Origin of the sequence: Paenibacillus sp. PK1-4R, assembly GCF_030369595.1 — a bacterium.
GTDB lineage: Bacteria > Bacillota > Bacilli > Paenibacillales > Paenibacillaceae > Paenibacillus.
The window spans coordinates 5650823-5766165 of sequence record NZ_CP126535.1 but is presented as its reverse complement, the minus strand read 5'-3'; the positions used below and the strand labels follow the sequence as shown (position 1 = coordinate 5766165).

Here is a 115343-nt window from a genome sequence, read left to right as displayed (position 1 = left end):
GATGTTGGAGCAGCTCATCCTGCTCTTAACGGTAATCGCGGTGGTGGCCGGAATACAAGCCGTTGGTGTCGTGCTTGTTGCGGCCTTGCTGGTAACCCCAGCAGCAGCAGCACGTTGCTGGACCGACTCACTCGCACTGATGGTGGTGTTGGCAGGCATATTTGGTGCATTGAGCGGGGCAACAGGAACCATCTTCAGCACGCTTGTACCTAATCTGCCGACAGGGCCTGTAACCGTTCTTGCGGCTACGGTGTTGTTTGCCGGATCAGCCTTACTAGCTCCGCGTCGTGGATTATTAGCTCGACGGTTGCGCAGTATTCAGGCAAAATCCGCGTATATGCGTGAAGAGCGGGCAACACTTCAGACTCTTGCCACACAGCGAAATCAGCAGGAACGGGGGGAGATGTAATGGCAACGTTTTGGATTATTTTGACGGCCGTATTGGTATCTTCTGCCTGCGCCATCCTCGGTTGTTTTCTGATTCTGCGGCGAATGGCTCTGGTCGGTGATGCGATCAGCCATGCAGTTCTCCCCGGTATTGCGATTGCTTTCCTGTGGAGCGGTTCCAGAGATTCGTTATGGATGCTACTTGGTGCAACGGTGTTTGGACTACTGACGGTGTTCTTCATACAGAGTTTGCAGGCCGGTGGACTGTCGTCTGATGCCTCGATCGGAATTGTGTTCACAGCACTCTTTGCAGTAGGGGTCATTCTGATTAGTCTGAACGCCCAGCATATTGATCTGGATCTGGACTGTGTTTTGTTCGGTGAGATCGCTTATGTACAGTGGGATACGCTAACCCTTGGAGGTACGGATGTCGGGCCGAGGGCGGTCTGGATGCTGGGTATCACTTTGCTAGTCATCCTCGTCGTCATTGGGCTGTTCTACAAACAGTTCAAGCTATGTGCCTTCGATCCGGCGCTGGCTGCGGCCTGCGGCATTCCAGTAGTGCTGTTCCACTATCTGCTCATGGGACTCGTTTCCATGACATCCGTAGCTTCATTTGAAAGTGTTGGTTCGATTCTCGTTGTGGGCATGCTGATTGTACCTGCGGCGACGGCTTACCTGCTCACAGATCGTCTAGGCAAAATGATTCTGTACGCCGTCCTGATCGGAGCAGCATCTTCGGTTGGAGGTTACATCATGGCATACGCACTGGATGCTTCCATTGCGGGCTGCATGGTGGCCGTTGCTGGGATTTTGTTTGTTCTCGCACTGCTGCTGTCACCGAAACACGGCATCGTATTCCGTTACGCTCGTCGCAAATTCGCGGCACGTTAATTCATAGAGATTGTCAGCTGCCTGCTTTGCAGGCGGTTTTTTTTGATTGGACTGGTAAAAGAAGAAAATTCAATAGCAGCCCCTCCTGCTGGAGTGAGCTGCTATTGGGATGCCTAAAGGGTGTCTATGAGGTAGATGAATAAACAATCCTTACGGTTTCAAAAGCACCCGATGAACCCCTTGGCTTCCTCCTGGTGCGGTTCCGAGATATAAATATTTCCCTTGGCTTACGGCCGTGGTAATGCCATACAATGTTCCTTCAGGATCATGCCAGCTATTCACAAGTTCTCCTTCTGGTCCATATTCTGCGACAAGTCCGTGTTTCACCGGGGCACTGGCTCCATTTAACAAGGACTGTGGAACTTTGGACATTGTTGCCGCTAACCAAGGATGACTATGCATGTAATCGGCAAAAGGCAGACGGGTTGTGAACACCCCTACCCAGAAGTGTCCCTGAGCGTCACGTGTGATATTGTCCGGAAACCCAGCCAGATTCTCTGCAAAAATATCAGAGGTACCTTGTTTGGGCCCCTTCAGCCAGTACCGGGTCAACTGATAATGATATGATTCGGCTACAAGCACGAAATCTTCTTCGGCAGACAATACGACCCCATTGGCAAAATATAAATCCTCAAGCAGAACGGTCGTCTGCTTGGTCACCGGATCATATTTCAATAATCGTCCATGCGGTTTATTCTCTGCAATTTCTTTGAACATGACTTTGCCATAGTTAGAGGTATCGGAGAAATAAATCGTTCCGTCTTGCGCAATGTCCAGTTCGTTCGCTAGGTAGATCGGCCCCCCATCTACTTCAGTGGTTAGTACTTCGATGTTTCCGTTCGGGTCAATGGACAGGAGCCCTTTCTGAATATCCGCCACAATCAAATTTCCGGCAGCATCAAATTTCAGGCCGTTAGGTGTTCCGTGGGTATCAGCGAATACCTCTGCTGGCTGTGCCTTGTCCTCGGCGTCAAAGGTTACTCTGTAGATTTTGCCGTCGGAGTCACCCGCATACAGCCGCCCTTCTTTATCAAAAGTGATAAATTCCGGGAACTTCGCGCGGTCAGTAACCAATTCAGCGGAGCTAAGTTTGTTGTTCTCTTTCCAGGGACCCTCCTTCTCAAAAGAAGGAGCAGCAGGTGCAGACCAAACAGCGGGTTCTACCGGGGCGGGCATTAGCAGGAATACAACGATTCCCAGCACAATTACCCCTAGCAGGGTCAGGCTCCATCTACGAATTTGTTGGCCAGTGGATCGTTTGCGTTGTTTTTGTTCTGTTGACATATTAATCCTCCTAATAGTGTTTCTGTTGTCCTTTGTCATAGTGTGCAGTTAACTGCCACTACATGTTCTGGCGTGTCCTTCGCACCGACAGAGGCGTTCTCCCCCTGTACCACTCACGTTGAGAGAGTTATCTCCGTCGAGCTGGCACAGAAAGAGAAATTGCACGCCACGGTTACGATTCTTCCACCCAAAGAGCATCAATTATAATACGTTGTTTTTTTAAAGAAACAATGTTACCTTAACTCCAAAAAAATAATGAAAATTTAAAAAAATGAGCATGAGACCATTTTCGGTAACGCTGTTTCTTATAAGAATCATAGTAACCAAAAGAAAACGATTGTGTCAAATTCTTTTTTATCATAATGACCTTCATTGACAACTTTTCTGCAAATGGTTAGAATGCCTGTATTTAGAAGTTGGAAACTTTGTTTCCGGTCAGAAACGTGATAACTAAAATGAAGGTGATCCTTATCAGTAACGAAGACAAGCCCTCACCATCCAAGGGGCGGGCATTAAAAACATATCAGCAAGCTCGACTGCAAAACACGGAAAATCTCCGTAAGCTTGTGGTTGATGCGGCTGCAGCCATTTTGCAGGAAGAAGGGCCTGAGGCTGTTACTGTACGCAGAGTATCGCAAAAGATGGGCTGCTCCACCAAGATCATTTATAGTTTCTTTGTCAATAAAGAGGGTCTGGCCCAGCAGTTGTATCTGGAGGGCTGCAAATTGCTCGCCAAGCGTTTGGAAGAAGTGCCGCCGTCCTCTGACTTCTTGCAGTATTTAATGGATTTGGGGGAAGCCTTCTGGCAGTTTGCGCAGGATTATACCAGCTACTATAAGCTGATGTTCGGGGGGCTTTTGCCGAGTTCAAGCCGGATGCAGAAAGTATGCAGGGAACGATGACTGCCATATACCGCTTGCTGATTCTAATTAGCACTGCCCAGAAGCAAGGACAGATTTCGGGCCAGAAAGTGACCGAAACTCTTGTCAGTACTATATGGGCATCGCTGCACGGTGTAATCCACCTGCATATGGGCGGGTTCCTTGGTGATGTAAAAGCAGCCCATAACGTATATAAACAAACCATGAATTTGATGTCCCAATCCTTGTTTGCGGTATTAAAGCCAGACAGAGGAGCGGACAGGGGATAATGGATTAAATCTTGGCTACGGGTTAGGCTGGGAAAACAGGCAGAGTGAAAAAGGTTAAGCTAAAAGCGATGCATCCTGTAGCAGGTGGATCGTTTTTTTATTTAGGAAACTATACATTACATAAAATGTAATAACTTCGAAGTGTAATCCTGAGCGGGTTATTTTGTTGCATACAGATGATCTGTGGTAAAATGTCGTTAGCTGTGACGTCCGGAGCGTCCGTTTTTACAGATGCCGGGCGATCTTGTTGTGAGAGAATGTTTATAATTAGATAAAGAGAACCTTTAAGTTGAACTGGAGATACATTGTGGAACGGGGAGGGCTCGCTTAGTGCCTGAATGGATATCCATGAGTTCAACTTGGAGAGAGACAACCTAGGAGGAACTACTGTATGAGTGAACTGAAATACAAATTGCTTGCATTGGATATGGATGGAACATTACTTAACGATAATCATGAAATTACACAGGAGACCGCCAAGTGGATTCAAATTGCCATTCGTCGGGGTGTGCATGTGTGCCTTTCCACGGGAAGAGCCGTATTCCACGCAATGCCTTATGCGGTCCAGCTTGGACTGGAGACACCAATGGTTACCGTTAACGGTAGTGAGGTCTGGAAAGCCCCGCATGATCTGCATATGCGACATCTGATGGACCCGGCATTAATTCGCAAAATGCAGGAAATTGGTGAGAAATATAACAGCTGGTACTGGGCATACTCCGTGGAAGAGCTGTTCAATCGTGACCGTTGGACGGACAATATTGAAGGTCTGGAATGGCTGAAATTCGGCTTCAATACCGAAGTGGATGAAGTTCGTCACCAGATCATGATGGAACTGCAACAAATGGGTGGTCTGCAAATGACGAATTCATCACCCGTTAATATTGAGATCAACCCTGCTGGGGTATCCAAAGCAAGTGGTGTAGCGGAAGTCTGCAAGCTGCTGGGCATAGAGATGACCGAAGTTGTTGCTGTCGGAGACAGTTTGAATGATCTGGCTGTCATTGAGGCGGTAGGTCTTGGTGTAGCGATGGGTAATGCGCAAGAGCAGGTGAAGGAAGCGGCTGATCTGATCGTAGCGAGTAACAATGAAGACGGCATCGTCGAAGTGATCCGTGAACATATTTTGAAGGGGGAGTAACCTTTGCTCGCAACCATTGCCTGGATTTTAATTGTACTGCTGTTTGCAGTGGGGATGGCTGGAACGGTATATCCCATACTGCCTGGTGCTGTAGCGATTTTCTTCGCGTTTCTGGTCTACGGCTGGTTCTTCAGCTTTGATCCGTTTGGTGTGTGGTTCTGGATCATTCAGATTCTGATTGTTGTTGTGTTGTTTGTGGCTGATTATGTCGTCAGTGCATGGGGCGTGAAGAAGTTCGGTGGCTCCAAGTTATCAACAACGCTGAGTACCATTGGTGTTATCATTGGGCCATTTGTCATTCCGGCATTTGGACTGGTGCTGGGACCATTTATCGGTGCTTTTATCGGGGAACTGATCGGAGGGTCTTCACCTTCCAAAGCGTCGAAAGTTGGATTTGGTTCCGTTGTGGGGTTATTTACGAGTACTGTGATGAAAATTATTTTGCAAATCGTCATGATTGTTCTCTTTATTATCTGGGTGGTAAGATTCGCCTAAACGTTCAGGATTAGCTTCAACGGGATGCACGTCCGGTGTGGAGGAAAGAAGGGGAATTCGTTTGTCTAAGAAAGAAACATTCATTAGGGGTACGCTCATACTGGCGGCCGCTGCGCTGATCGCGAGAGTACTGGGATTGGTTCAACGGGTGCCGCTGGAGCATATCCTCGGAGATGTTGGTAACGCATCGTTTACGATCTCCAATACGGTATATTTAATGCTGTTAACTGTAGCAACGGCGGGCATACCGAGTACTCTGAGTAAAATGGTATCGGAACGCTATGCGCTCGGACGCGCGGGTGAAGCCCAACAGATCTACCGTGCAGCCCTGATCTTTGCGGCTGTCGCCGGGGTAGTCATGTCTGCTTTATTGTGGTTTGCTGCACCTTATTATGCCACGTATGTCTCCAAAGTACCGGCATCGGTCAGCGCCATTCGCGCCTTGGCTCCAGCCTTGCTGCTGTTCCCTGCCATTGCGATGATGCGTGGATATTTCCAGGGACGCGGCAACATGACAGCAGGTGGTATTTCACAGATTGTGGAACAGTTCGCCCGTGTAGGTACAGCCATTATCGTGGCTTATGTCATGCTGCAATGGAATTATGATGACCAAACGATTGCTGCGGGTGCCTCATTTGGCGGGGTATTAGGAAGTGTGGGTGCCTTTGGTGTCATGCTGTACTTCACCTTGAAGCTGCGTCGTAGCGACCGTGCGGCCCAATTGAATTACGAACGTGCAGAACAGTTACCGATGCGAGGTATCTACAGTGATATCTTCAAGCTGTCTATTCCAATTGTGCTGTCCTCACTTGCGGTTCCAGCCATTAACTTCATCGATTCATCCCTTGTGGTACCACTGCTTAGTGGTCAGATCGGACTCGAAGAAGCGACTGGCGTACTTGCGATCCTTGGTGCGAAGGCCCAAAGTATTGCGGGTATTCCTCCGATTCTGGCTATCGCTTTGAGTCAATCGTTGGTGCCTGTCATATCGGCAGCATTTGCCCGCAAGGATGAAGCGCATCTGAAGAGTCAGGTTACACTTGCGTTGCGCATTTCGATTCTGACAGGTATGCCGATTGTCATTGCACTTTGTGCGGCAGCATATTCGGTTAACGGATTGCTGTTTACCAACCTGGATGGAACACCGATCATTGCCTTGCTGACATTCGGTACCATTTTCCAGATTACGATGATGACCACCAACTCCATTTTGCTTGGGGTAGGTAAACCGCGGATTACGATGGTCAGTGTGGCAGCGGGTGTTGTAGTCAAGCTGATTGCAAGTCTGATCCTCGCGCCGATGTTTGGCATATACGGCATCATTATTGCAACGGCCCTTTGTTTCCTGGTTATCACATACCTGAATCTGCGGGTCCTTCGCAAAATCGTTGATTTCTCCATCATGGGAGATCGTTGGAAAGGGTTTATCGTTACGGTGCTGCTTGCAGCAGGTGTAGGATTTGCAACGAACTGGATTGGGAATACGATCTTTGGACTGTTCCTGCCAGCACGTGTATCCTTCCTGTTTACCTGCCTTGTGGTTGGTGTGCTTGTTGTGGTGGTGTATCTGGTTCTCATGGTTGTGCTGCGTGTACTGCGCAAGGACGAGCTGGGCAGTTACCCCCGTATTCTGCAAAAAATTCTTCGTCCACTTATGCGTTTTCAACGTGGAGCTGGGCAAAGAGGTTAAGAATGCAAGGAGCATCATTCAAGCTCCAATATTTTGTGAAAATAGGATACAAGCTCTGTCTGCTGTTAAGCGGACAGGGCTTTTTGTTTAGCTAAGGCGAGCTGAGCGACTGAACTCGACATTAGCCCAGCAAGCGAGGATTAGCGGTACATCGGGGTATCATATCATCCGTCTTTGTCTGCTCTATATGATTTTTAGCATTAGTGTGTGATGGCTTTAGCATCATGAGCCAGTGCTGTTTTCAGCATGCCATACCGGTGTTCGTGACTCATCTCAAACAGCCATGGCCGACGTGGTGCCGTCAGATAACCGAGACTATCCCGAGTCTGAAGCCAGTCATGTCTGGTGATCGGTTCATAAGGCGTGTCCCCCCATACGGAAAGCAGTTCCGGACTATATAATCGTTGCCCTTCTGGAAGCCATTCCTCATCCAGTAACGCCTGAGCGTATAATGTATGATCACCCGCCTCGTCTTCACGATTGGTAAACAGCCCAGGCCAATATTCGGCACGCGAGCCACGATGGGGAACCAAACGTGCGAACTCCAACACTTGTGAGTGTACTTGCTCCACGCCAAACAACAGGGCATATAGCCCTTTGCCAAACATGATTCGCTCATCCAGCTTGCCAAAATGTTCAATGACGCGTCCTGCGAGTCCTGCTCCCCGTCCAAGAGGAAAGACGATATGATTCAGACCCGCCAGATTATGCAGATGGAATGCGGGTTTGGAAAGTACCTCTTTTTGAAAATAAGGATGCTGCACCACCCGGCTCTCGATATAGTTCTGCTCATTAATAATTAATGCCACACTAAGCAGTGAACTGCACCGTTCCAGCCAAAAGCGTTCCCAAAATGGCGTCATAAACGCCGATACGTGAAAGTGCGACAAAAGATGGAAACAGCTTCGTCCGATCCGGCGACTGTTCATATACAGCAGAAGCTGGGGATAGGCATCCTGGAAAATGAGTGCATTACACCGCTCCAGCAGCCGGTACATATGCTCGCGATCGCTCTGATTCTGTAGATTATGCATCAAGTCACTCTGAAGATCTGTCATGTGATATCCACCGTTGCGAGACACCATATGGGCCAGCAGTGCCCAATGCAGTTCGGGATATTGCTCATAACATTCCAGATAGGCTGCCGTGCGGGTGATATTACTCCGATTGTGCTCCTGGGTCAGTGTCTTAATCTCTTCCAGAATGATGCAATCTTCTTCGCAGACGAGTGCACTTTGAACCTGGTCCGTGCGTGCAAAAGACTTGCCGCTGGCAGGTAACAAACGCTCCACCTCAGACTGTAAGGCAGCTGCCGTATCTGTATCCCACTCGATGTCACGTAATGGGTGACGAAGCTGTGCTGAAGCTTGCCATGCAGCCTGTTTGCCACGCCAGATTTCCCGGGCAGCACCCGGAATGGAACGGACAATCTGCAGGAGGGACCCGTGATGTTGTTCGCTGGAAGAATCGGTTCTGGTGGAAGTCATGATGTGACATCCTTTCATGAGGTTCTGGGTTTAAATTCACAGACCATGTGGTTTATTCTAAGTATGCGCTGATTATTTGACTTCCACTCGCCAATTTGCTTCACTTAGGGTAAGACAAGGTACAGAAAGGGAGATGAACCGAATGGAACAGATTACTTCCAAACCGGCTTTTGATGTAGCCATCCAATCCCCACGTTTGACGATTGCCGTATTCAAGGCAGACTGGTGTGGTGACTGCAAATACATCGATCCGTTTATGCCTGAGGTTGAAGAGAAATATGCACGTGAACTGACTTTAATTGAGGTCGACGTGGATCAGGTTGGAACCGTTAGTGAAGAGCAGAATATTCTTGGCATTCCGAGCTTTGTGGCGTATACAGATGGCCGCGAACTCGTACGGTATGTGAACAAGCTGCGCAAGTCGAGAGAAGAGATTGAGCAGTTCCTGGATCGCGCAGTCGAAGTGTACAACACGATCCATAAATAATGTTATATAAGTTCAACTAATGAATATTTACACAGACACACAGACACTGTCTCCGTTATTGTGTAATGTTTCATTGAACTTATATAAAAGTATGACAGGTTCATGTTGTAAAAGGGTATACTAAAAGAACGCCATTTCTCTTGAAATAGGGAAATGGCGTTTGTATGTTCGGCATGTTCTATGCAAGAGACGTTTCTGTACATAACTCCAATGACCTGTGGGTCATTATTTCACCAGACGTTAACATTTTGTCACAAAGCGCGACGTCAATGAACATTTTATCCGGTATAATGAATTTAGTTGTGAAATAAGTGTCAAAGTACCGAAACAAGCGGAGAATATTCTTCGCCATCTTAAACCAACAGCGGGTGAGAAAAAATTGAAACACTTAACTTTGTTTAAATGGTTAACCGTATTAACCTGTCTTGTCATGTTTCTGGCCACTTTTGGTGGAGGCATCGTAACCAAAACGGAATCTGGCCTTGGCTGCGGAACGGAATGGCCTTTATGTAACGGAAAACTCGTTCCGGCGCATACTGTGGCTTCACTTATTGAATATTCCCATCGCGCTGTAAGTGCACTGGCTGGACTGTTGTCCATTGCCTCGTTTGTTGCTTTTCTGCGGTTTGGCAAGTCACGCCGTGACCTGCAATTGTTTTCTTTCTTAACTCTGGTATTTGTTATCGTCCAGGGAATCATGGGGGCTTTTGCCGTTGTCTTCTCCCAATCTTCAGCAGTCATGGCACTGCATTTTGGCTTTGCACTGATTGCTTTTGCCAGTTCTCTAATGATGGCGCTGGGCATCAGGCAAGAGGCAAAAGATGGCGGATTGGAGCGACTGAATAAATACCCTCGGGTTAGTAAAAAATTCAGGAATCTGGTCTGGTTCTCCACCATTTACACATATCTCGTGGTATACACGGGTGCATTTGTGAGTCACACGGATTCTGCCGGCGGATGTTCCGGATTTCCGCTCTGTAACGGGCAGATTATTCCTGAGCTTTCGGGTGGGGTAGCGGTTGCTTTTGCTCACCGTGCAGCAGCTGCGTCGCTCGTGATTGTTATTGCAATCCTGGGTCACTTCGCTTACCGTAATCATCCGGACAATAAGGAAATGCGTACTCTGGGTGTGGTATCCGTTGTTCTTATTCTGATGCAAGTAGTCATTGGTATTTTCATGATGGTGACAATGAACCGTCCGGAAGTATACATGTTCGTAGCTCTTGCTCATATGCTGGATATCGCCATATTGTTCGGAGTCTTAACGTATATGAGTTTCCTGGTGTACAAGCTGTATCGCCCGGTTAATCGTTTCTAAGATATAGATTCACTTTTTCAAAGGTACTTGGGCTAAATATGAAAGTCCACCATCCAGTGATGTACATCATTGGACAGGTGGACTTTGTTTGATGTCAGGGGGATCAGGGCAACCTATGGCAAGCAGCAATTACACGGATTGGATGATGTGTTAAGGTGATGAATTCTTGTTGATTTGGAAAAGAGGAGGTTAGATATGCTGCGAACGTTGTTGGGGGAAAAGCCACGTATAAACGAAGGTAAATTGAAGGCAGCGATGGACGCAATGGCGCATACGCTTGAGCTATTTCAACGACAAATGCATGTGGACCATGATCCCACGCATGACTATCGGAAGCTGTATGTGTGGACTCAGGGACTCATCTCCTCACTGGATGAACTGGAGCAAAGCTGTTTCGCTGCTGCTCATTTTCGCAAAAAGGTCGTTGCAGGTTCAACGGATGATATGACGCCGACTGAAAAAGCCGAGTATGCTCGGTATGTGTATTTCTACAAAGATGGCTTTATCCGCTGCTTTGCCATTCTGGATAAAGTCGGCACCGTCTTAAATGAAATATTCCAACTGAATACGTCAAATACCAAAGCGCATTTTTCCTATTTTACTGTGTTGAGGCAGTTCGATTATGTGAGGGAGCATCATGATCTTGCGTTGCGATTGATTCAGATCAAGGACTCTTATCGTGAGCCGATGAGCAAGCTGCGCAAACGTCGTAATATGGAAATTCACTACATGAACTCCGAAATGCACGATGACCTGTGGCAGTTACACCAGACATTACAAGGTAAAGTGAAGTTGGAGGATCTGAATCAGCATGTGCAGGAAATGCGTCAAGGCGTCGATATGGTCTGTGAAACGTTAACAGCCTCTTATAGTTATATCAATAATATATGGAAAAGAAATAATTCCCTTTGACAAATCGGAATACTTGGAATATACTGAGTTTCAATCGAATGTTACACGGATAGAACTGATATTTCGGAAGTTACGTTCACATTATAAAGCATAAACTACATGAACTTATAAAATCCTACAACAACATATTTCTTATCGAGAGCGGCGGAGGGACAGGCCCGATGAAGCCCGGCAACCGATTTGTAACGACATGATCTTGTATCATTCGTTATAGATGTTAGGTGCTAATTCCTACAAAATGGTGCAAGACACGATTTTGGCAGATGAGAAGGTATATTCTTTCACGTGAAGAGCCCTCTTTGTATCTGCAAAGGGCTCTTTTTTTGTACTTTAAGGGGAGTTTTCCTTTAGATCGGGTAAAGATACATGTAGGTGGTTGGAAAGGGGCAAGTGCGATTGATTGAATTAAAAGGTTTAACGAAAACATACGGCAAAGGGGCAAAATCTACAACAGCGTTATCCGAGCTGAATTTGAGCATCCAAAAGGGCGAAATCTACGGAGTGATTGGCCATTCTGGAGCGGGCAAAAGTACATTGATTCGCTGTATTAATTTGCTGGAGCGCCCTACGGAGGGTGAAGTATGGGTTGACGGGATCAACCTGACTGAACTGAGCAAAACCGAATTGCAGCAACAGAGACGCAAGATCGGGATGATTTTCCAACACTTTAATTTGTTATCCTCGGCAACGGTATATGACAATGTAGCTTTTCCACTAAAACTTGTGAATACACCCAAAGATGCCATTGATCGCAAAGTGAAGGAAATGCTCGCACTGGTTGGTCTGGAACACCATAGCAGCAAATATCCGGCTCAATTATCGGGTGGACAGAAACAACGTGTCGGGATTGCGAGAGCACTTGCAAGTGACCCAAATGTACTTCTCTGTGATGAGGCTACTTCGGCACTTGATCCGCAGACGACAAATTCAATCCTGAAGTTACTGCTCGACATTAATGAAAAGTACAACCTTACAATTGTGCTGATCACACATGAGATGCATGTCATTCAGAACATCTGTGACAAGGTAGCTGTCATTCATCAAGGTGGCATTGTGGAACAAGGACCTGTAACAGAAGTGTTCCTGAAGCCGCAGCACGCGATTACGCGGGACTTCATGATGCGTGACCATGAAGCTGGACTTGCCCTAGAGGAGACGGCTCTGGCGAATGCAAGCATTGAATTGCAGGCAGGTGTTGCTTCCAAACTTGTGAAGATATCTTTTCTGGGTAACAAAACGTATGAAGCGATTTTGTCCAGGACGGTACGTAAGACGGATGTGGATTTTGCCATCCTGCAGGGTACAATCTCTACGATTAAACAGGTGCCTTATGGACAGCTGACCGTTCGGTTCGAGGGTGATTCAATTGCGATTGATCGGACGATATCAGAATTGACCGCAGAGGGACTTGATGTGGAGGTGCTTCGTTAGATGGATTTTTCAACCGTACGTTGGGAAGAGGTTGGTAAAGCTTCCATAGAGACACTGCAAATTCTGGGTGTATCAGGCTTGTTTACCGTTATCTTTGGTTTACCACTCGGAGTTCTGCTGTTTATGACAGCCCGATCTGCTTCGATCAAGTCACGGACGGTGTACATTATATTGTCCTTGATTGTAAATATTTTGCGATCAGTTCCATTTATCATTTTGATTGTTGCTCTTATCCCATTCACTCGTTCACTCGTCGGTACAGCTACAGGTGTGTTAGGTGTTATACCACCTTTAGTTATTTCAGCAGCTCCTTACTTTGCTCGATTGGTGGAGACGACGTTGCGAGAAGTTGACCGGGGTGTAATTGAGGCGGCGCAGTCGATGGGTGCATCAACCGGACAGATTGTAAGACGGGTATTACTGCCTGAGGCGTTACCTGGTTTGGTTGCCGGGATAACCATTACCATCGTTACACTCGTCTCTTATACGGCAATGGCGGGCATGGTTGGTGGTGGAGGTCTAGGAACGCTAGCAATCAACTATGGGTATTATCGTTATCAAAATGAAATCATGATCATATCCGTAGTGTCGATGATTATTCTAGTGCAAATTCTCCAGATGGCCGGAGATCGTTTGGTTACATTTTTCACCAGGAAATAACACATAGATAACATGATGGCTATGCATTCGTGCGGACGCCACATGAAAAAATGATTAGAGAAGGGGTTTTACACATGAAAAAATGGTCTTTCGCTCTACTTAGCCTTATGTTGATTGCAGTTCTCGCAGCTTGCGGAAACAACAAGGACGCCGATAGCGGCGCAGACAATTCAGCAGGTGCACCACGTACAGTTGAATTGAAAGTTGGAGCTTCACCTACACCACACGCAGAGATTCTGGAAAGCATCAAGCCTGAACTGGAAGCACAAGGTATTCGTTTGCAAGTCGTTACGTTTAATGACTATGTACAACCCAACCAGCAACTTGCTGACGAAAAATTGGATGCAAACTTCTTCCAGCATCAGCCTTATCTGGACACAGAGAATAAAGAACGTGGATTCAACCTCGTTGCTGTAACACCTGTTCATGTTGAACCTTTTGGTGGATACTCCAAAAAGATTAAGTCTTTGGATGAATTGGCTGACGGCGCAAAAGTAGCAATTCCAAATGACCCATCCAATGGTGGACGTGCTCTGTTGTTGCTCGCGAAAGAAGGCATCATTACGCTGAAAGACAACACAAATATCACATCTACGATTCAAGATATCACAGCAAATCCGAAGAACCTGGATATCATCGAGCTGGATGCAGCCATGATGCCTCGTCAATTGGATGAAGCGGATCTGGTATTCATCAACGCCAACTATGCGCTTGAAGCGAACCTGAATCCGGCAAATGATGCTTTGCTGATCGAAGATCTGCAAGGTAACCCATATGCTAACATTCTCGTTTCCCGTGAGGATAATAAAGATGCAGATGCAATCAAGAAACTGGCTGCTGCACTGCATTCCGAAGAAGTTAAAACATTTATCAAAGAACGTTATAAAGGTGCAGTTGAACCTGCAACTGAATAATTCACGATATGTATGACATGATGTGAAGCTATATAAAATAAGCCGTATATCTCTCCAGAAGAGATATACGGCTTATTTTATGTTTCCTGAGTCTGTGCTGATGTGGGGATCAACATAAGTCAGAGTTTTTCCGTTTTATCAGCGCTATAGTGATGTCCAGATTGACGGTAGTAGGACAATTCATTTTGATCAGCATACTGCTGTTCATTTGCTTCTTGCAGATACATGCTCTCGGAAGGAGAGAGTTTTTCTTCTTCTCCATTTGAGCTTTTGATTTTGTATCTGATCCAACCGATTAGTCAGAGAACGACAACCAGGATCAAGGCCCATCCTTTTTTGAGCAAAAGAAAAGCACTGAATTTCTGGGAAGCCGTGTACCCGATCCCGCCCATCAGAAGGCTGTTGAGCCCTATGGTGGATGTTTTGTCAGTCGAAGCATTGTACTCCTTGTAGGTATATCCTGCATTGATGCTAAGTTGATTAAGGACAGTGCACTCAAATTTTGATCGTCATCATGGATATGACCTGTCTTCACGTACTCAAACACAACATACCACGAGCCGAATTCACTATTGCTGGTTAGGCTTCCGATTTGAATCAAGATATATCTGGAATTAAAGGTGGATAACCCCTTGTGGATAAGCAAGTTGTAGGAGGACGATAAATCTTTTATACTGGATAGTGACTGCTCTTTGAAGAGGGGGGATGAACGTGAAGGGAAAGATTGCCCTCATAACGGGAAGTGCCAAAGGTCTTGGTAAAATGACGGCCCTCAGTCTGGCAGATCAAGGGTGTCATATTGCCCTCAACTATGTACACAGCAGAACAGAAGCTGAGGCTTTAAAGGCTCAGATTATAGCCAAGGGTGTACGGTGCATTGCCATCCAGGCTGATATATCCAAGATGGAAGATATCTCTTCATTGGTTGAGCAGGTGGAAGGCAACCTGGGCAGCATTGATATTTTGGTGAATAACGCAGGTCCATTTGTCCGTGAACGACGATTATTTGCGGATTATTCTGAAGCTGAGGTCCAGATGCTTGTGCAGGGAAATCTGTTGGGACCGATGTTGCTGGATCAGCGTGTATTGCCAGAGATGAGACGCAAGCAATGGGGACGCATTATCCATTTTGGCTTCAGTCATGCTGGAGAAGCGAGATCTTGGCCTCATCGCGCCGTATATGCGGCTGCCAAGGTGGGTCTGGTATCTTTTACAAAGACACTCGCGGTTGAAGAAGCCCCGTATGGAATTACGGTTAACATGGTATGTCCAGGTGACATTCGTGGTGCGAACAAAGAGAAAACGATTGATGAAATGTCAGGCATCACCGACGAGGAAACGCCAAGAGGGCGACCCGGTAGCGGTGAAGATATTGCACGAGTCATTACGTATCTGTGCCTTGATCATTCCGATTTTATAACAGGCAACATTATGGATGTATCTGGAGGACTTGATCCGATTCGTCCAACCATACAGCGCGAGGATACTTAAAAGGTGAATTGAAGGATTGTACGTGGAAACGGGTCAAAGGGACAGATGAAATGGACTCTCTGCATATGCACACAAAAAAAGAGCCCTCCGCTTCATGCGAAGCGAAAGGCTCTTGAGGTTTATTTCGTGAAGGATTGATTAGAATACTTGTACGACTTCTTGTACACCCTCAACTTCTTCGAGAAGGGCACGTTCAATCCCGGCTTTTAAGGTAATGGTGGAGCTTGGGCAACTGCCGCAGGCACCGACCAGTTTCAGCTTAATGATGCCGTCCTCCACGTCGACCAGTTCCACGTCACCGCCATCGCGCTGCAGGAACGGACGAAGTTTATCAAGCACATCAGATACCTCATCATACATGGTGCTTTGTGCGTTTTCGCTCATATTGTTCAACTCCTTTCCTTCCTATATTATATTACAAATGGCCACAAATTAAAATGGTCAAACAAAGCAGGTGAACTTAAATGAGACCGATTATTGAATTTTGTGCCAATAATATGCATTTTGGCACAGATGAAGTCATGGATCAACTGGAAGAAAATCCAGACTATGACGTGATTGAATACGGCTGCCTAACCAACTGCGGCCAATGTTCTATGACTCCATTTGCACTGGTGAATGGCGAAGTTGTCATCACGGACAAAGTGGAAGATCTATATAACGCCATTTTGGCCAAAATTGCCGAAGCCGATGTCTGGGACGAGCTCGATCTCGACTAACCGAGATGGCGCTTGGACATCCAGAGCACACCACTTTTCAAAATACGAGGTACACGTCCCATCATGGACGTTTTGCCCATCAGCCCAAACCCAGACTTCTTGCCGAGTGCACCGAGTGTGCCACGAAGCTTGAGTGGATGTGGATTGGGCTTTTCGCCTTTCCAGAGGGCATGCTGAATATGGGCGATCTGCTCACCCTGCACTTCCGCAGCTTGACCGCTAGGTGCATAAGGGACACTCGCACAGTCACCAACGACATATACATCGGTATATTCCGGGATTTGGTAGTATTCATTCAGGACGACACGTCCTTGAGGGTCTTTGGTCACGTCCAGATCCTGTACCACTTTTACGGGCTGAATGCCTGCAGTCCACACGACAGCATCCGTTAGAATCTGTTCATCCCGGTTATAGATAGCATTAGGTTCAACACGTGAAATGGCGATATGCCCGCGTGTCTCTACCTGATGTTCGTTGAACCATTCATGCACATAAACGGACAGACGTTGTGGGAAAGCAGATAATACACGCTCGCCACGATCCAGAATGCTGATGTTCAGATCGGGTCTGCTCTCACGAAGTTCGGCTGCCATCTCGACACCGCTTAATCCGCCGCCAACGATATGCACATTGCCATAGGCTTTGATCTCATTAAGACGGAGGTAGGTCTCGCGTGTTTTGCTGAAGCTCTGGATGGTACAGCTGTAATCTTCGGCGCCTGGTGTGTTGTGGAAACGATCTGTACAACCAAGTCCAATGACAAGCTTGTCGTACACGAGCGGGTCTTGGCCTTCAAATTCAATCTGACGCTGTTCTAGGTCGATCGAAGTAACTTCTCCATAACGGTAAGTGACTTTATCGCTCACGGGAAATTGGATACGCAGGTCATAATCGGATACGGTGCCTGCTGCGAGTGCGTAATATTCTGTCTTTAATCCTTGGAAGGGGCTGCGGTCCACCAAAATAATTTGTGTATCGGATGGAATTTTACCTTCCAGAAGTTCCTTGATGATGGTGAGGCCGCCATAGCCGCCTCCAAGAATGACGAAATTTTTCATGACTCGGCTTCCTTTCTGCATCAGTCCCACTGAAATGGGGCTGTAAACTGTGGAGCAGCTATGCAATAACATAGCTGCTCCTTTTGTTATGATTTGAATAATTAAAAAGTAGACGTTGAAAATTGAAGATATTATTCAGCAGTTTGCACCACTCGAATTCAAACGTCTCCCTATCATGAAAGCTGCGTTCTGGAGTGGTGCTGGTGCAATATTGGTTGTGGATGGATCTATGTCCTATTCGTACACTTGAATTTCATTGTAGAACGTATCACGTTCTACCGGAATACGTCCTGCACCTTTAATGAGCCATATGAGCTCTTTACGTGTAAGGCCTTCAGGTGTGAGTGCACCTGCCGCATGACTAATCCGTTCGCGAACGATCGTGCCGTGTGCATCTGAAGCACCAAATCCAAGGGCAACTTGAGCTAGCTGTGGACCGATGTTAATGAAGTATGCTTTGATATGATCGATGTTATCCAGCATCAGACGGCTGATCGCAATTGTTTTGAGATCCTCATAAGCCGAGTTACGACGCATAATGCTCGCGTTTTTACTTTTTGGCTGCATGGAAAGCGGGATAAAGACCATGAATCCGTTGGTCTCATCTTGCAATTCACGGATCTGCACCATATGGTTGACGCGGTCCTCATAGGATTCGATCGATCCATACAACATCGTAGTATGTGTACGCATGCCGAGATCATGAGCTGTACGGTGCACCTCAAGATAACGATCCACGTTGGCTTTGTCTACACGCATTTTTTTGCGATATTCATCCGAGAGAATCTCAGCGCCGCCACCAGTCAATGTTTTCAGACCTGCTTTTTGCAGCTCTTGCAGAACTTCCCTGATACTGAGTCCGCTAATCCGGGTGAAGAAATCAATCTCGGCTGCCGTGTAAGCTTTCAGTGTAACATCTGGATATTTCTCGTTTAAAGCACGCAGGGAATCGACATAATACTGAAAAGGAACATGGTTGTTATGTCCGCCTACGATATGGAACTCACGTACGCCCGGATGAATATGCTGTTCCACATAATCGATCATTTCCTGACCGGATAATGTATAAGAGCCTTCTTCACCCTGGTCTTTACGGAAATTACAAAAAGCGCAGCGGGCTTCGCATACGTTCGTAAAATAAAGACTCATGTTTTCGATGAAATATACTTTCTTGCCATTTTTCCGCAAGTTGGCCTCATTGGCCAGCTGGCCCAAAGTCAGCAGATCATCTGTTTCATACAGATATACGCCGTCTTCTACGCTCAGCCTTACGCCGTTCTGCACTTTCTCAACGATTTCAGCCATTCTTTTGTCTGTGAACGGTGTTACCAATGTAGACATACTGTTTCCTCCTGTTCTTAACCGGATTTGAGTTGTGTGTAGGATCTGTATACAGAACTACATAGCAAAGATGCGGTCATCTGCCGCTTCCTTATAAGGACTAACTCTTATTTACCCGGTGCAGCGTGTGCTGCATATGAAAGCTAAATTTTTTCAAAAAATGGAGTCTGTTGACTCATATATGCATTGGGGACTGCGTTGCAGTCTCGAAATGTGAAAAAAATTACAACTCCAATTATGACCATCGTCTGAATAAGTCATGACAAAATATCGACATTTCAGTGCGACCACCTATTCATTATAAACCTCGTATCGCGGGGGTTCAATACACTGGGAAGAAAAAGGAGTTCAGGGGGAACGCGGAAAGAGGCAAACATGACTTGAGACCCTTGACGGGGTGGAGTATAATTTAAAGAAGAGTTAATGAAAGGTTGTTCAAAAGTACGCTTTTGATTACGAAGGGTGCCTAGCGGCATCTCAGCGTCGAATATGGGATTCAGCCGAAATGTCCGTTGCTCACGTAGTTTTGCCTACGCTCCGCTACTCCATTTCTATCTTCATTCCATCTTCTTGGTACTGAAAAGCGCCCTTTTTGAACATGATTTTATATGAAAAAGGAGAGTGACCTGGCATGATTAACATCAGCGAAACGGCTGCTGACAGATTGAAAGAGATGCTTGCACAGCAAGAGACACCTGGTATGTTCCTGCGTCTTGGCGTAGCACCGGGCGGTTGCACCGGATTTTCGTACGCCATGGGCTTTGACGATAAAGAGTCCGATGAGGACCTGTATATGGATATTCAGAACATGAAGGTTGTAGTCGAGAAGGAAAACCTGAAATATCTGAATGGACTTGAAATTGATTTTGAAGAGTCCGGTATGACGGGTGGGTTCACCATCCATAATCCGAACGCAGTAGCCACTTGTGGTTGTGGATCTTCTTTCCGTACGAAGGAAGATGCGGGTGTGCCTGATAAGGATTGTTAAGAAACTGAGTTGTGCAGCGGTTTCACAATCTTGTTTTGAAATAAGCAGTATGCAATCCCTTTAATAGATAGCCTCTGAATTGTATCCGTTTTGCACGGGCATGATATCAGGGGCTTTTTTGCGTGTACTGAAAGTTACATGGTTGACAAACTTAGTTGTAACAATTATAGTTACAATATGAAGTTCAAACATAAACCATATCGATAATTTAAAGGAGAGATCATGATGAACATTGCAATCATTGGTGCAACAGGCAAAGCAGGAAGTGTAATTCTGAAAGAAGCAGCAGACAGAGGGCATGAAGTGACGGCGATCGTTCGTAATGCATCCAAATTGGAAGATAAAAGCCTGAACACGCTGGAGAAAGATGTACTCGATCTTACCGCTGAGGATCTTAAAGCGTTTGATGTGGTTGTAAATGCATTTGGTGCACCAGCGGGTAAAGAAAACCTGCATGTGGAAGTAGGACAAGCGTTGATCAACATCCTGAAAGATGCACCAAACACTCGTCTGATCGTTGTGGGTGGAGCAGGAAGCCTGTTCACTGACGAGTCCAAGACATTGCGTCTCTTTGAATCCCCAGGATTCCCTGATGCATACAAAGCAACTGCAACGAACCAGGGTCAAAACTTGCAGGATCTGCAAGCATCCTCTGGTATTCAATGGACATTTTTGAGCCCGGCTGGTTTCTTTAATCCAGAAGGTGTACGCACCGGCAAATATCAAGCAGGCAACGACGTTATTCTTGTGAATAGCGAAGGCAACAGCTACATCAGCTATGCAGACTATGCGATTGCTTTGGTTGATGAGATCGAGAATCCACAACACAAAAACGAGCGCTTTACCGTTGTTGGTGAAGTGAAGTAACACTTTTAAATTATAATATGGAACATACAAACGGACGCTGATCTCCAAAGATCGGTGTCCGTTTTTTTTATGTTATCGAAGAGGGAAGATCTGCAATAACGTTAGACAGTTTAGAGGATTATCGCTCAACTTCCAACTACTCCTTTGAATCTATGTTATATTATTCTAAAGATGGGAAGGAAATGTGATTATGTGAAAACCATCTTCTCTTCATTGGAATTTCTGCGAGTTCAAAAGTACAAGGGAGTGAACAGTTGTGAAGATGTATTCTAAAGGAGTTATATTATTGATCTTTGCGGTTTTTATGATTAGTGTATCGAGTGGTTCAGGGTTGTCCCAATATACAAACGTTAAAAATACGATGAATCAAATTCACATCACTTCTCTTTATCCGAAAAATAAGAATGGACAAACATATGGCTCTGCCATATATGCGACTTCTCCAGAAACGGAACCTGATTTAATCTTGGCTACTGGTGTGGATGGTACAGAAGGATATCTGCTGAAAAAAGACATGGATGGCGAGCAACCAAAAACACCTGAAGAAGCTATTGCGATACAGAACAGCAGACCACCAGACGGATGGGATATTCCACTGTATGACAAGGATGGTGAAACCGTAATTGGTGTGTTTCATGTTGGAGGAAAGTGAAAGTTACCAAATTAGGATCAAATATGACGCTATCTTGAAACTTTAATGAAATGACCACCATTCGGGCAGTTGATCAAAAGGGTCGGCTGCTTTTTAATTTTATGATTTATTTAGTTTGCTAAAGGATGAGAAGGTAATATGCAATACTTCATTACAAAATTTACAACATATATCCTTCGGACGATACGAGAAACTTAATTGCGCACAAATAGTTGCGATACGAAAACCTAACGAAACTATACTTTTGTTGAGAGGAGGGATGGGGTGGATTGGCTTATGAGGATGAATCGGGCATTGGATTATATTGAAATGAACTTGGTCGGCGAGATCGAATTGAAGGAAATTGCTCAATGTGCTTATTGTTCTTCACATCAGTTTCAGAGAATGTTCTCGTTCATTACCAATGTTTCACTTGCGGAATATATACGAAGAAGACGGCTGACTCTGGCTGCAATTGAATTGCAGAATAGTGATAGGAGAGTTGTTGATATTGCCATAAAGTATGGGTATGAATCACCGGTATCATTCGCAAGAGCTTTTCAATCGGTGCATGGTGTTAATCCAGCGATGGCTCGTGAAGAAGGGACTGCCCTCAGAGCCTATCCGCGGCTTTCCTTCCTTATTTCGATTAAAGGGGAAGAGCCTATGAACTATCGTATCGAAACAAAAGAATCCTTCGAAATATTTGGAATAGAGAAAGTGTTTCAATTAAACGGAGTAGAGACCCCCGCAGAATTATGGAAGCAAAGCCACGAAAATGGCGAGGTTGAAAGACTTGCTACAAATGCCGATGATCTACCAAACTCTTTGAATTCGAATTATCATAAAGTACATGCTGTGTGTAGCTACAAAAAAACTGGGGAAGATACTTTCCCATACATGTTGGGTGTATTTAAAGGTGAAACAAGTAAACCCGATGGTTACACAAGTATAACGATACCAGCACACACGTGGGCGATCTTTTCCTCTGATCCCTTTACATGGGATAAATTCGATGAAACCATTGAAACCTTATATAGACGATTCTTTTCTGAATGGCTTCCTACTACAGGATATGAACAGGTCAACGGAATGGAATTTGAAATTACTGAAGTTAAAGGTGGACTGAATTTTGTTGAGCTATGGTTTGCTGTAAGAAAAATATCTTAGTTTTATTTCTTTTAGATTAGTCCTTGAATGATAACTTAATAAAGACAAATGGAGCAACCAACTGTGTCCGATTGGTTGCTTCTTTGTTCATTCACCTAACGGCAAGGGAAAATGCAACATTTTTCCTGTTAAACAGGTCAATAAAGATGTACGAAATAACGTTATGAGAAGAAGGTGGAAAAACTGAAGATTCGTATAATCACGTTAATATTTTTTATATCCACCGTTTTCTTTATCTCAAATGCACAAGATGTTAACGCTTTGTCATGTGCTGAATCGGGTGGTCCCCAAGAACAGTTAGAAATATATGATGGAGCTGTTTATGGTGAAGTAAAGCAAGTAAAGGTCGACTTGAAGCAAGAAGGGTTTACAGGGAGCAAAGAGAAAATTAGATATATTTTAGTGGAAGTTGAGAGGAGTTGGAACACTGAAGTTGACTCTCAACTAATTATCGCAACTAACTTCACATGGGGGTTTGATTTCAAGGAAGGTAACAAATACTTACTATACTTTAGCGAAGTGGATGGTGAATTAAGTAGTAGTCCGTGCAGTTTGACCATCGAAATGAATCATTTGAACCAGGCAACTCAACTATTCGGAGAAGGATATCCACCAAAACAACAAGTAAACTTAGAACACAAAATGTGGTTTATGTTTGAGCAAGATATTGATTTGTTTATCGTAGGTGTAGTAGTATTTGCGGCGATCTTTATCTTCTTCATGAGAGTAAGGAAGAAAAAGCGCAAAGTATGATTTGGTTGCGCTAAACGTGAAGCTTTTGCTAAAAGAAAAAGTCATTTGAACTAGGCATGGGTTCCTGTATGACCTATTACCCCCTTTACTTAAACGAGGATCGAGGCGTATAATCCGTTGAGACATTAGAGTAAGTAAGAGGGGAAAAAGTTATGAATAATGGATTAATCAACGCGATCATTGCGTATATCATGTGGGGGGTTCTCCCGCTGTATTGGAAGTTGTTCGAAAATGTACCGGCAGGCGAGATTTTATCGCACCGGGTTGTCTGGTCATTTGTCTTTATGGGGATTTTCGTTGCCGTCCAACGTCGTTGGAGTGACATGAAGCGCATTCTGACCAGTCGTTCGACCCTGCTGTCCCTTACCGCGAGTGGGCTGCTAATTGCTATTAATTGGCTTATCTTCATCTGGGCAGTTAACAATGGTCATGTCGTTGAGACAAGTCTGGGCTATTATTTGAACCCGTTGCTGAATGTGTTGCTGGCGGTTGTCTTCCTTCATGAAAAGCCAAACCGGGGACAATGGCTCGCGATTGCCATCGCTGGTGTCGCGGTACTTATCATCGCTATCGACTACGGACGTTTCCCATGGGTTGCGATCTCATTGGCCGTGTCATTTGGCTTGTACGGTCTGGCGAAGAAGAAGATTAAGCAAGACGCTTCTGTGGGTTTATTTTCGGAGACAGCTGTAGTTCTGCCCGTCGCACTCGGCTACTGGATCTATCTGGCTGTTGTAGGAAAAGCAACGGCATGGACGCTGCCTGCGCCCATGTTCTTCGAACTGCTTCTATCTGGTGTGGTGACGGCGCTGCCGCTGCTCTTCTTTGCACGGGCGGCTGCTCGAATGTCGTTGTCCACACTAGGCTTCGTACAGTATATTGGGCCAACAATCATGCTGATCCTGAGCGTGTTCGTGTTCAAGGAAACGGTCTCGCCAGTTCTGCTCGTTGGTTTCGCGCTGATCTGGACAGCGCTTATCGTATACGCTGCCGCATCAATGCGTGCTACGAGACTTGCTAAGGTAAGCTGAATTTAGAGGTATTCTGGTATCGTCATAGTTGCCCTGTCTGCCGATTTGGTGGACAGGGCAACTATTTGTTTGAGGGGAACGAAACTCGACAAAAACCAGAAAGGAAGCTGGATCAACCTTGTGGTAAAATACAGGAGTACTAATCAAAAATAGTAATAAGAAAATGAGGAGGCAACAGATATATGATGGTCAATGACCTGTACCGTAAACGTGTTCTGTTCTTTACAAAGAATGATGTAGTTCAGACACTATTTCAGTTTTCTATTTCAGCGATAATTGGTGTTATATACGGGGTTATGCTCGTTAACGAGACGATAGGTGGGCTTATTAATAAATTGCTCCCGAGCACGAATGGTCCGGATCTTCATTTATATCTGCCCGTTGTGATAACGGTGTTCATCTACTCGTGTTTTATTCAGAAGAGACAACGGATTTTACTTGAAAAAATCTCATTTAGTTGTCTCCATATTTTTGTTGCCCTGCTAGGCTGTATTTCTTCAGTTGTTGTGTTATTGGTGATCTAAACCAAATCCTACGTATCTACACCTTCAGCCCCATCAACTGCATCAATGACACCGACAGCGAGTGTTGTTACCGCAGCAGCAGCTAAAAGATTCTTGGCACCAAGCTTGACTCTGTCCTTATCTTCCTCTTGCATGCCCACAACAACATCTTTACCGCTGTTATATACATACTTGGCTGATATCGCTACACCTTTTGCGGTATTGGTTACAGCACCTCCAATATCGGCAAGTCCCGCGTCTATGGCGGTATCATCTTTTCGAATTGCACCACTGGCAAGATCATATGTCCCGCTAGCCAGTTGTCCCACGGTTTTGCCTGTATTAATCGTAGCTTTCTCTACGCCGTTTCCGACTTCTTTGATAAAGGGGCTTCCTGCAATTTCACCAACAACTCTCACGCTGCCGCCCAACACTTTTCCGGTAACTTCCCCAGCTAACTGACCGAGCCCTTTTAAAAAACTCATCCTTATGCCTCCTAAAAAGTTGATCCTATGTGTTATCTCAATAAACTTATTATATTCATATGTAAGCCAAAAGAACATCAGTCTCCAGCCCGAGTGGTACACCCCTCCTCGATTGATCGCGACATGATTTTAGAAGTGCCTCATAGAGCAGCAACGTAGTGGAGGAGGCGGAATCGATTCTGAAGAAGCGGAGCGTTCGCCTGAAAGCTTTCTGCAAGAAAGCTACATCGGAAGCATAGGCTATCCCCGGATTTTCCCCTTATCAGGGGAATTCATAAAATCTGGGGATAACAGCGATCATAAGAACGATCCGCCACCGGAACGCCACCACGCGGCCCCCTCAACGCACTTCATCGCCAAAAGGCGCTCATCCCACCGGGAACAGCGCCTCAAGCCCTTGTTTTACCTTGCTACCTAATCCATTTGACTACACACGGTTTTAGAAGTGTCTCAAGGAGCAGCAACGTAGTGGAGGGGGCGGAATCGATTCTGAAGAAGCGGAGCGTGCGCCTTTATCCCCGGATTTTCCCCTTATCAGGGGAATTCATAAAAATCTGGGGATAATAGCGAACATAAGAACGATCCGACACCGGAACGCCACCACGCGGCCCCCTCAACGCACTTCATCGCCAAAAGGCGCTCATCCCACCGGGAACAGCGCCTCTAGGCCTTGTTTTACCTTACTACTTAATCCATTTGACTACACACGGTTTTAGAAGTGTCTCAAGGAGCAGCAACGTAGTGGAGGGGGCGGAATCGATTCTGAAGAAGCGGAGCGTTCGCCTGAAAGCTTTCTGCAAGAAAGCTACATCGGAAGCATAGGCTATCCCCGGATTTTCCCCTTATCAGGGGAATTCATAAAAATCTGGGGATAACAGCGATCATAAGAACGATCCGCCACCGGAACGCCCACCACTGCTCCCATCCAAACTTCTAACCTCTCCGTGTTCTAGTCAATAAATCCTTCCATGACAGCCGTTGGCATCATATTGGATTGCCATGCGCCTTTGCCGTAGCCGCCGTTGTATCCTGGTGTAGCCTGAGGCTCCCAGTAGAATACACCTTTACCTTTGCCATTTGGCAGATTACGAATTTGGTTTTTCATCGCAGCAACAAAACTTTTTCCAGCTGCAGCCTGGTTATTGTCCATGCCAATTTCGGAGATGATGATCTCTTTACCATAACGGTTGATCATATCCTTGGCGTTGTTTACCGTATTTGTCACAGCGGTGTTCCAGCCGGAAGCTGAAGGATAGAGGGACATGGCGATCATGTCAAAGTTAGCTCCGTTATTGATCAGACCACCAATATTCCATACATAGAGGGCGTTATCATCTCCACCTGCCAGATGCACAATGGTTTTGGTGCCGCTGCTCAGGGATTTCACGGCATTATGGCCTGTGTTCACCAGCCACGCATAGTTTTTCATGTTAGTGGATGCTTTGCCATCTTCCCATAACATGCCGTTGCTTGTTTCATTACCGATCTGAACCCAGTCAGGGGTGACGCCTTTGCTTTGCATCGCCGTCATCACATCACGAGTGTGGTTCCATACCGCATCCATGAGCTGTTGGAACGTATAATTTTTCCAGGCAGCAGGTTTGGTTTGTTGACCAGGGTCTGCCCAGGAATCGCTGTAGTGCAGGGTAAGCATTACACTCATGCCAGCATTCTTGGCACGTTGTGCGAGTGCAGCCGCACGATCCTTATTCATGTAACCGTTCCCATAATCATTCGAAGGATTAACAAAGACCCGAATGCGAACGGAGTTGATTTGATAGTCGTTTTTCAAAATATCAATGATGTCACGCTGTACCCCGTTTTTATCTTTCCATTTGTAACCTTGGGCTTCCATTCCGGGAACCCAACTGATGTCAGCTCCTTTGGCGAAACTTGGTGCTGCGCTGGCATGCTGACCTGCGGGCAACATGATGGAGGTGAATAACAAAACAAAAGCCAACATGATGGATGTCTTGAAACCCCTTACATTTTTGAACATTACAAGATGCCTCCTCGGATTTAGGTTGAGTTGCATCCTAATTATAGCCATCTTGGTTTGCTCTACTAAAGGGTCTATTTCCAATATTTTGGGTGTTTTCTCAACCTCTCTACAGAAAATGAGAAAACAAAAAGCCGTCCGAAGACGGCTTTTCTACCCGTGGCGCTTTTTGAAACATTGATCCGTATCCCGCGCCTCCACCAGACTCATTTAATTTGAGCTAGTGGATCGGGTAAGGGACACGTTCAACATGTGATTAGAAATGTTGACGCACCTCCTTTCCTTGTGGCAAGAGTATACAACACCTGGTTTCGGAAAGCTAGTCTTTTTTACGTTTTTACGCAAAATTATTTTTCAGTCTGGAACATCGTGATATCTCGTGCATAATGGCTCTTTGTTCCGTCATTGTTTCGGATGCGCACACTGTCTTCACTGATCCGCTCCACAATGCCACAACCGACCTCGCAATAGACGCCAGCCGGGTCTTCCTGCCATGCGCTTACCATACATTGGGATAGTGCAGCCGTGAAAAATTCTATATTTTTTTGTAACGTTCTAGGTTTGTTGGATTTCATTATATACTCCTTTAATCAAATATATTTGGAATGAGAACAAGCAACCGGACCAAATCACACTGTACTTCACTTTACTCTGTCTATTGACCTTTGTAAAGGGATGGAAAAAGTTGCGGCCATGAGGTATCATTTACATAAATTTTACGTAGCGTTTACACTGCGCTGACGCTTGATGTTGATTACGAATAGTACAATTATATGAGAACTTCTAACCAAGAATAGATATGCAACACATTCGGAGGCCATACATGCATAGAGACGTCAAAACAGGCAACTACGTTAATCGTGATTTGAGTTGGGTTGAATTTAATCGGCGCGTACTTCAGGAGGCCCAGGATCCAACAACGCCTCTGCTGGAACGCATGAGATTTCTCGGCATTGTCGCTAGTAATCTGGACGAGTTCGTCAGTGTAAGGGTGGCAGAGACAAAAGAGAAGATCAAGGCCGGATTCACGCAAAAAGATTTTACAGGATACACGCCTTCGGGATTGTACCGCAGATTGATCAAACGAACCGGGACCATGGTCGCCGAACAGTATAAAACGTATCGTGAACTCATTCGTCTACTAGCCAAAAAAGGCGTGAACATTCAGGAATATACAGATCTTAATGTGACACAGCAGCGCGCAATGGACCAATACTTTCATGAAATTATTTTTCCGGTACTCACACCGATGGCGATTGACCAGAGCCGTCCGTTCCCGCTGGTACACAACAAGTCTGTCTATCTGTCCGTGATGCTTCAGAAGGAAGGGGAGCAAGAGGGCGAGCCGTTTATGGCTATTGTTCAGGTGCCTTCCAATCTGCCGCGAGTAGTTCAGGCTCCCATTCGGGCGAATAGCAAAAAGAAAACATTCATACTGATTGAAGATCTTATCAAACATCATATCCATACGCTCTTCAGCGGATATATCTCGCTTGCTGCACAGGAATTCCGAGTGACCCGCAATGCGGATCTGTTTATTAATGAAGAAGAAGCGGAAGATCTGCTTGAGGCCATTGAAAAAGAATTGCGACGCAGACGCCGCGGGGCTCCTGTACGACTGGAAGTCTGTAAGGATTTTCGTCCGGATGCCTTATTGGAATTGCAGGATGAATTTGATATTCAGGACCCGGTATATGAAATTGATGGACCACTTGATCTGAGTTTTCTGGCGGGATTCGTGGACAGTCTGGAAAGTTTTTCACATCTGAAATACAGTCCGGTGAAGCCGGTCTATCCACCGGAGTTTCTGCCAAGAGAAAGTCATTTTGAGCTGCTGCGCAAACGCGATGTACTGGTGCATCATCCGTATGAATCGTTTGAACCAGTCACTGATTTTATATTGGAGGCTTCCGAAGATCCAAGAGTCCTGGCCATCAAGATGACATTATATCGGGTTAATGGCGACTCACGCCTTATTCCGGCACTTGCACTTGCGGCTGAGAGTGGTAAGCAGGTCACGGTGGTGGTGGAACTGAAAGCCCGATTTGATGAAGAGCGTAACATTGCTTGGGCTCGTAAGCTGGAGAAGGCTGGTTGTCACGTGGTTTATGGACTGGTTGGACTGAAGACCCATGCCAAAATCATTCTTGTCGTACGCAGGGAACAGCAGGGGCTGAGACGTTATGTTCATGTAGGAACCGGTAACTATAATGAGAGTACAGCCAAAGTGTATACGGACGTGGGGCTGTTCACCTCCAATCCGATTATTGGGGAAGACGCATCCGAGTTGTTCAATGAGATTACCGGATATTCCGGTCCGAAGGCATTGCAGGCATTCCGCGTAGCTCCGGATGGTATGAAGGATGAACTGTTCGCCCTGATTCGTCGAGAAACGGAGCATGCGCTGAAAGGCAAACCTTCCAGAATCATTGCCAAGATCAACTCCTTATCCCATCAGGATATGATTGATGAGTTGTACGAGGCTTCTCAAGCCGGCGTGCAGATCGACCTGATTGTGCGAGGCGTATGCTGCCTGCGTCCGGGGGTAGAGGGGCTGAGTGAGAATATTCGGGTCATTAGCATTGTGGATCGTTTTCTGGAGCATTCACGGTTGTTTTATTTTGAGAATAGCGGCAACCCGGATGTATTCATCTCCAGTGCAGACTGGATGACACGTAACCTGAATCGAAGAATTGAACTGATGTGTCCCGTATTTGATCCAGAGCTGAAGAAGATGCTGGTTGATATTCTTAATCTGTCCCTTATGGATAATGTCAAAGCCAGAGAGCTTATGCCTGGTGGCAATTATGTATTTGTAAAAAATGAAAAGCCCCCGCTGAGAAGTCAGACGGAGGCCATGGGTATTATCCCTTGGAAGCCTGCTGAATGGAGTGCGTTAACGTAACTCCCCAGGCTTCCTTCAGATCCTTGACGGCCTCTTCCAGGCCATCAAGTTCCAGTAACGGCTCAGCTGTACAGGTGAATTGCACCTGCAGCGAGTCGTTTTCTTTTGTTGCTTCAATCGCAGCGATGCTTTCGGATCGATTGATGGCTTCCGCTACGCGCAGCAGAGAGCCAATACGATGAGCATGCCGCTCATCCGAGTTTTTCAGAATGTCCCGGTGCTTATTCAGCAGCTGGGGCGTTCTTTTTTTGGGATGATAATCAGCTGCACTGGCACTTAGAATGGTCTCCCGATGAGAAAGTCCATAGATACTTGCATTCATGATCCAATAGGCCGAGTGCTGTGTATAACGGAAATAGTTAATCTGTTTACCTGCCATGTGCAGCATGGAGGATGCATACAGGATTCGGGCATCTGCTTGATCAGGAGGGGTACCTTGTAATGCAGTATACAGGGTAACCGTATCCTGATGAATCCGTTGCAGACGTTTCTCTGGAATAGGCGGACCAAAGTGGATAAAGTTGCGGATACTGTCCTTCAGCGCGTCCGGAACGACCGGCTGACCTCCAGCCATGTAATCTCGCAATAACCCGTCTCGTAGACCCGCACCACTAACCACATAACGATCTCCCTGTATTAACTGGAATACAGTTCGAAGGATCAGTACGCCGGGCACAATGATGTCTGCGCGATCTTTGGCGAGCCCAGGTACCTTTTTGCGCTGTGCTGAGGTGAGATGTGGCAAGGAGCGAGCAATGTTCTCCATCGCTTCCTCACTGATCTCATAATGATGTGTGACAGGCAGAGAATACTGGGTACGCTTCTGTTCCACTTTGGCGAGTGTACGCATTGTGCCCCCAAGTCCGATGAGTGGCAGACCAGGATGCTCACGAATCCAATCCTGTCCACGGAGAGCCTCAATGACTTCGTTGCATAATGCATGTGCATTTTCCTCGGTCCACTGATCTTCGCCCCCGTAACGGGCATGTGAATTCACTGCACCAATGGGGAGGGAGATGCTATGTAACCTCTTCCGATCCCGAAAGACTGTGATCTCTGTGCTGCCGCCTCCAATATCCACGACATAACCGTCTGCCAGATCAATGGATTGAGTAACACCAAGGAACCCATAATAGGCTTCCCGATCTCCCGATACACATTCAATGGTAAGCCCCGTCTCTGTCTCCAGCCATTCAATAATCTCCAGGACATTGCTTGCATTACGAATAGCTGCGGTAGCTGCTGCGCGAATCAGCTTGGTCTGATACGCTTCACAGGTCGCTTTGAATTGACGCAAGATGGTAATGGCTTTATCCAGAGAATGGCGCAAAATGGTTCCATCGGACTCAACAACGCTGCTCAGACGAGCGGCGTATTTGTCTTCATGAATGATGCGATAGGCTGCGTCCTGATCCAGTTCATAGATAACTAGACGAATGGAGTTCGAGCCGATATCAATAATTCCTAAGGTTTCATTAGTACGTGTCATAAGCATCTCCTTCTACAGAGGTTCAACTACCCGAAGTGAAGAAGGGCAGCCATGGCTTCCGGTGAACCTGGCGGTGTGGCAGAGAAGGGCGTAGTTAACATAACAACAATGATAAAGACGATGAAACAGGCAAATATAAGACAACTCACGGCAAAGCCGCGATTACGCTTTTGCATAAACAGTCGAATACCTGTGACAAAAAGAAGTACCGTAACAGCTACCAGAACGATCGACATTGCAAAATAGGCTACGCCATAAAGTGATTTGAAAAATGCTTCCATTTGTTCTGAACGCTCCTTAGATCCTCATATTTAAGCCCTTCCAAGCCATTCCTTAGTAGCATACGACAGATTGACTTGTTTGAAAAGCAAACCGGGCGCTTGTTCCTGTTTCCGCCATCACCCCTGGGACAGGTTACATGGAAAAGGGGCCTTTGCCGTGGACAGACATCCAAGAAAGCAAGGCTTCTGTTGAGTATGTATAAGGAAGGACTATTGTTTCAAGGAAGGAGATCAACCCATGTCGAGACAACTTGCAAGCAAATGGCGGAAGACAGCGGCTCTGATGAAATACCCGGTAGCTGCTGTCCATATCCCACAGACCAAGGCATTCAATTCGGGTAATCTGCTGCAAATGCTCAGTCGTTATGGAATGGTGTACGTCAAACCTATTGTAGGAGGCGGTGGTTACGGTGTCATTCGGGTATCGGCGAGCGGTGGGGCTTATCGATACACCCATATGAAAACGACCCGTTCTTTCGCCAGTTTCAGCCAGATGTATCGCTCTCTGGTGCGTGTAAAAGCTAGACGCAAGTACTTGATCCAGCAAGGTATTCATCTGGCAACAATTCAAGGGAGACCTGTTGATTACAGAGTCAAAGTTGTCAAAACCGAACGAGGCTGGGTATTCCGTTCTTTAGTAGGACGACTCGCTCGTCCCGGACTCTGTGTGACGAATCTGAGCAAGGGTGGCACCATGTTATCAGGAAGGCGAGCTCTTGGTTTATCCCTGCCACATATATCCGGTCGGCACAAACGCCGGGAGATGCGCTCCCTTACACTGACATGTACGTACATTATGGAAAGTCAGTTCCCTGGTGTAGGTCAGCTTGGATTTGATTATGGACTGGATTATTCAGGCAAGATCTGGATTTTGGAAGTGAATACCAGACCTCAATAGAAAATGAATGGGAAAACTCAAGAAAATTCAAGAAAAACCGATAATATATAGAAGAAAACGGTATGAAAACCGTTTGAAATTTTACATTACTGGGTAATTTACTCGCAACAAGTCTTGAAACTATGAATTTATTCCAAAAAAAATACGCTGATAAACGTTCTGACAGTAGTACAAACTTCCTGTGCATAAATATTGTCCACACTATACACGTTGATTACTCTGTATTTTTTCCATTTATCAACAAACTATGCACAGGATTTCCACATAACGTTGTGGATAACAAGAACGCTTGTTCTCTATATGAATCTCTGATATGATAGTTTTGAGGAAAAAAAAGGAAAGGTTGTGGCGGGAAATGGCTATGTTATCCGATGAGATGTTGTTGGATTCCTACCATAAAGCGATTGAGTTGAATCTCGAACGAGATTTCATCGCACTGCTGTTGGCAGAAATCCATAAGCGCAAACTGGGTACCGACGTATCTGCCATTCTTCACTAGAGATCCTCATTGCAGGCAATGTTACAGGTTTCCGGACAAGTCCCATAGTGAGACAGGCCATGGCGTGCTCGTCTGACAATGGTGACAGTACATCACATGATTGCAAACGTTTTCGACTTCGTCTGCCGTGTCAGAGGAAGGTTGGAATACGTAGGGGCTGTATGGTCCGGTGTAATCATCCAATTTGCCGCATTCTAACAGTCCCTGAAGGCAGTGGGGGCAAGCCTGCTCCGGTACAACCAGACCGTTACACAGCGGGCATATATAAGACAAGGGTATCCCTCCTGATATGGATTCACTCAGGAGTAAGATACCCTTTTTTGTATCAATATATGTTATTTCCGCAAAACTAGCGTTTCATGTTACTACTGTGTCCTGGGGACAACTTGGCATCCGGATCGAAGTATACCTTCGCATTGTTAACGGCTGTTGGAGCTTCGCCGAATCCGACAGCGATCAGCTTCAGTTTACCTGGGTAGGTTGTGATATCTCCGGCAGCGAAGATTCCTGGAATAGATGTTTCCATGCGGGAATCAACAACGATGGAGTTGCTGTCAATTTCGATACCCCACTCGGCAATCGGTCCGAGAGAAGAGACAAATCCGAAGTTAACGATCACGTCATCTACTTCGATTTCCTGTGTTTCTTTGGTTTTCACATGGGAAAGGGTTACCTTGGTAATGGTGTCATCCCCATGAAGTTCCGTGATTTCGGTCGGTGTAACAACGTTCACCTTGGAATTCATCAGGTTTTCGACACTGTGCTCATGTGCACGGAACTTGTCCCGGCGATGGATCAGCGTCACTTGCTCAGCGATAGGCTCCAGCATGAGTGCCCAGTCTACCGCGGAGTCACCGCCGCCACTGATCAGTACTTTTTTGCCAGCGAAGGCATTCAGATCACTGATGAAGTAGTGCAGGTTGCTCTTCTCGAACTTGGCAGCACCTTCAAGCTCCAGGCGACGTGGTTCGAATGCACCTACACCAGCTGTAATAATGACTGCTTTGGCATGATATTCATTCTCATCCGTCTTCACGATGAAATGTTGTTCATCCTTTTTCTCCACCGATACAACCTTTTCTTCAAGGCGGATGTTCGGATTAAAATGACTCATTTGCTCAACAAGGTTATTCACCAGTTCCTGAGCCGTTACTTTAGGGAATCCGGCTACATCATAGATGTATTTCTCCGGGTAAAGAGCGGCAAGCTGTCCACCAAGCTGTGGCATACTTTCAACCAGTGTAACGGATGCCTGACGCATCCCACCATAAAACGCGGCGAACAGACCCGCAGGGCCTCCACCGATAATAAGTAAATCAGTCATATCATGACTGGAATTTTGTGCAGTCAAGAATCAACAACACCTTTCATATTTTAATAGGTAGTTAACAGAAAGAATGTGCAGGCTACGTATCGTAACTGGCATTGGTGCTGAACTGTCTTTCCTATTATAAACGGTGTACTCAGGGTTGCAAAGTTAGCGGTGTCACGAATCAGAGAATAATTGATGAAGATCAGATGAGAATAGGATGAAATTGGAAATGAAAGGTTATGAAAAATAACAAAAAAAACCTTGATCTTTACTTGAAATACAGATATCCTTGACCTGTACTATGTGTTTTTTTGTCTAATTTAGAGTCAATATGTAATATGAAGACAGATCCCGTGTTTTGTAGAATCTTGTGGTTAATTTCACAACTTGAAACGATAACTTGCGTGCAAACGTATCAATTTCATAAACCCTTTAGTTGCTTCAATCAAGTCTAGATATAGATCAAAAAAGTTCAATATGTCGATATCTAGTTTCATAAAATCCATTTTTAGTGAGTTATGAAATTGATGCAAACGTTTAAATAAATTCGCGAAGTTAACATTTGTCGTCATAATGGGCAAGACCTCATCAATATTTGTAAGTATGTGCATTTTGCATCTCACCCAAGATCGGGCTGATGCAAGTGAAACCGGAAGGGGTATAGACATGAGCAGTATTCCCAAAATCGTCATCCTCGGCGCGGGCTATGGCGGGATTCTGACAGCCCAGCGGCTGCAGAAGGAATTGAACTATAACGAGGCCGACGTCACATTGGTGAACCGGCATGATTATCATTATATTACTACACATCTACATATGCCGGCAGCCGGCACGGATACCATTGAGCATGCAAGAGTACCCATTTCGAAGCTGATTGATGAGTTCAAGATTGATCTGGTCAAGTCTTCCGTGAAGGAGATTCGTCTGCAGGATCGGAAGATTATTCTGGAGGATGGCACGTTATCCTATGATTATCTAATTATTGGACTAGGCGGAGAACCCGAGACCTTCGGGATTCCGGGTATGCTCGATCACGCGATGACAATCCGCAGCATTAACTCGGTCAGACTGATTCGAGAACACATCGAATATCAATTTGCGATGTACAAAAACGATAACAAACGAAATCGTATTCGGTTTGTCGTAGGTGGAGCGGGTTTCAGTGGTGTAGAATTCGTAGCTGAACTTGCAGATCGTATTCCACAGCTGTGCAAGGAGTTCGACGTGAATCCGAAACATGTGCACATCTATAATGTAGAGGCGGCGCCTTCGGCCTTGCCTGGATTTGATCCGGAATTGGTAGAACATGCGATGAATGTGCTCAAGAAGAAGGGCGTTACTTTCAAAATTGGTGTTCCAATCAAGCAATGTCTCCCGGACGGGGTTATTGTGGGTGAGGGTGAAAAGCTCGATGCTGCTACAGTTGTATGGACCGGCGGTATTCGCGGTAACTCACTGCTGGAACAAGCAGGTCTTGAAGTGATGCGGGGACGGGTGAAAGTAGACGACTACCTGCGTGCCCCTGGACATGAACATGTTTATGTCATTGGTGATAATTCACTTGTGTTCAACGCGGAAGGACGCCCTTATCCGCCAACAGCACAGATTGCGATGCAGCAGGGTGTGAACTGCGCCAAAAACGTCGTGGCATCCATCCGCAAGAAACAGCCGCAACCTTTTGTATTTACGAGCAAAGGAACGGTTGCTTCATTGGGTAAAGGTGAAGCCATTGCTGTCGTAGGCGGCAAGAAATACAAAGGCTGGAAAGCGGCTCAGTTGAAGAAGCTGGTTGATCTGCGTTATTTGTTCATCATTGGTGGTATTCCGCTAGTCCTGAAGAAAGGGCGGTTTTTTGGATGAGACATTGTAGTGTTCAGGTCCGGGGACTATTAACACGTGAAGAGCTGGATCGATACAACGCCCTGATGCAGGTCGGTGGTTATCTCGAGGAACAGGATCAATATGATCTGGCCTACATTGTGCAGAAAGAAGTGGATATTCTCATTATGCCTGCGATTGAGCGGCTTAAAGAGAAGGGGCGTGACCGTGATCGGGCCACAGCCGAGTTCCTCGAATCGCTGAAAGCGGTAGATGAGGAGCAAGATTAGAGACGATATAAGTTGAACTAAAGATGTTTACACATACACTTCAATGACAGAATAACCTTCCAATCGCTGTTATCCCCAGATTTTTTTGATTCCCTTTTGTTAAAGGGAAAATCCGGTGATAAAGGCGAACGCTTCGCTTTTTCAGGTTTTTTCTGTCCTTTCCGTTTTTGTGTAAATAAATAGTTCAAACAATATAGATCTAAATCAAGCTTGAGGTAGTAGAATATTGATAGATAATAAAGCACCGCTGACAATATCCTTAAAAGGAGATGTCGCGGTGCTTTATTGTGCGTTGTGCTATTTTTACAGCTTAAGCATGTCTTCCAGTGTTCCTTCGTTCAACAGACTTCCCACATAGAACGAACCGAATTCGCCATAACGGGCGCTAACTTCATCGAAACGCATCTCATAGACAAGTTTTTTGAACTGAAGTGCATCATCCGCAAACAGCGTAACGCCCCATTCCCAATCGTCGAAACCGACAGAGCCGGTAATAATCTGTTTCACTTTACCAGCATAGCTACGACCAATCATGCCGTGACTGCGCATCATGGTGCGACGCTCGTCCATGGACAGCATGTACCAGTTGTCATTCAGCTCACGTTTTTTGTTCATCGGATAGAAGCAGATGTATTGCCGTTGTGGCAGAACAGGTTTCAGGCGGGCGATAATCTCCGGATTCTGCATCGGGTCTTCGCCTTCTTTGCCAAGGTAGTTGCTCAGTTCCACTACACTAACGTAGGAATACGACTTCGTTGTGTATTGAGCAAACATCGTTTTGTTAAACGCGTTTTCAACAGCCTTCAGATCTTCCAGCGTTTCACGCAGGTGCATCATGACGAGGTCTGCTTTTTGACCTACAACCGTATATACAACGGTACTTCCTTTGGATGAATCCTCGACTTCTTTCCATTCTTTCCAGAATTCCTGAAGCTCGTCCAGTGCTACAGCGCGTTCTTCATCATCTGCTGCTTTCCAGGCGGCCCAGTTAATCGAGCGAAAATCATGCAGGGCATACCAGCCCTCCAGTGTTGATGCGGCTTCGTTCATTGGTTGTGTTCCTCCTGCAAGGTATATTTCCAAATCCCTATAAGGGACGGGTGATTGCTTTATCGTTTACATTGTATCCCAACATGAAGCAGAAGGGCAAATGAACAGAGTATAAATATAGGGAAATTTGTCCAGAAAGTTCGTTGCTTCGCCACATTTTTTGCGGTACACTAACTACTATCCAGAAGTGAAACCTGAATGTGTGAAAGAAGAGGTGAATGTCGCCCGATGCAATTTATACCTGTGTTGGTATTGATGGTATTATTTTTCGTTATGATGTTTGGTATCGGTTTCATTCTGAACATGCTGATGAAGACCACCTGGTTTCCTTCCTATCTGTTCATCATTGTGATATTGCCTGTCGTCGTGTACTCTCTATGGGATCATTCGTCATCTCTAATGTCACATCTGGGTTCTTTCCAGCTTGTAGACTATATGACGGGCATCGCTGGACTGGCTGGTGCGGTAATCAGTGGCTGGACGATCCAGAAGTTACGTTTGGGTGGGTACAGAATGTTTTAGATTGTTGGAACAAGGTAACACATGCCACGTAATCGCGTGAAAGTCTTGTCTTTGTCGTAAACGCTTACGATTACAAAGGGAAGGCTTTTTTGCTGTTTATTTATATTAGAAGAATTATTGTACACGTGTACTTCATATACATCTGGAGAACATTCTCTTTAGATATTCCCTTGTATTCTGCGGCTACAGCTTTTATAGTATTCTAGCGGCTCTCGACATTTTTATTTTAGAAATTTGCTGAATTCGGCGAAAACGTGAATGATGTCGACCTAGGACGAAACGGAGCGAGAACAGGCCGTCTTTTTACCTGTTTTTGAACATTTGAGGATCAGACATTTATGATAGAATAGATAAACATACATTTGGGGAGAAGGAGATCAGGCTATGCGCATGAAGAATCTGCACCATTATACTGAACATCATCGCTACTGCGTATACAGGGAGTTTGGACTTAGCGCCCTGGATGACCGTATGCTTACAGGAGCATATCAGCCCATGGTAGGTGCTTTTGCGGTTGGCTTGTATCGGCTGTTGTTTCAGCATCTTCCCGGTGAACAGGTCGGTTATTCGCCGCTTGAACAGCAACGTAGACTGTTCATGACGCTTGGGCTAGAGCCAAGTGAGAAAGGGCGTAAATATCTTGTAGAACAGGCGTCCAAGCTTGAAGCGGTGGGGCTACTTCAGACTTCACGGCTATATATACCGGAAAATGATGACTACATCTACGAATATGAGCTGCAACCGCCGCTCTCTCCGGCAGAGTTTTTCCGGACACAGCATTTGACACTGCTGCTTCGTGACAAGATAGGCAAATTCGCCGTGCTTTCCCTGCGTTCCGGTTTCTCGGCAGTGGAAAATGGGGACGCGCCTTATCCGGCAGCCAATAAAGAGAATATTTCCGTTCCCTTTTACGATATATTTGAATTGAATACCCATGTTATTGATTACGAGTTGGAGCAAGCATTGTCGGAAGTATCAACTACGGCCCAGCGGACAGGCACGAATGATGCAGCGGAAGAAAACAGTTTGAACTACGCTGACATTATTTTGCGTTTTCCGCGGGAGTCGGTCAATCGCCGTCATGTAGAACAGCTGCGGTTCGATCATGAACAACTGGGCATTGTAAATTATGTAGTGAACAAGTTCAACCTCAGTGTGCAGGATGTATGCCGTCTGCTGGATGAAGATGATATCTTCAGTCCACAGGGCCAGCTGATTCTGGATGATCTTCAGCATAAAGCAAGTATGCAGTTCAGACAGACGAAGAAGCGTCATGAGCAACAGACCGTACAGGCCGCGAAGGTCGTAGCACTGAGACAGCATATGGAGGAGCCAGAGCGGAAAGAAGACTCCGGTGAACCACCTGTTGAGCATGGAGTACAGATGGAATATTACGTCGAAGTACCTCCACAATTTATGACCAAGTGTGATATTCATCAATATAATATGATGCTTCGTAATGAGCCGTATACGCGTCTGTTGCAGACGTTCTTCCCGGGCGCAGTACCGGACAATCTGATCGATATATTTGAGAAAATTGATCTGAGCTACAAGTTGCCTGGTGAAGTCATCAATGTATTGATTCATTATTTGATGGCATTACTTGTATCCGGCGGAGAGCAGCGAATTAACCGTAACTTCGTTGAGGCGATCGCCTCCAACATGTTGCTTAAACAGGTGAACTCATATGAGAAAGCTGTGCAATATATTCGTGATCAGGCCAAGGTCAAAGGCAAACAGGCTGCTGGTGCAGCTGGAACCCGTACCCGTACATACGGCAAAGGAACCAAAGCTAAGCCCGAAATTCCGATTGTACAAGACATAAGCACCGATGGGGATGCCGTATCTGAGGAAGAGTTCGAAGAGATGATGAGATTTGCCCAGCAGATGCAGGCGAGTAAGCAAAAAGGAACTTCTTAACTCCCTGACATAGAAGAAGTGCAAGTCCACTTTAACCGAAAAAATAAGATCCATTCGCCTAATTACTTTGCGAATGGATCTTTATTTTTAGATCATGCTTTTTATATTGTGGCATTTCTACACTTCAAACAGAGAATATTTTTTCTATGGATTTATTCACGGGTTAGTGGATGCTCTAATTCTGCATGACCCATTAAACTGTCAGTGGCATTTCCGTCAACAAGCAAATCAATACTGGTTACTTCATCAAACTGAAAAAAAGTTCCTTTCAAAGCATCGATCGCTAAAAGCTCGCCGCCAGACCCTAATCTTGCTTCATCTGGAATATGCACATCCAGCGTTAATTTTCCTTGATCAAAAGTAGCAGAAAGTAGATCAATATTACTCCACAATGGAATAAGTTCGGTTTGATCGCTACTTTGAAGGGCCGCATATGTCTTACTATATTTTTCGGAGTCATCTTTGAATGTAATTTCTTTCTTACGTTGCTCTACTTGTAATAGTTGATCATCTGCATAAAAAACCTCAATTTCTTGAGATTCTTCATTTTCTTCGCTCGGGTTAGTTATTGGCGCTGGTGTTGTACTTGCCGGATCGGAACCCTGCACTGGACTAGGAGAAGTAGGTTTGGTAGCACAGCCTACCGCTAGTATGCTTATGGCACAAATCGTGATAGCCCAATAGATTCTTTTTTTCATAGAAGCACATCCTCTTAAATTATTCACTACCCTATAACTTCAAATACTCTTTTATCCCATCCACAATGGCTTGTGCCGCTTTATTTAGATTGGTTTCTGACATCATGGCCTCCTCCTCAATCTGGTTACTTAAGAATCCGATTTCTAGAAGAACCGCAGGCATCGTGGTTTCTCGGATGACCTGGTAGTTTCCGTTCTTTACGCCACGATCATTAAATCTCAAGGCATTGATCAGGTTTTTATGAATGAGGGTCGCCAGTGCTTTACTACTCTCGCGTTGGTAATAATACGTTTCAGTTCCCGATATCTGAGGAGCAGCGGTTACACTGTTACCGTGTATAGATACAAACACATCTGCATTAAGATCGTTGGCAAGTTTGACACGTTCCGGTCGTGTAGGGTAGATATCCGTTTCCCGAGTCATAATTAATTCTATGTCGGGTTCCTTTTCTAAAAGAGCCTGCACTTTTAGGCCTAAAGCAAGGGCAAAATGCTTCTCATGTTTTTTGGTAAAACTTATTGTACCTGGATCACTTCCTCCATGTCCCGGATCAATAACGACTATTTTTTTGCCGCTGTTAACAGGAGTGGCAGGTGCAGGTTCATTTGTCATACTTAGATCAAGGATAAATTTACCGGCGATTGTCTGTTGTTTGTAATTCACCGAACTTATATTGTTTAATTCGATTACGATTCGAACCTGAGGCGGATCATTTTTAAAAAGAGAATAACGTATCTCAGTAATATTTGGAAATTCGTTAACATCCAACCTTCCCATGGATCCTCCAGAGGGGACTTGTCCCATATTTCCGAAGTTGGTGGATGGGAAATCTACGATAATCCGGTCAGGATTTTTTAGTGTAGATATGACTGGAGCAACTTCACGGTCTAATGAGACGACGAGTTGATTATTGGCATAAGTTATATCATGAACAAGGTTAGTGGCTGCATCATTCCCGTTAGAGGGGGAAGTTGGTTGCGATACATTATTGCTGGTTAGTGTAACAATCTTGTTTTTGTTATTCCAGCCCACTCTCAGACCCATCTCTTCACTAACAAAACGTAGAGGAACAACAACCGTATTCTTGATCATTTGTGGAGCGATATTAAGTTTGACGTTGTTGTTTTGGACTGTAGCTTGATCCTTCCCAACGGTCAAAGAAATGGCATTGGAAGCTTGTTCGATAGTTACATTTTGTGTCTTTTGATCCCATTTCACGTTAAATTTTAAATTCTCAGCGACTACTCGAATAGGAATCATAATATTGTTTCTTACATTGACAACTTCAACATCATTGGGTAAAACCAGCTCCTGGCCATCTAAAATAATTTTAGTTTGATTCGTAGCTGCATGGGTGTGCATGGGAATTAGCATGAGTAGCAGTGCACTGAAAAGTAACAGGATTATAGATTTTTTCATTTTACACCTCGGTTTTAATTTGCGTAGTACCAGACTTCTAACGGGGAAAAACCAATCACCTCCTGTTTCTTTTATGAAAACCCAAATTTACTAGAATATTCTGCTCACTAATATGAACGCTACAAACCACATGAAAGTCGTAAAGAAAATTTGTTTAATACAAAACATGGACGAGAGAACTGTTGTCAGTCAGTAGGGGGTAAAGGAAGGAGAGTTGAATAATCATTTTATTTATCTAATTTTAACCACTGTTGAAATTCTTTCCGGTTAATTTTTTTAACAGGTTTAACTTTGCTGCTGGCTGTATTGTATCTAAAAAGAATCCATTGATCTGAAGGATACTCACTAATGTAATCTATATTTTTTCCGTTCTTATGCCATAAAATTAAACCGGTGCTAATATAGTTGGTTGCCCGAGGGAGATAAACAAAGCAGTCACTCTTAGTATCGTAGATTGCTAGAGTGCTTTTCTCCGTATTTCCATAAGAAAATGCAATGATGTCTTCTTTTGGTGACCAATTATATGATGAAATGGTTTCTACATTTTGTTTACCTGCTTTTTCAAGCCGTTCGTTTAATATTGTGTACGTTCCTGTTTTAAAGTTCACGAGAATGAGGTTGCTGCCAGCACTTTTTTCTACTTGGATAGCAATCCATTCATTAGATGGAGATTCAGCAACACTAGTGATATCCAATAATTTAACTTCAAAATCTCCTGTTTGTAGGGTGTGCTTTTCTTTACCATGAGTAACTACAATGGTGTCAATGATGTTTTGCTCAAAATCTGCAGCAGCATCTAGCTTTAAGGTGTTTGCGGTTATCGTGATGTTGTCACCTTTCCAGACCATTTTATTTGAGCCTATCGTTTTTATGAACTTAGGTATAATCTGGTATGTCGAAGAGTTCACAGAAGTTGATTTAGCGGCAATGTGTGCTACTTTCTCAGAAGGATGAAATGAAGATGATGCAGTTGATAACGTGCCTAAGCTACCTAAAACAATGACGCTTGATAATAAAACATTGGTGTATTTCATTATTATCTCTCCTTCATTTTGGGAAGGCGTTTACATGATGTGATTCCCTCCAGAACTACTCCAATCTTTGCTTATCATTGTTAATTTGTAAAGATATGAAATCATAGAGATGATTTGAAGACAGATTTCAAAAAGGGTGATTAGCTATTGGTCCTGTAAGTAACAAGCCTGAAAAGTTGAATACATATTTTATATTTATGTGGCCTTCTGACTCTCTCTGGTGTCTAATTCATTGTAAATCAAGAGGAGGTTCTTACCATGTCAGGAGCTCATGACACAAAACCTGTTTATCCGGATAAACAGGAAAGTATCACTGACTTTGAAAACACTTATGAGTTGTATCGTCAAAGAATTTGCAAGTACTTTTCCCTGAAATTGAATCCGATGGTTGCAGATGATTTGACTCAACAGGTGTTTTTAAAAGCAGTAGAGAATCTTCACCAATTTCAAGGCAAATCAAATTTATTCACGTGGATATTCAAGATTGCTCAGAATACAGTGAAAAACGAATATCGAAGGTTATCGCAAAAAAAAGAAACGCCGTTTGATTTTACAGGATATGAATCACAGTCGATCTCCCTTGAATTTACGAAGTATGTTGATTTTCGAATTGATATTGGAGTTGCGCTGAAAAAGTTAAATGAAACCGACCAGGAAATCATTGCATTACGCTTTTTTGTGGACTGCACATTGCTTGAAATTTCTAAGATTGTAGGGATGCGTGAAAGTGCAGTAAAGAACAGACTCTACAGAGCTTTGGAAAAACTTAAAAAGGAATTGAAAGAATGGGGAGACGTTACGATTATGTCTATTCAAGATTTGATTTCAATTGTTAATAAGGGTGAAAACGAGGGATTGAACAATCGGTTCAATAAAGTACACCATGATTTGTTCAATGAACTAAGTGATCATATTGAACGAATCTCGCTAAAGTACAATTATCATCCATCGCGAAAAGTAACGATTGAAGTATATCCTGATATGCCATCGTTTCACCAAGCGGTCGGAGAAGCAGATGCTCCGAATTGGTTCATGGGTACCTATGAAGGGAGTATTCTCAAAATTGTATCTCCATTAAATCCAGGACCGGAGCATACCTATCAATCGATTCTTAAAGGTACGGTTCACTTGTTCGCCATGTGGCTAATAAGTGAAATTAATCCGAAGGCTCCGAAATGGATAAGGCAAGGAATTGGTGGATATGAAGCCAAGCTGATGACTCAGGACTTTATTGAAGGTTCAACAGAAGAGTCTATTCACAATTTAGAGATCCCAACGTTCGAACAATTAGATAATGATACCTGGGAATTCGAAACGATGAAGGGTTTTCAGTTTTCGTTCCTATTTGTGGAGTTTGTTGTTCAACAATATGGAATAGACCAGTTAAACAAATTGATCCGTAACCCCCAGGATTTTAATGGTATCTTTCAATGTTCCGAGAAGGAATTGCATCAGAAGATGGTAGAGTTTATAAGTAAATGACTTATACAAAAATGTATGTTGCCCGGGGGAAGAACCGGGCTCTTTTTAATGTGGTTATAGCTATGGTAAATGCACTATCAATAAATTGGGTTATTTTGTATAATGTATATAAAAAGAGGTTGTCTATGAATCCTATGGATGAACGTAAAGAATACATATGGAGGTAATTAAGTTTGAAAACTCACTACTATTTCAGTTGGTTTAATCATTTCTTTCCTGAGAAGCTGGTCCATTATTTGCAGGAGGATATACAAGAGAGAAAATCGCTTGTTATGATTAGTGCTGATCCGTCTGGTTATACAGATGAGCAAATTAACATGGATGATATTTCTGAATGGACCTGGTTGAATCAGGCTAACATTATTTTTGATGAATATCATTTCATTGATTACCGTATGCAGAAAGAAGATGCTCAGCGATTCATTCGGAACGCTTCTGTCATTTTTTTATGTGGTGGATATCCTGTTCTGCAGAACGATTTTTTGGCGGAATATGAATTATCGGATGTTATTAAGAATAGCAATGCCGTTATAATGGGTGCCAGCGCCGGTGCGTTAAACATGGCTGCAAAATGGTTAAGCTTGAATAACACTGATGAAGTTGAAACAAGTACTATTTATAATGGTATTGGCTTTGATCATTTTGCCTACGAATCTCATTCTCAACGTGATTACGCCACGTTTGTTCAAGGCTACCTGTTCCCCTTGTCTGAAGAGATTGATGTTTATGCGGCAGAACAGGAGAGCGCTATACGTGTAAAGGACGGCAAAATAGAAATAATAGGACCTGTATATTTAATTTCCCACTCAAAGATTCAGAAGTTGGTTGAGACGCTCTAATTAGGGTGAGTGGCTGTGACCTTACATAAGTAATTCCTTTTGATGTATAAAATCAAGGCTAACAGGCGAATCATCTCAGGTCTCCTTTCTATGATTGGAATACTGTTTGTAAACAGATGCAATCTTAATATCCCTAGGACTTATAGTCGGCAGGGTATCGAAGTGATCAGTTGCTTATTTCAACTAACGGACAGACAATAGGGATCGTTGCAAAAATGCAACGATCCTTAGTGGTATACCTTTACAGAAAGTAGAGAACAGGAAAATTATAATAGGATGATGAGCTCCTTATTAAGCTAACGGGCAGGTTAGCGCAATAGATCAACCATTTTAGTTGACTGTAAAAAAGTTGGATTAGTATGATTTATATGGATATAAAAATCTTGAAAGTGGGGCTTTCGCATGTCACCAGGCATTCATTTTATTAAATTTAGGCAACAGCGAGTTAGGCCATAATTTAATCTATATTACTAAGGAGAGCTAATGGACCCAAAAATAAAATTATTGTTCTTGGACGAACATGCTGCAGAAGGCGCCGCGCGTTATGGGGGCAGCCAAGAGGAACTCACTTTCATTGGAGGTTTTCAAAACTTTATATATTCCTATAATCGCGATGAATTGAAATATATTCTCCGTTTCACTCCGAGCACTCTTCGCACGGCGGAAGGACTTGTAGCAGAAATGGATTGGATTCATTATCTTTCAGAGAGTGGTATAGCAGTGTCAGAACCTATTTATTAAATTAATGGATAATATTGTGAACTAGTTCAAGGAAATAAAATGGATTTTTACGTAACCTGCTTTAAACATGCACCAGGCCGTAAAATCGGATATCCAGAATGTCTAGGCAATTCTATACTTTATGAAAAGTGTGGACGTATAACGGGCCGACTTCATGAATTAGCGAAGCTTTACAACCCTACGATTGCCAAAAGGCACACTTGGGAGTTTAATGAACACCTCTTACGAGCCGAGGATTTACTTGCCGTCAGAACTTCAACCAATCCTTATTGCCCTTGATGAACTTAAAGTAAAATTGGCGAGTCTGCCTGTTAATGCAGATAATTTTGGTTTGATCCACGGAGATATTAATGTGGGAAACTTCACGATCAATGAAGCTGGGGGATTAACTCTCTTTGACTTCGACGAGTGTCAGTACAGTTGGTATGTCGAGGATATTGCTATCCAGCTGTATTACTCGCTATATGTATTCGGAGAAGATTCGAAATTCGAACGAAAGGACCAGTATGAACTTTTCATAAAGCACTTCGAGCTAGGCTATATAGAGGATGGTCGACGAATGCCAGACAACTGGAAGGATTTGTTGAAGCTATTCCTTAGACTTCGCGAAATCATTGTGGTTGTCGGTATGCATCGGAGCTGGGATTTAAGCAAACCAGATGACTGGACCCGCGATTTCTTGCAAGATAGTAGAATGAGGATTACTAAAGGTATCTCGTTGATCGATGAGTTTTGAACGACTAAATTGAGGATACTCATTGAGCTAACGAGAAACAATAGCTGAATATGATAAAACTGCAGCCGAGCAATGGATCGACTGCAGTTTCTTTAAGTTAACAGCAATATACTACTATTTTTAGTGAAACATACAAAACGGTAATAGACTTAGTTTGTGTGTGCAACAGCGCTAATTTCGATCAGCTGCTCAGGTGAAGCCAAATAGGTCACACCGATACAGCTGCCCGCGGGCCGGTGTTGTCCCATGTATTCCCTAAACAACTTGATACATGGCCCTATATGCTTTTGTGCGTTTGTCAAATAAATCTCCACATAAGCGAGGTTCGATTTTGTAATATCAAATTCCGCCAACACGCGATCGAGATTTTCCAGCGTTTGCAGGGTTTGTGCTTCAATATCGCCCTCACCAACGAAGGTGCCCTCCGAATTGTGGGAAAATTGTCCCGAAATGTAGATGGTTCCGTTGACGCTGTAGCCTTGAGATATGCCGTGATCCCATAGATTGTGATTATAAGTTTTGACAGTAGTCATTTTTTTCTCTCCTTTATTTCAAAGTAAGGCTAGTATAAAATGAGTACTTATAAAAAAATAGTACGCACTTTAATGATAGGTACTATCAGAAAGGATAGTGGAAATATGAGCATGGCTGAATATCAGGGGAAAGTTAAAAATATTCAGGATACACCTTTTGGGTATACATTGTCAGTTATTGGTGGGAAATGGAAAATGGTTATTATGTATCTTTTGGCAGAAAATCAACCGGTTCGCTTTAATGATCTAAAAAGACAGGTCGGAGCGATTACTTTCAAAACACTGAGTTCACAACTTAAAGAATTGGAAGCGGACGGTATGGTAATACGGAGAGAGTATCCTCAAGTTCCTCCTAAAGTCGAGTACAGTCTTACAGATAAAGCGGGAACACTATTACCGGTCTTAGAAGGGTTTTGCGAGTGGGGAGCAAAAAATCAACCCTAGAGATCTTGGCTTACAAAAAAACGGTTTGAAAATAGGATCGTTGCATAGAGAACGGTACGCTAACATAGAAACGATAACTCAATATAATCAAGAAACCAGCCGATCAACATTACAGTGCCCTTAAAGTTAAACCAATATTTCTTTGCACTTTGGTGGGCATGAGCTCGGTATTGTACCGGGCCCATGCCTTTTAATTTTGACTTCATAATGCCAAAGAATTTGTCGATTACTGCAGCTCGAAATCTAGCTTAGCTCCGAAGATTTGGCCCCAATTGAAGATGTCAGCCCTAAACATGTAGTCCATGGGACACGTTACATAAAAGAAGAAATGTCAAAGCTTAACGGATAGTCAACACATAGGAGTTATATATAAGAATGTATAAGAGCTGGAGCAAGCCCCTGACTGAACTGGATTTACCCATTCCTAGTTAGGGTACGCGGTAGCTCTTTTTTTTCGCACTTGAATCTTGAAAAAGGATAAACAACTCAGGCATTTTGAGCAATTATTTCCGGTTAGTTCAATTGTCTTGAAAATTATCTGATTTAAACAGACCATGTAATAGCATTGATAAAAACAGACAGAATATATGGCAAGGGAGGTGGATTTAATCAACACATGTACTATAATAATGGAAATTAAATAAGGGATGGTGTTTCTCAATTGAAAACTTTTTATTGTGATCTGGAAATAACCTTAGATGTCATTGGCGGAAAGTGGAGACCTCTTATACTGTATTACTTAATAAAAGGTCCTAAACGGACCGGTGAATTGAAAAGGCTCATACCATCAATTTCTCAGAAAATGTTAGTACAGTCATTGCGGGAGTTGGAGAGTAATAATTTGATTATAAGAAAAATGTACAATCAGGTACCACCAAAAGTGGAATATGCAATATCAGAAATGGGTATGTCACTTGAACCCACTTTGCGAGCTCTTTGTGATTGGGGTCAGGATTATGCAGAGAAGACATGGAACAAGGATGAATATCGGAGATTAAATGTAGAATAGAGTAATTTAAAAAATCAATTTATTCTGCATTTCATCACAATTATCACTTTTTGGTTACTATATAACCAAAAAGTACGTACTATTTTAAAAGTGATACATAGTACATAATGAGACTTGTGACCATGAAGAAATTAAAAAAATTAATAAGAGGAGTGTTCGAATGATGTCAACGAATAACAGTCAAATAATTCTCAATATACGTTTTAAAATTAAGCCTGGTAAGAAAGAAGCTTTCCGTGAAAGTCTATTTGCAATGATTAGCAACTTCAAGAGTGAACCTACCTTTGTCAATGCAATCGTCTCCGATGATCTTGATCATTCTGATGATCTTGTCATCTATGAGATCTGGCAGGGTACAAGAGAAAGTTGGATTCAACACGAACTTAATAAACCTTATCGTGCTGAGTATGAAGGTGCACTTACCAACCTAATTGATGATAGAATCGTAAGCTGGCTTGAACCAGTCGGTGAATGGGGAAGTACACTGACGAATGTAAGACGGTAAGTTTTTTAAAGGTAAGGATTATCACTTGCAATCCATTCTGCAGCCTCCAAATTCGAATTTTACAAATAATCTCTGAATATTTCACCGTGAAACAACAGTCACTTGATCTACTGCCAAACTTAATCAAAGGAAGATGTTCTCGCTAGCTTCACGATAAAAGATGATGTGGATGATATGATAAAAAAGGCACAGGAAGTTAATAACCTTTTTTTTTGGTCATAATGTAACTGATATTGTTACATTATGACCAACTTACCTTCATTGGAGAATAAGATGAGAATGTTAAACAAATAAATTTTCATGGAGGTGCCTAATGAAATTTGGCTTTATTGGTGCTGGAATAGTTGCTCAAACGCTGGCGAAGCATCTCTTGCTTCACGGTCATGAAGTTGTTCTCAGTAATAGCCGTGGTCCCGAAACGCTCTCAGACCTGGTAAGCTCGCTCGGTACTGGCGCAAAAGCTGGAACACCTATAGAAGCAGCTGAGCAGGACTTTGTAATTTTGAGCGTAATGTGGCCGCAAATGCCTACTGCTTTGTCCATGGTTCCTGACTGGACAGGCCGTGTTCTTATTGATGCTACCAATCGCTTTGAAAATATGGAACCTTTAGTCGGTGAATTATCAGGAAAGAATTCGAGTGAAATCGTAGCCCAATATGCTCCGGGTGCTCGGGTAATCAAAGCTTTTAACAGTGTTCCGATGGAATGGATTAAGGATTACACGGAAGAGAAGCCGAAGACTGTCCTATTCATGTCCGGTGACGACATCCAAACCAAACAAGTCTTGCAAGAAATTTGGGAGAACATTGGTTTTGCCTGTATTGATCTTGGCTCCTTAAGCCAGGGCGGTCTGCTGCAGCAAATAGGAGGTCCTCTTGCTGGATTGAATTTAAATCTGTTGGAGAGATACAGTGTACGATAACGCTATTCTAGGCAGTAGGTGCCAGCAGCTGTGTGAACCAAATCTTATTGATTGAAATGTTTCGTAATTTGTGGACATTTACCGACTTCCATATTCATGCACCCTCTAACGTTAAGGGCTTTCAGTCAATCATATAGTCATAAAACTGGTCAACGATTCGAAGTCCTTATTGGTTTCTAGTATAAAATTTAAGCATTAATAAAAGTACAAAGGGGTTATTCATATGGGGAAAATACTTATTACTGGTGCAACAGGTAATCTCGGCAGCAGGACACTAGAGCTTCTTCTGAAAAAAGTTCCGTCAAATCAGATCGCTGTATTGGTACGTGATCCGGAATCCGAAAAAATAAAAAAGTTTGTTAAAGAAGGTATAGAAGCTCACAAGGGCGACTATTTTGATTATAACTCACTTCTGCGGGCTTTTAATGGTGTTGAAAAAGTAATGCTTATTTCCGCGCAAGCATTTACCGACCGCAATACGCAACATTTCAATGTCATCGCAGCTGCAAAACAGGCTGGTGTCAAACAAGTGATTTTTACGTCGATCATACGAAGAGAAAATTCAAATCTTATTGTGCCCGAAGTATCGATGTCAGACTTATTTGCTGAACAAACGCTTAAAGCATCCGGATTAGACTATACTATTTTGCGGAATCCACCGTATCTTGAAGTCATGCATTCGTATTTCGGAGATGCGCTTAAAGTCGGCGTGCGAGTACCCGCGGGTTCCGGTAAAGTAGCCGCTGCATCTCTGGACGATTTGGCGGCAGCCAACGTAGCCGTTCTCACTCAAAACGGGCACGAAAATAAGTCATATACTTTAAGTGGCAGCGAGGGAAGCTCTTTTGCAGACATCGCTGAAGCTCTCTCGGAGATTAATGAGATGAATATCCCTTATGAGGCAATTAGCGAAAAAGAATATATAGACACTATGGTAGCGAATGGTTTACCTGTTCTTATGACTGATTTCTTATTAGGTTGGGTGCGAGGAATCAACACTGGAGAATTCTCGGAGACGTCTGGAGATCTTGAACGTCTGATTGGCCGAAAACCAATAACGTATAAAGAATTCTTTAAAATCAAATCGCCGTTTTCTAAAATTGAAGATTGAAAGCTTCTATGATCCTCAAGAGGTTTTTGATGTGAAGTTCAATACTTTTGACTACAAGATCGCCAGAGGCGATATATTGGTCAGAGTTAAAAGGAGCGCCTTACCAGCTAATCGCCGCAAAGTACTCCGAACCTTCAATAAAGCCCTAAACGCGGTGGTCCGAACTATTGAATATAAGATACTTCGAAAATGATGTAGCTTTTGTGAACAGATAAATTTGTAGCCGCTAATTCATAAATATGTGGGTTAGCGGTTGTTTGCTATGACGGATTGTAGTGTGAAGTATAAATAAGGGCACATGGTCGGATTCGTGTAGAGTGAAGTCACCATAACACACCTTTCACACAAGGAGAATCCACCATGAGCTACACACATCTTAGCTTAGCCATCTTGGAGTAACTTACTGGGCTGGTGAGGTGAAAACAAGATCACAAAATGAAAAAGATTGTTTCATTTAGGTTGTTAATTGTTGAGAAACAACCGATTCAGAGAAATACGGATACATAATGTAAGACTTATGTTTGTTGATGCAAACTTAATTTAACACTAGAAAAAGAAACTTTATATCAGATATTAGGAGTATTCATTAATGAAGAGAAAATCACTTAAATCAATGGCCATGTTATTAACTCTTGGGTTATTAATAGGAGGACCATTAGCGGTAATGTTTCCTAAAACGTCCGCAGCAGCTGGTATGATCACCGTTAATCTAACTGAAACGCAAGAGGCTTTCAAGAATCCTTTTAAGGGGTTTAGACCTACACGGTTTATGAATGACACTAAATTTCCGAGTCATGAATACGGAACTGTTTTTAAGCACTATATCAAATACACGGACTTGGAAAATGCATCATCGGACTCTGTTCAGAAAATCATGGATTGGAGCAATGCAGCCTGGGAAGGCATTGAAAGTCAGAATAAAAAAGTTATTCCTCGTGTTCTCATCGTATATCCGAACGAAGGAGAGTTTTGGCCCCCTGGGGTTCCTAGTGGTGACTTGGCTACACGTTGGACAACAAATATATTGAAAGATCGTCTCGTTGCATTTATTCAAAAGCTTGGTCAAGCTTGGGATAACGATCCCCGTGTTGCTTATGTGGAGCTGGGATTGTGGGGTAATTGGGGAGAACATCATATTTACCCGGATCAACTTGCCGATGAGACCGATCGGATTCCGCTTAGCTTCCAGACAGCTTTAGGCGACGCTGCCGAGCAAGCTTTTCAAAACAAGAAAGTTCAAGTGCGTTATCCCGATACGTTCCAGAATTATGATTTCGGACTTCTGTGGGACTCATTCGCATTAATTGATGATCTGGAAGGTGGTGAAGGCATTGTTGCTAGAGATAACTGGAGAACGCAAGTCAACGGCGGCGAGGTTGCTTATGATTGGGGACAGAAACATATCCAGCCTGGCGATTCTCCGGATGATACTTTAAGCGATATAAAGCATCTGAATTATGTTATCGATTGGATCAAAAAGACGCATACGACCAGTCTAGGGTGGATTGACCTGTACGATGCCCAAAATCCCGCTGTCTCTCAGGGAGCTGCACTGATGCAGAAGGAACTCGGATATCGATTCGTCATCAATCAAGCGACATTTTCCGAGAACGTTCAGCCAGGTAAGAAAATGAAAGTATCTTTTCAAGTTGTAAACAAGGGTTCTTCCCCGTTCTATTATAACTGGCCCGTTGAAGTCAGCTTGCTGAGGAGCGATCGCACAGTTGCTTGGAAGGGCATTTTCAACAATGTGGATATTCGGAATTGGATGCCAGGTGACGATTGGAACAGCTCTACGCGTCAATATGATCAGACGCCTTCGGATCAGCAAGTTTCCGGGGAATTTGATATCCCTTCCAACCTGCCAGCGGGTACTTACACCTTGGCGCTGTCCATTCTTGATCCTTACGGCAATCGTCCGAGTGCAAGATTTGCCAATGCAAATTATTATACCGGCGGCAGGACACCGCTTGGAAAAGTGGGCATTGGCATGGATCCTGCTAACCAGAACATCGGGCCTTTCGACAGCTTGAAGTCTGAAAATACACTTTCGTATAGCTTAACTCAAACTCCATATGACGGCGGTTATAGTAGCGGAAGTAGCGGTTTAGTCCTAGATGAATTTAACGACTTAATGAGCTGGCCGGGAAGCAATGGTATTAACAAATGGACGGGAGCAAACGGGTTCGTAAACGATGCAGGTGTCATTGAATCCGGGGCGTTGAAGCTTCAGTATAACAATAACGGATGGTTTGGCTCTGATATTAAGCAAAACATAGGGGATTATTCAAAAATGGTAATTAGAATCAGAGGTGAACACGGCGGTGAACAACATCATATGCAGCTCTCGATCGGCGGAGCGTCCCAAACACTGGCAGCTTTCAGCGGGGATAAGATAACAACCAGTTTTAAAGAAGTTGCGATTGATTTGGCAGCAAAGGGGATAGATCGCAGCAGCCCAGGACAACTGACGATGACTTTCTGGCATGGTGGCAAAAGTACAATCTGGATAGATGAGATTCGATTCGAATGAATAGCTAATCATTAGTCTTATTACAACCATACCATGTTTTCCCCTTTGCCACTAGAATACTTGAGTTGGGAATTTTCTTTGATTGATCTCATTTCAAAAATGGGTATAACTTCATACAATTCATTTGAAATTCAAATGATTTCTAACACAATAGATATATACTCACTAAAAAAACACTGAATATTCGTTCTGATTTTTTTAAATATTCAAAAAAAGGAAAAGAAATGGATAGGTAATCAGCATACAGCTGAATTCCTATCCATTCTTCATTTCATGGTATTAAACGTGGTCCCAATGGCGGGACTTTATACCATAGTAAGCTAAGACCCTGCGTTTGTCCTTTCCGCCAACTTAGTAATCAACTCAATATCTTGTTCGGTTAATTGCTCAAAAAAATGTTTGCGAATTGCCTTGGAGAGGAAGGGACGGGCATCATCTAACATTGATTTTCCAGAAGAAGTGATACTGACTTGTACTCCGCGATCGTTGTCTAATGGTTTCCTCATCACTAGTCCTCGTTTTTCCATACGCTTCAAGTGATGAGATAACCTACTTTTATCCCAGGCCATAGAGTCGGCTAATTCCTGTTGGCGAAGGCTACCGTCGCCAAAAAGGACTAATCGGTCCAATACTCCAAAATCACCCTCTGACAGTCCTGAGTGATCGGACATATCTTTGACAACACGACCGAAGATGCTCTGAAAGGAACCTTTCCACATATGCCATATTCGCATTTCTTCTTCGTTAAGTTCGTTTTTATCCATAGGTGCATAATAACATGGTTGACGCGTCAACTTCAATGTGCTAAATTTGATCTATGGTTGACACGTCAACTTAAGTCGCGTTGCCCACCAATCGCAAAAAAAGGAGATTATAACTATGCAAAATAAACCCGTCGCTCTGGTCACTGGGGCTAACAAAGGTATCGGCCTTCAAATTGCGAAGGACCTCACGGAACACGGATTCACCGTGCTCGTCGGATCTCGTAGCATCGAGAATGGAGAAACTGCCTCAAATAGCATCGGTTCAAATGCACACGCTCTCCAGCTCGACGTTGCAGATGAGAGCTCTATCGCTGCAGCAGCAGAACGTATTCGGAACGAATTCGGACGTCTCGATGTACTTGTGAACAATGCGGGGATCTCGCACGCAGGCAGATCGGGTGATCCGTTTCCGAACGGGGGCGCGGCGAGTGGTCTTTTGACCGTTGCTTCACTTGATGATATTCGTACAGTTTATGAGACTAATGTTTTTGGTGTTATTGCTGTCACGCAGGCGATGTTGCCACTTTTGCGGGAGGCCCCGGCAGCACGTATCGTAAATATGGGCAGTACCGGCGGCTCCCTTAGCTGGAACTCTATTCCGGAAAACTCGCATCGTGCGATGTTTGGTGCCTATTCGGCATCCAAATCGGCTGTTCATGCGGTGACACTTGCCTTTGCATTTGCGCTTGAATCCACTAACATCAAGGTCAATGCGGCATGTCCAGGCTTCACATCGACTGCGCTTAATAATTTTGCTGGTACTCGTAGTGTGGAACAAGGGGCGCGTGAGGCGGTTCGGCTTGCCATGATTGGAGCAGACGGTCCAACAGGAACATTTTCAGATGAGGATGGACCCATTGCGTGGTAATTATCGTTTATACAATTATATATAGTAGCTTAAGGGGGATTTCATAATGCGTGTTTTCGTAACAGGAGCAACAGGTTATATCGGTTCCGCTGTCATCCGCGAACTCATTGATGCCGGTCATCAGGTCACCGGTCTTGTGCGCTCAGACAATAGCGCTGCGAAACTAAAAGAGGCTGGGGCCGAAGTTCACCGTGGTGACATCGAGGATCTCGACAGCCTTCGTAGTGGCGTGGCTGCTGCGGAAGGCGTCATTCATCTGGCATTCAACCACGACTTCTCGAACTTCGCTGGAGCACTCACAACAGATCTGCATGCCGTAGAAGCGATGGGAGCAGCACTTGAAGGATCTGGTAAACCCTTCGTAATCACTACGCACGCAAATGGAGCTGCAGCAGAGAACGTAGTGTTATCGCTGGCAGAGCGCGGAGTGCGGACATCGATTGTAGAGCTTTGTCCGTCAGTACACGGAGCGGGTGATACAGGATTTGTACCAAGACTAATCAATATTGCCAAAACAAAGGGCTTTTCAGCTTATATAGAAGAGGGGAACAATCGGTGGCCAGCTGTGCACCGCCTTGATGCCGCACATTTATACCGACTTGCGTTAGAAGAGGCACCCGCCGGTGCAAGACTGGATGGTGTCGCAGATGAAGGTGTGCCATTCCGCGACATCGCGAGTGTTATAGGTAAGCAACTGAACGTACCTGTAGTCAGTATTTCACGTGAAGAGGCAGAGACCCACTTCGGCTTTCTCAGCACACTTTCAATGCTTGATATCCCGAGATCAAGCATTGCAACTCAGGAACTTCTGGGATGGCGCCCTGTACAACCCGCACTGATTCCCGACCTCGAACAATCGCACTACTTCAACAGCTAATTAAAATGCTCCCGTACCTTTTAGCCACAGGTACGGGAGCATTTTTCATTTAATAGACAATAACCCACTTTAATGTACAGGAGGGAAAATGATCTCCGTAAAACTGAAAGAGGGACGGGCGGAGTTAGGTTGGGAGGGGGCCACGTTGAAATAGCGATGTCCTAATCACTTCGTTGGACAGACAGAGTTTTGTGTAAAAATGGCCACCGCCCGGGAACGGCTATTCTTCGTATACATTTCCGAACCGACTTACTTGACCGGCCCCATCCAGGTTGAAATCGTCTTCTGCTGGTGCGGCAACGGCGGTTTCAACTTACCGTTATCGATCAAATGCTTCAAAATATAAGCGACAAGCCGGCCTCCGCCGGTGTTGCCTCTCACCATGTAAGCAAGCTGCGGCTCCAAATGCTTCGGCTGATTTTGCAGGAACAGGTTGAGCATTTTGTCGTAGAGCTTGCCGACAGCAGGCGCATACAGAGCGGACAAATCCGGCATTGCCTTGTTCAACCGATCCAACGTTTGCTTAGAGTCGATCCAAACCGCATTGAACTTGTACCCCTCCTCCGTCTTGCGGATGTAGCCCTTCTCCAGCAGGAACGAATATTGCTCGGCGTTCTCTTCGTTGTCGGGCAGTTCCCCTTGTTGGAACGCATGACAAATCTCGACATTCCGGTATTCCAGGAAACGCCAATCCATCTGGCGGTCGCTCCAGTAAGTATTGAATTGCCACAAGTATAAGGGAGTGTCTTCGACGTAGCGGAGCGACGGACCGAAGGTGACGTAACTACTCAAATCAAAACCCGGATCGGAACTGTGGCTCTGGTTTAACGCCGCATAGGCAATATACTGACCTCCGTCCTTTCGCATTGGTGCGACCGCATCGAAGTTTTCGCCCGCCGGCATGCTCCGCCATGATTGCTCCTCGACGTTCTTGGGCAGCAAGGTCCAGAGCAGGAAGTTATAGTCGCCGTCCGGAACGTACACTCCGCTATCCTCGACTTGCCGGCGAACTTCCATTAACGCGTCGAAATGAACATCGGCCACTTCGGCGGCGCAATCTTGCCAGTATTGATGACCGGCTACGGCCAACTCGAAGAGGTCCCAGACGATGGTATTGCTTTGATATTTGCCGGGAGAGGTTTGGATGAGAAAATTGTAATCGGCCAGGTGCCGGACTTCGCCTTCCAGTAAAGACGGCGGCATTCCTAGCTCCTCCGCGATTTGATGTACGGTACGCGCCTTGTGATAAGCCGCGTAAACGATATTTTGCGCCAAGGCGCGTCCAAGAAAATCGTTGGTTTCGCCCAGACTGCCGGCCGAACCGGAATGGCCCATTTCCCCCATGCTGACCGGATTGACACTTAAAGTTCCTGTTGCACGCATACGTTTCATCCCTTTCCGTAACTTCTTTTTAGCCTCGCTCAAATGCCACTTCACCGTGTTGACAGGAATGTTCAGAGCAATCGCGATATCGCCGATTTTAAGCTCGTCGTAGTAATGCATGACTACGATCCGGCGATGGATGTCGGATAGAAACGCGACTTCTCGGCGCAGTTCGCGGTAAGCTTCGGTTACCAGCAGCCGGTCAAGCGGCTCCCGGGAAGGGGCGGCAGACAGTTCGGACATGCCGTTGATTTCAATCGCTTGGGGAGCGTGCGCACGCTTTTTCAACCAATTCACCCAAGTGTATCGGGCAACCGTCCAGACGTAAGCGTCAAGGCTTCTAATGTCCCGCACCCCAGAGAAGGATTTCAACAACTGCAGCATAATCTCCTGAGCCAGATCCTCCGCCTCGGCCCGCTGCTTGACCCGGTTTAACGCAAAACCGAAAATCGGTTTGACATAGCTCCGAATCGCTTCCGCCGCTTCTTTTCCGTTTTTACCAATTGAGTCCATTTTTTGCCTCCATAGTTGCATCTGTAATTCCTGACAATTATATAGTGTGCCAGGCGAAATAAAGGTTGGGATTATTTCAAAAAAAAATTGGACGTCCTACCGGATCGCTCATATATGTATAATTATTACAAACATCATGAGTAGATTATTTGAATGGTTAAAAAGACGTTATGAATTTTTTGTTAAGTATATTGGAAAAGAATTAAACAAGTTGAAGATTACTTTAGATGTAAAGGCCTCACTTTTAGTATATAAAGATACTTCTTTTCGGTTCAACTATGGGAGGATACAAACTAGGAGCACGAGCCAAAGTTCTTCTTCGGGGACTTGGGGTACTCCTTCGTTCCGTAGTTTACCAGGAGTGGTCTCGATTAATTATTCAAATGCATAATTGAGGTTCATTAAACTAACGGATGACAATAGGGATCGTTGCAAAAATGCTAACGATCCTTTTTGGTAACCTTTAGGGAAGGTATGTACTCCAGAAAATATGGACAAAAAAGCCCTAAAGGGCTACTTCCATAATTGTCATAATAAACTTTTCCTAGCACTCTCACTGGAAAAAAATTATATCCTTTAACTTTCCCTTGTAGGAGTATGGGTAGCAACTTTCCATTTACCTTCCTCATAGGTTAATGTTATTTTTGCAGAGAGCGACCCCTCATTGGCACGATACTTACTGACCTCTATGGCAATGTTATTATCTTATTGCTTCTCCTGCTTTTCAATTTTCAGTAAAATCCCTTTAAGCGTGTTTTCAGACTGTTCAGAAAGTCCTTCTTCAATCAATTCTTCATAGGTTAGGTTATAAATTTTTACGTTATATTTGCTGTGAAGGTAATCCCCAATGCTTTTCTTATCAGAATCCTTTAATGGAATTCCTTTATCGAAATCCAATGAGACATACTCCATGTTTTCATTAAGAGCCGTATCTGTTGAAATTAACTCCTCCAACGCCACACGATAAGGTTCACCTAGTTCATTCTGCTGACTAGAGCCAGTAACACCACGCGCGCAAGCTGATAGTAAAAATAACGCTACAACATTGAGTATAAAATAAATTGTCTTTACTCTTATGACAATTCCCTCCTTGGTACTCGTTACCTAAATAAACGTAATGATAACCAGAAATGTTGTATTTCAGTTTAAAAAGCAGCGTAATTAGGGCTACCTAATTAAGTTAGCAAGTAGGGTAAATGGCAGGATCGTCTGTTGGCTGAACTGTAATATTAGGAGAATTTATGGTTTTAATAGGGGATAATGATTACTTATTATTCCAGATATATGCTACTCTCATCTTATTCCATAGTTTTCTTAACGGAAAAATGGAAATTTAAATGTTGGGGGTCATTGCTTGCTTCTATCCGAACGATTGCCGATTGCAGCAAGTCTGTACCCTGAGGAACCTGCGTTAATGCGACATGGCCAAACAATGAGTTATGGGGAGCTTTACGGTCTGGTTGAAAGACTCAGCCATGGCCTGTATGTTGAAGGTCTCCGGGCAGGCGATCGCTTTGCCCTTTTAGGTGATCCAGATCCCCAGCTCGTTGTTGCGTTTTATGCAGCAGTTGGGATCGGCGCTATACCGCTCGTGCCGTCTCCTATGCTAACAGTGCCTGAACTCGCTGCGATATTTCAGGATGCAAAACCACATATGGTTATTCATGATGACCAACATGTTGACGCAGCTATTGCCGCGGTAAAGCTTCTTGGGTATTGTCCAAAACTGTTCACGACAGACGAAGAAGGGACGAATAGCAGTTCGCTCGCTGCTCTTTTACAGCAGGAACCCGCGTCCTATCCAAAAGATCATTTCAATCGAAGTGTAGACGATACGGCAGTCCTGATTTATACGGGCGGGACAACTGGTCGGCCAAAAGGGGTCATGCATTCGCATCGTGGTATGGCTGCTTGGAATCAACTTACGCCTTCTGCAGGCTTCGGTCATGATCTCAAGCGTCGTGTGTTAGTGCTCAACTTATCCCATCTGGTGGGTCAGTTCCAGCTGTGGGCGACCATGGCTGCCGGAGGCTGTCTTGTATTTCTAGACGAATACCCAGCGGATGTACACCGCATTATGGAAGCCGTTGAACGTGATCAGATTACACAACTCAGCACAGTAGGCCAACTGCTTCGTGATTTTACCCGCGAGGCATCCGTAGGAGGTAGAAACTTGAAGAGTCTATCGCTTATTGGCTGCGGAGGGTCCATCATTTCCCCGGTTACACTACAGGAGGTCGTATCGCAATTTCCTGAAGTTATCATTGTGAATAACTACTCACAAGCGGAATGTGGAATGTCCATAAGCCGCCTTTTTCCTGCTCAGCATATGGAGGATCCTCATCACCTTCGATCCGTAGGTCGTCCTGCTGATCTGGCTGCCCAGGGTGAGCAGGCCTTCGAAGTTCGGATATTAGATACGGACGGATGTGAGATAATGACGGGCGAGGCTGGAGAAATCGTTGTTCGAGGTGCACAGACCATGCTGGGGTATTGGCGCCAGTTGGAGGCTACCGCCGAGACCATGCCCGATGGCTGGATTCGAACTGGGGATGTCGGTTGTCTGGATGTCGAAGGTTATCTTTATGTGTTTGATCGCTTGAAGGATATGGTTATTGTGGGCGGCTCCAATGTGTTCTGTGCCGAAGTGGAGCATGTTATTGTGACCCATGAGGCGATAAGCGAGGCGGCCGTAATCGGACATCCTCTTCCTGAAGAAGGAGAGGAACTCGTCGCTTTCATAGTGTTACGGGACGGTGAAAGTTTGGATCTGACACAGGTGCGGGCGTTCTGTGAGCCACACCTTGCTCCGTACAAATGGCCGACTAAACTGTTCATTGTGGATACTTTGCCGAGAACAGCCGTGGATAAAATAGACAAAAAGCAGTTGCGCAAGCATCTGTCCTCAATTTCATCCGAAGGACTATGCTAACTGAAAATGCTGTTTAATAACTGTTGGGTAGAATATTTATTGTTAGATCAACAAGAACAGCCCTTCAACTTCCTTTTGGAAGTGAAGGGCTGTTTGTTTTCATTACTGTTATGCTGGTGTACACAAAAAATACTTTGTAGTATTATCTCAAAATCGTACTGGCCTGATTGCCCGCATAATCCTCAATGACCAGCTTCAAAGAGCTGCTGCTGGACACAGGTGTGAAGGTCAGTTCACTCAGCTTTGTTCTTCCCCGAATGATATACGGGAATTTCTGCGAAACGTAAGTGACTCCGAACTCGCGTGGCACCCCATTTTCATATACATAGATCTTGTACCAGTCTTCCAGATCGGGCAGGGCAAGTGTATATTTTCCATCTTTTACCGTGACCTTTTCCTTGGCGTATGGTGTAATCTGAAGATCTGCGAGCTGTCCGGTATGGGTAACCGGATTCTGCCCGCCAATAGCGATGTTCAGCACGTAATGCTCACCGTTGATCGGAAGTCCGGTCAGGACGGCAGATTGTTTTCCTTTTTTGACCTGAAGCGACTTGGTGAAGGGTTCTTTTGTATATTCTGTTTCTAGTGTGAGCTGAATAGACTCGTTGCCTTTTCCTTTGTCTTTATTTTTATCCTTGTCCTTATCCGTATTCTTATCTTTGCCTTTGCCCGAATCATTCACTTTCTTCGGGTTTTTCCAGCTTACGATGGCATCGCCATTCTTTTTGAATTTCACATCAATATCCTGAACGGCTGCATTCAGATCGTAGGGCAGGACGGTTGCTTCACTTTCGGTACCATCTGCACCAACAGCACGTATGGACAGTTCACCAGAAGGCTGTTTTAGCGATTTGATATAAAAAGTAGAATCATACACGCCACCAACATAGGCACCATTTTCATATAAATTGTATTGTTTGACCTCTGAATAGTCCTTCATGTCCCATGCGACAACCAATTCATTGGTGTTGGTCAGTGCTTTGGCAATATGGAATCCGGTAGGTGCATCCGGTACAGCCGCTGAACCGTCGGAAATGCGGATCCCGCCAATATTCATCTGGTAATTCTCTATTGCCTCGCCATTCGGGTCAAAGGATAATCCCATAGCGGCAATGGTTTTTCCTTGATAGGCGCTCAAATCCAGCGAAGTTGTCTTCCAACCTGTAGTATGCTGGCCTGACTGAGGCACTTCCACATTGACCACGTTGGATGGATCATCTTCGAAGATCAACCCAACATGCAGGGAGGAAGCGTCACTAGTCGACGGTTTGTTATACGTCAGCTCCAGTTTGGATTGTCCGTTGACGGACAGGTCGGTTTTGTACAGACGCAGGAAGTTCTCCGAGTTCAGTGTACCGTTCACCACGAGAGAGCTACCGCCATTGAACGCGCCAATGGAGTCATAGTTGTACCTTGCGCCTTTCTCATAAGATGGACCGTAGTCAAAATCAACACTGAGCTTGTCGCCTTCGCTATCCATCCACCATTGCCAAGTGACAGGGATATCCTGAATGTTGATATTTGACCATTCTTTATCGTTCGAGACAGCGCCGTCTTCATAATATTTCAGACCGTGGCCCGTATTGAAGCTGGTCGCAAAATTAGAGCCGTTGATGACGGAACGTTCGGTAAGATATGCAGCGATTCCATCCCAATTTGCACCGGAAGCATACACATCGGACAGATCGGCAGACGCATTACGACGTGCATCCGTAGGGTCCTGATTTGGACCAGACCACCACGCACGATCACGTACAAAGGTCATCCATTGGTACTCATCCTCAGCTCGATGATTGGTACTGCCATCGCCCATCTCTTCATCCAGGGCGTTGTGGGTGAAATCGGCACCCAATGTCGCGATACTATTCATGGGCTGACCGTTCTCATCCAGGTTATGACGCAGGTCGTAGGACTGCTTCCAGCGGCCGAATTTGTCATGTCCACCTTCGACACCAGCAAATACGGTTTCCAGTGGATCCAGTCCCAAGCTAAGGGCATGATCACGGGAATCGCGGAGCATCTTGTGGTTCCATACATAGTTCAGGAAGATGGAATCCGAGACTCTGCCGAGAACGGAATCTTGTACAAAGGGGCTGTTAAGCCCATTGAATTGGTTCTGGTATTGAATTTTGCCTGTTGTATTGATGGTGGAATCATACCACTGAACGTACAGGCCTTTATCTCTTAGATATTTCATGAATTTCTTGTAGGAAGCGATATCCTCAGGGGCTACACCCCGGGCAACCTCTTCCTGATTGAAGAAATATCCATCGTAGTTGTAGTATTCTGCCATCTCGGCCAGTTTCTCGGCCACAGGGAAATTACCGTTTTCATCCTGGATCAGCATTTGTTTATAGGTTTGAGGCCCACGGTCATTGTCCGAGAAAAAGATGTTAGCAATGGACTTAACGCCATTTTTGTGGGCTGCATTGGTGTAGGCCGGATTCGGAATGTTCAAGATACCAAACTCAAAGTATTTCTCCGTCCACTCTTTACTCGGGTCATACAGCTCCTCAGGTACTCCCGCAGAGGCCATGCCGTGCCAATAGCTGTAGTAGTCTGTATATTGCCAATAATTAAACAGATACTGGCTGAATTCATTGGTATAAGGTGTGCTATCGAAGAATGCATTGCCGTAATCACCACTCATTGTGAACAGTTGGGTGTCCGGGCTGAGCTCAGGATATGCCTGTGTGGCAGCGAACGCTTCATTACGGGGCTGCAAGGGAACATGGGCACGAAGCAGGTCACCATGGATATCACTTTCCGGTGTCCAGTTCAGAATCTGGGCCGAGGTGTACCCGTGTTGATAGGGCTGATTCACCCCTTTGGCACTTTCACCGGTGTAAGGGAGCGTGTCTCCGGCATAAACGGATGATGCAACAACTTGTCCAAGCAGAGCCGTAGTAAGGACCATGGCGGTTACCTTGGGAATGATGCCTTTTGCTTTGAGTTTGCGTGTCATGCTGTTCCTCCTTCAAGTGGAATGAATGTAAGGTATTCTTTTACACAAAGCTAAACTTATGGTTAACGATAGTGGATGAAAGCGTTTTTAAATAGGGTGAAATTAAAGAATCGCTAGTACAAACTAAAGAAAAGTTCCAGGTGACAAGTTAATGTCAGAAGCCTGATGATATAATTCTATATAGTTAAACTAATCATTTACACGAAAAAGGAGAGGACAGAAAAAACTGGAAAAGCGAAGCGTTCGCCTAAAAGCTTTCTGAAAGAAAGCTGCATCGGAAGCATACGCTATCACCGGATTTTCCCTTGGGAGAAGAGAATCAAAGAAATCTGGGGATAACAGCGATTGGAAGGTTATTCTGTCATCGTAGTGTCAGTGTTAATAATCTTTAGTTCTACTTATATAGTCAGGAATACAGCATCGGAGGGAACATGCGACTTGAAAATTGTTAGCGTTTACAATAATTTCTTTAAAAATAATATGTTTATGAAAATGCTCCTGATTTTCTCGATGATATCCATTGTCACGATCATTACATTGTCTTATATCATCTTCCTGTCAGTGTCCGACTCCACGATTCGCCGGGAACTGGCGATCCAGAAAGCGGCGATGGAACATGTGGATCGATACATTCATCAGCAGTATGAATCGGTACAGAATATGGTGAGGGATATGCATCAGAATGAGGCACTGTCCGCCAACATTACTTATCTGATGAATCATTCGTACGCTGAATATGTTCAGCACATGACCAATGGATATTATGCTAATCAGGATGACTATTCGGCCGATGTGTTAAAACATTTTCAGAACATTATGGATCGTAATTCGCAGATTAACCAACTCATGTTGTATAGCGCTGAGCAGCAGGATCTGTCTACCTTTAATCAACATAAGCAGTTCCGCAAGCTGGACGCCAATGTGGCTCATTCCTATATTCCGGACGTGATGGCGATGGAAACGCCCAATATCAGTGCACCCAATTACTGGATTCGCAAAGAGATTAATCAATGGGACCCTGCGCTCTACTCCATCCGCGTACCAATTAACAATACACAGACTCTTCGGAATCAGGGCCAATTTCTTGTCTTCTTTGACTCGGAGGGAATCGGTAACGCGCTGGATAACTACGAGAGTAACCTCAAGGGAGAAATCGTGGTGTTATCGGCGAAAGGGACAGTGTTATTTGACTCCAACAATCATTATTACGGGAAGAAGTATCCCTACGTGAATGTGGCCGATTCCCTGTTTGATCAGACGGATATGGATTCGATGAAAAAGGAGCAGAACATGTATGTGAACAAGTTTGTCTCCGCGGATCAGGGTTATGTGGTCATTGGCACCGTTCCGGTAGAAGAGATGGCTGAAACCTATGCGGGCATTCGCAATACCATCATCTCGATCAGTATTGTGTGTATTTTATTTGCTGTGCTGGTTCCGGCGTTTTTCATTATTAACTTTGCCAAACGAACCCGTCGAATTATCCGCTTTACGCAGAAAGTGAAATACGGCAACTTGACGGCTCGCATCGACGATCCGCGAGATGATGAACTGGGGCAGATCTCCCATAGCTTCAACGACATGCTGGATGAGCTGAATCTGTATATTGAACGAGTCTACAAAGCCGAGATCAAACAGAAGGAGACCGAGCTGGTCGCATTACAGGCGCGCATCAACCCTCATTTTCTCTACAATACGCTTGAAGTGATTCGGATGAGGGCGATATCCCAGGGGGCGAGAGATGTTGGCGAGATGATCTATAGTTTATCCGTATTGTTCAAGAGCCTGGTACAGCAGAAGAAAAATTATACGCTGAAGGATGAGATGGAAGCTTGTCGCTTGTATCTGGAGTTATTCCGAATCCGCTACAAGGATATTTTCATATATACGATCCAGATCGATGCTGCTTATTATCAACACCCTGTGGTGAAACTTTCGCTGCAACCCATCATTGAGAATTATGTCGTACATGGCATTCAGACAGAACGTTCGGATAACCGATTATCAATTGTTGTGGAAGAAACAGATGATGTGGTGCAAGTGGAAGTCAGAGATAATGGCAAAGGCATTGATCCAGCACGCCTGACGGAAATCCTTGAAGAACTGGAACGTCCTGAAGAGTCTGGTCAGATGTTCGGGCTGCGCAGTGTCCATAGTCGATTGCGCTTCCTGTATGGGCCAGAGTTCGGTATCACCATAGAGAGCACCCTCGGAGAAGGAACACGGATCAGGGTGCGTTATCCACATACAGAAGGGACAGGTGTTTAACATGTACAAGGTGTTTATTGTGGACGATGAGCCATTCATCATTGAAGGTTTATACGATATTGTGGATTGGTCTTCATTTGATATGGAAATTGTGAGCCATGCAGGTAATGGGCAAGCAGCTTTACAAGCGCTCTCTTCTCAGCCTGTGGACATTCTGATCACAGATATATCCATGCCACTCATGAATGGTCTCGATCTGATTCGGGAAGCAAGGCGAGTGCAGCCTGAGATTAAGGTCATTATCCTGAGTGGTTTCAATGAGTTCGAATATCTGAAGGAAGGTATGCAGCTGGGGATCGAAAATTATCTGCTCAAACCGATTAATGTGGAGGAACTGGAATCCACGCTGAGCAACACCGCGTCCAAGCTGGATCATACGGTATCACCTCAAGCCGATGATGCGTATGGCATCCAGATTCTGAAAGATAACATTCTTCATCGATGGCTTACGGGACAGATTGCAGCTACCGAATTTGAAGAACGTGCCCAGTTTATGAACCTTTCGTTGGATGCACCGGACGTTGCTGTGGCCATTCTACGTGACAAAGGGCAAGTACCCGGCATGTTTGAACGTGTAGAAGAGATGCTTAGAGACAAACGCCATCTGAACGTATTTCATGATATCGATGGAGACATCGTCATTATTGCCAATATTCAGGGTACGAGTGACGAGGAACAGAAGTTGATGGATGGCCTGCAGGCATTATCTGATGAGATAACCGTAACCCATCCGGCGGTGCGCATTGGAGCAGGCAGAATGATGAAAGGGCTGTACCATGCGCCGACCAGTTATGCCGAGGCCAAAAAAGCACTCCAGTATGTGATGATCTATCCCGACCTTAAAGTCATCGACCATGGCATACTGGAAAGGTGCGGAAGTTCAACAGCGACCTTTTTCATTGATTGGAGGGAATACGCCAAAATCATTCTGTCCCGCAATACAGAACAACTTGCCGACCGGATTCGTATGGATTTTGAACAGCATCGCGATGGGCTTACGCCTGGGGAGTTACAGAATACCGCACTGGAAGTTGTGATTCGCTTCAAAATGGAACTGGAGAGCATCAAACACTCGGATGAGTCTGCCATATACCAACAAGGGCTTCAACTTGTACTGGACAGTGGTACTTTTGATGAACTCGTGCTGGCGCTTCAGCAGGTTGGGTCCCAGACGATCCAATCCCTATTGCAGGATTTGAAGAATCCAATTGTAAACCAAGTGCTTCAGCATATCGACAAACACTACGCAGAAGAGCTTTCCCTGAAGCTGCTGGGTGCCCACTATCATCTGCATCCGGTGTATTTGGGACAATTGTTCCATAAGGAGACGGGGGAGACGTTTGCCGAATATATCAACAAATACCGGATTGAACGTGCGAAGGAGCAACTACGTAATTCCAATCTGAAGGTACATGAGATCGCCCGAAATGTGGGGTATTGGGAGACGGGGTATTTCTATAAACAGTTCCGCAAATATGTGGGGATTTCACCGACTGATTTCAAGGTGTTTGGTTAATTCGGTGACGGGTAGATCCAACTATGCGGACAGAGAGCCAAGAGACATATCGGGAACAGGAATGGCATGGATGAAAATCATGGCATACGTTACCCGGCATGTCTCTTTCATGTAAGCGATTTATTTAAACAGGTACAAAATAGTTGTCCAAGGATGATTTCTCTTTAATTTGTACCTCGAAAACTTAAGTTTATCTTCTTTTTGTAAATGCTTTCATTCGATAAGGTTAAAGCAGTTAGTAAGTAGAGCCTAAGGGAACACGAAAAGGGAGGATCAAAGAAATGAGTAAACAAAGAAAACGCTTCTCACTCGTTCTTGCATTGTTAATGGCCGTTACACTTGTTCTTAGTGCCTGTGGAGGAAGCAAAGATGCTTCGGAATCCGGGGGGGCTGGAGATGACGCGGTAGAGTTGATCTGGTATACCATCGGTACCCCTCAGAAAGACGTCAACAAAGTGATGGAAGAAGTGAGCAAGTATACCAAAGAGAAAATTAATGCCACGGTAACAATGAAGATGGTTGACTGGGGTGACTACCCGCAGAAGATGCAGGTTAACGTAGCATCCGGTGAGCCAATGGACATTCTGTTCACTTCTTCTGGTGGATTTGATTATGTACAAAATGCCAGAAAAGGTGCATTCCTTGAACTGGATGACCTGCTTGCTGAATACGGTCAGGATCTTACCAAGACCATTGATCCTGCATTCCTCAGCGGTTCCAAGGTAGACGGACACAATTACGGAATTCCAGCCAACAAAGAGCTGCCTCAACAAGAGGTATGGCGCTTTAACCAAATGCTGGTTGATAAATACAAGCTGGACATCTCTGGCGTTCGTACGTTAGACAGTCTGGAGCCTTTACTGAAAACGATCAAGGAAAACGAGGCGAGTGTAACACCATTTGCCATGGATAAAAACTACGTTCCTTACGTGCCATATGATTATGTCATTCAGAATCTGCCAATGGCAATCAAGCTGGATACAACAGACTATAAGCTTGTAAACATACTGGAAACGCCTGAAATGAAAGAAGCACTAACCACGATGCACAAGTACTACAAAGCCGGTTATGTATCGGCAGAAGCGGCAACAACAGGTTCCACGAACGACCTGACAACATCGGGCAACTGGTTCCTGGATCGTGCACAGACTCAACCGCTCGCGGACAATCAATGGTCTGCAAGTTACGGTTATCAAGTTGTTTCAACACCTGCAAGTGAAGCAATTATAACGAATACATCTGTACAAGGCTCCATTATGGCGATCTCTGCCAACTCGGAATATCCGGAGAAAGCGATGGAGTTCCTGAACCTGCTGAATACAGATCCTGTGCTGCGTAATATGGTGGATTCCGGTATCGAGGGCACACACTACAAAAAAGTGGATGACACGCATATGGAAAATCTGCCTGAATCGAAAAACTACGATATGCCTTCATACTCCCTTGGGAACAACATGCTGCTCTATCTGAACAGCAATGACCCGGATAACAAATGGGATGAGTTCAAGAAGTTCAACGCTGAAGGTGTCAATTCCCCGATCCTCAGCTTTAACTTTGATGCAAGCAATGTATCTGCCGAACTAACGGCGGTACAGAACGTGAAAGAGCAATATTGGGCAGCACTGATGACAGGTACACTGGACCCGGCAGCCAATCTGGATCAAGTGATTGAGAAGTTCAATCAAGCCGGACTGGAGAAAGTAATGGCTGAAGCCCAAAGCCAACTGGATGCCTGGAGAGCGGAAAACAAGTAACGATACATCGTAAGGATCGGGCGGCTGATTATCGCGTCCGGTCCTTTTTCATTCAAGCCTGAAGGAGGATCTCCACAATGACTACATTTTTGAAAAACCTGATTAGAAACCGAGTCATGTTGCTCATGGTACTGCCAGGCGCCATCTGGTTCTTCTTCTTCTCCTACTTGCCACTCGTGGGCACCGTGGCTGCCTTTAAGGAATATCGATTCAGCCGCGAAGGGTTCTGGGCAAGTCTGATGAAGAGTGAATGGGTAGGCTGGGACAATTTCAAATTCCTGTTCAGCACAAGTGACGCATGGCTCATTACACGCAACACGCTCTTTTATAACATCGCCATTATCTTCCTGGGACTGGTATTTGCTGTGGCATTGGCAATCCTGCTCTCGGAACTAGTGAATAAACGACTCGCCAAACTGTATCAAACCGGTATGTTTCTGCCGTATTTTCTATCCTGGGTTATTGTTGGTTACTTCGCATTCAGCTTCTTGAGCATGGACCGCGGGATGTTGAATCAGATTATCGGCTGGTTTGGGATGGAACCAATTCAGTGGTACTCCGAGGCGAAATATTGGCCGTATATTCTGGTATTCGTAGCGTTATGGAAAACCATCGGTTATAGCAGCGTTGTCTATCTGGCTTCCATTCTGGGGATTGATAAATCACTGTATGAAGCAGCCATGATTGATGGAGCAAGCAAATGGCAGCAGATTCGCAACATTACGATTCCGCTGCTGTCGCCGATCATCACGATTATGACCTTGCTGGCCGTAGGCCGCATTTTCTATGCCGACTTTGGACTGTTCTATCAGGTGCCAAGGGATTCGGGTACGCTTTATTCCGTGACAAATGTTATTGATACGTATGTATATCGTGGTTTGAAAACTAGTGGTGAGATCGGCATGAGTACAGCAGCGGGATTGTATCAATCCGTAGTGGGCTTTGTTCTTGTTATTATCTCCAACTATGTTGTTCGCAAAATCGATAAAGATAGCAGCCTATTCTAGGACAGGGAAAGGAGTGAACCACTATGGCTCAAGCAAGGCTCGTTAAAAAACGCGACTTCCATCATGTATCCAACGGATGGAACGTGATCATGAACATCATCGCCGGTCTATTTGCTCTGATCTGTGTATTTCCTTTTGTATTTGTAGTCATTATCTCGTTTACGGACGAGAAAGCACTGGCCCGTGATGGGTATCGTCTGATTCCGGCAGAATGGAGTCTCGCGGCATATCAGTTTGTCTGGCAGAGTGGGGACACGCTGCTGCGGGCGTATGGAGTGACCATTCTGGTGACGGTACTCGGTACCATCATCAGTCTGATTCTCATGTCGCTGTATGCGTATGCGATTTCCCGCAAGAGCTTCAGATACCGGAGATTTTTCTCCATCTTTGCGATTCTGACCATGTTATTCAACGGCGGGATGATTCCAACCTATATGGTCGTATCCCAGCTGCTTGGGTTGAAAGATACGTTATGGGCACTGATTCTCCCGCTGGCGATGAATGCCTTCTATATTATGATCCTGCGTACATTCTACTCCACTAGTGTGCCGGATGCAGTCATTGAATCGGCCAAAATTGATGGCGCCGGTGAGTTCTATACCTTTATGAAAATCGTGATTCCACTCTCCTTGCCGGGACTTGCAACCATCGGGTTGTTCAGTACACTCGGTTACTGGAATGATTGGTTCAATGCGCTATTATACATCGATAATCCGAATCTGGTACCGCTGCAATCCATGTTAATGCGGATTGAGTCGAGTATCCAGTTTATCCAGCAGAACTCTGCTAACAGTTCGATGAGTCTGGCAGCCATGCAGTCCATTCCGCAGGATACATCCCGAATGGCGATGGTTGTGCTTGCTACGTTGCCGATTATATTCGCTTATCCGTTCTTCCAGCGTTATTTCGTACAGGGTCTGACGGTGGGCGCGGTCAAAGAATAACCGGATCACGTTATAGGATTGGAGAGATGCAGAATGATGACTTACATGGACCAAGGCAAATCCTTAGAAGAACGGGTACAACACCTACTGAGCCTTATGACTACGGAAGAAAAGGTAGGCCAACTTACGCAGCCATTTGGCTGGCAAACATATACGAATGATCAAGGGAACATCACGTTAAATGAATCCTTTAAGCGGCAAGTGGAAAATGGGGGCATCGGCTCCCTTTACGGTGCGCTTCGGGCAGATCCGTGGACTGGCGTTACGCTGGAAAATGGACTATCCGCCAGAGAAGGCGCTGAGGCGGTCAATCTGATTCAACGTTATGCGGTAGAGCATTCCAGACTGGGGATTCCCATCCTGATTGGGGAAGAGTGCTCGCATGGTCATATGGCCATTGACGGAACGGTCTATCCTGTCCCCCTTTTACTGGGGAGCACCTGGAATGTGGATCTGTATCGGGAGATGTGCCAGGCAGTAGCAAGGGAGACACGTGCCCAAGGTGGTGCGGTCACCTATTCTCCGGTACTGGATGTTGTGCGTGATCCGCGCTGGGGACGTACCGAGGAATGTTTCGGTGAAGATCCGTTTCTCATTGGAGAACTGGCAGTTGCTTCCGTGGAAGGGCTTCAGGGTGAAAGTCTGGACCGTGGAGATACAGTAGCGGCAACGCTGAAACATTTTGTTGGTTACGGCAGCTCCGAAGGTGGACGTAATGCAGGGCCTGTACATATGGGCTGGCGTGAACTGCTGGAAGTGGATCTGTATCCATTCCGCAAAGCGGTGGAAGCTGGCGCGGCGTCGATCATGCCGGCGTATAACGAAATTGATGGCACACCTTGTACGGTAAATACGGAATTGTTGGAAGATGTTTTGCGTAAAGATTGGGGCTTTGACGGTCTGGTCATTACGGATTGTGGTGCGATCAACATGCTGGCAAGTGGGCATGATGTCGCAGCAGATGGAATGGAAGCTTCCGTACAGGCGATTGAAGCAGGCATCGATATGGAGATGTCCGGTGAGATGTTCGGGCAATATCTGGTGCAGGCGTTAACAGAAGGCAAGCTTGATGTGCAGGTTCTGGATCAGGCTGTCTCTCGCGTGCTGGCGTTGAAGTTCAGACTGGGCTTATTCGAACAGCCTTACGTGGATGCCGATCGTGCAGCAGAAGTCATTGGCAGTGAAGCGCATGTTCAGCTGGCACGACAGTTGGCTGCGGAAGGCATTGTACTTCTCAAAAATGAGGCTGAAACGCTACCTCTATCGATAGCAAATGTGGGTCGGATTGCCGTCATTGGTCCCAATGCGGATCAGGCCTACAATCAACTGGGTGATTACACATCTCCGCAACCGAAGTCGAAAGTGGCGACGGTACTTGATGGGATTCGCAGTAAGCTGGCTAGTCATGTGGATGGGCGAACAGAGAAGAGTTCTGTTGGTCCTTTGACTGGTGACAGCAGCACAGATCAGGTTCTATATGCACCAGGCTGCCGGATTAAAGGGGATTCAAAAGAAGGATTTGAGCGTGCAATCGAAATAGCCAGCCAAGCGGATACTGTGATCATGGTGGTTGGCGGTTCCAGTGCACGTGACTTTGGAGAAGGAACGATTGATCTTAAGACGGGTGCTTCCAATGTATCGGATAACTCCTGGAATGATATGGATTGCGGCGAAGGGATCGACAGGATGACGTTGGGTCTTGCCGGAGTACAGCTGGAGCTCATTCAGGAGATTCATAAGCTCGGCAAGAAACTTGTCGTTGTGTACATCAATGGTCGCCCCATCACTGAACCTTGGGTAGATGAACATGCCGATGCAATTCTGGAGGCGTGGTATCCGGGTCAAGAGGGCGGGCATGCCATTGCAGATATTTTATTCGGTGATGTGAATCCGTCAGGCAAATTGACGATCTCCATTCCGAAGCATGTCGGCCAATTACCGATCTATTATAACGGCAAACGTTCCCGAGGCAAGCGTTACCTCGAAGAGGATTTGGAGCCACGATATGCATTTGGATACGGACTTAGCTATACCACATTTGAGTACAGTGAACCGCAGCTGAGTGCTGAGTCCATGACAGCTGATGATTCAGTTACGGTATCGGTGAATGTGACCAACACCGGCCGTTATGCAGGTGCAGAAGTTGTACAGATGTACATTGCTGACGTGGTCAGCTCACTGACTCGTCCCGCCAAGGAACTGAAGGGGTTTGCAAAAGTGAACCTGGAGCCTGGAGAGACACAGACCGTGGAATTCCAAATCGGAGCCGAGCAGTTACAGTATATTGGTCGTGACTTGAAGCCTGTTGTTGAACCGGGAAAATTCCATATTCATATCGGCAGCAGCGTAAACGATACGCAAATGGCCGAACTGACCGTAAGGGAGGCGTAAGATTTTGGAACGTATCAGACGATTTATTCGCGAGTTGTCCGAACATCAGTGGCTGGAGCAATTACAGCTGCGCAGCTGGGATATTACCCGCGCTTATTATAATGTGCCAGGACAGTATGAGGATCAGGGTGAGTACCCGGAAGGCCAAGATTTTGAGCGTTTTCCGAGCAAACAGGGAACGACTTATTTTTTTAGAACACGTCTGGAGATCCCTGCTACATGGCAGCAAGCACCTTATGGGCTTGTATTTGAAACAGGCGGAGAAGGCTTGCTTCGGGTAAATGGGCACTCTTATCAGGGCCTTGACCGCAATCATACCTACGTCACGCTTGATCCATCCAAAGTCGGAAACGCTCCGGAACTTGAGATTGAGATGTTTGACCCGGTACCTGAACCTGTAGACCCGTTGAATCAACAGGCGGTTATTCAGCCGCCGATCACATCAATTACGAGCCTGCTGGTGAGACCCAATGAAGCGGTTCGCAGTCTGATGTATACCGTCATTATTGTGCGTGATTCGGCTGTGTTGCTACCGGAAAGTGACTTTCGGCGGGTTCGCCTGTTAGAACTGGTGTATCGTGCGATGGATCAATATGTAGGCATGTCAGCAGAAGAGATTGAGCAGGGAGGGGGTATTCGTCAGATTGAGAATAATCTGAAGCATCATGTGCGTGAGATTGGCGGCAACGCAGAAGGTCTGGAGCATATGGTGGGACAATCCCATATTGATATTGCCTGGCTGTGGCCTGTACGTGAGACGGTTCGCAAAACGAGCCGTACCTTCTCCACCGTGGATGCACTTATGAATGAATATCCCGACTATGTCTATTCCCAGAGTCAGCCCTTATTATATGCGTTTCTGAAGGAGCATGATCCCGAGCTGTACGCGCGGGTGAAGCAGCGGATTGTAGAAGGCCGCTGGGAACTGGTTGGCGGCATGTGGGTTGAGCCGGATCTGAACATCCCGAGTGGGGAGTCCCTGATACGCCAGATGTTGTATGGTCAGCGGTTCTATATGGAGGAGTTTGGCAAGACGTCACAGATTGAGTGGTTGCCGGATACATTCGGGTACTGTGCCTCCCTGCCGCAGATTTTGAAGCATGGCAATGTGGAATATTTCATGACAACAAAGCTCGGATGGAATGACACGAATGTGTTCCCATACGATCTCTTCCACTGGGTGGGCATTGACGGTACACCGATCCTGTCCTACCTAAATCATGGTGTCAACGAGCACACACTGCCGAAGGACATTCATGATCACTGGCAGTCCTACCGTGAGAAAGCGGCTCATCCGGAGCATATGCTTCTATACGGACACGGAGATGGCGGCGGTGGGGTAACACGCGAGATGCTGGAGTATGTGGATCGCGCAGACCTGATGGTAGGTCAGCCTGCGAGTCGTTATAGCACAGCTGGAGCTTTCTTTGCCGGAATTGAAAAGGAGCAACCTGTACTTCCGAAGTGGCATGGCGATCTGTATCTGGAGTTACACCGGGGAACCTACACGACACATGCGCGCAATAAGCGCAACAACCGGAAAGCGGAGGTTCTATATCGAGAAGCTGAGCTGTGGAATACACTCGCTCTGCCAGATATGGAGGCGAATACCGAAGTTCAAGTGCGTTCAGCACTGCATGACGGCTGGAAATTAATGTTGCTGAATCAATTCCACGATATTATACCGGGATCGGCGATTACGGAATCCTACGTGACTTCGAATGAGGAATATGTACAGGTTTTTGAATTGGGCAGAACCGGACTGGATCAAGGCGTTTCAGCATTAACAACGGGTATCAACACAGAGGGGCCAGAAGGTTCAGTAGCCTATGTTGTATTCAACAGCTTGGGCTGGAAACGAAGTGCAGTCGTTCAATTGGCTGTGCAGGATGGCTTGGATCGCTACGGCATCGATGAAAAAGGTCAGCGCCTGCGGATGGATCGGGAAGATGGCAGTATGTCTATTCTCGTGACAGACATTCCGGCGTTTGGATATAAAACGATTTGGCTGGTACCGGAAAATACAAGGGAAACGAATGTACGGGAAATGAAGAACCTTGCCACACAACCAACCTTTAATGATACATGGGATACGGCCTATTATCATGTGCAGTTCAACAAACGTGGGGAGATCATCCGCCTGTGGGATAAAACCGCGGAGCGTGAGATGCTGAAGCCGGGTGAACGTGGCAATCAACTTCACTTCTTCCACGATCGTCCAACGCTCTGGGATGCATGGGATATCGACAGTCGTTATGAAGAACAGATTGCTGGCGAAGTGGAACTGTTGGAGAAAAAGCTGGTGCTGGCGGGTACAACGAAAGATGTCTTGCGCTTCCGCTGGAAGTTGCATCAATCGGAAATCACACAAGATATCGTCTTTTATCATGACTCACGGCGAATTGACTTCCAAACAGAGGTGAACTGGAACGAAAATCACAAACTTCTGAAAGTTGGTTTCCCGATTGATGTGGTGACCTCCAAGGCCACATTTGAAATTCCATTTGGCGCACTGGAACGTCCAACGCATCGCAACACAAGCTGGGAGCAAGCCCAGTATGAAGTCTGTGGACATCGCTTCGCGGATGTATCCGAATATGGATACGGCGTGAGCCTGCTCAATGATTGCAAATATGGGTACGACGTGCAAGGAAGCACCATTCGTTTGTCCTTGCTGCGAGCACCAAAATGGCCTGATCGCACCGCCGATCTGGGAGAACATGAATTCACCTATTCCCTGTATCCACACGACGGAGACTGGAGAAACGCACATATTGTACGTCAGGCGGCTGAGCTGAATCATGAGGTGACAGTACAGCAGAGCGGAGTTACTGAAGTCGGTTCAACCACAGATGCAACTGCAAATGCGGCACCTGTACGTCCAGCAACAGGCTCCTGGATTAACTTTAATAGTAATCATGTCATTCTGGATACCGTCAAACTGGCAGAGAATGGACAAGGCACCGTGCTGCGTTTCTATGAATCATCAGGCAAACGCGAAACCATCACATTGCAATGGCCACATGCGTTTGAGCAAGCGTACCACTCCAACGCGCTCGAAGAACCCGTCCAACTACTGGCCCATACCCATGGCCAGATTACACTATCTTTTAAACCTTACCAAATACAAACCGTGCTACTGCGGTAAACCTTTTTGAGATATTTTTGAGCTATACATGTCCAGCTCTTTATTCACACGTTAACGGAGGGGACAGAAATAACCAGAAGAAGCGAAGCGTTCGCCTTTATCCCCGGATTTACCCTTTAGAAAAGGGAAACAAAAAAATCTGGGGATAACAGCGATCGGAAGGTTATTCTGTCATCGTAGTGGTCTAGTGTGAATGTTCTCAGCTTGATCTTTTATAGCTATACCATTCAATTTGTTTAAGGAGTTGCACTCATCCATGGAACAGTTCAGATTACCCAAAATACCAATGCCACCTGTTGCTTTGCCACAATCCATTCAGGCTGTACTCGAAGAAGCAGAACAGAAACTGGCTCACCGACCAAAACTGCTTCAATTATTCAAAAACTGTTTCCCCAACACCATCGAAACAACAACCAAGTTGATGGAGGACGGTACGACTTTTGTCATCACGGGAGATATTCCGGCTTCCTGGCTGCGTGATTCCGTGGAGCAGGTAGTACATTACATTCCGTTTGCAAAAGAAGACGAGGACCTGCAACGCATTATTGGCGGGCTGATCAAACGTCATATCCAGTATGTTCACATCGATCCATATGCCAATGCCTTCAATGAGACGGCCAACGACTGGCACTGGAACACCACGGACGAAACCGAGATGTCACCTTGGGTGTGGGAACGCAAATTTGAGATTGATTCATTATGTTTCGTTGTGCGCCTGGCCTATTTATATTGGAAGGAAACCGAGCTAACTGACATTTTCGATTCAAGCTTCAAAGCAGCGATGCGTAAAATCGTGGAACTGTTCAAAGTCGAACAGCATCACATGGAACAATCTCCATATCGCTTCACACGCAATAACGGTATCCCAACAGATTCCCTGCGCAACCACGGAAAAGGTATGCCAGTCAACTACACGGGTATGATCTGGTCCGGTTTCCGTTCCAGTGATGATGCGTGTGATTTCCACTACAACATTCCAGGCAACATGTTCGCGGTTGTAGCTCTGCGCCAAATGCAGGAGTTTGCCGAGTGGGTGTTCCGGGATATGGAACTTTTGCAGGAATTGAAGGATCTGGAGCAGGACGTGGATCACGGTATTCAGTTGTACGGGATTTATCGTCATCCGGAATTTGGACCGATCTATGCATACGAGACGGACGGTTATGGCAACCACTGTCTTATGGACGATGCGGGTACACCGGGACTCATGTCCATTCCATATCTGGGTTACGTCACAGCGGATGATCCGATCTACCAGAATACGCGCCGCTTCGCTCTGAGCAAAGAGAACCCGTTCTATTATGAGGGCAAGGTTGCCAAAGGGATCGGAAGTCCGCACACACCACCAGATTACATCTGGCATATGGGATTGTCCATACAAGGTCTGACTGCGCAGTCTGCCGAGGAGAAACTGGAGATTATTCGCATGCTCGAAGCGACAGATGCAGATACAGGTTATATGCATGAAGGCTTCCACGCCGATGATCCAACGATTTTTACAAGAAAATGGTTTGCATGGTCCAACAGCCTATTCTCCCAGTTGGTCTATAAATCCATGAAGGATGGCCTGTTATGAGTATCCAACCTAATGATAAAAAGCTGATTATCTTCGCTGATCCTGCGTTTCCAATGGAAGGTGCTTCTCCAACTCATGAGGCTCTGAATACATGGAAAGCAGTAGAAGAGATCACCGTTGTAAACGCCGAAGAACTCGCAGAGACTTTGAATATTACAGCAGGTGAAGGATGTCTGGTCAATCTGCATGCACCCTATTTTCCCAAGTCCGCCTGGACGGAGATTGCAGCTTACTTGCATCAGGGCGGAAGCTTGATCAGTGTGGGGGGCGCACCCTTTAAACGTCCAGTTCGATATGAGAATGGGGCATGGGTTGTAGAGTCCGAGCAGACCGCGTATCATCAGGAACTCTATATTCATGAGGCGTTGAACGTATCTGCTGCCAATGTGCAATCCTACACGTCATCTGAACAGATCCCGCTTCTCACTGGGAAAGAGGGGCTGTTCGAGAAGGCAGATACATGGAATCTGGTTCCACATACAACCAAAACAAGTGATCTGCCCCACCAGATGGGTTCATCCGGCCCCATGAGTACGCAGATTTATCCGTTACTTCGTGGCATGAGCAAGGATGGACGTAGCATCGCCGCTCCGGTCGTTCTGTGGGAAAACTCCCGCGGGACTTTTGTTGGTTCACGCTGGATGTTTGTGCATCTGCCGCTGACCACCTCATTCTGGACGCAGGATGGCGCTGACGAGATTGTGAAGTGGGCGCAATTCTGTGCGCAAGGTGTAACGGAGTTATCCCTGAAAACAAATTATGCTTCGTATGAGCCAGATGAACGGGCTGTACTTACACTTCAAGGCCAGATTTTACAGCGTGCAGGCAGCAGGCGTACAACGTCTGAGCTGTGGACATTCGACATAACGGTTGAGCATGAGGATCGCATAAGTGGAACGACGGAGAAGGTATGGAGCCATCAACTGGAGATGGAACTTTCCGGTGAGCAGCGTTTCGAACGCATACTTCTCCCGGTTTCCATTGAAAGTGGGCTGTATCGGATCGTATGCCACGCGCAGGCACCTGACGGGGAAGTTCGGATCTTGCGTCAAGGCTTCTGGGGACAAGATGCAGCATTGCTGGCAGAAGGGGAAGTGATTACCCGCAGCAGGGACTATTTTGTAAAAGACGGACGTCCTCTCCCTGTTGTAGGCATGACCTACATGACCTCCGATGTGGCACGGAAATTTCTCTTTCTACCGAATGCGGATGTCTGGGATCGGGACATGGCTCAGATGGCAAAAGCCGGCATCAACTGGATTCGGACCGGAATCTGGACCGCCTATCGCAACATGATGCAGGTAGACGGACATATGGCAGAGGATGTGCTTCGTGCCATTGATGCATTTATTTTAACGGCAAAACGTCACGGCTTGCAGGTCACGTTCACCTTCTTCTCCTTTACACCGGAGACATGGGAAGGCACGAATCCGTATCTGGACCCGCAGAGTGTCGAGGCTCAGAAACGTTTCATCCGAAGCATTGTCAGTCGTCACACGCATACAACACATGTGGACTGGGATCTGATTAACGAGCCATCCATGTTTGATCCGGTGCGTATCTTCTCAGCTGGTCCACGCTCGGCGAGGGATTCGTATGAACAGCAGGCTTATATCGCTTGGCTTGAGCAGCGTCATCAGACGATTGAAGCGTTGCAGGAGGCATGGAATATGTCACCGAAGCAGCTTCCGAACTTTGCAGCCGCGGTGATCCCGGAGGCGGAAGAGATTAATTTTGATGTACAGGACATGCACAAGGCCAAAAAAGGAACACGCTGGCTTGATTACTGTCTCTTCTCTATGGAGATGCACAATGGTTGGGCTAGAGAGCTTGTAGGTACGATCAAGGATCTGGTACCGAATCATCTGGTTACCGTGGGGCAGGATGAAGCCCTTGGTGCGCAGCGTCCTTCACCTTTCTTCTATGAACGTGAAGTGGACTACACAACGGTGCATTCCTGGTGGTTGAACGATGATCTGATCTGGGACGGCATTTTCGCCAAAACGCCTCATAAACCCAATCTCATTCAGGAGACGGGCATCATGTATGTGGAAACCCCGGATGGACGAGCCAAACGTACCGAAGAAGAGCTTCGTGGCATTCTTGAACGCAAGTATGCCTATGCTTTCTCGACAGGTGGCGCTGGAGCGGTGCAATGGATCTGGAACACCAACTTCTATATGGATAACGCCAATGAATCTCATATTGGAGCCCTGCGTGCAGATGGTACGGAGAAACCAGAGGCGGATGTGTCTTATGATTTTGGCCGATTCATGCATGGCATTCGTGATCTCTTTGAAGACCGGGAGCTGGAGGATATTGCGGTGGTGTTCCCGTATTCCAATGACTTCTCTAACCGTGCCCTGGCCTATGATGCCACAACAAAGCTTACTCGAGTGATGTCCTATGATCTGAAACTACCGTTCCGTGCGTTATCTGAATATCATCTGGAAGCGTTGGAGCAGCAGCCACCAAAACTGATTATCGTGCCGAGTCCGCATAATATGGACAGCGACGCACTGCATCAATTGCTCACGTTTGCAGAGAAGGAAGGCACGAGCCTGCTTATTACTGGACCACTGGGGCTGGATGCGTACTGGAAGGCAAGTGACCGGGCAGATCATATCGTAGGCAAACGCAGTCTGGGTAACGTGCAGCGGGAAGAACTGCTGAATATTAATGGCGTGAATCACCGGGTGACCTATGGACGGCGTCGGATCGCCGAGGTGGCGAAGGAGACGTTGCTTCATGGGGATAATGGTATACCAGATGAAATAACCGTGTTGCCTTTGGGTAAAGGGAAATTAATCTGGACACCACTGCCGGTGGAGTTAAACGGACGGGATGAACCACTTGCTGCATTGTACCGTTATGCGACTGAAATTTCGGGCGTCGAACAGGAGTTGGAATGGATATCCGGTGGGGATATCGCAGGGATCTATGGCCGGAAGCTGAGTTTTCCAAAAGGGAATCTGTATGTATTTGTATCGGAGTTTGCCTTTAACCATGAAGTTCAAGTGAGAGATCAACGTACAGGTGTATCGTACTCGTTCCAATTGGAGAAAAATCGTTCGGTGCTGTTTGCCACGGATGCTTCTGGAAACCTGACTGCGGTGTATCGCCCTGATGAGGTTGAGATTGTACAACAAGTGGAAAGAGGTGGGATCACACGATGACCAAGAAAAAGAGAGCACATATTATTTCGCATACCCACTGGGATCGGGAATGGTACTTGCCGTATGAGAAGCATCATATGCGACTTATTCAGCTCGTCGATTCACTGTTAGATCAGCTGGATGAAGGATCAGACTACAAAAGCTTTTATTTGGATGGACAAACAATTATCATCGATGACTATCTTCAGGTTCGCCCTGAGCAGAAGGAACGACTGGAGAAGCATATCCGCAATGGACGGATTGTGATTGGACCATGGTACATCTTGCAGGATGCGTTTCTGACGAGCGGAGAAGCCAATGTGCGCAACATGCAGGTTGGACATAAGGACGCCAAACGTTACGGCATACCTTCGAAAATTGGTTATTTTCCCGATACATTTGGATTGGTCGGGCAGACTCCGCAGCTGATGCAGCAATCGGGCATTGATAATGTGTTCTTTGGACGTGGCGTCAAGCCTACGGGGTTCAATAATACGGTATCGGATGCCGGATATGAATCAAGCTTCTCGGAGCTGCTGTGGGAAGGGCCAGACGGATCGAAAGTGCTCGGCGTATTGTTCGCAAACTGGTATTCCAACGGGAATGAAGTTCCTGTAGATGAGGCTTCGGCTCGTAAGTTCTGGGAAACCAAACTGGCAGACGCTGAGAAATATGCATCAACGAATGAGCTGCTGTACATGAACGGATGTGATCACCAGCCGATTCAGCGAGACCTGCCAGAAGCGATTCGCATGGCTGAACAATTATATCCGGATATCGAGTTCATTCACTCGAATTTTCCAGATTATCTGGAAGCTTTGAGAGCATCGTCTGAACATGAACTGTCCACGGTCAAAGGCGAACTGCGCAGCCAGCGTACCGATGGCTGGGGAACTCTGGTGAACACCGCCTCGGCTCGTGTGTATCTGAAACAGATGAACCAGCTAGGCCAGACCATGTTGGAAAAAGTGGCTGAACCCCTGGCATCCTACGCCTATCTGCTTGGACATGCCTATCCACATGATCAACTGACGTATGCCTGGAAAACGCTGATGCAAAATCATCCGCATGACAGCATCTGTGGATGCAGTGTGGATGAGGTGCACCGCGAGATGGTGACACGGTTTGATAAGAGCCGTCATGTAGCAGAGGCTCTAATTGAAGAGAGCACCAGCCAGATTGCTACAGCCGTGGATACCTCCATATTTGAGCGTTACGGTGAGGGGGCTCGGCCTGTTGTGGTGTTTAATACAACGGGTTGGGAACGAAGCGGTGTAGTTCAGATGGAACTGGATGCGGCTCGGTTGTATTTCCGGGATGGATATACATTGGAAGAGATGGCGGCACAGATGAAAGCCGTTGAACTGTCAGATCGCATACTTGTAGATGAAGATGGTAACCACATTCCATGTACGGTGGAGGATCTGGGTCTGCAATTTGGCTATGATCTGCCAGATGATCGCTTCCGTCAGCCGTATAGCTGTCGGCGAGTACGTATTCGTTTTGAAACAGAAAATGTAGCTGCATTTGGCCTGAAAACCTATGCATTGATCAACTTTGCGGATGATGCTAAGCGTGGTACTCCGTCGAAAACGACTACGCTGTTGCGTGGTGAACGTGGCATGGAAAATCAACATTTGATTGTCACGATTGCAGACAATGGTTCATTCACCCTCACGGATAAACGGACAGGCCGGACTTACAAGGACCTTGGCGTGTACGAAAATGTGGGTGATATCGGCAATGAATACATGTTCAAGCAGCCAGAGAACGAAGTGGCTCGGACAACTGAAGCACTTCAGGCTGAGATTCGAATCCTTGAGGATACATCATATTTGGCCTCGTTCGAAGTGATTCATCATTGGGAAATACCGGAGTCGGCGGATGAGATGTTGGATCAGGAACAGCGAGAACTGATTTATTATCCACATCGCAAAGCCCAGCGTTCAACTAAAATGATTCCACTTCAGATCCGTACTGTTATATCGCTTAGTCGTAGTGGAAAAGGAGTGCAAATGGAGACAACCTTCAACAATCAGGCGAAGGATCATCGGGTGCGTGCTCTTTTCCCAACGGATCTTGTATCTGCTGTTCATCATGTGGATTCCATGTTCGAAATTGCAACACGTGATAACAAGCCTGCACCGGAGTGGAAAAATCCAAGCAATACACAGCATCAACAGAGTTTTGTAGATGTAAGTGAAAAAAACGCAGGATTGGTCGTAGCCAATCTGGGTCTAAATGAATATGAAGTCCTTCAGGATGGTCGCAACACCATCGCGGTTACGCTGCTTCGTGCTGTAGGCGAACTCGGAGACTGGGGTTTGTTCCCGACACCTGAAGCACAATGCCTTGGTGAACATACATTTCAGATCGAGATCATTCCCCACGATGGCAATGGTGCAGCATCAGGTGCATATATCGAGGCCTATCAGTTCCAGGTTCCTTGGACGCTGGCACAGACTGGAGTACACCCAGGTTATCTGACACCTAGTAACGCACCGTTTGCATGGCAAGGAGACGGTTTAGCATTTTCTTCACTCAAGGTAAATGAGGATTCCGGCGATGTCATGCTACGCTGGTTCAATATGACCACTGACTCTGCCACGTTGAATCTTGCTGCATCACAAGCGAATCCGCAGCCATTCGAAACGGCATACAAAAGCAACATCCTGGAGGAAGAGGGCGAAAGGCTTCATGCCCGCAGCATAGAAGAGGCATCAACATTATCATTTGCCAACAAGGAATGGAACATACAGACAGGTTCATGCGAGATTGTTACTGTCGGCTTGCGCCGCTGATAAAAGTTGTTTAAAGAGTTGAAAAACAGACTTTTGAACACACATTAAAAGGTACAGGACTGCAAGTGTACTATAAACTAGGCATTACGTACGTTGGCGGAAGGGTTACGCTATTTACCAGATGTATCTGTTGAGTTATTGGTTGTTTTTCTATAGAATGAACAGTAGAATTGCTAATGATCGAAAGTACCTATGCCATCAAGATGGTCGCAGGTACACTTCATTGTTCATTCTATATTGAAACATTAAGGGGGCTTGAAGCCATGGAATCCTTGGGAGGACTGCTTCAGCAGCTGAACCCTGCCTTTCGTGAGCAATCGCGGCGGATTGCGGCGGATTTGATGGAAAATCCGTACGTACGCGAATTCCGCGCAGGTCATCCTGAACTGCAAGATGCACAGCTCATGACCGATCTGAGCAAGCTGTTTCAGTACGCCAAAGACTCTAAGAACTGTGCGAATTGTCCGGGACTCGACAACTGTCCTAACGATTTTCAGGGCCACTTTTGCAAACTGGAAGTAGAACATTTTAACGGTAAACCCGAAATCATAGATATAAAAGCGCCTTGTTCCAAACATATCGCCCGGCAAAATGAACATATCATTAAGCAACGTATTCGTAGTTTCTATGTGGACGAGCGTGCGCTCAGTGCCGGATACAACGATGTGGAGATTATGGGCAAGGATCGGATGCGTGCTCCAGCAGTGAATCAGGTGCTTCGTTATATTAGGGAGACCAAGGAGAATGGATTATCTCCGCAAGGACTGTTTCTGGAAGGAACTTTCGGGACAGGCAAGACGTTCCTGATGTGTTATCTGCTGCATGAACTGGCGGTTGCAGGCCACACGGGTGTCATTATCTATATGCCTGACTTTGTGGAGGATCTGAAATCCATGATCAGTGAAGGGCAGAAGCTGAAGGAAATGACGGATATTTTGAAAAGTTGTGATCTGCTCATCTTTGATGATATCGGGGCAGAGAATCTGAACCCTTGGGTTCGGGATCATGTGATGGGGTCCATTCTGAACTATCGGATGAATCGCAAACCAACCTTCTATACTTCCAATTACAATCTGGATGGGCTTGAAAAACATCTTAGTTTCACCAATCGGGACGGCGAGGAATCGAATAAAGGCCAGCGTCTCATGGACCGGATTCGTCCATTCGTGGATGTCATCTCCGTTCGGGGTGAGAATCAGCGCGGTAAACGTTAATCGGTTAGTTTATGGGTCTGATCTACAAATTATACTTTTTAAGCAATAAGTAGTCCCAAAAAAAGCCTGGCTTTCGCATTGTCGCGAAAACCGGGCTTTTCTGGTCCTGCGTGAGACCTGTGAGTATCCTATTCGGTGATGAATTTGAAGATAACCATACCGAAAAAGATCACTGTCATCAGGCCGGCCATGCCGGCAACACCCACGATCAGATCAAATAGATCGTTGCGGGGTTCCTCGTTCACATGTTCACGCGGGTCGCTGATCCGCACATTTGCATCCATGTTATTGCCTCCTTATGGGGAATACAGCTTGCCCGTATGGGGGCTGAAACCCGGAGTAATTTTAGTATACTTGGAAAAGAAAGCGTTTGTAAAGATTTTGAAGTTGGTATGCCACATCCTGTAATTGTGAAGATTTGATGTTGGGAAGATGAACATTGCAGCGTTCAATTCACAAGTTTGACGTACCTGTGTTATACTGGAAGTGTCGTTCACGACGTTACAGGTTAAAATAAACCGTAAGTATATATAAGGAGGACAATTTCATGGCTATTGTTAACGTATCCGATCAATCCTTCAACGCTGAAGTAGAAGGCGAAGGAACGGTTCTTGTTGATTTCTGGGCGCCTTGGTGTGGTCCTTGTAAAATGCTCGCTCCAATCCTGGAAGAGCTGTCCACAGAAGTTGGCGATGCAGTGAAAATTGCTAAAGTTAACGTGGATGAAAATCCGGAATCTGCTTCCCGCTTTGGCGTAATGAGCATTCCAACTTTGATCTTCTTCAAAGACGGTCAACCGGTAGATAAAGTGGTTGGTCTGAACTCGAAAGATGCGCTCAAAGGAATTATCGCAAAACACCAATAATTTACAGGCTTACACATACGCCTCCGGTTTACATGCCGGGGGCGTTTTGCGTCGAATACCTTTATATAGGACAATATAAAGTATATATTTTTTATAAAATGAAACTGGAAATTTACATGTTAACGGAGAGGACAGAAATGAGCTGTAGAAGCGAAGCGTTCGCCTTTATCACCGGATTTTCCCTTTTAAAAAAGGGAATCGAAAAAATCTGGGGATAACAGCGATCGAAAGATCATTCTGTCGTCGGAGTATTTCATGTAACGTGAGGATTTCAGCTTTTTCGGGAAGGAGGATTCACCGAATTATGGATCAATTCATGAATGATTTGCAAGATCAGGAGAAGGCACTGGAGCAGATTCGCCACAAGCTCGCTTTGCTGCCAGACATGTCTGGATGTTACCTGATGAAGAACAGTGAAGGTACCATTATCTATGTAGGTAAGGCTAAAGTGCTGAAGAACCGCGTACGCTCTTATTTTATCGGCAGTCATAACGGAAAGACCCAGCGTCTGGTGTCCGAAATCCGTGATTTCGAATATATCGTGACGGGCAGTAACATGGAAGCACTCATTCTGGAATGTAACTTGATCAAGAAACATATGCCGCGTTATAACGTGTTGCTCAAGGATGACAAGACATTCCCATATCTTAAAATTACCAATGAAAAGCACCCCCGGTTGGAAGTAACCCGGCGCGTGCTGAAAGATAAAGCCAAATATTTCGGACCTTATCCAAACTCATATGCGGCACATCAAACGAAAAAACTGCTCGACCGCATGTATCCACTGCGCAAATGTGGTGTAATGCCCAAAGAAGTGTGCCTGTACTATCACATGGGACAGTGTCTTGCCCCTTGTGTGAAGGAAGTGGAGAAGGAGCAGTACGACCAGATTTCCCAAGAGATTGGTTCATTTCTGAGCGGTGGTCACGAAGAGATCAAAAAGGATTTGCAGCGTAAGATGCAAGAGGCTGCGGAGGATCTTTATTTTGAACGTGCCAAGGAACTGCGCGACCAGGTAATCGCCATCGATGCGATGATGGAAAAACAGAAAATTACGATGGCCGATGCCAGAGACCGTGATGTATTTGGTTTTGCCATTGATAAAGGCTGGATGTGTGTCCAGATTCTATATATGCGTCAGGGTAAAATGATTGAACGTCACGTATCTACTTTCCCGTTTTACGGTGAGGCGTACAGTGATTTCATGTCTTACGTAACACAGTACTACAGTGATAATCCGGCATTGCCACAAGAGATTTTGTTGCCGGAAATGCCCAAGGATCTTGCAACGGATAACGACAATTTGGATACGGGTTCTGATGCTGATGGATCGGTACCTGCCGCAGTTACGGTTGAGTTTGAGCAGACGGGACAAGTGGAGCATAGTAACGCTTCCCAGCCACTGGTTGCTGAGACTCGTGCAGCTTACGGAGGTTCCACTGAGGCAGAAGGTGAACAACCTGACAGTATGCAAGAGGATGCTCCAATAATGGATACAACTGATTTAACTGAAAAGCTTCCAGCTGGACTGGAAGACCCAACTCAGGTTGCTGCTGCTTTACAGGAGTGGTTGGAGATCAAAGTGCTCATCCCGCAACGTGGATTGAAACGCCAGATGATCACCATGGCTGTGGATAATGCACGTGTAGCACTGGAAGAGAAGTTCCGCCTGATTGAGCGAAATGAAGAACGGACATCCAAAGCTGCTGAAGGACTGGGACGTTTTATTGGACTGGATCAGCTTCACCGTATTGAAGCGTTTGATAACTCGAACATCCAGGGTACGAACCCGGTATCTGCCATGATTGTATTTACGGATGGTAAACCGGATAAGAAGGAATATCGGAAGTACAAGGTCCGTTCGGTTGAAGGACCCGATGATTATGAAACCATGCGAGAAGTCATCCGTCGCCGTTACGAGCGGGTATTAAAAGAAAACCTGACCCAGCCTGACCTGATTGTGGTCGATGGTGGTAAAGGACAGATCTCGGCTGCGGTCGATATTTTGGAAAATGAGCTGGGGCTGTTTATTCCGGTATGTGGTCTGGTGAAGGATGCGAAGCATAAGACTTCACAGTTGATGATCGGTAATCCACCGGAAGTCATCTCCCTGCCTCGGGATAGTCAGGAATTCTACCTGTTGCAGCGGATACAGGAAGAGGTCCACCGTTTTGCGATCTCGTTCCACCGGGAACAGCGTGGCAAATCGATGGTGACATCACGTTTGGATGCCATTCCGGGTATTGGAGAGAAGCGGCGTAAGCTGCTGTTGAAGCATTTTGGCTCTTTGCGCAAAATAAAAGAGGCCAGCGTCGAAGACTTCCGGCCTCTATCTATTGGTGACAAACTGGCAAATCAGATTATTGCAGCACTTCGTGATGAGGAGTCGTAACATACGGCTTCTCTTTTTGTTTTGGATTGAATTTGTAGACCACATATCCAACGATGGCCGGGAGTACAATCCAGAAGAGTCCAGCAGCCATATTCAGGGCATCGCCCATAAAGACCAAGCTGAGTCCCATCAGCAAGCTGTCGAAGATCACATGTGCGAATACAACGGCAATAAAGCCGTGACGCAGCATGATCAGACTGAACAGCAATCCAATCACCATCAGCTCAATGGGACGGGTGATTACTGGATAGATCGGATACAAAGTGTGTCCAAGTGCCCAAATGATGGTTGGGATCAGACAGGCAATAAACGTGTTACGCACAATCTTTTGCATCATGCGAATGCCGAACAGTCGATAAACAGTTTCTTCACCAATACCGGCCATCCAGGCCATGATCGGGAAGAGCCAGGCATAGGTCATATTAAATGTAGATTGATCTGCTGACGTCGTTGACCATGTGCCGATGCTTCGCTCCAGAATGAAGAACAGGATGGATTGCACACCCAGTAGAATGAATGCCCACAGGTAACCAGCATACATACTGTGAAGTACATATTTTCCATATCCGGGTTCTTTGGCACGAGGCCATGGGTTCAGACCTATTTTACGCCACATGCCGTCACCGGCAACGAGGGACAGATAGATGGTTGCACTCATGACCAGTGTAATACCTGCCTGCATTAACATCAGGAATGCTAACATGAAATTGGAGAGCCCTTGTGCCTGAAAGAGTGGAATCATGTTCAGTGTACCAATTACCGAAGCTGCGAAATACACCAGCGAGAGAATAATCCCGCGTTTGAAAGACGTATGTGCTCGGGTCAGAATGCTATAGATGATTGCCAGCACGCCCAGTACAAAGGTCAGGAATGCATAGCCGCCATAGGTCATCCAATTGGCCTGACGTGTTTGATCTTTCACATAGTCAGTATGGGATTCCGGGACCGAGAAGCCAGGATCGAACGATCGTACCGCACCCTCTTCAAACGTAAAATTCAGTTCAAGCTTGGAGTCTCCGATGGCTTTTGCAGAATCTGTATATTTCAGACCCGCTTCACCATCGCGAGTATCCAATTGAAGTGTTGGCATTTCATAACCGAATTCAGTCAGAACGCCAGCCGCCAGCCGTTCTTTCTCGTCCAAGGACATATTACCTTCGGCAAGTACTTGCGATGTGGTCACTCGTCCACTAACCTGCTCCGCCTCAATGGCGGTATAGAGGGAGGAAGGCAGTTCCCGTTTGAAGCCGACTACTTTTCCTGTTTTCATATGTACGTCAACATTAAGATAACCGCCTTTGTGTTGATCAGGCAAACGAACGCGGAATACATCGTAAGGATAGCTTGTTTCCCATTTCTGGTTATAGGTATCAAGTTGTTTGGTTTTGGCCATATACCCGTAGATATCGGAATGTGTCTGGTAGGTTACCAGGGTTTTTGCATCATCATTTGGCAGTGAATAGTCATTCACAGAAGCTGCGAATGATCGTGCGGATTGTGTCGCCTGCTCCTTGGTTATGAAGGACGTGGACGAAATTTCTGTCGTTTGTGATGAGGTAGCTGGAAAGATCTGAAATACAAAAAATAGAATCAGGCCAATCGCCGCAAGCAACCCCAGCCGCTTGAAGTTAGCCTTGAGTTGCAAAGGCTGCCCTAAGGGATTCATGTAATGGTGTTCCTCCTTTATTGATAGAGGTAGTTCAAAAAGTTTCTAGCTTCATCCCATCTTCTTGGTACTGAAAACCGCCCTTTTTGAACACGCACTAATATGGATATTAAAGTTAACATAGCACAGGCCAAGCACCGAATGCCAATGATGTAACGAAAACAGGTGTAAATCCTTGAAAATGAATGAAAAGCACCGAAAGAATCTGATCTATCCGTCGCTATATCTGAGTTCTTCCCTTTTTGGCTGAATTCGATGCTATTTACACAAAAAACGTTTTGTCTACAAACGTCGCAGCGCTTATAATTTTGAAGCAAATGTGCAATGATTCGCATGTCTTTCGCCCAACAAGGGAACGAATAGAATATATTCCAACTTCATTATATATGTCGTTTTAATCTGAATCATACTTGTTTAACGTTTGGCAACAGCATTTCAAATGAAGAAGGCTCCACGGGTGTGGAGTTATTTTCATTTTAGAAGAGGTGGAAGATACTCAAGTGAAACTGAATGTTCAATGGATGCGATTATCGCCACCCCGTATTCTTGTGTTAGGGTTTGCTGGCATCATATTGGTAGGCACACTGCTATTAATGCTTCCGGCATCCAGCCGTAACGGAGACAGTCTTGCATTTATTGATGCGCTCTTTACAGCAACTTCGGCTGTTTGTGTCACTGGTTTGGTTGTCGTTGATACAGGGACTCATTTCTCGGTGCTGGGTCAGGTTGTAATTGCAATTCTGATTCAGATTGGCGGACTGGGCTTCATGACAATGTCCACATTGGTTGCCATTGCGTTCAAACGGCGGATTTCGCTTAGAGAGCGGTTGATTCTACAGGAAGCGATGAACCAGAGCACGATGGAGGGAATCGTCCGGCTGATTCGTAAAGTTGTGATCTACTCACTCATTATCGAAGGCATATGTGGCACACTGTTTGCCATCCGCTGGTCGTTCGACATGCCAGTCGGACAGGCGATTTATTATGGCTATTGGCATGCGATCTCCATGTTCAACAATGCGGGCTTTGATATGTTTGGCGATTTCCGCAGTCTGACCGGTTATGTGTATGACCCATTGGTTAATTTTACAGCGATGTTCCTGATTGTCTCTGGCGGTATCGGTTTTGTGGTGTTGTCAGACCTGGTGGATTACCGCAAAACGCGGAAGCTGTCTTTGCACTCCAAAGTTGTACTGTTAATGACTGGATTGTTGATTGTGTTTGGTGCACTTGTCATTTTCGTATTTGAATTCAGCAATCCGCGGACACTGGGTGGCCTGAACTGGGGTGGCAAAATTCTCGGTTCATTCTTCCAGTCCGTTACGCCGCGAACGGCAGGAGCCAATACGGTAGATATTGCCGGGCTGAGACAGGCAACACAGTTCTTTATGATCATTCTGATGTTCATTGGTGCTTCGCCAGGTTCTACGGGAGGCGGGATCAAAACAACGACATTTATGATTATGGCTGGCGCGGTCATCGCCATGATGCGTGGACGTGAAGATATCGTATTTTTCCGCTACCGGCTCGTACAGGAACGGATTTTCAAGGCGCTTACTATTACATTGCTGGCGCTCTTGTTCATCATAGCTGTAACGATGGCACTGAGTACCACAGAAGACGCCAGTTTTATGATGATCTTATTTGAAACGACATCAGCCTTTGGTACCGTAGGATTATCGCTTGGACTAACGCTGAAGTTGACTACATTGGGCAAACTCCTGATCTGTTTTACGATGTTTGCAGGAAGGCTTGGACCGATCACATTAGCGTATGCACTCGGGCAGAAAAAGGGTAAAGAGTTATACAGGTATCCGGAAGGCAAAATGATTATTGGATAAATCTATTTTTAGTGAGTTTTGAAATTGATTTGGATAAGGGGTTCGTGAAGAACAATGAAAACACAGCAGTTTGCGGTGATTGGGCTTGGGCGGTTTGGCTCCAGTCTGGCACAGGAATTAATGGAACTCGGCTACGAGGTGCTCGGGATCGATAAAAATGAAGAAGTCGTCGAAGACATTAGTGAATTGGTCACCCATGCCGTTGTAGCCGATGCCACAGATGAGGAAGTGCTGCGCTCCCTGGGTATTCGTAATTTTGACTGCTGCATCGTTGCCATCGGGGATGATATCCAGACGAGCATTCTCACCGCGATTCTGTTAAAAGAGCTGGGCGTCAAGACGGTCGTGGCCAAGGCCATATCCGTCCTTCACGGACGAGCATTGGATAAACTGGGGATTGATCGAGTCGTTTATCCTGAGCGGGATATGGGCATTCGGGTTGCCCACCAGCTGGTTACCCCGAACTTGCTGGATTACATTGAATTATCCAATGATTACAGTATTGTCGAGATGAAGGTTCCCGCCTGTCTGCACAACAAGACACTTTCAACCCTGAATGCACGCGTACGTTTTGGTTGCAGCATTGTGGCGTTACAGAAAGAAGCTGGGGTCATTATCGCTCCGACGGCACTGGATTCGCTTCAGATGGGGGATATTATGGTCATTATTGGTAATAATGCAGATATCGACCGATTTGAAGAAGAGGTTATCAGCCAGGAGAGCTGATAATTAAGATGAGTTAAATAAGGAAGCCAGGGGTTAGAGCCTGGCTGATTCAGATCAAAGCTAAGGCGTCGTAGTCCTCCGTGAGGGCAATGGCGCCTTTGCTGTAAAGAGTGCAGCCGTCTCCTTGACCCATTGTCTGGAGGTCTCGCTGAGGTCCTCTTTTTCCCCATAGATCATACAGGTTGTTCTGCGGGTCTGCTGTAATTGAGGCAAATGAACAGAAACCAGATCATTGTCCGCAAGTAATTGTGGACGAAGATATGACTTGGGCAATAGAGCAGCAGCTTTGGCGGAAGGCAGAAGTCGGATAATCGCTTCAAAGGAGTCAATTTCCATGCGAATATCCGGCATCACGGCACAGCGCTGGAAGAGGTCGTCCGTTAATTTGCGGTACCAGGTGCCTTTGGAGAACGTGATCATCGGCAGATCCTGCAAATGCTCCATCCCGGCTTCCTTACCGGATAAGGGGTGTGTAAGCGGCACAACCAGTTCCAGGTGATCGTCAAAGAGCGGCACACAGTTAAGCCCCACTTCGCTGATGGAGGAGGCGACAATGCCCACATCGGCTTTTTTGTCACGCACAAACGAGACAATCTCATGTGTTTTACCCGTCAACAGTTTCAATTCGGCATTTGGATGTTTCTCCATAAAGGCATTGACGAGAGGTGGTAATGTAGTTTGAAGCGTCGTCAGACTGGCTCCGAGTGTAATGGTGCTTTGTTCTTCGTCTTTATACTGGGCAAGCATGGTGAGGAACTTCTGCTGCTGCTGCTTCTGTTCTACCGCGAAGGTATAGGCGAACTGGCCCACACTGGTTAACTCCAGCCGTTTGCCACGGCGGTGAAATAGGGCAACCCCAAGTTCATCCTCCAATTTGGCAATTTTTCGTGAGAGTGCGGGTTGGGACAAGTTCAGTAACTTGGATGCACGGTTCAGGCTGGACTGCTCCACGACCGCTGCAAATGCATTTAACTCCTCAAACATGAACAATAACCTCTTTTCCATGAGTGTGATTCTTGCCCTTGCTTAATCGTTTTCCATGTTGTATAGCCTGTAAACCCAATGTTTCACTGCTTATACCTATAGGGTATAACATTTAATAATTATATTGCAATTCCCTTATAAGAAAAAAAGGAGTAACATGAATCGTGACACAAGTTGTTCACACCTGGGGAAAACGGAACAATTTGTCGAACCTTTTCATGGAAAAGGATTCGTGTCATGATAAGTGAAATCATTTATGAAAACGTTGTATTTAGCGAAAGGGGATCGACATTTTATGAAAGGGTTTTACTCCAGAAAGCTGCACTCCTTGCTTGGCGTCATTCCGCTCAGTTTGTTTTTTGTTGAGCATTTGGTGACGAACTTCTCGGCAGTTGAAGGCGGCAAAGAGGCTTTTGACGGTGCTGTTGCATTTTTGAACAGTCTGCCACTGGTTATTGTTTTGGAAACGCTCCTCATCTGGTTACCGTTGTTCTATCACGGTGTATATGGTCTGTATATTGCTTATCAGGCCAAGCCTAACGTGGGCCGTTATGGCAATGAGCGCAACTGGCGTTACACGTTGCAGCGGGTCAGTGGTGTCATTACGTTTGTATTCGTAATCTGGCATGTATGGGAGACTCGGGTACAGGTTGCGTTGGGTACAGTCACCCACGAAGAACTTGGTGGTGTCATTCATGAGATCGTGATGAACCCGGTAACATTTATTCTATATCTGATCAGTGTGGTTGCGGCATCCTATCACTTTGCCAACGGTCTGTGGTCGTTTCTTGTTAGCTGGGGGATTACCGTGGGTCCGCGTGCGCAGCGTGTGTCCTCTTATGTGTGCATGAGTTTGTTTGGTATTATTTCCATTATGTTTATTGCTTCGTTGTTCGCTTTCCGGAGCATGGATTTCCAAGCAGTAACTTCGATGGTTGATGTAGTAAAAACAGTTCTAATTTAAGCATTTAGCGTATAAATGCTGACTTATAAGGGAGTGAACAGCAATGGCATCAACGAATGTAATTATTGTGGGCGGCGGTCTCGCGGGATTGATGGCGGCGATCAAATCGGCTGAAGCCGGAGTCCATGTTCATTTATTTTCACTGGTTCCTGTTAAACGATCCCACTCTGTATGTGCACAAGGCGGCATCAACGGAGCGGTGAATACCAAGGGTGAGGGTGACTCCCCATGGGTACACTTTGACGATACGGTATACGGCGGTGACTTCCTCGCGAACCAACCTCCTGTTAAAGCGATGTGCGAAGCAGCACCTGGCATCATTCACCTGATGGACCGTATGGGCGTCATGTTCAACCGGACACCGGAAGGTTTGCTTGATTTCCGTCGTTTCGGGGGAACGAAGCATCACCGTACGGCGTTTGCCGGAGCAACAACAGGACAACAATTGCTCTATGCATTAGACGAACAGGTACGTCGCTGGGAAGCAGCGGGCCTGGTTACGAAATATGAGAACTGGGAATTCCTGCAGGCGGTTTTGGATGATGAAGGCGTATGTCGCGGGATCGTAGCTCAGGATCTGAAAACGATGAAGGTACAGACCTTCCCGGCAGAAGCGGTTATTCTGGCGAGCGGTGGTCCAGGGATCATTTTCGGTAAAACGACCAACTCTGTAATTAACACAGGTACAGCGGCAAGTGCGGTGTATCAGCAAGGTGTAAATTACGCCAACGGGGAGTTCATTCAGATTCACCCAACAGCCATTCCAGGGGATGACAAGCTGCGTCTCATGTCTGAATCCGCGCGTGGTGAAGGTGGACGGATCTGGACGTACAAAGACGGAAAACCTTGGTACTTCCTTGAAGAAAAGTATCCATCCTACGGTAACCTGGTTCCACGTGATATCGCGACTCGTGAAATCTTCAGCGTCTGCGTAGATATGGGTCTGGGTGTGAACGGCGAGAACATGGTTTATCTCGATTTGTCGCACAAAGATCCGAAGGAACTGGACGTTAAACTGGGCGGAATCATTGAGATCTATGAGAAGTTCATGGGCGATGACCCGCGTAAAATCCCAATGAAAATCTTCCCGGCAGTCCATTATTCCATGGGCGGTATGTGGGTAGATTATAACCAAATGACTAACATTCCGGGGCTGTTCGCAGCTGGTGAATGTGAATATCAATACCATGGCGCAAACCGTCTGGGTGCCAACTCATTGGTATCTGCGATCTATGGTGGTATGGTGGCTGGACCAAAAGCGGCTGAATATATCAAAGGACTTAAAAAATCATCCGCTGATATCCCATCTTCCGTATTTGAGAAACACACCAAACAACAAAGCGATAAATACGAAGGCATCTTGAAAATGCAGGGCACGGAAAATGCCTATGTCATTCATAAAGAGCTTGGCGAGTGGATGACCGCCAACATGACGGTTGTGCGCTACAACGACAAGCTTGAAGCCACGATTGGCAAGATCAAGGAATTGAAAGAGCGTTATGGCAAAATCAACATGTACGATAGCTCCGGTTGGAATAACCCGAGCGCAGCATTCACTCGCCAACTGTGGAACATGATTGAATTGGCAGAAGCAATGACACTGGGCGCACTGCTGCGTAACGAAAGCCGCGGCGCGCATTACAAACCGGAATTCACGGAACGTAATGACGAAGAGTTCCTGAAAACGACTATCGCGAGCTGGTCGAAAGAAGGCCCGAAAATCTCGTACGAGCCAGTAGACGTATCCCTGATCCCACCACGTATCCGGGATTACTCCAAGGATTAAATATCACGGAATTATTATAAGGTTAAATATTAAGCACCTGAACGAAGAAGACGGGAGAACTTTGGAGAAGCAGAGCTTCTTCAAAAGTTACTGCCATCAACGTGATGGAGTGAAGGTTCTCAGCAAAGGTACTCTGTGTGCACAAAGCAGCAGAGGAAGCCAAAATACCTGTTCATAAGCAAGCAACGCATTGGCAAAGCTTGCATATTTAAAATTACCGCAATCCAGCATGAATGGAGTGCAGTTTCCAGCAAAGTGACCCTGCGTGCACGACGTAGCGGAGGAAGCGGAAATGCCCAGAAGAAGCGAAGCGCCTTAGCGATGCTTCAGAACTTCAATACTGCCATCCAGCATGAATGGAGTGCAGTTTTCCAGCAAAGTGACTCTGCGTGCACAACGTAGCGGAGGAAGTGGAATTGACCTGAAGAAGCGAAGCGTCCGCCTTTGATACCCCATTTTATTCAATAGAGATCCATTCCGTAAAATGGGGGAGCAACAGCGGTCGGAAGGTCATTCCACTGACGAAGCGTCTCCCGTGCACCAAAATATTTTGCGCATCAGCAATACAATCATCGTCACCAGAGGAGGGGACAACGATATGGCGGAACAAGCTACAGCCAACAAAACCGTCAAGTTTATCATCACCCGTCAGGATAGCCCGGAGTCATCTTCGTACAACGAAGAATTTGAGCTTCCGTACCGTCCCAACATGAATGTGATCAGCGCCCTGATGGAGATTCAGCGGAACCCCGTCAATACAGATGGCAAATCCATTGCTCCCGTGTGCTGGGATTCCAACTGTCTCGAAGAAGTCTGTGGTGCCTGCTCCATGGTCATCAACGGCAAGCCACGTCAAGCATGTGCAGCCCTGATCGACAAGCTCGAACAGCCCGTTCGTATCGAACCGATGAAGACATTCCCGGTAGTTCGTGACTTGGTCATCGACCGTAGCCGGATGTTTAGCGCCCTGAAACGCGTAAAAGCATGGATTCCGATCGATGGTACCTATGACCTTGGTCCAGGTCCACGGATGCCTGAGAAGAAGCGTCAGTGGGCATATGAGCTGTCCAAATGTATGACATGTGGTGTATGTCTGGAGGCATGCCCGAACGTCAATGAGAAAACAGACTTTATCGGTCCAGCAGCACTGTCCCAAGTGCGCTTGTTCAACGCTCACCCAACAGGGGAGATGAACGCCGACGATCGCCTGGAAGCGTTGATGGAAGACGGAGGCATTGAGGGCTGTGGTAACTCACAGAACTGCGTGCAATCCTGTCCAAAAGGCATTCCACTGACAACCTCCATTGCGGAAATGAACAAACAAACGACCAAGCATATGTTCAAACGCTGGTTGGGTGTATAATCTCGTCATAACATGTGCAGAAGTGTAATCTGCAACTTAGAAGAAGTCGTGATCCTGTGCAGCAACATGCCGGAGATCTCGGCTTCTTTTTGTAATGAAGCAGAGGAACCGGGCTACCCATGCAGAATATGATATACTAAGGGGATGGATTAAGAGCGTAGAAGGAGGGGGAGATATGGCAGAGACACCGCGTCAGGGCAGCAACAACTCGCCGTCCCAGCGCTCGCACAAAGCACCAGGTGCAGAAGAGTCTGTGTTTCCTGGAGAAGAAAAGGATCATGATCCCTCTCGCCGAAGTTTCTTATTGCGCATGGTTTTGATGACAGCGGGTGCCAGTTTGCTTACAGGAGGTTATGCCTGGTTATGGGAACCGCGTCGCCTGGAGATCAAGCAAGTGGAGCTGAAACTTCCGAAGTTTCCAAAGGCATTTGACGGCTTGCGTGTCGTTCAGTTCAGCGATGCCCATCTTGGTTTTCATACCGGGGTGAAAGAGCTGAAGAAGTTGGCAGCAACGATTGAGGAGCAGCAACCGGACTTGATTTGTTTTACCGGAGACATCGTCGAGAGGGAAGCAGAGCCGATGCGTGAATGTATTCCGGTACTCGCCTCCATGCAAGCGAAGTATGGCAAGTTTGCTGTTTTGGGGAATCATGATTATCGGGGCGGACAGCAGAATCAAGTGACAACCATGTTCCGTGAAGCCGGATTCACTTTGTTACGGAACGAACATGTGGTGATTGAACAAGGGGGCGAACGTCTGGCCATAGCTGGTCTGGATGACGCACTTACAGGCAGGCCTGATCCTGCCCAAGCCATCAAGGGATTGGATCATGATGTGTGGAAGTTGTTACTTATGCATGAACCGGATTATGCCGATATTGCCACTCCCTATGGTTTCGGATTACAACTTTCCGGTCATAGCCATGGTGGACAGGTACGTTTTCCCTGGATCGGGGCACTGACAACTCCGCGAGGTTCACACAAGTATGTTCAAGGATTGTATTACACGGATGTCCAGGGGGTATATTACACCACCCAGACACAAATGCCTGTGTATGTGAATCGTGGTTTTGGCATGACTCAACTGCCCATTCGTTTTCTGTGCAGACCAGAATTAACGGTGTTTGAGCTTAAAGGATCAACCACATAAAAGAATATAAGATGAATATAAAACATAAAGGATTCAACATGAATGGAGGTTATCCAGATGGAACGAATTGCGATTGTATCCGACATTCATGGCAACATGACTGCCTGGGAAGCAGTGTTAAAAGATATCCGAAGTCGTGGCGTAGAGCGAATCTTTTGTCTTGGTGACCTCGTGGGCAAGGGACCAGAACCGGTACAAGTTGTGGATCAGGTGAGAGCAACGTGCGAACTTGTCATCCGTGGCAATTGGGATGAACTGGTTGCGGTTAACCAGGACAACGAGAACTTTACGTGGCAAGCAGAACGGCTGGGTGAAGAACGATTGGCGTACTTGGCGGGCCTACCCTTCAGTCATCAATTTCAACTGAGCGGTCGCACCATCCGTCTGGTCCATGCTTCACCTCAAAGTGTGTACCATCGTGTACAGCCGTGGGATGCAATAGAAAAGAGGTTGGCAATGTTTGATCCTCCCGCTGATGAGCCTGAGCAAAGTGTTGCAGATGTTGTAGGTTATGGGGATGTGCATAACGCATACTTGCAGTATATGAACGGCAAGTTACTGTTTAATGCAGGCAGTGTTGGTAATCCACTCGATCTTCCCCAGGCTTCTTACTGTATTCTGGAGGGTGAAGACAGCAACGATAACAATGCCCCGTTCAATGTTCAATTTGTGCGGGTACCTTATGATATTGAGCGAGAAGTACAGGTTGCACAGTCGGCGAATGTTCCTGCATTGGATTTCTATATCCGTGAGATTCGTACGGGTATCTATCGCGGGCTGCAGGAGTAGTCAGCATCTGGGCTCTATAGCGTCAGGAATTGGGATGATGCAATATATTAATACTAAAATGCGAATACTAAAGTTCGTGGATCAGTTCAAATGGTATTACGCCGGATCATCATCAGAGCATGCTTGTCTTACCGGACTAGAGCCCGTTTAGGCAAAAGGAGCGATTGTCATGCTTACCCGAAAAATGCTGGTTCAAGGTCTGCCGGCTTTGTGGACAGAGCGTCTTGTCCTGCGATCATTACGTCAAAGTGATTACAGCACATTATCGGAACTTTTTTCCGATCCTCAAGTCATAAGATATGTGAATAGGGGAAGCCAGCCCACGCCAACCAGGGCGAGACGGTTATTGAACCAGATACGGAGCAGCAGCGCCAAGCTGGATTCGTTACATTATGGGATCTGCTGGAGAGGCAAGGAACAAGTGATTGGGATCACCTCATTCCAGCACTGGAATGATCAGAATGGTACCGCACAGATTGGTTACATCCTGAACAGGTCCTGTTGGGGCAGGGGTGTGGCTACCGAGGCGGTACAGCGACTGTTGCACTTTGGATTTGACGATCTTCATTTGTGGAGGGTGGAGGCACGGTGTTATGAGGCCAATGTATCTTCACAACGGGTGTTAAGCAAAATAGGGATGTCCTATGAGCGGAGTCTTCCCTCCTTCGGACTGCATGATGAGGATGACGAGGAATCAGAATCCCTGATGGATGTTAAAGTGTACAGTATGTACCGGGAACAATACGCCCGCCCGCTTCAGGAAAAATACCTGCAAACCCTGGTATCTGACAAGCCGCAATGACATAGAGTAAGAGTAGTCAAACGTGAATGAATCGAACTTCAATCATTTGTTACACAATTGAAATATAGCTGCAATTGAACTCTAACAGACAGGGGGTAAACTTATCTCATGACCCCCTTTTTGATAATAGATAATGCTGTTGGGACCCGCGCGAGCGGGTTCATTTTTTTTTGTCCATATAAGTTAACTTTGGGGGATTTACACTGGCCACTCCGATGACAGAATAACCTTCCGATCGCTGTTATACCCGGATTTTTTGATTCCCTTTTGAAAAGGGGCAAATCCGGGGATAGCGTATTCTTCCGATGCAGCTTTCTTTCAGAAAGCTTTTAGGCGACCGCTTCGCTTCTTCAAGTTATTTCTGTCCTCTCCGTTATCGTGTAAATGTTCAGTTTAACTTATATAATATTTTTAATTTAGAATTAAACCTAAACCCCCACAACGTGAACAAGCGCGCTGTGGGGGTTTCTATGTGGTCTGATATTTTTTACAGTGGTACAACCTGCATCTGTTTCTGCTTGAAGTACACCCAGTCGGTGAATCCGATCTCCTTGAGACGTGTACGAACGTCATCCAGCTCGTCTGCCACCCGCTGCGGTTTATGAGCGTCCGATCCAAAGGTCACCTTCACTCCATAATGATGGGCCCGTTCCAAAATGGCATCCGAGGGATACCAGCCACCGCTGAGTTTGGTTTTGCCAGATGTGTTAATTTCAATCGCTACGTTGGATTCTGCAATGACCTGCAACGTTTCATCAATGGCCTGATCAGCGATAATTTCGGAGAAAGGTGGATAATTTCCTTTCATCGCATCAATGTGTCCAAGAATCTGGAACATACCGCTGCGAGCCGATTCCCGGATTAATGAATAATAACTCTCTTTCACTTCAACTTTGCGAGCATTGCTCAGTCCATTCCACCGGGTTTTGTTGAAGATACTCACATCCTCGGTATGATGAACCGAACCAATAATATAGTCAAAAGGATACTGTCCCAGTGTGGTACGGTACAATTCTGCATAAGCAGGGAAGTAGTCGGATTCAATGCCGAGCAGTACATCGATTTTACCAGCGTACTCTTCTTTCAAAGCAAGGACTTCTTCCACATAATGCTGCAATTCCGACTTGCCCATTGCGATCCGGGGAAATGCCTGCTCAAGCTCGCTGCCAAAGTATGGCGTATGATCCGAGATACCGATGGCCTGAAGTCCTGCCTTAATACCCGCCTCTATATAATCGCGGATGTTGCCGTCTGCGTGACCACAACGAAAATGATGTGTATGAAGATCAAATTTCATATGGAATCCTTCCTTTCTCATGGCTCATTGTCATTCTGAACTGATGAATTGGGTTTCCGGCATACCTTTGAGGTCACTTATGAATTGCTGCATTGCTGAGTTAAGGTATCGACTGGACTTATAGATGACACCAACAGGGTGACTGACCTCGAGCTCACTTAAGGGTATCATTCGCAATGTACCTTGACGCAACTCATGCGCAACAGATTGTTTGGAGATGACAGCTGCCCCGAGATCAATCTCGACCATCCGTTTCACTTCTTCGCTGCTCGACAACTCCATTACAATATTAGGTTCAATATTATGTTTCTTGAAGATGGTTTCTGTAAACCTTCGTCCTACTGTATCAGGGGACAGCAGAATCAGTGGTGTACTCCGGAGCACATCGACTGCAGCATGTTTTTTCTTTGCCAGCGGATGGGAAGGAGATACCACGAGTTCAAATGTGTCATAGTACAGTACAGATGTATTCAGGTTGGGATTACGCTCCGTGAGATAACCGATACCAATATCAACCAGACCATTTTCGACCTGGGTATAGATCTGTGATGACGGAAGGGATTGGATACTGGTTTTGATCAGCGGGAATTGATCTTGGAAATAGGATAACACCCTTGGCAAGATCTGAATAGCAATGGAAGTTGTTGTGCCTAACACGATACGTCCCTGAGGCGTTTCATCGAGATCGGACAATTTTTGTTTCAACTCATCAACGATATCGAGCATCCGTTCAGCGTGCTCCAGAAATACCTGTCCACGGTCTGTCAGGGTAACGGGTTGGTTCCGATCCACAAGAACGGTGCTGAATTCGTCCTCCAGACTTTTGATCTGGGCCGAGACGGCAGGCTGGGTCAGGTTCAGAAGTTCTCCCGCTTTGCGGAAGCTCATCGTTTTGGAAATGGTAATTAGTGTCTCCAGTTGGCTTATGTTCATAGGTGACCTCCTTGCAGGCAAAGTATCTTGATTATGTAGTGTTTGGTGCGATGAAATCCCGTAACTGGTTATTGTTCCGTTATCTTAAATTATAGGTGATTCAGGACAGCAGAGCAATGAAGGTAATTATCAGGATCAAAAGTAGTTCAAGAGACTGTGAAAAAAACGCGAATACAAGAATTTGATTTTTTTAACAGTTGTGAGAAGCAGTAATAAAGTCCTAAATGCCTTTTGCCACGCACAATGAACGAAAATCTTTCTTCAAAAGAAGTAAAAAGCTCTGTTTATTCGCTAGAATCAGCTATAAACATTTGCCCCACGGATGACGATAAATTATAGTACACATGGTTTAACGAATTCTTAATGAATTCTTGTACGTGATAAAGTATAATAAATTTAATGAATATGGGACTTTTGGTGTGTGACCAATAACCCAGTGTGAGGGGGACATAGACAGTGAAAGCGGAAGTGATTAATCCTTTCCTGGAATCGGCACGGAACGTATTCGAACAGCTCATCCAGGTTTCGCCTTCCACCGGGAGTCTTGGCGTGAAAAATGTAGAGTACATTGCAGACCATGTCTGGATCGTGATCGGAATGACGGGACAACTTAGCGGAAACATTGTATTTGGAATCAATGAACAAGTTGCATTGAAAATTGTATCTGCGATGATGGGCGGTTTTGTCATTACAGAAATGGATGAAATGAGCAAAAGTGCGATTTCGGAACTGGGTAATATGATCAGTGGTAATGCCAGTACCATCCTGTCGAACCAGGGGGTTGTGGTCGATATTACACCTCCACAAGTGATGAAGTCCGAACATCTGACTACATTTAGTGCAACGAAAGCACTGAGCATTCCTTTGCTGATGGACGGCATTGGTGAGATGGATATTCAGGTCATGATCTCGTAGAATAGAACCATACGCCATCAAAAGGCAATATGTGTTCAATACGGGAGGACATCACGGATGCTGAAAGATCAGGTAGTGTTTATCACAGGTGCATCGAGTGGTATCGGTGCGCTGTGTGCGCAGATGCTGATAGAAGAAGGAGCCATCCCGATTCTGGCTGCCCGTTCACAGGACAAGTTGGAAGAGATTGGTGCCTCGCTGAAAGGGTCGCATGAATTACTCACGCTTGATGTTACGGATAGTGAGCAGGTTCAGGCAGCTGTGGATGCGATATTGCATAAATACGGACGAATCGACATTTTGCTGAACAACGCAGGTTACGGGAAATTCGCAGCGATGACAGAGATGTCAGTACAGGAATTCGGTGAGATGATGGACGTTAATTACATGGGCATTGTCCGCTGCACCAAAGCAGTGCTTCCACAGATGCTGGAACGTGGCAAAGGTCAGATTGTGAACGTGGCCTCCATGGCTGGCAAAATCGGTACAGCCAAATCCGCTTCCTATACAGCTACGAAACATGCTGTACTCGGATTTAGTAATGCGCTGCGTCAGGAGCTTCGCAAGACCGGGGTCCTGGTGACAACGATTAATCCAGGTCCGATTGATACACCATTTTTCCATCGGGCTGACCCATCTGGCAATTATGTGAATAATGTACGTTGGATGATGTTGAAACCGGAAGACGTTGCGGGTCATATGATTCGGGCGATGAAAAAGCGCAAGGAAGAAGTGAATCTGCCAAGACTTGCTTCTGCTGGCATATGGTTGTACCAGCTATTTCCTCGTCTTGCAGATCGATTGTCGCACGGTGTAATGAATCAGAAGTAAATGTGATACGAGGCATCATATACGGAATGAAAGAAAGGCTCCGCCGAGGGGCTTTTCTTTTTTTTTGCGTGTATACATACAATTCTGGAATAAGATTTGGTACACGGGCTTTTTTCGCATATAATGAAAGGTAATGTGATGACAGGCTTCGGTTTTAGTAAGTACAAGCAGGGCTAGCATCAAAATGAATAAAATTAAAAGGATGGACATACATGACGAATCAAACATTTGCTTCAATTGGCGTGGAACAGGATCTGGAGGCCGTTTTGGCGAAACATGGCATTAACGAACCTTCACCTGTACAGGCTCAGACGATCCCGGTTATTTTGGAAGGCCGGGATGTCGTATCCAAATCCCAGACGGGAACAGGAAAAACGCTGGCATATCTGCTGCCACTGTTACAATCCATCAAAATGGATATCAAAGGTACGCAGAAACTCATTATTGCACCTACACAAGAGCTGGCGATGCAGATTGTACGTGAGGCACAACGCTACGGGGAAGAACGCAAGATCGGCGTATTAGGTCTGATTGGTGGCGCAGCGGCTAAACGTCAGATCGAGAAGCTGCGTGAGCATCCACAATTGGTTGTGGGTACACCGGGACGACTGAAAGAATTGATTACACTCAAAAAACTGAAAATGCACAACGTCTCTACAATTGTTATCGATGAAGCGGACCAAGTGTTCCAACTTGGCGGCGTAAGTGACGTGAACTTTGTACTCAAGAGCGCATTGCGGGATCGTCAGTTGATCTTCCTGTCAGCAACAATTGATGAGAATACGGCCGGACTCGCGAAGCGTGAGATGAAAGAGCCTGTTCAGATCGGAATTGAACCGGATCGAGCTACGGCTGCGGGCCTGGAGCATTATTATTTTGTAGAAGAAAACCGGAACAAAATTGACATGCTGCGTCGTCTGGTCAGACAGTACAATCCGGATCGGGCGATCGTATTTGTGAATGCAACCGAAGATATTGGTGAAGTTGAAGCAAAGATGAATCATCTGGGCTTGTCCGCTGCTGCGCTGTATGGGGATGCTGACAAAGTGACCCGCAGTAACGTATTGTCTGCCTTCCGTAATGGCAAACTTCAGTTGCTGATTGCCAGCGAAGTCGCTGCCAGAGGACTGGATATTGAAGGCTTGCCAATGGTCATTAACTATGACCCTGCCTTTGACTCGGAGCACTATGTTCACCGTGCAGGTCGTACAGGCCGGATGGGACGTTCGGGTATCGTTTTGTCCATTGTGGATGAAACACAGATCTTTATTATGCGTAAATTCGCACGCGAACTCGGAATCGAACTGTCAGAACGTGTACTTTTTGGTGGTAAAGTACTGGAGGCTGATCCGCGTCCGGACACGCGGCCTGAGGGACATTCGTTCTCCAGAAAACCAGGACAATCCAGAGATCGCAAACCAGGTCAGGGCAGCCGCAATGGCGGTACCCGGGCTACAATCTCCAATTCGCGTCCAGCGGGTAACAAACCAACTGGCAATACTGGCCGCACGGAGCGCGATCAGGATCGTAAAAACAAGGGAGCACCCAAGTGGAGTAAAGACAAAACGCCACGCTCCGAAGAATAGAATCTGACGAAAGGGGTGCAGGGATAGATGGAAAACGTTCAATCGCCTGTTCTGCAAATCAGCGGGTTAAGCGGAGGTTATAGTGCCAAACGGCCAGTCCTTCACGGCATCGATCTGGAAGTTGGACGTGGAGAGATGGTCGGACTAATCGGCTTAAACGGTGCTGGCAAAAGTACAACCATGAAACATATCCTCGGCTTGATGACACCTCAACAGGGCGAAGTACGAGTGATGGGCAAGAAGCGGGACGAGGATGCGCAGATCTACCAATCGGCCATGGCATTTGTACCGGAATCACCCGAACTTTATGATGAGATGACGGTGATGGAGCATCTGGAGTTTACGGCAAGAGCGTACAATGTATCGGAGTCTGATTTCAAACAACGTACGGAGAAACTGCTGGAACTGTTCCGTATGAATGAGAAAAGTACAAGTCTGTCGACTCACCTGTCCAAGGGGATGAGACAAAAGGTCATGATCATGTGTGCTTTTGTGGCAGGACCACCACTGTACATCATTGATGAGCCTTTCCTGGGGCTGGACCCGCTGGGTATCCGCTCCTTGCTTGATTTTATGCTTGAGATGAAAGCTTCGGGATCATCCATCCTACTCAGTTCACACATTCTGTCCACGATTGAAAATTACTGTGACCGTTTTATCGTTCTGCACCGTGGGCAGGTTATTGCTCAAGGGACGCTAAATGAACTGCGCTCCCAATTCGGGGAATCGGATGCCACGCTGGAGCACATGTTCTATTCCCTCGTACAAGGCAGGGATTGAGCATGGATCTCAAGCTGCTATGGAAGCAAAGACGCACAGGATTCTGGAACGGAATTCTTCCTTATCTCGGATATGTAATCCAGAGCGGTGTAGCTATGGTCTTTTTATTTCTCGTCATTGCGTTCTCCGCCTGGTATACATCGTTTGTTCAGAACATTCCGGCGGAATTTCCGATTCGCTGGATTGCATTGGTGCTGCTGGCACCACTGGTGCTGTTTAGCAGTTATCGTACATATCTGCTTCCGGCAGATATCGTGTTCCTGCGACCACAGGAATACCGGATGCAGGAATATTTGAAGAACAGCTTTGCCCGGGGCATTATCTATAAAAGTCTGGGCCTGTTACTTGTGTTTGTTACATTGTGGCCTCTCTATGTTAGAGCAGATCTGGATGCACGGCCATTTGGCTGGTTCATTGTATTCCTGCTGCTGTGGAAAGGGTTGTCCAGTTATGGAGCATGGCAAGAGCTAAGAATGGTACAGGTCGGGGCAGCAAGAGGATATCGTCTCTTGCGTTGGGCTCTGGCAGTGCTAGCGGTTGGCGCATGGCTATGGCAGCCACCGCAGCGGAGCATATGGTTCCTGTTGTTGCTGGCTGTCGTCTACATCGTCGCCTTGCGTATACCAGTGAAACATCGGGTAGCGTGGGAAAGACTGATTCAGGTGGAGCAGGGTCAGGCTGGCAGGGTTATGCGGACGCTTGGCTGGTTTGTGGATGTACCTTCATCCGGACAGAAAGTAAGTTCGCGTCGCTGGCTTAGCAAATGGGGGAGCGGTCTTCCTTGGAATGCAGGGAAAGCTTACCGATATCTGATTACCAAAACGTTTATTCGAACCGAAGTGTTCTCAATCGTGTTACGCCTAGTTGTATTGGGCATGTTACTATCCTGGTGGACAGCAGGCAGCTACTTTGGTGTAGGTGTGTATCTGTTCTTCCTGTTGCTTGCAGGTGTTCAGTTAGGTGCGCTGCGTCGCAGTCATAGTGAGTCGTTCTGGATTATGATCTATCCGATCTCGGGTGAGAGTCGTCGCTCTCAGGTGTTGGGATTCATATTCCATCTACATGCACTGGCTGCGTTGCTCATGTGGTTGCCTATGCTGGCTGCCGGAGCAAGCGGACTGACTGTCACCGGAGTAGCACTTATTTTGGGTATACTGGTGATTGTGGTCATGCGGCGTTCGCAAGGTAACAAGTGGTTGAAGGAAGAAGAAGACGAGTAAACAAGAGACCGTACCTTCGTACCTCTCGCCAGCCAAGATGGTGGTTCGAGGTGGAGGGTGACTTCTACTTAAGTTAACAAAGAAGGGTATTCCGGGCTGTGTCCCGGAATACCCTTCTTACTGCTGCAATCAGATCACTTGGTTCTCGCGCAAGTGTGTATTGGTACTAACAGAGGAACGATTTAGTGATAATCACGAGCAAGATGAACAGAACGAGAATGGCACCTGTGTTAGTAAATCCTCCGTAACCGCCGCATCCATAACCGCCTCTTGTATCTTCAACTCCAGACATGGTCATTCCCCTTTCAAGTGGTTGTTTGGCACGCCCTTGCGTACATCGTATATTATGTACCTTGGGGGTAGGCTGATTGGGCCGATGCCCGGTAAAGCCAGAAATTAAAGCTTTTGGGCTGATAAAACACAAAAGAACCCTTTGTATATCCAGAGACATGAAACGTCGCCGTTTTACAAAGGGTTCTTATATCATTCAGGGTACAGGTCTGTGTTAACTAAGTCGTCCGCAGATCCTGAACTCCACGATAGATGGTTTCATACAGATCTTCCAATCCGGATTCTTCAATACAGGAGAAGGCGATTCGCAGATCCGATTCACCCAGCGCGATTGTACCCACACCATATTTGTGCAGCAAATGGCTTCGAAGTTCTTCAGCGCCAACTTCTTTTAGCTTCAGGCACATGAAGTAACCGGAGTTGAACGGATAATAGTCCCATGCATCTCCATACTTGCCGCTATCGAGAATGGCTTTTACCTTATTGGCGCGGCCTTTCATAATCTCGAACTTCTCCTGTTTCTGTGATTCAAACTCCGGTGCTTTGAGCGCATCCAGTACAAAAGTCTGGGAAGGATGCGGGCCACTGGAGATCGTTGCCCGGATAATACCGAGTGTTTTTTGTTCCAATGCGTGCAGAACGGCTACATCTTCATGGGCATACGTAATGAATCCAACGCGGAAGCCCCATACGAACTCCTCCTTGGTTGCACCATCCACTTTTACAGTCAACACACGTGGATGAATGTTGGCAAGTTTGCCAAACAGGGATTCATGAATGGAATCTTCGAAGAACAGTCCGAAGTAGGCATCATCTGTTACAGCAACCACGTTAACGCCGGCTTCAGCTGCCTGACGAATCGTGTTCACAATTGCATCTGCTTCTTCGGCTCCAGGCGTATAACCTGTAGGGTTATTCGGGAAGTTGAGCAGCACGATCGCTTTACCTTTGTCCTTTTGATCAAGCAAAGCCTGAAGCAGACCCTCACTGTTGAAGTTCAACTGATCATCGAACAGGGGATAATGAACCAACTGGCCATGACGACGAATTCCGAAGGTCAGCTCGTAATTTTCCCAGTTTTTATCTGGATATATGACAGCGTCCCCTTCATCGGCGAACAGGTCGGCTACGATACTTAGTCCATGGGTTAATGCATTGGTTACAATTGGATTGCCAAACGTTTTGCCTTTCAGGGAAGGCGTTTCCTTCAGCATCTTGTCTCTCCAGACGGTCCGCAATTCAGGTTTGCCTGCAGGTGGAGCGTAAGGATACAGATCCTTTGGCTGGAATGCAGACAGCTTCTCCTGAATAACCTGAAGATGCATCGGCACACCACCCTCCAGGGCGATACCAATCGTGGCATTATGGGTCTTGGCCAAGCTTGCTGCTTCAGCAGATTGACTCAAGATCCCCTCTTTAGGAAAATAAATTTCTTTGCCAAGCTGTGACAGCATGGAGTAGACGTGACTGCTGCCTGTCTGAATACTTTCGTTCAACTGTTCAGCCAGTGGATTCATTCTTTTCATCCTTCCAAGTCTTTGTGATTCAACTGCCTAACATTATATCACCTTGACATGCCCCCGTCACGGAAATTACGCAATATGACAGTTATATCGCTTTACCGCGTTGTTGCAGAAGGTTTTTGGGTGGGTTATCGTTGAATTCAACCTTGGAGTAATCCTCAAGAAATGAAACTTATTGCTGATGAAAAGGACAGTATTTCCGCATCATTTCAGCAGTTTCAGTATCTCTTCCTTCATTGCGCTGTTCTAACTGACCACTGATATGATCGAATCTTTCACTCGAGAGGTTTTGTCCGAATTTGAATTTGGCACTGATCCGTTCAGGAATAATTCGGACTACGGCTACAGCTTTGAGGTTTCCTGTGTAACGCGAGTCAGTAGCGTCAATGGGTACATATCCGCCTTGCGGCTGGAGTTTCTCCATAAATCGTTGCAGTACCTTACCTTTGATGTCCAGATCTTTAACCGGTTCAGCCTCACCGAAGGCCATGACACTTTTGAAGAAAGAAGTCGCCGGACAAGCAAGCTCAGGATCACTGAAATAAGATGGAATCAGGGAGAACTCTTCAGCTACTGTGAAACTGACCGACGAATCCTGTTTGATCTGTTTCATCTTCTCACCAGCCAGACTGCCGTGAAAATAAAAGCAACCGTCCATATATACGAAATTCAGCGGTGTAACCCGTGGTTGTCCGTCCGGACTGACCGTTCCCAGAAACCCGAAGGAGCACTGATCCAGAAATGCGGTAATCTCCTGTTCTTCATCTATTGTGAATTCTTTCCGTCTCATGTGTATTCCCCCATCATTGAAATGTATAATAGAACGCCATATCTTATGGATAACAATAGTTCATACATTGACAATGAAATAGATCCAATTTACATTCACTTTAGTAGGCCAATTCGTCGGGGATCACATAATGAAGAAAAATGAAGAGAGGTGCATGATGGAATTGTGGCTGCCCATGGATACCTATGAACTTCAGCATCGATACAAGTATGAGGCACTGTACCATGCGTTACGTGATGCCATTCATGCAGGCACATTGGTAGGAGGCACACGGCTTCCTTCCACCCGTGAGTTGGCAAGGCAATATGAGATGTCACGTGGTTCGGTAGCTCAGGTATACGACATGCTGCTTGCAGATGGTTATGTCCATGCACATCGGGGAAGAGGTACATTTGTAACCGAAACATTATCCACTCAGGAAAATAAAAAACAGGAAGCCGTTCTCAAGTTGTCTGCCTGGGGCGAACGAGTACAGCGGTTGAATACGCAACATGAAGTCCTGCGGACTCAGATGTATTCAACGAAGCCGTCCGTCATTAATTTTCAAATGCAGCGCATGCCTGCAGAACATTTCCCGTTAGGGGAGTGGAAGAGTGCACTCGCTGCGGTTCATCGCAGTGGTTGGCGAGAATCGAGCGGTGTAGCCGGTGATCCGGAGCTGCGTGAGGCCATCGCCTCCCATCTCAGATGGACACGTGGTATCCAGGCTGAACCCTCTCAGATTGTATTGTTCAGTGGTTCAATGCAAGGCATCACCCTGCTATCTCAATTGCTGATAACGGAGAATACAGCAGTTGTATTAGAGAATCCGGGGTATCCGGGTATCGCCCATGCCGTCAAGTCCTGTGGTGGGCATATCATCCCGGCAGAGGTGGATGCTGCAGGTATTATTCCTCAGCCTTGGGAGGCACAGACGTTATTTGTCACCCCTACCCGGCAGTTTCCAACAGGGGCCGTGCTGGGGTTGGACAGAAGACGTGCCTTGCTTGCGTGGGCCTCAAAGCGTAATTCGGTCATTATTGAAGATGATTATGACAGTGAATTCCGATGGGGCGGAAGACCAATTGAACCCCTTAAAGTGCTTGATCGTGAACAGCGCGTCATCTACGTTGGTTCATTCTCACAAACGATGGTTGTTTCGTTCCGACTTGGCTATGCCGTACTGCCACCTGGTCTGGTAGAACCTCTCCTTGCCGCCAAGGCGTTGTATGAACCGGTACCTCCCGCACTGCTGGAGCAGCGCGCACTGGCGAAGTTTATGACCCGAGGAGGTTACCTGAGGCACTTACGACGGTTAACCCGGTTATACGGGGAACGGCATGATTTTTTTGTGCGAGAGATGGAACTACAGTTGCCTGAAGCATTCACGATGCAACTTGGTGATGCAGGACTGCATATCTATGCTACCTGGAATGGCGATGTGGACAGTTATCAGCGATTTAAAAAGCTTGCCGAGGAGGATGGCATATTGTTCCGTGATGCAGAGCGATATCGGCTGACTTCAGGTCATCCGGCGGCCTGTTTTGCTTTTGCACATCTGGAGAAAGAAGAGATGACAGAGGGAATCCGGCGAATGCGGCTAGCCTGGGAGAAGTGCACATTTTCGTTTCGGTGAATTCCGCTGTATAATGGGATAAGACATTTCGCTCCTGTAGGAGCAGAGATCATATATGAGCAAGTTGTATTGAATCATGCAAGATACTGAAATACATATGGCCTTGATTGAAGAAGTGAGATTCAGATCAGAATGATGCCATATGCAGAGAGATTAACTATCAAGGGGGAGTGGCGACATGCTGCAGGCATCGCCGTCATCATTTGTTATTTTGCCCGCTGTCGCCAAAATTGTCTGTGAACCGGGCTGGAAGTGGCAGAAACGGGAAAAACCGATGCAAAACTATGATTTATTTTATGTATGGAGTGGTGAAGGAACGCTTGTACTGAATGACCAGTCGTATGAAGTTGGCAAGGGTAGTTGTTTTCTGTTCAGGCCAGGAGATCATCCTACTGCAACACATAATAAGCAAAAACCGTTGGTACTTACGTATATTCACTTTGATGTGGACGTGCCTGTTGCTGATGTTCCCCAGTCCTATCGCGAGGTACAGGAAACGGTGGAGTTTGAGCACTTGCTGGCACGTTATGTAAGACTGTTCTTATCGGATGTGTACGGACGTGATGAAGAGAGCCGATTGATTCTGAAGCAATTGATGATTCATTTGCTGCGCGCCGATACGGAAGAACCTGTGGAGAAAAAGGTAAGCAATCAGTTGTCTGATGTCATCCAGGAGGTCGCCAATTATGTGCGTCAGCATCCGGGGATTACGCATCGGGTGGAAGATCTGGCTGCGCGGGCTGGCTTATCGCCCCGATACTTCTCGATCAAGTTCAAGGAACTGGTGGGATCATCGGTGCAATCTTATATTATCCGCATGCGTATTGAACGGGCGGAACATCTGCTGGTGCATACCGGCATGAATGTGACCGAAGTGGCGGATGCTCTGGGTTACCGGGATATTTTCTTCTTCAGTCGTCAGTTCAAGCAATATACCGGCAAAAGCCCGTCCGAGATTCGTTAAAATTCTGATGAGAAAAACAGGAAACCGTTTCAAGTCTGGAACGCAAGGGTAATTATCTAGCATTCCAGATGACCAAAAGGGGGAACTTGTGATGAACGGAAAACGTCGGGTCCGCAACCGGGGATGCTCTACGAAGGGATGCAATATTTTCCGGAACCGTCTGCGTCGCTTCAAACCGGCAGAGGACTTGCAAGATGTGTGGTTTTGAGGAGAACTCAGCAGACCAATAACGACGGAGCGAAGCTTCGTATTGCATGTATACATGGATGAATATGAATGCATAAAGAGGATGGCGCAATACCTGGTTACAGGTGCTGCGCCATCCTCTTTATTTGCGTATGGACTCATTAGTTCTTCGGTTTCAAACGACCAAGCAATGCGCCCATTTTGACCGAATCGCCTGGCTGTAAGCCCGGGTTTGGTTCGAATGTGCCGCTCTGCGTCAGCAGAACAACGGTGGAACCGAATTCAAAATAGGCCAGATCATCGCCCTGTGCCCAGGTACTTGTGTCCGTATCAGCATACTGTATGCTACTCACGTTCATCGCACCTACTTTGACAACCGCCACTTCACCGTAATCGTGTGCGATATACGTAATGAGTCGTTCATTTCGACTAAGCACGGATCTCATATGGGTCAGGCCAAAGTCATTCACGGGATAAACTTTGCCCTTGATGTGTTCGCTCTCTATTTTGCGGCCGCTGACAGGTGCATGAATGCGGTGATAGTCGCGAGGGCTGAGATAGAGGACGAACCCGTACCCGTGCTTGTACTTCTCCAGATGGGGAGAATGGTTTAATAATTCAGCAAGTGTATAATTTTGTCCCTTAACATTCAGGAGTGTCCCTGCAGATATTGGACCGGCTGCCGTAATCTTGGCATCTACCGGGCTGATCAGTGCATGCTCTGAAAGTTC

The 115343-nt window shown here is 46.0% G+C and carries 100 protein-coding genes, 1 pseudogene and 1 riboswitch (2 of these 102 running past the window's edge); of the genes and pseudogenes, 70 read left to right on the top strand and 31 right to left on the bottom strand.

Annotated features, from left to right (window positions below; genetic code table 11):
- Positions 1 to 409 carry the 3' end of a metal ABC transporter permease gene (locus tag QNO02_RS25055; RefSeq protein ID WP_091037906.1) on the top strand. It extends 551 nt beyond the left edge of the window, so the window shows 409 of its 960 coding nt (coding positions 552–960); its start codon lies off the left edge, out of view; the stop codon is at positions 407 to 409.
- On the top strand, positions 409 to 1281 hold the full coding sequence (locus QNO02_RS25050; RefSeq protein WP_047841304.1) for a metal ABC transporter permease: 873 nt from the start codon (positions 409 to 411) through the stop codon (positions 1279 to 1281). The genes QNO02_RS25055 and QNO02_RS25050 overlap by 1 nt, the downstream gene beginning before the upstream one ends.
- A 150-nt stretch (positions 1282 to 1431) precedes the next feature.
- Here QNO02_RS25050 and QNO02_RS25045 read toward each other — a convergent pair whose 3' ends face one another.
- On the bottom strand, positions 1432 to 2565 hold the full coding sequence (locus QNO02_RS25045; protein WP_289390338.1) for an SMP-30/gluconolactonase/LRE family protein: 1134 nt from the start codon (positions 2563 to 2565) through the stop codon (positions 1432 to 1434).
- Between the two features lie 455 nt (positions 2566 to 3020).
- Between QNO02_RS25045 and QNO02_RS25040 the strand changes: the two genes are divergently transcribed.
- The 5 genes from QNO02_RS25040 to QNO02_RS25020 all read left to right on the top strand — a co-directional run bounded on the left by QNO02_RS25040 (position 3021) and on the right by QNO02_RS25020 (position 7041).
- Positions 3021 to 3467 (top strand): TetR/AcrR family transcriptional regulator, encoded by a 447-nt coding sequence (locus QNO02_RS25040; protein ID WP_289390337.1) that lies wholly within the window; start codon positions 3021 to 3023, stop codon positions 3465 to 3467.
- A complete protein-coding gene (locus QNO02_RS25035) occupies positions 3452 to 3715 on the top strand; it encodes a hypothetical protein (protein WP_289390336.1) in 264 nt (87 codons plus the stop codon). Before QNO02_RS25040 ends, QNO02_RS25035 begins: the two co-directional genes overlap by 16 nt.
- 391 nt (positions 3716 to 4106) lie before the next feature.
- Positions 4107 to 4856 carry a Cof-type HAD-IIB family hydrolase gene (locus tag QNO02_RS25030; protein ID WP_133387441.1) on the top strand — a complete coding sequence of 250 codons (750 nt, stop codon included), beginning with the start codon at positions 4107 to 4109 and terminating at the stop codon, positions 4854 to 4856.
- A gap of 3 nt (positions 4857 to 4859) precedes the next feature.
- Complete coding sequence (locus QNO02_RS25025) at positions 4860 to 5351, top strand: DUF456 domain-containing protein (protein WP_036673315.1); 492 nt, start codon at positions 4860 to 4862, stop codon at positions 5349 to 5351.
- A 61-nt stretch (positions 5352 to 5412) separates the two neighbouring features.
- Complete coding sequence (locus QNO02_RS25020; RefSeq protein ID WP_289390335.1) at positions 5413 to 7041, top strand: putative polysaccharide biosynthesis protein; 1629 nt, start codon at positions 5413 to 5415, stop codon at positions 7039 to 7041.
- A 200-nt stretch (positions 7042 to 7241) separates the two neighbouring features.
- Here the strand turns inward: QNO02_RS25020 and QNO02_RS25015 are convergent, their stop codons facing one another.
- Positions 7242 to 8528: a DUF2515 family protein gene (locus tag QNO02_RS25015; protein ID WP_289390334.1), complete on the bottom strand. Its 1287-nt coding sequence runs from the start codon at positions 8526 to 8528 to the stop codon at positions 7242 to 7244.
- Positions 8529 to 8670: 142 nt separating this feature from the next.
- On the opposite strand from QNO02_RS25015, the gene QNO02_RS25010 reads away from it, so the two are divergent.
- The 6 genes from QNO02_RS25010 (at position 8671) to QNO02_RS24985 (ending at position 14250) form a co-directional block, all read left to right on the top strand.
- Positions 8671 to 9015 carry a thioredoxin family protein gene (locus QNO02_RS25010; protein WP_017692403.1) on the top strand — a complete coding sequence of 115 codons (345 nt, stop codon included), beginning with the start codon at positions 8671 to 8673 and terminating at the stop codon, positions 9013 to 9015.
- A 379-nt stretch (positions 9016 to 9394) separates the two neighbouring features.
- A complete protein-coding gene (locus QNO02_RS25005) occupies positions 9395 to 10333 on the top strand; it encodes a COX15/CtaA family protein (protein WP_091037900.1) in 939 nt (312 codons plus the stop codon).
- Between the two features lie 195 nt (positions 10334 to 10528).
- Complete coding sequence (locus QNO02_RS25000; protein ID WP_289390333.1) at positions 10529 to 11245, top strand: Cthe_2314 family HEPN domain-containing protein; 717 nt, start codon at positions 10529 to 10531, stop codon at positions 11243 to 11245.
- Positions 11246 to 11374: 129 nt separating this feature from the next.
- Positions 11375 to 11515, top strand: a riboswitch (SAM riboswitch).
- A gap of 126 nt (positions 11516 to 11641) precedes the next feature.
- Complete coding sequence (locus QNO02_RS24995; RefSeq protein ID WP_289390332.1) at positions 11642 to 12676, top strand: methionine ABC transporter ATP-binding protein; 1035 nt, start codon at positions 11642 to 11644, stop codon at positions 12674 to 12676.
- A complete protein-coding gene (locus QNO02_RS24990) occupies positions 12677 to 13336 on the top strand; it encodes a methionine ABC transporter permease (protein WP_047841298.1) in 660 nt (219 codons plus the stop codon).
- Positions 13337 to 13410: 74 nt separating this feature from the next.
- A complete protein-coding gene (locus QNO02_RS24985; RefSeq protein ID WP_289390331.1) occupies positions 13411 to 14250 on the top strand; it encodes a MetQ/NlpA family ABC transporter substrate-binding protein in 840 nt (279 codons plus the stop codon).
- 299 nt (positions 14251 to 14549) lie between these two features.
- Here QNO02_RS24985 and QNO02_RS30375 read toward each other — a convergent pair.
- Positions 14550 to 14729: pseudogene (locus tag QNO02_RS30375) on the bottom strand (DUF2167 domain-containing protein); the annotation flags it as partial.
- A 232-nt stretch (positions 14730 to 14961) separates the two neighbouring features.
- Here QNO02_RS30375 and QNO02_RS24980 point away from each other — a divergent pair.
- Positions 14962 to 15741, top strand: a complete 780-nt coding sequence (locus tag QNO02_RS24980; protein ID WP_289390330.1) for an SDR family oxidoreductase — start codon at positions 14962 to 14964, stop codon at positions 15739 to 15741.
- 138 nt (positions 15742 to 15879) lie between these two features.
- On the opposite strand, the gene QNO02_RS24975 is transcribed toward QNO02_RS24980, so the two are convergent.
- Complete coding sequence (locus tag QNO02_RS24975; protein ID WP_053783253.1) at positions 15880 to 16125, bottom strand: NifU family protein; 246 nt, start codon at positions 16123 to 16125, stop codon at positions 15880 to 15882.
- Positions 16126 to 16205: 80 nt separating this feature from the next.
- Here QNO02_RS24975 and QNO02_RS24970 point away from each other — a divergent pair, with 80 nt between their 5' ends.
- A complete protein-coding gene (locus tag QNO02_RS24970; protein WP_036605750.1) occupies positions 16206 to 16460 on the top strand; it encodes a YuzB family protein in 255 nt (84 codons plus the stop codon).
- Here the strand turns inward: QNO02_RS24970 and QNO02_RS24965 are convergent.
- Positions 16457 to 17518 (bottom strand): NAD(P)/FAD-dependent oxidoreductase, encoded by a 1062-nt coding sequence (locus tag QNO02_RS24965; protein WP_076333178.1) that lies wholly within the window; start codon positions 17516 to 17518, stop codon positions 16457 to 16459. The genes QNO02_RS24970 and QNO02_RS24965 overlap by 4 nt on opposite strands.
- A gap of 234 nt (positions 17519 to 17752) precedes the next feature.
- Complete coding sequence (gene mqnE, locus QNO02_RS24960; protein WP_091037892.1) at positions 17753 to 18859, bottom strand: aminofutalosine synthase MqnE; 1107 nt, start codon at positions 18857 to 18859, stop codon at positions 17753 to 17755.
- 631 nt (positions 18860 to 19490) lie between these two features.
- Here mqnE and QNO02_RS24955 point away from each other — a divergent pair.
- The 7 genes from QNO02_RS24955 to QNO02_RS24925 all read left to right on the top strand — a co-directional run bounded on the left by QNO02_RS24955 (position 19491) and on the right by QNO02_RS24925 (position 24823).
- A complete protein-coding gene (locus tag QNO02_RS24955; RefSeq protein WP_062837974.1) occupies positions 19491 to 19847 on the top strand; it encodes a HesB/IscA family protein in 357 nt (118 codons plus the stop codon).
- A gap of 225 nt (positions 19848 to 20072) precedes the next feature.
- Entirely contained in the window at positions 20073 to 20714 is a 642-nt protein-coding gene (locus QNO02_RS24950; RefSeq protein WP_289392886.1) for an NAD(P)-dependent oxidoreductase, read from the top strand.
- Between the two features lie 286 nt (positions 20715 to 21000).
- The gene (locus tag QNO02_RS24945; RefSeq protein WP_289390329.1) at positions 21001 to 21366 is read left to right on the top strand and encodes a hypothetical protein; all 366 of its coding nucleotides are present in this window, start codon (positions 21001 to 21003) and stop codon (positions 21364 to 21366) included.
- Positions 21367 to 21630: 264 nt separating this feature from the next.
- Positions 21631 to 22515, top strand: coding sequence for an AraC family transcriptional regulator (locus tag QNO02_RS24940; RefSeq protein ID WP_289390328.1), 885 nt, complete (start codon positions 21631 to 21633; stop codon positions 22513 to 22515).
- Positions 22516 to 22689: 174 nt separating this feature from the next.
- Entirely contained in the window at positions 22690 to 23268 is a 579-nt protein-coding gene (locus QNO02_RS24935) for a hypothetical protein (RefSeq protein WP_289390327.1), read from the top strand.
- Between the two features lie 152 nt (positions 23269 to 23420).
- Positions 23421 to 24299 (top strand): EamA family transporter RarD, encoded by an 879-nt coding sequence (gene rarD / locus QNO02_RS24930; protein WP_133387454.1) that lies wholly within the window; start codon positions 23421 to 23423, stop codon positions 24297 to 24299.
- Positions 24300 to 24481: 182 nt separating this feature from the next.
- The gene (locus tag QNO02_RS24925) at positions 24482 to 24823 is read left to right on the top strand and encodes a hypothetical protein (protein ID WP_289390326.1); all 342 of its coding nucleotides are present in this window, start codon (positions 24482 to 24484) and stop codon (positions 24821 to 24823) included.
- Between the two features lie 8 nt (positions 24824 to 24831).
- Here QNO02_RS24925 and QNO02_RS24920 read toward each other — a convergent pair whose 3' ends face one another.
- The 3 genes from QNO02_RS24920 to QNO02_RS24910 form a co-directional block, all read right to left on the bottom strand.
- Positions 24832 to 25287, bottom strand: coding sequence for a hypothetical protein (locus tag QNO02_RS24920; protein ID WP_133387456.1), 456 nt, complete (start codon positions 25285 to 25287; stop codon positions 24832 to 24834).
- A 949-nt stretch (positions 25288 to 26236) separates the two neighbouring features.
- On the bottom strand, positions 26237 to 27286 hold the full coding sequence (locus QNO02_RS24915; RefSeq protein WP_445671078.1) for a glycoside hydrolase family 53 protein: 1050 nt from the start codon (positions 27284 to 27286) through the stop codon (positions 26237 to 26239).
- A gap of 347 nt (positions 27287 to 27633) precedes the next feature.
- The gene (locus QNO02_RS24910) at positions 27634 to 27861 is read right to left on the bottom strand and encodes a hypothetical protein (protein WP_017692425.1); all 228 of its coding nucleotides are present in this window, start codon (positions 27859 to 27861) and stop codon (positions 27634 to 27636) included.
- 248 nt (positions 27862 to 28109) lie between these two features.
- Here QNO02_RS24910 and ppk1 point away from each other — a divergent pair, with 248 nt between their 5' ends.
- Complete coding sequence (ppk1, locus tag QNO02_RS24905; RefSeq protein ID WP_091037874.1) at positions 28110 to 30191, top strand: polyphosphate kinase 1; 2082 nt, start codon at positions 28110 to 28112, stop codon at positions 30189 to 30191.
- On the opposite strand, the gene QNO02_RS24900 is transcribed toward ppk1, so the two are convergent.
- Positions 30151 to 31680: a Ppx/GppA phosphatase family protein gene (locus QNO02_RS24900; RefSeq protein ID WP_091037872.1), complete on the bottom strand. Its 1530-nt coding sequence runs from the start codon at positions 31678 to 31680 to the stop codon at positions 30151 to 30153. The genes ppk1 and QNO02_RS24900 overlap by 41 nt on opposite strands.
- Positions 31681 to 31706: 26 nt before the next feature.
- Positions 31707 to 31961, bottom strand: a complete 255-nt coding sequence (locus QNO02_RS24895; RefSeq protein WP_017692428.1) for a hypothetical protein — start codon at positions 31959 to 31961, stop codon at positions 31707 to 31709.
- Between the two features lie 238 nt (positions 31962 to 32199).
- Between QNO02_RS24895 and QNO02_RS24890 the strand changes: the two genes are divergently transcribed.
- Together QNO02_RS24890 and QNO02_RS24885 are read left to right on the top strand one after the other, a co-directional pair.
- Positions 32200 to 32859 (top strand): YheC/YheD family protein, encoded by a 660-nt coding sequence (locus tag QNO02_RS24890; protein ID WP_091037871.1) that lies wholly within the window; start codon positions 32200 to 32202, stop codon positions 32857 to 32859.
- Positions 32860 to 33214: 355 nt separating this feature from the next.
- Positions 33215 to 33358 carry a sporulation histidine kinase inhibitor Sda gene (locus QNO02_RS24885; protein WP_017692430.1) on the top strand — a complete coding sequence of 48 codons (144 nt, stop codon included), beginning with the start codon at positions 33215 to 33217 and terminating at the stop codon, positions 33356 to 33358.
- A 21-nt stretch (positions 33359 to 33379) separates the two neighbouring features.
- Here the strand turns inward: QNO02_RS24885 and QNO02_RS24880 are convergent, their stop codons facing one another.
- Both QNO02_RS24880 and QNO02_RS24875 read right to left on the bottom strand, forming a co-directional pair.
- On the bottom strand, positions 33380 to 33631 hold the full coding sequence (locus QNO02_RS24880) for a hypothetical protein (RefSeq protein WP_074096361.1): 252 nt from the start codon (positions 33629 to 33631) through the stop codon (positions 33380 to 33382).
- A 76-nt stretch (positions 33632 to 33707) separates the two neighbouring features.
- Positions 33708 to 34682, bottom strand: a complete 975-nt coding sequence (locus QNO02_RS24875; RefSeq protein WP_240768303.1) for an NAD(P)/FAD-dependent oxidoreductase — start codon at positions 34680 to 34682, stop codon at positions 33708 to 33710.
- Positions 34683 to 35336: 654 nt separating this feature from the next.
- Between QNO02_RS24875 and QNO02_RS24870 the strand changes: the two genes are divergently transcribed.
- On the top strand, positions 35337 to 36530 hold the full coding sequence (locus tag QNO02_RS24870) for an NAD(P)/FAD-dependent oxidoreductase (protein WP_036605766.1): 1194 nt from the start codon (positions 35337 to 35339) through the stop codon (positions 36528 to 36530).
- Entirely contained in the window at positions 36527 to 36778 is a 252-nt protein-coding gene (locus QNO02_RS24865) for a hypothetical protein (RefSeq protein ID WP_091037868.1), read from the top strand. Before QNO02_RS24870 ends, QNO02_RS24865 begins: the two co-directional genes overlap by 4 nt.
- Positions 36779 to 37081: 303 nt before the next feature.
- Here the strand turns inward: QNO02_RS24865 and hemQ are convergent, their stop codons facing one another.
- Positions 37082 to 37828 carry a hydrogen peroxide-dependent heme synthase gene (gene hemQ, locus QNO02_RS24860; RefSeq protein ID WP_062837936.1) on the bottom strand — a complete coding sequence of 249 codons (747 nt, stop codon included), beginning with the start codon at positions 37826 to 37828 and terminating at the stop codon, positions 37082 to 37084.
- Between the two features lie 228 nt (positions 37829 to 38056).
- Between hemQ and QNO02_RS24855 the strand changes: the two genes are divergently transcribed.
- The gene (locus tag QNO02_RS24855) at positions 38057 to 38350 is read left to right on the top strand and encodes a YuiB family protein (RefSeq protein WP_017692435.1); all 294 of its coding nucleotides are present in this window, start codon (positions 38057 to 38059) and stop codon (positions 38348 to 38350) included.
- 384 nt (positions 38351 to 38734) lie between these two features.
- The gene (locus QNO02_RS24850; RefSeq protein WP_091037865.1) at positions 38735 to 40270 is read left to right on the top strand and encodes a replication initiation and membrane attachment family protein; all 1536 of its coding nucleotides are present in this window, start codon (positions 38735 to 38737) and stop codon (positions 40268 to 40270) included.
- A 152-nt stretch (positions 40271 to 40422) separates the two neighbouring features.
- Here QNO02_RS24850 and QNO02_RS24845 read toward each other — a convergent pair whose 3' ends face one another.
- The 3 genes from QNO02_RS24845 to QNO02_RS24835 all read right to left on the bottom strand — a co-directional run bounded on the left by QNO02_RS24845 (position 40423) and on the right by QNO02_RS24835 (position 43422).
- Positions 40423 to 40968 (bottom strand): GerMN domain-containing protein, encoded by a 546-nt coding sequence (locus QNO02_RS24845; RefSeq protein ID WP_091037863.1) that lies wholly within the window; start codon positions 40966 to 40968, stop codon positions 40423 to 40425.
- A gap of 31 nt (positions 40969 to 40999) precedes the next feature.
- Positions 41000 to 42388: an N-acetylmuramoyl-L-alanine amidase family protein gene (locus QNO02_RS24840; protein ID WP_249912826.1), complete on the bottom strand. Its 1389-nt coding sequence runs from the start codon at positions 42386 to 42388 to the stop codon at positions 41000 to 41002.
- A 227-nt stretch (positions 42389 to 42615) separates the two neighbouring features.
- Complete coding sequence (locus tag QNO02_RS24835) at positions 42616 to 43422, bottom strand: hypothetical protein (protein ID WP_249912827.1); 807 nt, start codon at positions 43420 to 43422, stop codon at positions 42616 to 42618.
- A gap of 258 nt (positions 43423 to 43680) precedes the next feature.
- Between QNO02_RS24835 and QNO02_RS24830 the strand changes: the two genes are divergently transcribed.
- The 4 genes from QNO02_RS24830 (at position 43681) to QNO02_RS24815 (ending at position 47220) form a co-directional block, all read left to right on the top strand.
- Complete coding sequence (locus QNO02_RS24830; protein ID WP_289390325.1) at positions 43681 to 44904, top strand: RNA polymerase sigma factor; 1224 nt, start codon at positions 43681 to 43683, stop codon at positions 44902 to 44904.
- 173 nt (positions 44905 to 45077) lie between these two features.
- Positions 45078 to 45743: a Type 1 glutamine amidotransferase-like domain-containing protein gene (locus QNO02_RS24825; RefSeq protein WP_249912829.1), complete on the top strand. Its 666-nt coding sequence runs from the start codon at positions 45078 to 45080 to the stop codon at positions 45741 to 45743.
- 483 nt (positions 45744 to 46226) lie between these two features.
- The gene (locus QNO02_RS24820; RefSeq protein WP_249912830.1) at positions 46227 to 46484 is read left to right on the top strand and encodes an aminoglycoside phosphotransferase/kinase family protein; all 258 of its coding nucleotides are present in this window, start codon (positions 46227 to 46229) and stop codon (positions 46482 to 46484) included.
- A gap of 211 nt (positions 46485 to 46695) precedes the next feature.
- Positions 46696 to 47220 carry a phosphotransferase gene (locus QNO02_RS24815; RefSeq protein ID WP_289390324.1) on the top strand — a complete coding sequence of 175 codons (525 nt, stop codon included), beginning with the start codon at positions 46696 to 46698 and terminating at the stop codon, positions 47218 to 47220.
- 149 nt (positions 47221 to 47369) lie between these two features.
- Here the strand turns inward: QNO02_RS24815 and QNO02_RS24810 are convergent, their stop codons facing one another.
- Positions 47370 to 47753 carry a RidA family protein gene (locus QNO02_RS24810; protein WP_289390323.1) on the bottom strand — a complete coding sequence of 128 codons (384 nt, stop codon included), beginning with the start codon at positions 47751 to 47753 and terminating at the stop codon, positions 47370 to 47372.
- A gap of 105 nt (positions 47754 to 47858) precedes the next feature.
- Between QNO02_RS24810 and QNO02_RS24805 the strand changes: the two genes are divergently transcribed.
- The 6 genes from QNO02_RS24805 to QNO02_RS24780 all read left to right on the top strand — a co-directional run bounded on the left by QNO02_RS24805 (position 47859) and on the right by QNO02_RS24780 (position 54277).
- Complete coding sequence (locus QNO02_RS24805; protein ID WP_249912833.1) at positions 47859 to 48197, top strand: winged helix-turn-helix transcriptional regulator; 339 nt, start codon at positions 47859 to 47861, stop codon at positions 48195 to 48197.
- Positions 48198 to 48858: 661 nt separating this feature from the next.
- Positions 48859 to 49206: a winged helix-turn-helix transcriptional regulator gene (locus tag QNO02_RS24800; protein WP_133387023.1), complete on the top strand. Its 348-nt coding sequence runs from the start codon at positions 48859 to 48861 to the stop codon at positions 49204 to 49206.
- Between the two features lie 160 nt (positions 49207 to 49366).
- Positions 49367 to 49711: a putative quinol monooxygenase gene (locus QNO02_RS24795; protein WP_249912834.1), complete on the top strand. Its 345-nt coding sequence runs from the start codon at positions 49367 to 49369 to the stop codon at positions 49709 to 49711.
- A gap of 313 nt (positions 49712 to 50024) precedes the next feature.
- A complete protein-coding gene (locus QNO02_RS24790; RefSeq protein WP_133387025.1) occupies positions 50025 to 50633 on the top strand; it encodes an NADPH-dependent F420 reductase in 609 nt (202 codons plus the stop codon).
- 223 nt (positions 50634 to 50856) lie between these two features.
- Positions 50857 to 51744 (top strand): SDR family oxidoreductase, encoded by an 888-nt coding sequence (locus tag QNO02_RS24785; protein WP_289390322.1) that lies wholly within the window; start codon positions 50857 to 50859, stop codon positions 51742 to 51744.
- 664 nt (positions 51745 to 52408) lie between these two features.
- Positions 52409 to 54277, top strand: coding sequence for a DUF4832 domain-containing protein (locus QNO02_RS24780; RefSeq protein WP_289390321.1), 1869 nt, complete (start codon positions 52409 to 52411; stop codon positions 54275 to 54277).
- A 320-nt stretch (positions 54278 to 54597) separates the two neighbouring features.
- Here QNO02_RS24780 and QNO02_RS24775 read toward each other — a convergent pair whose 3' ends face one another.
- On the bottom strand, positions 54598 to 55041 hold the full coding sequence (locus QNO02_RS24775; protein ID WP_133387028.1) for a MarR family winged helix-turn-helix transcriptional regulator: 444 nt from the start codon (positions 55039 to 55041) through the stop codon (positions 54598 to 54600).
- Positions 55042 to 55156: 115 nt separating this feature from the next.
- Here QNO02_RS24775 and QNO02_RS24770 point away from each other — a divergent pair, with 115 nt between their 5' ends.
- A complete protein-coding gene (locus QNO02_RS24770; protein WP_289390320.1) occupies positions 55157 to 55909 on the top strand; it encodes an SDR family oxidoreductase in 753 nt (250 codons plus the stop codon).
- A 46-nt stretch (positions 55910 to 55955) separates the two neighbouring features.
- On the top strand, positions 55956 to 56786 hold the full coding sequence (locus tag QNO02_RS24765) for an SDR family oxidoreductase (RefSeq protein WP_289390319.1): 831 nt from the start codon (positions 55956 to 55958) through the stop codon (positions 56784 to 56786).
- 249 nt (positions 56787 to 57035) lie between these two features.
- Here QNO02_RS24765 and QNO02_RS24760 read toward each other — a convergent pair whose 3' ends face one another.
- Both QNO02_RS24760 and QNO02_RS24755 read right to left on the bottom strand, forming a co-directional pair.
- On the bottom strand, positions 57036 to 58682 hold the full coding sequence (locus tag QNO02_RS24760; RefSeq protein WP_165980397.1) for an RNA polymerase sigma factor: 1647 nt from the start codon (positions 58680 to 58682) through the stop codon (positions 57036 to 57038).
- Between the two features lie 705 nt (positions 58683 to 59387).
- Positions 59388 to 59642, bottom strand: coding sequence for a hypothetical protein (locus QNO02_RS24755; RefSeq protein ID WP_289390318.1), 255 nt, complete (start codon positions 59640 to 59642; stop codon positions 59388 to 59390).
- Positions 59643 to 60036: 394 nt separating this feature from the next.
- Here QNO02_RS24755 and QNO02_RS24750 point away from each other — a divergent pair, with 394 nt between their 5' ends.
- A complete protein-coding gene (locus tag QNO02_RS24750; protein ID WP_289390317.1) occupies positions 60037 to 61614 on the top strand; it encodes a class I adenylate-forming enzyme family protein in 1578 nt (525 codons plus the stop codon).
- A 142-nt stretch (positions 61615 to 61756) separates the two neighbouring features.
- Here QNO02_RS24750 and QNO02_RS24745 read toward each other — a convergent pair whose 3' ends face one another.
- Complete coding sequence (locus tag QNO02_RS24745) at positions 61757 to 64579, bottom strand: endo-beta-N-acetylglucosaminidase (RefSeq protein WP_289390316.1); 2823 nt, start codon at positions 64577 to 64579, stop codon at positions 61757 to 61759.
- 438 nt (positions 64580 to 65017) lie between these two features.
- Here QNO02_RS24745 and QNO02_RS24740 point away from each other — a divergent pair, with 438 nt between their 5' ends.
- From QNO02_RS24740 to dnaI, 11 genes are all read left to right on the top strand, one after another.
- Positions 65018 to 66847, top strand: coding sequence for a sensor histidine kinase (locus QNO02_RS24740; RefSeq protein WP_434060088.1), 1830 nt, complete (start codon positions 65018 to 65020; stop codon positions 66845 to 66847).
- A 1-nt stretch (position 66848) separates the two neighbouring features.
- Positions 66849 to 68363: a response regulator transcription factor gene (locus QNO02_RS24735; RefSeq protein WP_289390315.1), complete on the top strand. Its 1515-nt coding sequence runs from the start codon at positions 66849 to 66851 to the stop codon at positions 68361 to 68363.
- Between the two features lie 281 nt (positions 68364 to 68644).
- A complete protein-coding gene (locus QNO02_RS24730; protein WP_036673370.1) occupies positions 68645 to 70117 on the top strand; it encodes an ABC transporter substrate-binding protein in 1473 nt (490 codons plus the stop codon).
- A gap of 77 nt (positions 70118 to 70194) precedes the next feature.
- Complete coding sequence (locus QNO02_RS24725) at positions 70195 to 71124, top strand: ABC transporter permease (RefSeq protein ID WP_091037846.1); 930 nt, start codon at positions 70195 to 70197, stop codon at positions 71122 to 71124.
- 23 nt (positions 71125 to 71147) lie between these two features.
- Positions 71148 to 72068, top strand: a complete 921-nt coding sequence (locus QNO02_RS24720; protein WP_289390314.1) for a carbohydrate ABC transporter permease — start codon at positions 71148 to 71150, stop codon at positions 72066 to 72068.
- 36 nt (positions 72069 to 72104) lie between these two features.
- On the top strand, positions 72105 to 74459 hold the full coding sequence (locus tag QNO02_RS24715; RefSeq protein WP_434060090.1) for a glycoside hydrolase family 3 N-terminal domain-containing protein: 2355 nt from the start codon (positions 72105 to 72107) through the stop codon (positions 74457 to 74459).
- Positions 74460 to 74463: 4 nt separating this feature from the next.
- Positions 74464 to 77607 (top strand): alpha-mannosidase, encoded by a 3144-nt coding sequence (locus tag QNO02_RS24710; RefSeq protein WP_289390313.1) that lies wholly within the window; start codon positions 74464 to 74466, stop codon positions 77605 to 77607.
- 256 nt (positions 77608 to 77863) lie between these two features.
- On the top strand, positions 77864 to 79183 hold the full coding sequence (locus QNO02_RS24705) for a glycoside hydrolase family 125 protein (RefSeq protein ID WP_289390312.1): 1320 nt from the start codon (positions 77864 to 77866) through the stop codon (positions 79181 to 79183).
- Complete coding sequence (locus tag QNO02_RS24700) at positions 79180 to 82359, top strand: beta-galactosidase (protein WP_289390311.1); 3180 nt, start codon at positions 79180 to 79182, stop codon at positions 82357 to 82359. Before QNO02_RS24705 ends, QNO02_RS24700 begins: the two co-directional genes overlap by 4 nt.
- Positions 82356 to 85139, top strand: a complete 2784-nt coding sequence (locus QNO02_RS24695; RefSeq protein ID WP_289390310.1) for an alpha-mannosidase — start codon at positions 82356 to 82358, stop codon at positions 85137 to 85139. The genes QNO02_RS24700 and QNO02_RS24695 overlap by 4 nt, the downstream gene beginning before the upstream one ends.
- A gap of 263 nt (positions 85140 to 85402) precedes the next feature.
- Positions 85403 to 86353 carry a primosomal protein DnaI gene (gene dnaI, locus QNO02_RS24690; RefSeq protein ID WP_091037835.1) on the top strand — a complete coding sequence of 317 codons (951 nt, stop codon included), beginning with the start codon at positions 85403 to 85405 and terminating at the stop codon, positions 86351 to 86353.
- A 128-nt stretch (positions 86354 to 86481) separates the two neighbouring features.
- On the opposite strand, the gene QNO02_RS24685 is transcribed toward dnaI, so the two are convergent.
- Positions 86482 to 86637 carry a YqzM family protein gene (locus QNO02_RS24685; protein WP_091037832.1) on the bottom strand — a complete coding sequence of 52 codons (156 nt, stop codon included), beginning with the start codon at positions 86635 to 86637 and terminating at the stop codon, positions 86482 to 86484.
- A 263-nt stretch (positions 86638 to 86900) separates the two neighbouring features.
- Between QNO02_RS24685 and trxA the strand changes: the two genes are divergently transcribed.
- Together trxA and uvrC are read left to right on the top strand one after the other, a co-directional pair.
- Positions 86901 to 87218 (top strand): thioredoxin, encoded by a 318-nt coding sequence (gene trxA, locus QNO02_RS24680; RefSeq protein WP_017692451.1) that lies wholly within the window; start codon positions 86901 to 86903, stop codon positions 87216 to 87218.
- 304 nt (positions 87219 to 87522) lie between these two features.
- Positions 87523 to 89610 (top strand): excinuclease ABC subunit UvrC, encoded by a 2088-nt coding sequence (uvrC, locus tag QNO02_RS24675; RefSeq protein ID WP_289390309.1) that lies wholly within the window; start codon positions 87523 to 87525, stop codon positions 89608 to 89610.
- Here uvrC and QNO02_RS24670 read toward each other — a convergent pair.
- Complete coding sequence (locus tag QNO02_RS24670) at positions 89579 to 91276, bottom strand: CPBP family intramembrane glutamic endopeptidase (protein WP_289390308.1); 1698 nt, start codon at positions 91274 to 91276, stop codon at positions 89579 to 89581. The genes uvrC and QNO02_RS24670 overlap by 32 nt on opposite strands.
- A 521-nt stretch (positions 91277 to 91797) precedes the next feature.
- On the opposite strand from QNO02_RS24670, the gene QNO02_RS24665 reads away from it, so the two are divergent.
- Entirely contained in the window at positions 91798 to 93117 is a 1320-nt protein-coding gene (locus QNO02_RS24665; RefSeq protein WP_371129102.1) for a TrkH family potassium uptake protein, read from the top strand.
- 54 nt (positions 93118 to 93171) lie between these two features.
- Positions 93172 to 93843: a potassium channel family protein gene (locus QNO02_RS24660; protein ID WP_017692455.1), complete on the top strand. Its 672-nt coding sequence runs from the start codon at positions 93172 to 93174 to the stop codon at positions 93841 to 93843.
- A 60-nt stretch (positions 93844 to 93903) separates the two neighbouring features.
- Here the strand turns inward: QNO02_RS24660 and QNO02_RS24655 are convergent, their stop codons facing one another.
- Positions 93904 to 94827, bottom strand: a complete 924-nt coding sequence (locus tag QNO02_RS24655) for a LysR family transcriptional regulator (protein WP_091037825.1) — start codon at positions 94825 to 94827, stop codon at positions 93904 to 93906.
- A gap of 295 nt (positions 94828 to 95122) precedes the next feature.
- Here QNO02_RS24655 and QNO02_RS24650 point away from each other — a divergent pair, with 295 nt between their 5' ends.
- From QNO02_RS24650 to QNO02_RS24625, 6 genes are all read left to right on the top strand, one after another.
- Positions 95123 to 95791, top strand: coding sequence for a succinate dehydrogenase cytochrome b558 subunit (locus QNO02_RS24650; protein WP_091037822.1), 669 nt, complete (start codon positions 95123 to 95125; stop codon positions 95789 to 95791).
- Between the two features lie 43 nt (positions 95792 to 95834).
- Complete coding sequence (gene sdhA, locus QNO02_RS24645; RefSeq protein WP_036673387.1) at positions 95835 to 97577, top strand: succinate dehydrogenase flavoprotein subunit; 1743 nt, start codon at positions 95835 to 95837, stop codon at positions 97575 to 97577.
- A gap of 598 nt (positions 97578 to 98175) precedes the next feature.
- Positions 98176 to 98940 (top strand): succinate dehydrogenase iron-sulfur subunit, encoded by a 765-nt coding sequence (sdhB, locus tag QNO02_RS24640; RefSeq protein ID WP_036605794.1) that lies wholly within the window; start codon positions 98176 to 98178, stop codon positions 98938 to 98940.
- Between the two features lie 175 nt (positions 98941 to 99115).
- On the top strand, positions 99116 to 100090 hold the full coding sequence (locus QNO02_RS24635) for a metallophosphoesterase (protein WP_289390307.1): 975 nt from the start codon (positions 99116 to 99118) through the stop codon (positions 100088 to 100090).
- Positions 100091 to 100147: 57 nt separating this feature from the next.
- On the top strand, positions 100148 to 100879 hold the full coding sequence (locus tag QNO02_RS24630; RefSeq protein WP_289390306.1) for a metallophosphoesterase family protein: 732 nt from the start codon (positions 100148 to 100150) through the stop codon (positions 100877 to 100879).
- Between the two features lie 169 nt (positions 100880 to 101048).
- A complete protein-coding gene (locus tag QNO02_RS24625) occupies positions 101049 to 101681 on the top strand; it encodes a GNAT family N-acetyltransferase (RefSeq protein WP_289390305.1) in 633 nt (210 codons plus the stop codon).
- A 487-nt stretch (positions 101682 to 102168) separates the two neighbouring features.
- Here QNO02_RS24625 and QNO02_RS24620 read toward each other — a convergent pair whose 3' ends face one another.
- Positions 102169 to 102978 (bottom strand): histidinol-phosphatase, encoded by an 810-nt coding sequence (locus QNO02_RS24620; RefSeq protein WP_091020855.1) that lies wholly within the window; start codon positions 102976 to 102978, stop codon positions 102169 to 102171.
- Between the two features lie 30 nt (positions 102979 to 103008).
- Positions 103009 to 103911: a LysR family transcriptional regulator gene (locus tag QNO02_RS24615; RefSeq protein WP_036605798.1), complete on the bottom strand. Its 903-nt coding sequence runs from the start codon at positions 103909 to 103911 to the stop codon at positions 103009 to 103011.
- 456 nt (positions 103912 to 104367) lie between these two features.
- Here QNO02_RS24615 and QNO02_RS24610 point away from each other — a divergent pair, with 456 nt between their 5' ends.
- The 5 genes from QNO02_RS24610 to QNO02_RS24590 all read left to right on the top strand — a co-directional run bounded on the left by QNO02_RS24610 (position 104368) and on the right by QNO02_RS24590 (position 109243).
- Positions 104368 to 104826 (top strand): chemotaxis protein CheX, encoded by a 459-nt coding sequence (locus tag QNO02_RS24610; RefSeq protein WP_036605799.1) that lies wholly within the window; start codon positions 104368 to 104370, stop codon positions 104824 to 104826.
- Positions 104827 to 104883: 57 nt separating this feature from the next.
- The gene (locus tag QNO02_RS24605) at positions 104884 to 105657 is read left to right on the top strand and encodes an SDR family NAD(P)-dependent oxidoreductase (RefSeq protein ID WP_289390304.1); all 774 of its coding nucleotides are present in this window, start codon (positions 104884 to 104886) and stop codon (positions 105655 to 105657) included.
- A 212-nt stretch (positions 105658 to 105869) separates the two neighbouring features.
- Entirely contained in the window at positions 105870 to 107243 is a 1374-nt protein-coding gene (locus tag QNO02_RS24600; RefSeq protein ID WP_133387044.1) for a DEAD/DEAH box helicase, read from the top strand.
- Between the two features lie 27 nt (positions 107244 to 107270).
- Positions 107271 to 108023 carry an ABC transporter ATP-binding protein gene (locus QNO02_RS24595; protein WP_133387045.1) on the top strand — a complete coding sequence of 251 codons (753 nt, stop codon included), beginning with the start codon at positions 107271 to 107273 and terminating at the stop codon, positions 108021 to 108023.
- A 2-nt stretch (positions 108024 to 108025) separates the two neighbouring features.
- Positions 108026 to 109243, top strand: a complete 1218-nt coding sequence (locus QNO02_RS24590; protein ID WP_289390303.1) for an ABC transporter permease — start codon at positions 108026 to 108028, stop codon at positions 109241 to 109243.
- Positions 109244 to 109409: 166 nt separating this feature from the next.
- On the opposite strand, the gene QNO02_RS24585 is transcribed toward QNO02_RS24590, so the two are convergent.
- The 3 genes from QNO02_RS24585 to QNO02_RS24575 all read right to left on the bottom strand — a co-directional run bounded on the left by QNO02_RS24585 (position 109410) and on the right by QNO02_RS24575 (position 111847).
- Positions 109410 to 109535, bottom strand: coding sequence for a YjcZ family sporulation protein (locus QNO02_RS24585; protein ID WP_206759599.1), 126 nt, complete (start codon positions 109533 to 109535; stop codon positions 109410 to 109412).
- Positions 109536 to 109752: 217 nt separating this feature from the next.
- Entirely contained in the window at positions 109753 to 111051 is a 1299-nt protein-coding gene (locus QNO02_RS24580; RefSeq protein WP_289390302.1) for an aminotransferase class I/II-fold pyridoxal phosphate-dependent enzyme, read from the bottom strand.
- A 178-nt stretch (positions 111052 to 111229) separates the two neighbouring features.
- Positions 111230 to 111847, bottom strand: a complete 618-nt coding sequence (locus tag QNO02_RS24575) for a pyridoxamine 5'-phosphate oxidase family protein (protein ID WP_289390301.1) — start codon at positions 111845 to 111847, stop codon at positions 111230 to 111232.
- 130 nt (positions 111848 to 111977) lie between these two features.
- Between QNO02_RS24575 and pdxR the strand changes: the two genes are divergently transcribed.
- Together pdxR and QNO02_RS24565 are read left to right on the top strand one after the other, a co-directional pair.
- Positions 111978 to 113462 carry a MocR-like pyridoxine biosynthesis transcription factor PdxR gene (gene pdxR, locus QNO02_RS24570; protein WP_353959081.1) on the top strand — a complete coding sequence of 495 codons (1485 nt, stop codon included), beginning with the start codon at positions 111978 to 111980 and terminating at the stop codon, positions 113460 to 113462.
- Positions 113463 to 113640: 178 nt separating this feature from the next.
- Positions 113641 to 114426 (top strand): AraC family transcriptional regulator, encoded by a 786-nt coding sequence (locus QNO02_RS24565; RefSeq protein ID WP_036605807.1) that lies wholly within the window; start codon positions 113641 to 113643, stop codon positions 114424 to 114426.
- Positions 114427 to 114773: 347 nt separating this feature from the next.
- Here QNO02_RS24565 and asd read toward each other — a convergent pair whose 3' ends face one another.
- Positions 114774 to 115343, bottom strand: the 3' portion of a protein-coding gene (asd, locus tag QNO02_RS24560) for an archaetidylserine decarboxylase (RefSeq protein WP_047841263.1). 222 nt of this gene lie beyond the right edge of the window; only the last 570 of its 792 coding nucleotides appear in the window; the start codon falls outside the window, past its right edge; it ends in the stop codon at positions 114774 to 114776.

Bases quoted from the DNA above. Each gene is read 5' to 3' on its own strand.
- QNO02_RS25050 (WP_047841304.1), top strand. From the start codon at position 409: ATGGCAACGTTTTGGATTATTTTGACGGCCGTATTGGTATCTTCTGCC.
- QNO02_RS25045 (WP_289390338.1), bottom strand. From the start codon at position 2,565: ATGTCAACAGAACAAAAACAACGCAAACGATCCACTGGCCAACAAATT.
- QNO02_RS25040 (WP_289390337.1), top strand. From the start codon at position 3,021: ATGAAGGTGATCCTTATCAGTAACGAAGACAAGCCCTCACCATCCAAG.
- QNO02_RS25035 (WP_289390336.1), top strand. From the start codon at position 3,452: ATGCAGGGAACGATGACTGCCATATACCGCTTGCTGATTCTAATTAGC.
- QNO02_RS25030 (WP_133387441.1), top strand. From the start codon at position 4,107: ATGAGTGAACTGAAATACAAATTGCTTGCATTGGATATGGATGGAACA.
- QNO02_RS25015 (WP_289390334.1), bottom strand. From the start codon at position 8,528: ATGACTTCCACCAGAACCGATTCTTCCAGCGAACAACATCACGGGTCC.
- QNO02_RS25010 (WP_017692403.1), top strand. From the start codon at position 8,671: ATGGAACAGATTACTTCCAAACCGGCTTTTGATGTAGCCATCCAATCC.
- QNO02_RS25000 (WP_289390333.1), top strand. From the start codon at position 10,529: ATGCTGCGAACGTTGTTGGGGGAAAAGCCACGTATAAACGAAGGTAAA.
- QNO02_RS24990 (WP_047841298.1), top strand. From the start codon at position 12,677: ATGGATTTTTCAACCGTACGTTGGGAAGAGGTTGGTAAAGCTTCCATA.
- QNO02_RS24985 (WP_289390331.1), top strand. From the start codon at position 13,411: ATGAAAAAATGGTCTTTCGCTCTACTTAGCCTTATGTTGATTGCAGTT.
- QNO02_RS24975 (WP_053783253.1), bottom strand. From the start codon at position 16,125: ATGAGCGAAAACGCACAAAGCACCATGTATGATGAGGTATCTGATGTG.
- QNO02_RS24970 (WP_036605750.1), top strand. From the start codon at position 16,206: ATGAGACCGATTATTGAATTTTGTGCCAATAATATGCATTTTGGCACA.
- QNO02_RS24965 (WP_076333178.1), bottom strand. From the start codon at position 17,518: ATGAAAAATTTCGTCATTCTTGGAGGCGGCTATGGCGGCCTCACCATC.
- mqnE (WP_091037892.1), bottom strand. From the start codon at position 18,859: ATGTCTACATTGGTAACACCGTTCACAGACAAAAGAATGGCTGAAATC.
- QNO02_RS24955 (WP_062837974.1), top strand. From the start codon at position 19,491: ATGATTAACATCAGCGAAACGGCTGCTGACAGATTGAAAGAGATGCTT.
- QNO02_RS24950 (WP_289392886.1), top strand. From the start codon at position 20,073: ATGAACATTGCAATCATTGGTGCAACAGGCAAAGCAGGAAGTGTAATT.
- rarD (WP_133387454.1), top strand. From the start codon at position 23,421: ATGAATAATGGATTAATCAACGCGATCATTGCGTATATCATGTGGGGG.
- QNO02_RS24925 (WP_289390326.1), top strand. From the start codon at position 24,482: ATGATGGTCAATGACCTGTACCGTAAACGTGTTCTGTTCTTTACAAAG.
- QNO02_RS24920 (WP_133387456.1), bottom strand. From the start codon at position 25,287: ATGAGTTTTTTAAAAGGGCTCGGTCAGTTAGCTGGGGAAGTTACCGGA.
- QNO02_RS24915 (WP_445671078.1), bottom strand. From the start codon at position 27,286: ATGTTCAAAAATGTAAGGGGTTTCAAGACATCCATCATGTTGGCTTTT.
- QNO02_RS24910 (WP_017692425.1), bottom strand. From the start codon at position 27,861: ATGAAATCCAACAAACCTAGAACGTTACAAAAAAATATAGAATTTTTC.
- ppk1 (WP_091037874.1), top strand. From the start codon at position 28,110: ATGCATAGAGACGTCAAAACAGGCAACTACGTTAATCGTGATTTGAGT.
- QNO02_RS24900 (WP_091037872.1), bottom strand. From the start codon at position 31,680: ATGACACGTACTAATGAAACCTTAGGAATTATTGATATCGGCTCGAAC.
- QNO02_RS24895 (WP_017692428.1), bottom strand. From the start codon at position 31,961: ATGGAAGCATTTTTCAAATCACTTTATGGCGTAGCCTATTTTGCAATG.
- QNO02_RS24890 (WP_091037871.1), top strand. From the start codon at position 32,200: ATGTCGAGACAACTTGCAAGCAAATGGCGGAAGACAGCGGCTCTGATG.
- QNO02_RS24885 (WP_017692430.1), top strand. From the start codon at position 33,215: ATGGCTATGTTATCCGATGAGATGTTGTTGGATTCCTACCATAAAGCG.
- QNO02_RS24875 (WP_240768303.1), bottom strand. From the start codon at position 34,682: ATGACTGATTTACTTATTATCGGTGGAGGCCCTGCGGGTCTGTTCGCC.
- QNO02_RS24870 (WP_036605766.1), top strand. From the start codon at position 35,337: ATGAGCAGTATTCCCAAAATCGTCATCCTCGGCGCGGGCTATGGCGGG.
- QNO02_RS24865 (WP_091037868.1), top strand. From the start codon at position 36,527: ATGAGACATTGTAGTGTTCAGGTCCGGGGACTATTAACACGTGAAGAG.
- hemQ (WP_062837936.1), bottom strand. From the start codon at position 37,828: ATGAACGAAGCCGCATCAACACTGGAGGGCTGGTATGCCCTGCATGAT.
- QNO02_RS24855 (WP_017692435.1), top strand. From the start codon at position 38,057: ATGCAATTTATACCTGTGTTGGTATTGATGGTATTATTTTTCGTTATG.
- QNO02_RS24850 (WP_091037865.1), top strand. From the start codon at position 38,735: ATGCGCATGAAGAATCTGCACCATTATACTGAACATCATCGCTACTGC.
- QNO02_RS24845 (WP_091037863.1), bottom strand. From the start codon at position 40,968: ATGAAAAAAAGAATCTATTGGGCTATCACGATTTGTGCCATAAGCATA.
- QNO02_RS24840 (WP_249912826.1), bottom strand. From the start codon at position 42,388: ATGAAAAAATCTATAATCCTGTTACTTTTCAGTGCACTGCTACTCATG.
- QNO02_RS24835 (WP_249912827.1), bottom strand. From the start codon at position 43,422: ATGAAATACACCAATGTTTTATTATCAAGCGTCATTGTTTTAGGTAGC.
- QNO02_RS24830 (WP_289390325.1), top strand. From the start codon at position 43,681: ATGTCAGGAGCTCATGACACAAAACCTGTTTATCCGGATAAACAGGAA.
- QNO02_RS24820 (WP_249912830.1), top strand. From the start codon at position 46,227: ATGGACCCAAAAATAAAATTATTGTTCTTGGACGAACATGCTGCAGAA.
- QNO02_RS24815 (WP_289390324.1), top strand. From the start codon at position 46,696: ATGAACACCTCTTACGAGCCGAGGATTTACTTGCCGTCAGAACTTCAA.
- QNO02_RS24810 (WP_289390323.1), bottom strand. From the start codon at position 47,753: ATGACTACTGTCAAAACTTATAATCACAATCTATGGGATCACGGCATA.
- QNO02_RS24805 (WP_249912833.1), top strand. From the start codon at position 47,859: ATGAGCATGGCTGAATATCAGGGGAAAGTTAAAAATATTCAGGATACA.
- QNO02_RS24795 (WP_249912834.1), top strand. From the start codon at position 49,367: ATGATGTCAACGAATAACAGTCAAATAATTCTCAATATACGTTTTAAA.
- QNO02_RS24790 (WP_133387025.1), top strand. From the start codon at position 50,025: ATGAAATTTGGCTTTATTGGTGCTGGAATAGTTGCTCAAACGCTGGCG.
- QNO02_RS24785 (WP_289390322.1), top strand. From the start codon at position 50,857: ATGGGGAAAATACTTATTACTGGTGCAACAGGTAATCTCGGCAGCAGG.
- QNO02_RS24780 (WP_289390321.1), top strand. From the start codon at position 52,409: ATGTTTCCTAAAACGTCCGCAGCAGCTGGTATGATCACCGTTAATCTA.
- QNO02_RS24775 (WP_133387028.1), bottom strand. From the start codon at position 55,041: ATGGATAAAAACGAACTTAACGAAGAAGAAATGCGAATATGGCATATG.
- QNO02_RS24770 (WP_289390320.1), top strand. From the start codon at position 55,157: ATGCAAAATAAACCCGTCGCTCTGGTCACTGGGGCTAACAAAGGTATC.
- QNO02_RS24765 (WP_289390319.1), top strand. From the start codon at position 55,956: ATGCGTGTTTTCGTAACAGGAGCAACAGGTTATATCGGTTCCGCTGTC.
- QNO02_RS24760 (WP_165980397.1), bottom strand. From the start codon at position 58,682: ATGGACTCAATTGGTAAAAACGGAAAAGAAGCGGCGGAAGCGATTCGG.
- QNO02_RS24745 (WP_289390316.1), bottom strand. From the start codon at position 64,579: ATGACACGCAAACTCAAAGCAAAAGGCATCATTCCCAAGGTAACCGCC.
- QNO02_RS24735 (WP_289390315.1), top strand. From the start codon at position 66,849: ATGTACAAGGTGTTTATTGTGGACGATGAGCCATTCATCATTGAAGGT.
- QNO02_RS24730 (WP_036673370.1), top strand. From the start codon at position 68,645: ATGAGTAAACAAAGAAAACGCTTCTCACTCGTTCTTGCATTGTTAATG.
- QNO02_RS24725 (WP_091037846.1), top strand. From the start codon at position 70,195: ATGACTACATTTTTGAAAAACCTGATTAGAAACCGAGTCATGTTGCTC.
- QNO02_RS24720 (WP_289390314.1), top strand. From the start codon at position 71,148: ATGGCTCAAGCAAGGCTCGTTAAAAAACGCGACTTCCATCATGTATCC.
- QNO02_RS24715 (WP_434060090.1), top strand. From the start codon at position 72,105: ATGACTTACATGGACCAAGGCAAATCCTTAGAAGAACGGGTACAACAC.
- QNO02_RS24705 (WP_289390312.1), top strand. From the start codon at position 77,864: ATGGAACAGTTCAGATTACCCAAAATACCAATGCCACCTGTTGCTTTG.
- QNO02_RS24700 (WP_289390311.1), top strand. From the start codon at position 79,180: ATGAGTATCCAACCTAATGATAAAAAGCTGATTATCTTCGCTGATCCT.
- QNO02_RS24695 (WP_289390310.1), top strand. From the start codon at position 82,356: ATGACCAAGAAAAAGAGAGCACATATTATTTCGCATACCCACTGGGAT.
- dnaI (WP_091037835.1), top strand. From the start codon at position 85,403: ATGGAATCCTTGGGAGGACTGCTTCAGCAGCTGAACCCTGCCTTTCGT.
- QNO02_RS24685 (WP_091037832.1), bottom strand. From the start codon at position 86,637: ATGGATGCAAATGTGCGGATCAGCGACCCGCGTGAACATGTGAACGAG.
- trxA (WP_017692451.1), top strand. From the start codon at position 86,901: ATGGCTATTGTTAACGTATCCGATCAATCCTTCAACGCTGAAGTAGAA.
- uvrC (WP_289390309.1), top strand. From the start codon at position 87,523: ATGGATCAATTCATGAATGATTTGCAAGATCAGGAGAAGGCACTGGAG.
- QNO02_RS24670 (WP_289390308.1), bottom strand. From the start codon at position 91,276: ATGAATCCCTTAGGGCAGCCTTTGCAACTCAAGGCTAACTTCAAGCGG.
- QNO02_RS24665 (WP_371129102.1), top strand. From the start codon at position 91,798: ATGCGATTATCGCCACCCCGTATTCTTGTGTTAGGGTTTGCTGGCATC.
- QNO02_RS24660 (WP_017692455.1), top strand. From the start codon at position 93,172: ATGAAAACACAGCAGTTTGCGGTGATTGGGCTTGGGCGGTTTGGCTCC.
- QNO02_RS24655 (WP_091037825.1), bottom strand. From the start codon at position 94,827: ATGTTTGAGGAGTTAAATGCATTTGCAGCGGTCGTGGAGCAGTCCAGC.
- QNO02_RS24650 (WP_091037822.1), top strand. From the start codon at position 95,123: ATGAAAGGGTTTTACTCCAGAAAGCTGCACTCCTTGCTTGGCGTCATT.
- sdhA (WP_036673387.1), top strand. From the start codon at position 95,835: ATGGCATCAACGAATGTAATTATTGTGGGCGGCGGTCTCGCGGGATTG.
- sdhB (WP_036605794.1), top strand. From the start codon at position 98,176: ATGGCGGAACAAGCTACAGCCAACAAAACCGTCAAGTTTATCATCACC.
- QNO02_RS24635 (WP_289390307.1), top strand. From the start codon at position 99,116: ATGGCAGAGACACCGCGTCAGGGCAGCAACAACTCGCCGTCCCAGCGC.
- QNO02_RS24630 (WP_289390306.1), top strand. From the start codon at position 100,148: ATGGAACGAATTGCGATTGTATCCGACATTCATGGCAACATGACTGCC.
- QNO02_RS24625 (WP_289390305.1), top strand. From the start codon at position 101,049: ATGCTTACCCGAAAAATGCTGGTTCAAGGTCTGCCGGCTTTGTGGACA.
- QNO02_RS24620 (WP_091020855.1), bottom strand. From the start codon at position 102,978: ATGAAATTTGATCTTCATACACATCATTTTCGTTGTGGTCACGCAGAC.
- QNO02_RS24615 (WP_036605798.1), bottom strand. From the start codon at position 103,911: ATGAACATAAGCCAACTGGAGACACTAATTACCATTTCCAAAACGATG.
- QNO02_RS24605 (WP_289390304.1), top strand. From the start codon at position 104,884: ATGCTGAAAGATCAGGTAGTGTTTATCACAGGTGCATCGAGTGGTATC.
- QNO02_RS24600 (WP_133387044.1), top strand. From the start codon at position 105,870: ATGACGAATCAAACATTTGCTTCAATTGGCGTGGAACAGGATCTGGAG.
- QNO02_RS24595 (WP_133387045.1), top strand. From the start codon at position 107,271: ATGGAAAACGTTCAATCGCCTGTTCTGCAAATCAGCGGGTTAAGCGGA.
- QNO02_RS24590 (WP_289390303.1), top strand. From the start codon at position 108,026: ATGGATCTCAAGCTGCTATGGAAGCAAAGACGCACAGGATTCTGGAAC.
- QNO02_RS24585 (WP_206759599.1), bottom strand. From the start codon at position 109,535: ATGTCTGGAGTTGAAGATACAAGAGGCGGTTATGGATGCGGCGGTTAC.
- QNO02_RS24580 (WP_289390302.1), bottom strand. From the start codon at position 111,051: ATGAATCCACTGGCTGAACAGTTGAACGAAAGTATTCAGACAGGCAGC.
- QNO02_RS24575 (WP_289390301.1), bottom strand. From the start codon at position 111,847: ATGAGACGGAAAGAATTCACAATAGATGAAGAACAGGAGATTACCGCA.
- pdxR (WP_353959081.1), top strand. From the start codon at position 111,978: ATGAAGAAAAATGAAGAGAGGTGCATGATGGAATTGTGGCTGCCCATG.
- QNO02_RS24565 (WP_036605807.1), top strand. From the start codon at position 113,641: ATGCTGCAGGCATCGCCGTCATCATTTGTTATTTTGCCCGCTGTCGCC.